This is a genomic window from Halococcus agarilyticus (assembly GCF_000334895.1).
GTDB lineage: Archaea > Halobacteriota > Halobacteria > Halobacteriales > Halococcaceae > Halococcus > Halococcus agarilyticus.
Genome location: NZ_BAFM01000003.1, coordinates 1 through 110501, shown reverse-complemented (window position 1 = coordinate 110501; position 110501 = coordinate 1). Strand labels below are relative to the sequence as shown.

General features: G+C 67.0%; 114 protein-coding genes, 1 tRNA gene, 3 pseudogenes and 1 CRISPR repeat array (1 of these 119 running past the window's edge). Of the genes and pseudogenes, 60 read left to right on the top strand and 58 right to left on the bottom strand.

All coding sequences use genetic code 11. The features are described 5' to 3' along the window. A pseudogene (locus tag TX76_RS03550) lies at positions 1–206 on the top strand (glucodextranase DOMON-like domain-containing protein); its annotated part reaches 10 nt to the left of the window's first position; the annotation flags it as partial. A 191-nt stretch (positions 207–397) separates the two neighbouring features. On the opposite strand, the gene TX76_RS03545 reads toward TX76_RS03550, so the two are convergent. Continuing rightward, entirely contained in the window at positions 398–1636 is a 1239-nt protein-coding gene (locus TX76_RS03545) for a mandelate racemase/muconate lactonizing enzyme family protein (protein ID WP_049899159.1), read from the bottom strand. A 98-nt stretch (positions 1637–1734) separates the two neighbouring features. On the opposite strand from TX76_RS03545, the gene TX76_RS03540 reads away from it, so the two are divergent. Beyond that, on the top strand, positions 1735–2139 hold the full coding sequence (locus TX76_RS03540) for a hypothetical protein (RefSeq protein ID WP_049899157.1): 405 nt from the start codon (positions 1735–1737) through the stop codon (positions 2137–2139). A gap of 40 nt (positions 2140–2179) precedes the next feature. On the opposite strand, the gene TX76_RS03535 is transcribed toward TX76_RS03540, so the two are convergent. Then, a complete protein-coding gene (locus tag TX76_RS03535) occupies positions 2180–3220 on the bottom strand; it encodes a zinc-binding dehydrogenase (RefSeq protein WP_049899155.1) in 1041 nt (346 codons plus the stop codon). A gap of 176 nt (positions 3221–3396) precedes the next feature. On the opposite strand from TX76_RS03535, the gene TX76_RS18490 reads away from it, so the two are divergent. Beyond that, on the top strand, positions 3397–3522 hold the full coding sequence (locus TX76_RS18490) for a hypothetical protein (protein ID WP_267462356.1): 126 nt from the start codon (positions 3397–3399) through the stop codon (positions 3520–3522). A gap of 9 nt (positions 3523–3531) precedes the next feature. Here the strand turns inward: TX76_RS18490 and TX76_RS03530 are convergent, their stop codons facing one another. Next, positions 3532–4794: an MgtC/SapB family protein gene (locus TX76_RS03530; RefSeq protein WP_049899396.1), complete on the bottom strand. Its 1263-nt coding sequence runs from the start codon at positions 4792–4794 to the stop codon at positions 3532–3534. 137 nt (positions 4795–4931) lie between these two features. Here TX76_RS03530 and thiC point away from each other — a divergent pair, with 137 nt between their 5' ends. The 5 genes from thiC to TX76_RS03505 all read left to right on the top strand — a co-directional run bounded on the left by thiC (position 4932) and on the right by TX76_RS03505 (position 8509). After that, positions 4932–6383, top strand: a complete 1452-nt coding sequence (gene thiC, locus TX76_RS03525; RefSeq protein ID WP_049899154.1) for a phosphomethylpyrimidine synthase ThiC — start codon at positions 4932–4934, stop codon at positions 6381–6383. Positions 6384–6532: 149 nt separating this feature from the next. Next, positions 6533–6976: a hypothetical protein gene (locus tag TX76_RS03520; protein WP_049899151.1), complete on the top strand. Its 444-nt coding sequence runs from the start codon at positions 6533–6535 to the stop codon at positions 6974–6976. Between the two features lie 92 nt (positions 6977–7068). Beyond that, positions 7069–7602 carry a cob(I)yrinic acid a,c-diamide adenosyltransferase gene (locus tag TX76_RS03515; RefSeq protein ID WP_049899149.1) on the top strand — a complete coding sequence of 178 codons (534 nt, stop codon included), beginning with the start codon at positions 7069–7071 and terminating at the stop codon, positions 7600–7602. Between the two features lie 40 nt (positions 7603–7642). Continuing rightward, positions 7643–7717, top strand: a tRNA-Val gene (locus TX76_RS03510). A 222-nt stretch (positions 7718–7939) separates the two neighbouring features. Beyond that, positions 7940–8509, top strand: coding sequence for a hypothetical protein (locus TX76_RS03505; RefSeq protein WP_049899146.1), 570 nt, complete (start codon positions 7940–7942; stop codon positions 8507–8509). 170 nt (positions 8510–8679) lie between these two features. Here TX76_RS03505 and TX76_RS03500 read toward each other — a convergent pair whose 3' ends face one another. The 5 genes from TX76_RS03500 to TX76_RS03480 form a co-directional block, all read right to left on the bottom strand. Further along, complete coding sequence (locus TX76_RS03500; protein ID WP_049899144.1) at positions 8680–8961, bottom strand: MazG-like family protein; 282 nt, start codon at positions 8959–8961, stop codon at positions 8680–8682. A 137-nt stretch (positions 8962–9098) separates the two neighbouring features. Further along, positions 9099–9968, bottom strand: a complete 870-nt coding sequence (gene sucD, locus TX76_RS03495) for a succinate--CoA ligase subunit alpha (protein ID WP_006076933.1) — start codon at positions 9966–9968, stop codon at positions 9099–9101. Further along, positions 9965–11110, bottom strand: a complete 1146-nt coding sequence (gene sucC, locus TX76_RS03490) for an ADP-forming succinate--CoA ligase subunit beta (protein WP_049899142.1) — start codon at positions 11108–11110, stop codon at positions 9965–9967. Before sucC ends, sucD begins: the two co-directional genes overlap by 4 nt. 139 nt (positions 11111–11249) lie before the next feature. After that, positions 11250–11459: a hypothetical protein gene (locus tag TX76_RS03485; protein WP_049899140.1), complete on the bottom strand. Its 210-nt coding sequence runs from the start codon at positions 11457–11459 to the stop codon at positions 11250–11252. Between the two features lie 38 nt (positions 11460–11497). Next, a complete protein-coding gene (locus TX76_RS03480) occupies positions 11498–12157 on the bottom strand; it encodes a glycerophosphodiester phosphodiesterase (RefSeq protein WP_049899139.1) in 660 nt (219 codons plus the stop codon). A gap of 124 nt (positions 12158–12281) precedes the next feature. Between TX76_RS03480 and TX76_RS03475 the strand changes: the two genes are divergently transcribed. The 6 genes from TX76_RS03475 (at position 12282) to TX76_RS03450 (ending at position 19789) form a co-directional block, all read left to right on the top strand. Beyond that, entirely contained in the window at positions 12282–13265 is a 984-nt protein-coding gene (locus tag TX76_RS03475; RefSeq protein WP_049899137.1) for an NADPH:quinone reductase, read from the top strand. 42 nt (positions 13266–13307) lie between these two features. Continuing rightward, the gene (locus TX76_RS03470) at positions 13308–14015 is read left to right on the top strand and encodes an SDR family oxidoreductase (protein WP_049899135.1); all 708 of its coding nucleotides are present in this window, start codon (positions 13308–13310) and stop codon (positions 14013–14015) included. 63 nt (positions 14016–14078) lie between these two features. Further along, on the top strand, positions 14079–15437 hold the full coding sequence (locus tag TX76_RS03465; protein WP_049899133.1) for a sodium-dependent transporter: 1359 nt from the start codon (positions 14079–14081) through the stop codon (positions 15435–15437). A 97-nt stretch (positions 15438–15534) separates the two neighbouring features. Further along, positions 15535–17091 (top strand): acyl-CoA carboxylase subunit beta, encoded by a 1557-nt coding sequence (locus TX76_RS03460; protein WP_049899131.1) that lies wholly within the window; start codon positions 15535–15537, stop codon positions 17089–17091. A 35-nt stretch (positions 17092–17126) separates the two neighbouring features. After that, positions 17127–17384: an acc operon protein gene (locus tag TX76_RS03455; protein ID WP_079890736.1), complete on the top strand. Its 258-nt coding sequence runs from the start codon at positions 17127–17129 to the stop codon at positions 17382–17384. A 221-nt stretch (positions 17385–17605) separates the two neighbouring features. Next, complete coding sequence (locus TX76_RS03450) at positions 17606–19789, top strand: PQQ-dependent sugar dehydrogenase (RefSeq protein WP_049899128.1); 2184 nt, start codon at positions 17606–17608, stop codon at positions 19787–19789. A 38-nt stretch (positions 19790–19827) separates the two neighbouring features. On the opposite strand, the gene TX76_RS03445 is transcribed toward TX76_RS03450, so the two are convergent. After that, positions 19828–20685, bottom strand: a complete 858-nt coding sequence (locus tag TX76_RS03445; protein WP_049899125.1) for a class I SAM-dependent methyltransferase — start codon at positions 20683–20685, stop codon at positions 19828–19830. Positions 20686–20996: 311 nt separating this feature from the next. On the opposite strand from TX76_RS03445, the gene TX76_RS03440 reads away from it, so the two are divergent. Then, the gene (locus TX76_RS03440) at positions 20997–22838 is read left to right on the top strand and encodes an acetyl-CoA carboxylase biotin carboxylase subunit (RefSeq protein ID WP_049899123.1); all 1842 of its coding nucleotides are present in this window, start codon (positions 20997–20999) and stop codon (positions 22836–22838) included. Positions 22839–23443: 605 nt separating this feature from the next. On the opposite strand, the gene TX76_RS03435 is transcribed toward TX76_RS03440, so the two are convergent. Beyond that, positions 23444–23695 carry a hypothetical protein gene (locus TX76_RS03435; RefSeq protein ID WP_049899121.1) on the bottom strand — a complete coding sequence of 84 codons (252 nt, stop codon included), beginning with the start codon at positions 23693–23695 and terminating at the stop codon, positions 23444–23446. 129 nt (positions 23696–23824) lie between these two features. Here TX76_RS03435 and TX76_RS03430 point away from each other — a divergent pair, with 129 nt between their 5' ends. Beyond that, positions 23825–24763 carry a biotin--[acetyl-CoA-carboxylase] ligase gene (locus TX76_RS03430; RefSeq protein WP_049899120.1) on the top strand — a complete coding sequence of 313 codons (939 nt, stop codon included), beginning with the start codon at positions 23825–23827 and terminating at the stop codon, positions 24761–24763. A 10-nt stretch (positions 24764–24773) separates the two neighbouring features. Here TX76_RS03430 and TX76_RS03425 read toward each other — a convergent pair whose 3' ends face one another. The 4 genes from TX76_RS03425 to TX76_RS17450 all read right to left on the bottom strand — a co-directional run bounded on the left by TX76_RS03425 (position 24774) and on the right by TX76_RS17450 (position 28108). After that, complete coding sequence (locus TX76_RS03425; RefSeq protein WP_049899118.1) at positions 24774–25259, bottom strand: universal stress protein; 486 nt, start codon at positions 25257–25259, stop codon at positions 24774–24776. A gap of 50 nt (positions 25260–25309) precedes the next feature. Then, complete coding sequence (locus tag TX76_RS03420) at positions 25310–26347, bottom strand: amidohydrolase family protein (protein ID WP_049899116.1); 1038 nt, start codon at positions 26345–26347, stop codon at positions 25310–25312. A 264-nt stretch (positions 26348–26611) separates the two neighbouring features. Beyond that, positions 26612–27880 carry an HD domain-containing protein gene (locus tag TX76_RS03415; protein ID WP_049899115.1) on the bottom strand — a complete coding sequence of 423 codons (1269 nt, stop codon included), beginning with the start codon at positions 27878–27880 and terminating at the stop codon, positions 26612–26614. A gap of 78 nt (positions 27881–27958) precedes the next feature. Beyond that, the gene (locus tag TX76_RS17450) at positions 27959–28108 is read right to left on the bottom strand and encodes a hypothetical protein (RefSeq protein ID WP_154018987.1); all 150 of its coding nucleotides are present in this window, start codon (positions 28106–28108) and stop codon (positions 27959–27961) included. 255 nt (positions 28109–28363) lie between these two features. Between TX76_RS17450 and TX76_RS03410 the strand changes: the two genes are divergently transcribed. The 7 genes from TX76_RS03410 to asd all read left to right on the top strand — a co-directional run bounded on the left by TX76_RS03410 (position 28364) and on the right by asd (position 33973). Continuing rightward, a complete protein-coding gene (locus tag TX76_RS03410; protein WP_049899113.1) occupies positions 28364–29215 on the top strand; it encodes an SDR family oxidoreductase in 852 nt (283 codons plus the stop codon). 98 nt (positions 29216–29313) lie between these two features. Beyond that, positions 29314–30342, top strand: coding sequence for a 2-phospho-L-lactate transferase (gene cofD, locus TX76_RS03405; protein WP_049899110.1), 1029 nt, complete (start codon positions 29314–29316; stop codon positions 30340–30342). Next, a complete protein-coding gene (locus TX76_RS03400) occupies positions 30342–31118 on the top strand; it encodes a tRNA-dihydrouridine synthase (protein WP_049899108.1) in 777 nt (258 codons plus the stop codon). Before cofD ends, TX76_RS03400 begins: the two co-directional genes overlap by 1 nt. Continuing rightward, entirely contained in the window at positions 31115–31972 is an 858-nt protein-coding gene (locus TX76_RS03395) for a triphosphoribosyl-dephospho-CoA synthase (protein ID WP_049899106.1), read from the top strand. The genes TX76_RS03400 and TX76_RS03395 overlap by 4 nt, the downstream gene beginning before the upstream one ends. Continuing rightward, positions 31969–32580, top strand: a complete 612-nt coding sequence (locus TX76_RS03390) for a DUF447 domain-containing protein (protein WP_049899105.1) — start codon at positions 31969–31971, stop codon at positions 32578–32580. Before TX76_RS03395 ends, TX76_RS03390 begins: the two co-directional genes overlap by 4 nt. Before the next feature lie 51 nt (positions 32581–32631). Beyond that, positions 32632–32823 (top strand): 30S ribosomal protein S17e, encoded by a 192-nt coding sequence (locus tag TX76_RS03385; RefSeq protein WP_006076956.1) that lies wholly within the window; start codon positions 32632–32634, stop codon positions 32821–32823. Positions 32824–32935: 112 nt separating this feature from the next. Next, complete coding sequence (gene asd / locus TX76_RS03380; protein ID WP_049899101.1) at positions 32936–33973, top strand: aspartate-semialdehyde dehydrogenase; 1038 nt, start codon at positions 32936–32938, stop codon at positions 33971–33973. Positions 33974–34001: 28 nt separating this feature from the next. Here the strand turns inward: asd and TX76_RS03375 are convergent, their stop codons facing one another. Beyond that, positions 34002–34964 carry a D-2-hydroxyacid dehydrogenase gene (locus TX76_RS03375; RefSeq protein ID WP_049899394.1) on the bottom strand — a complete coding sequence of 321 codons (963 nt, stop codon included), beginning with the start codon at positions 34962–34964 and terminating at the stop codon, positions 34002–34004. A gap of 132 nt (positions 34965–35096) precedes the next feature. Here TX76_RS03375 and TX76_RS03370 point away from each other — a divergent pair, with 132 nt between their 5' ends. Further along, positions 35097–36458, top strand: a complete 1362-nt coding sequence (locus TX76_RS03370) for an NAD(P)/FAD-dependent oxidoreductase (RefSeq protein WP_049899099.1) — start codon at positions 35097–35099, stop codon at positions 36456–36458. 990 nt (positions 36459–37448) lie between these two features. Here TX76_RS03370 and TX76_RS03365 read toward each other — a convergent pair. The 3 genes from TX76_RS03365 to TX76_RS03355 all read right to left on the bottom strand — a co-directional run bounded on the left by TX76_RS03365 (position 37449) and on the right by TX76_RS03355 (position 40646). After that, positions 37449–38210 (bottom strand): SDR family NAD(P)-dependent oxidoreductase, encoded by a 762-nt coding sequence (locus TX76_RS03365; RefSeq protein WP_049899097.1) that lies wholly within the window; start codon positions 38208–38210, stop codon positions 37449–37451. Positions 38211–38330: 120 nt separating this feature from the next. After that, positions 38331–39959 carry a class I adenylate-forming enzyme family protein gene (locus tag TX76_RS03360; RefSeq protein WP_049899095.1) on the bottom strand — a complete coding sequence of 543 codons (1629 nt, stop codon included), beginning with the start codon at positions 39957–39959 and terminating at the stop codon, positions 38331–38333. A 234-nt stretch (positions 39960–40193) separates the two neighbouring features. Next, a complete protein-coding gene (locus TX76_RS03355; RefSeq protein WP_049899093.1) occupies positions 40194–40646 on the bottom strand; it encodes a nuclear transport factor 2 family protein in 453 nt (150 codons plus the stop codon). A 329-nt stretch (positions 40647–40975) separates the two neighbouring features. Between TX76_RS03355 and TX76_RS03350 the strand changes: the two genes are divergently transcribed. Beyond that, positions 40976–41410: a cupin domain-containing protein gene (locus TX76_RS03350; RefSeq protein ID WP_049899092.1), complete on the top strand. Its 435-nt coding sequence runs from the start codon at positions 40976–40978 to the stop codon at positions 41408–41410. Between the two features lie 60 nt (positions 41411–41470). Further along, the gene (locus tag TX76_RS03345; RefSeq protein WP_049899090.1) at positions 41471–42607 is read left to right on the top strand and encodes an acyl-CoA dehydrogenase family protein; all 1137 of its coding nucleotides are present in this window, start codon (positions 41471–41473) and stop codon (positions 42605–42607) included. A gap of 28 nt (positions 42608–42635) precedes the next feature. On the opposite strand, the gene TX76_RS03340 is transcribed toward TX76_RS03345, so the two are convergent. Beyond that, positions 42636–43451, bottom strand: a complete 816-nt coding sequence (locus tag TX76_RS03340) for an enoyl-CoA hydratase/isomerase family protein (protein WP_049899088.1) — start codon at positions 43449–43451, stop codon at positions 42636–42638. 322 nt (positions 43452–43773) lie between these two features. On the opposite strand from TX76_RS03340, the gene TX76_RS03335 reads away from it, so the two are divergent. The 3 genes from TX76_RS03335 to TX76_RS03325 all read left to right on the top strand — a co-directional run bounded on the left by TX76_RS03335 (position 43774) and on the right by TX76_RS03325 (position 45643). Next, entirely contained in the window at positions 43774–44232 is a 459-nt protein-coding gene (locus TX76_RS03335) for an FAS1-like dehydratase domain-containing protein (RefSeq protein ID WP_049899086.1), read from the top strand. A gap of 2 nt (positions 44233–44234) precedes the next feature. Beyond that, positions 44235–44654: a MaoC family dehydratase gene (locus TX76_RS03330; protein ID WP_079890743.1), complete on the top strand. Its 420-nt coding sequence runs from the start codon at positions 44235–44237 to the stop codon at positions 44652–44654. A 134-nt stretch (positions 44655–44788) separates the two neighbouring features. Continuing rightward, positions 44789–45643 carry a 3-hydroxyacyl-CoA dehydrogenase family protein gene (locus TX76_RS03325; protein WP_049899083.1) on the top strand — a complete coding sequence of 285 codons (855 nt, stop codon included), beginning with the start codon at positions 44789–44791 and terminating at the stop codon, positions 45641–45643. A gap of 73 nt (positions 45644–45716) precedes the next feature. Here the strand turns inward: TX76_RS03325 and TX76_RS03320 are convergent, their stop codons facing one another. The 3 genes from TX76_RS03320 to TX76_RS03310 are packed head-to-tail and all read right to left on the bottom strand — an operon-like array spanning position 45717 to position 48566. Further along, positions 45717–46886, bottom strand: coding sequence for a thiolase family protein (locus tag TX76_RS03320; protein ID WP_049899080.1), 1170 nt, complete (start codon positions 46884–46886; stop codon positions 45717–45719). Continuing rightward, entirely contained in the window at positions 46883–48022 is a 1140-nt protein-coding gene (locus tag TX76_RS03315) for a thiolase family protein (RefSeq protein WP_049899079.1), read from the bottom strand. The genes TX76_RS03320 and TX76_RS03315 overlap by 4 nt, the downstream gene beginning before the upstream one ends. A 46-nt stretch (positions 48023–48068) precedes the next feature. After that, positions 48069–48566: a Zn-ribbon domain-containing OB-fold protein gene (locus TX76_RS03310; protein WP_049899077.1), complete on the bottom strand. Its 498-nt coding sequence runs from the start codon at positions 48564–48566 to the stop codon at positions 48069–48071. 185 nt (positions 48567–48751) lie between these two features. Here TX76_RS03310 and TX76_RS03305 point away from each other — a divergent pair, with 185 nt between their 5' ends. From TX76_RS03305 to TX76_RS03285, 5 genes are all read left to right on the top strand, one after another. Then, positions 48752–49687 (top strand): amidohydrolase family protein, encoded by a 936-nt coding sequence (locus TX76_RS03305; RefSeq protein WP_049899075.1) that lies wholly within the window; start codon positions 48752–48754, stop codon positions 49685–49687. A gap of 89 nt (positions 49688–49776) precedes the next feature. Beyond that, entirely contained in the window at positions 49777–50196 is a 420-nt protein-coding gene (locus TX76_RS03300) for a cupin domain-containing protein (protein WP_049899073.1), read from the top strand. A gap of 156 nt (positions 50197–50352) precedes the next feature. Further along, positions 50353–50814 carry a nuclear transport factor 2 family protein gene (locus TX76_RS03295; protein WP_049899070.1) on the top strand — a complete coding sequence of 154 codons (462 nt, stop codon included), beginning with the start codon at positions 50353–50355 and terminating at the stop codon, positions 50812–50814. Between the two features lie 200 nt (positions 50815–51014). After that, positions 51015–52217, top strand: a complete 1203-nt coding sequence (locus TX76_RS03290; protein WP_228842295.1) for an acyl-CoA dehydrogenase family protein — start codon at positions 51015–51017, stop codon at positions 52215–52217. 124 nt (positions 52218–52341) lie between these two features. Further along, positions 52342–53202, top strand: coding sequence for an amidohydrolase family protein (locus TX76_RS03285; RefSeq protein WP_049899068.1), 861 nt, complete (start codon positions 52342–52344; stop codon positions 53200–53202). A gap of 58 nt (positions 53203–53260) precedes the next feature. On the opposite strand, the gene TX76_RS03280 is transcribed toward TX76_RS03285, so the two are convergent. Continuing rightward, positions 53261–54016, bottom strand: coding sequence for an IclR family transcriptional regulator (locus TX76_RS03280; RefSeq protein WP_049899066.1), 756 nt, complete (start codon positions 54014–54016; stop codon positions 53261–53263). 466 nt (positions 54017–54482) lie between these two features. Between TX76_RS03280 and TX76_RS03275 the strand changes: the two genes are divergently transcribed. Then, positions 54483–55280, top strand: a complete 798-nt coding sequence (locus TX76_RS03275) for an enoyl-CoA hydratase/isomerase family protein (protein WP_049899390.1) — start codon at positions 54483–54485, stop codon at positions 55278–55280. 181 nt (positions 55281–55461) lie between these two features. Here the strand turns inward: TX76_RS03275 and TX76_RS03270 are convergent, their stop codons facing one another. The 3 genes from TX76_RS03270 to TX76_RS03260 are packed head-to-tail and all read right to left on the bottom strand — an operon-like array spanning position 55462 to position 58923. Continuing rightward, positions 55462–56244 (bottom strand): SDR family NAD(P)-dependent oxidoreductase, encoded by a 783-nt coding sequence (locus tag TX76_RS03270; RefSeq protein WP_049899388.1) that lies wholly within the window; start codon positions 56242–56244, stop codon positions 55462–55464. Positions 56245–56302: 58 nt separating this feature from the next. Continuing rightward, on the bottom strand, positions 56303–57751 hold the full coding sequence (locus tag TX76_RS03265; RefSeq protein ID WP_228842294.1) for a zinc ribbon domain-containing protein: 1449 nt from the start codon (positions 57749–57751) through the stop codon (positions 56303–56305). After that, complete coding sequence (locus TX76_RS03260; protein ID WP_049899064.1) at positions 57748–58923, bottom strand: thiolase domain-containing protein; 1176 nt, start codon at positions 58921–58923, stop codon at positions 57748–57750. The genes TX76_RS03265 and TX76_RS03260 overlap by 4 nt, the downstream gene beginning before the upstream one ends. A 139-nt stretch (positions 58924–59062) precedes the next feature. Here TX76_RS03260 and TX76_RS03255 point away from each other — a divergent pair, with 139 nt between their 5' ends. Both TX76_RS03255 and TX76_RS03250 read left to right on the top strand, forming a co-directional pair. Further along, positions 59063–60721 carry an AMP-binding protein gene (locus tag TX76_RS03255; protein WP_049899062.1) on the top strand — a complete coding sequence of 553 codons (1659 nt, stop codon included), beginning with the start codon at positions 59063–59065 and terminating at the stop codon, positions 60719–60721. Positions 60722–61001: 280 nt separating this feature from the next. Continuing rightward, entirely contained in the window at positions 61002–61952 is a 951-nt protein-coding gene (locus tag TX76_RS03250; RefSeq protein ID WP_079890742.1) for a TIGR03619 family F420-dependent LLM class oxidoreductase, read from the top strand. 414 nt (positions 61953–62366) lie between these two features. Here the strand turns inward: TX76_RS03250 and TX76_RS03245 are convergent, their stop codons facing one another. Beyond that, positions 62367–62549, bottom strand: coding sequence for a hypothetical protein (locus TX76_RS03245; protein ID WP_049899058.1), 183 nt, complete (start codon positions 62547–62549; stop codon positions 62367–62369). An 807-nt stretch (positions 62550–63356) separates the two neighbouring features. Between TX76_RS03245 and TX76_RS03240 the strand changes: the two genes are divergently transcribed. From TX76_RS03240 to TX76_RS03230, 4 genes are all read left to right on the top strand, one after another. Continuing rightward, positions 63357–63569 (top strand): hypothetical protein, encoded by a 213-nt coding sequence (locus tag TX76_RS03240; protein WP_049899057.1) that lies wholly within the window; start codon positions 63357–63359, stop codon positions 63567–63569. A 47-nt stretch (positions 63570–63616) separates the two neighbouring features. Next, positions 63617–64927: a histidinol dehydrogenase gene (gene hisD, locus TX76_RS03235; RefSeq protein WP_049899055.1), complete on the top strand. Its 1311-nt coding sequence runs from the start codon at positions 63617–63619 to the stop codon at positions 64925–64927. 62 nt (positions 64928–64989) lie between these two features. Then, positions 64990–65142, top strand: coding sequence for a hypothetical protein (locus TX76_RS17445; protein ID WP_154018986.1), 153 nt, complete (start codon positions 64990–64992; stop codon positions 65140–65142). Between the two features lie 348 nt (positions 65143–65490). Then, positions 65491–65859: a HesB/IscA family protein gene (locus TX76_RS03230; protein WP_049899052.1), complete on the top strand. Its 369-nt coding sequence runs from the start codon at positions 65491–65493 to the stop codon at positions 65857–65859. 371 nt (positions 65860–66230) lie between these two features. On the opposite strand, the gene TX76_RS03225 is transcribed toward TX76_RS03230, so the two are convergent. The 4 genes from TX76_RS03225 to TX76_RS03210 all read right to left on the bottom strand — a co-directional run bounded on the left by TX76_RS03225 (position 66231) and on the right by TX76_RS03210 (position 68796). Then, positions 66231–66431 (bottom strand): dodecin, encoded by a 201-nt coding sequence (locus tag TX76_RS03225; RefSeq protein ID WP_049899050.1) that lies wholly within the window; start codon positions 66429–66431, stop codon positions 66231–66233. 70 nt (positions 66432–66501) lie between these two features. Beyond that, on the bottom strand, positions 66502–67170 hold the full coding sequence (locus TX76_RS03220; RefSeq protein WP_049899049.1) for a hypothetical protein: 669 nt from the start codon (positions 67168–67170) through the stop codon (positions 66502–66504). After that, complete coding sequence (locus tag TX76_RS03215; RefSeq protein ID WP_049899046.1) at positions 67167–67754, bottom strand: hypothetical protein; 588 nt, start codon at positions 67752–67754, stop codon at positions 67167–67169. The genes TX76_RS03220 and TX76_RS03215 overlap by 4 nt, the downstream gene beginning before the upstream one ends. Before the next feature lie 40 nt (positions 67755–67794). Beyond that, positions 67795–68796, bottom strand: coding sequence for a metal-dependent hydrolase (locus TX76_RS03210; RefSeq protein ID WP_049899044.1), 1002 nt, complete (start codon positions 68794–68796; stop codon positions 67795–67797). 129 nt (positions 68797–68925) lie between these two features. On the opposite strand from TX76_RS03210, the gene TX76_RS03205 reads away from it, so the two are divergent. Beyond that, complete coding sequence (locus tag TX76_RS03205) at positions 68926–70098, top strand: pyridoxal-phosphate-dependent aminotransferase family protein (protein WP_049899041.1); 1173 nt, start codon at positions 68926–68928, stop codon at positions 70096–70098. A gap of 30 nt (positions 70099–70128) precedes the next feature. Here the strand turns inward: TX76_RS03205 and TX76_RS03200 are convergent, their stop codons facing one another. Then, positions 70129–70449, bottom strand: coding sequence for a DUF7116 family protein (locus TX76_RS03200; RefSeq protein ID WP_049899039.1), 321 nt, complete (start codon positions 70447–70449; stop codon positions 70129–70131). A 62-nt stretch (positions 70450–70511) separates the two neighbouring features. Then, positions 70512–70751, bottom strand: a complete 240-nt coding sequence (locus TX76_RS03195; protein ID WP_049899037.1) for a DUF5816 domain-containing protein — start codon at positions 70749–70751, stop codon at positions 70512–70514. Between the two features lie 131 nt (positions 70752–70882). Here TX76_RS03195 and TX76_RS03190 point away from each other — a divergent pair, with 131 nt between their 5' ends. Continuing rightward, complete coding sequence (locus TX76_RS03190) at positions 70883–71290, top strand: universal stress protein (RefSeq protein ID WP_049899035.1); 408 nt, start codon at positions 70883–70885, stop codon at positions 71288–71290. Positions 71291–71305: 15 nt separating this feature from the next. On the opposite strand, the gene TX76_RS03185 is transcribed toward TX76_RS03190, so the two are convergent. Continuing rightward, complete coding sequence (locus TX76_RS03185) at positions 71306–72337, bottom strand: mechanosensitive ion channel family protein (protein WP_049899033.1); 1032 nt, start codon at positions 72335–72337, stop codon at positions 71306–71308. 466 nt (positions 72338–72803) lie between these two features. Between TX76_RS03185 and TX76_RS03180 the strand changes: the two genes are divergently transcribed. Together TX76_RS03180 and TX76_RS03175 are read left to right on the top strand one after the other, a co-directional pair. Then, complete coding sequence (locus TX76_RS03180) at positions 72804–73547, top strand: proteasome assembly chaperone family protein (protein ID WP_049899031.1); 744 nt, start codon at positions 72804–72806, stop codon at positions 73545–73547. Positions 73548–73672: 125 nt separating this feature from the next. Then, entirely contained in the window at positions 73673–73882 is a 210-nt protein-coding gene (locus tag TX76_RS03175; protein WP_049899029.1) for a phage terminase large subunit family protein, read from the top strand. Here TX76_RS03175 and TX76_RS03170 read toward each other — a convergent pair whose 3' ends face one another. Genes TX76_RS03170 through TX76_RS03155 form a run of 5 tightly spaced genes read right to left on the bottom strand, consistent with a single transcriptional unit; the run spans position 73883 to position 78239 of the window. Then, complete coding sequence (locus TX76_RS03170; protein WP_049899027.1) at positions 73883–74737, bottom strand: translation initiation factor eIF-2B; 855 nt, start codon at positions 74735–74737, stop codon at positions 73883–73885. 47 nt (positions 74738–74784) lie between these two features. Continuing rightward, complete coding sequence (locus tag TX76_RS18255) at positions 74785–74907, bottom strand: Mut7-C RNAse domain-containing protein (protein WP_228842293.1); 123 nt, start codon at positions 74905–74907, stop codon at positions 74785–74787. Positions 74908–74909: 2 nt separating this feature from the next. Further along, on the bottom strand, positions 74910–76673 hold the full coding sequence (gene polX, locus TX76_RS03165; RefSeq protein ID WP_049899025.1) for a DNA polymerase/3'-5' exonuclease PolX: 1764 nt from the start codon (positions 76671–76673) through the stop codon (positions 74910–74912). Between the two features lie 34 nt (positions 76674–76707). Continuing rightward, complete coding sequence (meaB, locus tag TX76_RS03160; protein WP_049899023.1) at positions 76708–77826, bottom strand: methylmalonyl Co-A mutase-associated GTPase MeaB; 1119 nt, start codon at positions 77824–77826, stop codon at positions 76708–76710. Then, positions 77823–78239, bottom strand: coding sequence for a cobalamin B12-binding domain-containing protein (locus TX76_RS03155; RefSeq protein WP_049899021.1), 417 nt, complete (start codon positions 78237–78239; stop codon positions 77823–77825). The genes meaB and TX76_RS03155 overlap by 4 nt, the downstream gene beginning before the upstream one ends. A gap of 111 nt (positions 78240–78350) precedes the next feature. On the opposite strand from TX76_RS03155, the gene TX76_RS03150 reads away from it, so the two are divergent. Next, positions 78351–78959 (top strand): DUF420 domain-containing protein, encoded by a 609-nt coding sequence (locus tag TX76_RS03150; protein ID WP_049899019.1) that lies wholly within the window; start codon positions 78351–78353, stop codon positions 78957–78959. A 17-nt stretch (positions 78960–78976) separates the two neighbouring features. On the opposite strand, the gene TX76_RS03145 is transcribed toward TX76_RS03150, so the two are convergent. The 5 genes and pseudogenes from TX76_RS03145 to TX76_RS03125 form a co-directional block, all read right to left on the bottom strand. Then, positions 78977–79729: an ABC transporter permease gene (locus tag TX76_RS03145; protein ID WP_049899017.1), complete on the bottom strand. Its 753-nt coding sequence runs from the start codon at positions 79727–79729 to the stop codon at positions 78977–78979. Beyond that, a complete protein-coding gene (locus TX76_RS03140; RefSeq protein ID WP_049899016.1) occupies positions 79726–80778 on the bottom strand; it encodes an ABC transporter ATP-binding protein in 1053 nt (350 codons plus the stop codon). The genes TX76_RS03145 and TX76_RS03140 overlap by 4 nt, the downstream gene beginning before the upstream one ends. Positions 80779–80850: 72 nt before the next feature. After that, entirely contained in the window at positions 80851–81081 is a 231-nt protein-coding gene (locus TX76_RS03135; protein WP_049899013.1) for a SelT/SelW/SelH family protein, read from the bottom strand. 70 nt (positions 81082–81151) lie between these two features. After that, a complete protein-coding gene (locus TX76_RS03130; protein ID WP_049899012.1) occupies positions 81152–81829 on the bottom strand; it encodes a DUF7546 family protein in 678 nt (225 codons plus the stop codon). 22 nt (positions 81830–81851) lie between these two features. Further along, positions 81852–83298: pseudogene (locus TX76_RS03125) on the bottom strand (heme o synthase). A 115-nt stretch (positions 83299–83413) separates the two neighbouring features. Between TX76_RS03125 and coxB the strand changes: the two are divergent. Further along, the gene (gene coxB / locus TX76_RS03120; RefSeq protein WP_049899010.1) at positions 83414–84259 is read left to right on the top strand and encodes a cytochrome c oxidase subunit II; all 846 of its coding nucleotides are present in this window, start codon (positions 83414–83416) and stop codon (positions 84257–84259) included. 186 nt (positions 84260–84445) lie between these two features. Further along, a complete protein-coding gene (locus TX76_RS03115) occupies positions 84446–87592 on the top strand; it encodes an FAD-binding and (Fe-S)-binding domain-containing protein (protein WP_049899383.1) in 3147 nt (1048 codons plus the stop codon). Positions 87593–87617: 25 nt separating this feature from the next. On the opposite strand, the gene TX76_RS03110 is transcribed toward TX76_RS03115, so the two are convergent. Next, complete coding sequence (locus tag TX76_RS03110) at positions 87618–88472, bottom strand: cytochrome c oxidase subunit 3 (protein ID WP_049899008.1); 855 nt, start codon at positions 88470–88472, stop codon at positions 87618–87620. A gap of 151 nt (positions 88473–88623) precedes the next feature. Between TX76_RS03110 and TX76_RS03105 the strand changes: the two genes are divergently transcribed. From TX76_RS03105 to TX76_RS03085, 5 genes are all read left to right on the top strand, one after another. Further along, positions 88624–88890 (top strand): hypothetical protein, encoded by a 267-nt coding sequence (locus tag TX76_RS03105; protein WP_049899006.1) that lies wholly within the window; start codon positions 88624–88626, stop codon positions 88888–88890. Between the two features lie 111 nt (positions 88891–89001). Next, entirely contained in the window at positions 89002–89406 is a 405-nt protein-coding gene (locus TX76_RS03100; protein ID WP_049899005.1) for a DUF7541 family protein, read from the top strand. A gap of 39 nt (positions 89407–89445) precedes the next feature. Continuing rightward, positions 89446–89838, top strand: a complete 393-nt coding sequence (locus tag TX76_RS03095; protein WP_049899003.1) for a DUF6684 family protein — start codon at positions 89446–89448, stop codon at positions 89836–89838. 244 nt (positions 89839–90082) lie between these two features. Next, a complete protein-coding gene (locus TX76_RS03090; RefSeq protein ID WP_228842299.1) occupies positions 90083–91960 on the top strand; it encodes a cytochrome c oxidase subunit I in 1878 nt (625 codons plus the stop codon). Positions 91961–92209: 249 nt separating this feature from the next. Beyond that, a complete protein-coding gene (locus tag TX76_RS03085; protein ID WP_049898999.1) occupies positions 92210–92488 on the top strand; it encodes a DUF7520 family protein in 279 nt (92 codons plus the stop codon). Here the strand turns inward: TX76_RS03085 and TX76_RS03080 are convergent. Continuing rightward, positions 92476–93498, bottom strand: a complete 1023-nt coding sequence (locus tag TX76_RS03080; RefSeq protein ID WP_195155987.1) for a DUF7537 family lipoprotein — start codon at positions 93496–93498, stop codon at positions 92476–92478. The genes TX76_RS03085 and TX76_RS03080 overlap by 13 nt on opposite strands. Between TX76_RS03080 and TX76_RS03075 the strand changes: the two genes are divergently transcribed. Then, positions 93497–93892 (top strand): universal stress protein, encoded by a 396-nt coding sequence (locus TX76_RS03075; protein WP_049898997.1) that lies wholly within the window; start codon positions 93497–93499, stop codon positions 93890–93892. The genes TX76_RS03080 and TX76_RS03075 overlap by 2 nt on opposite strands. A 73-nt stretch (positions 93893–93965) precedes the next feature. On the opposite strand, the gene TX76_RS03070 is transcribed toward TX76_RS03075, so the two are convergent. The 6 genes from TX76_RS03070 to TX76_RS03045 form a co-directional block, all read right to left on the bottom strand. Continuing rightward, positions 93966–94745, bottom strand: coding sequence for a thioredoxin family protein (locus TX76_RS03070; protein WP_079890735.1), 780 nt, complete (start codon positions 94743–94745; stop codon positions 93966–93968). Next, positions 94742–95485: an ABC transporter ATP-binding protein gene (locus tag TX76_RS03065; protein WP_049898995.1), complete on the bottom strand. Its 744-nt coding sequence runs from the start codon at positions 95483–95485 to the stop codon at positions 94742–94744. Before TX76_RS03065 ends, TX76_RS03070 begins: the two co-directional genes overlap by 4 nt. Next, positions 95482–96240: an ABC transporter ATP-binding protein gene (locus TX76_RS03060; RefSeq protein ID WP_049898993.1), complete on the bottom strand. Its 759-nt coding sequence runs from the start codon at positions 96238–96240 to the stop codon at positions 95482–95484. Before TX76_RS03060 ends, TX76_RS03065 begins: the two co-directional genes overlap by 4 nt. Next, the gene (locus TX76_RS03055) at positions 96240–97529 is read right to left on the bottom strand and encodes a branched-chain amino acid ABC transporter permease (RefSeq protein WP_079890741.1); all 1290 of its coding nucleotides are present in this window, start codon (positions 97527–97529) and stop codon (positions 96240–96242) included. The genes TX76_RS03060 and TX76_RS03055 overlap by 1 nt, the downstream gene beginning before the upstream one ends. 181 nt (positions 97530–97710) lie before the next feature. Then, the gene (locus TX76_RS03050) at positions 97711–98682 is read right to left on the bottom strand and encodes a branched-chain amino acid ABC transporter permease (protein ID WP_049898991.1); all 972 of its coding nucleotides are present in this window, start codon (positions 98680–98682) and stop codon (positions 97711–97713) included. 201 nt (positions 98683–98883) lie between these two features. Next, positions 98884–100344 (bottom strand): substrate-binding protein, encoded by a 1461-nt coding sequence (locus TX76_RS03045; RefSeq protein WP_049898989.1) that lies wholly within the window; start codon positions 100342–100344, stop codon positions 98884–98886. Positions 100345–100678: 334 nt separating this feature from the next. On the opposite strand from TX76_RS03045, the gene TX76_RS03040 reads away from it, so the two are divergent. Then, on the top strand, positions 100679–100966 hold the full coding sequence (locus TX76_RS03040) for a PadR family transcriptional regulator (RefSeq protein ID WP_049899379.1): 288 nt from the start codon (positions 100679–100681) through the stop codon (positions 100964–100966). 75 nt (positions 100967–101041) lie between these two features. On the opposite strand, the gene TX76_RS03035 is transcribed toward TX76_RS03040, so the two are convergent. Beyond that, positions 101042–101248, bottom strand: a complete 207-nt coding sequence (locus TX76_RS03035; RefSeq protein WP_049898987.1) for a hypothetical protein — start codon at positions 101246–101248, stop codon at positions 101042–101044. 72 nt (positions 101249–101320) lie between these two features. Here TX76_RS03035 and TX76_RS03030 point away from each other — a divergent pair, with 72 nt between their 5' ends. The 4 genes from TX76_RS03030 to TX76_RS03015 all read left to right on the top strand — a co-directional run bounded on the left by TX76_RS03030 (position 101321) and on the right by TX76_RS03015 (position 104984). Then, positions 101321–101839: a J domain-containing protein gene (locus tag TX76_RS03030; protein ID WP_049898986.1), complete on the top strand. Its 519-nt coding sequence runs from the start codon at positions 101321–101323 to the stop codon at positions 101837–101839. A 108-nt stretch (positions 101840–101947) separates the two neighbouring features. After that, a complete protein-coding gene (locus tag TX76_RS03025) occupies positions 101948–102661 on the top strand; it encodes a phosphoglycolate phosphatase (protein ID WP_049898984.1) in 714 nt (237 codons plus the stop codon). A gap of 297 nt (positions 102662–102958) precedes the next feature. Beyond that, positions 102959–104557, top strand: coding sequence for a GTPBP1 family GTP-binding protein (locus TX76_RS03020; protein WP_049898982.1), 1599 nt, complete (start codon positions 102959–102961; stop codon positions 104555–104557). 88 nt (positions 104558–104645) lie between these two features. Next, positions 104646–104984, top strand: a complete 339-nt coding sequence (locus TX76_RS03015; protein WP_049898980.1) for a DsrE family protein — start codon at positions 104646–104648, stop codon at positions 104982–104984. A gap of 48 nt (positions 104985–105032) precedes the next feature. Here TX76_RS03015 and TX76_RS03010 read toward each other — a convergent pair whose 3' ends face one another. From TX76_RS03010 to TX76_RS02990, 5 genes are all read right to left on the bottom strand, one after another. Then, positions 105033–105956, bottom strand: coding sequence for a sulfite exporter TauE/SafE family protein (locus TX76_RS03010; RefSeq protein ID WP_049898978.1), 924 nt, complete (start codon positions 105954–105956; stop codon positions 105033–105035). A 223-nt stretch (positions 105957–106179) separates the two neighbouring features. After that, positions 106180–106857, bottom strand: coding sequence for an HAD family hydrolase (locus tag TX76_RS03005; protein WP_049898976.1), 678 nt, complete (start codon positions 106855–106857; stop codon positions 106180–106182). Positions 106858–106896: 39 nt separating this feature from the next. Beyond that, on the bottom strand, positions 106897–107379 hold the full coding sequence (locus tag TX76_RS03000) for a hypothetical protein (protein WP_049898974.1): 483 nt from the start codon (positions 107377–107379) through the stop codon (positions 106897–106899). Then, the gene (gene mch / locus TX76_RS02995) at positions 107376–108308 is read right to left on the bottom strand and encodes a methenyltetrahydromethanopterin cyclohydrolase (RefSeq protein ID WP_049898972.1); all 933 of its coding nucleotides are present in this window, start codon (positions 108306–108308) and stop codon (positions 107376–107378) included. Before mch ends, TX76_RS03000 begins: the two co-directional genes overlap by 4 nt. 63 nt (positions 108309–108371) lie before the next feature. Further along, a complete protein-coding gene (locus TX76_RS02990) occupies positions 108372–108689 on the bottom strand; it encodes an MTH1187 family thiamine-binding protein (RefSeq protein WP_049898970.1) in 318 nt (105 codons plus the stop codon). Between the two features lie 116 nt (positions 108690–108805). Here TX76_RS02990 and TX76_RS02985 point away from each other — a divergent pair. Next, positions 108806–110104: pseudogene (locus tag TX76_RS02985) on the top strand (NAD(P)/FAD-dependent oxidoreductase); the annotation flags it as partial. 4 nt (positions 110105–110108) lie between these two features. Then, positions 110109–110463: direct repeats of the CRISPR family, unit length 29 nt; unit sequence CTTCAACCCCACGAGGGTTCGTCTGAAAC. Positions 110464–110501: the final 38 nt, after the last annotated feature.

Sequence of the window (110501 nt, the reverse complement as noted above, 5' to 3'; positions counted from 1 at the left end):
TCGCGACGGTTCAGTCCGAGGACCGCGGGACGCTCCGCCCGGTCGCAGAGCAGAACGCCGCGTACGTCTTCGGCGGGGCGAAGCCCGGGGCGGCCGACGTGGCTCCGCGCATCATGGACCTGATCACGCCCGATGGCGTCTCCCAGTCCGCGGCGCTGTCGTACTCGGCCGGCCAGCGCGCGACGCTTCCGTTCCGCTCGCTCTGAACCGCCGACGAACCGACAGCCGACTGTTGCCGACCTCGTTTCGTCCGTCCCTATCGAACGAGTACGGGTCGCAGTCCCGCGTCTTGGTGTGCTCTACGCCTCGTCGAACGCCGTGGAACGATGTTCCACGAGCTCGATGCGGCTACGCCGCATCGAACAACGCAAATCAAAGATTTGCTGGCCCGACGAAACTACGTTTCGTCGAACAGCTCCTCGCCGTCGACCACGTGTTCCGCGACCGTGTCCAGATCGAGCGTCAGCCCGAGACCCGGCTTCTCGGGCACGTCGATCGAGCCGTCCGCGATGACCGACTCCTCGACGAGGTCCTCCCACCACCCGAGCTGGTAGGAGTGGTACTCGACCGCGAGCGCGTTCGGGATCGCCGCGCCGACGTGGACGCCCGCCATCGTGCCGACGGGCGAGGCGACGTTGTGCATCGCCACCGGGACGTAGTAGGTGTCGGCCATCTCCGCGATCTTTCTGGTCTCGCGCATCCCCCCCACCTTGGGGAGGTCGGGGGCGATCACGTCGACCGCCTGGTCCTCCAGCAGGCGGCGGTGGCCGTGTTTGCGGTAGACGTTCTCGCCGGCGGTGATCGGGACGGTCGTGGACTGGCTGACCTCGCGCTGGACGTCGTGGTTCTCGGGCGGCACGGGGTCTTCGAGCCACCAGACGTCGTCGTCCTCGACGGCGTGCGCGATGCGCTTCGCGCTCCCGCCCGAGAACGCCCAGTGACAATCGAACGCGGCGTCGGCCCGGCCGTCGAGGCGCTCGGTCACGGCACGGACGATCTCGGCCTTGTGCTCGATCTCGGCGTTCCGGAGGTGACGGTTCGCCCTGTCCTTCTCGTGGCCCGATGGCACGTCGAGGTCGAACTTCAGCGCGTCGTAGCCCAGCTCCTCGACGACGCGCTCGGCCTCGTCGGCGTTCGCCTCGGGGTCTTCCTCCTCGCCGGCGTGACAGTCACAGTACACCCGCACCTCGTCGCGGTACTTCCCGCCCAGCAGCTGGTAGGCCGGGAGTTCGAGGATCTTGCCGGCGAGGTCGTGGAGCGCGATCTCGATCCCCGAGATCGCGGTGACGGCCGTCCCCCCGACCGATCCCTCGCCGCTCATCTTCTGGACCAGGTGCTCGTACAGTCGATCGAGGTCGAGCGGGTTCTCGCCCACCACGAACGGCGTCATCCGCTCGACGAGCTCCGGCACGCCGGCCCCCCAGTAGGCCTCGCCCGTGCCGACGATGCCCGCGTCGGTGTACACCCGGACGAGCGTCCACGGGAAGTTGCCGTCGACCATCGTGGTCTGGACATCGGTGATCTCGACGTCGCGCCCGCCGCCGCGCTTCGCGCGAACCCCCATCGTTCCGGCCGAGAGATCGCGCATCGTGTACTCGGCGTTCGGATCGTGGAGCTGTGTGTAATCCACCGGCATACCTCAGCCTTTACTCGCATCCTAATAAATCGTGAGGAGACGGCTCCGTGGTGAATGCAAGCCCCAAGATTATTCCCGCCAGGTCCGAGTCGAAACCCGTGCAACCACTACAGCTCGAAACGATAGACGTTCTGACGGGCACGGCGATCATCTTCGCCGTGAGCATGTTCGCTGGCGGGATCGGGAACTACCTCGGAATCCGGCTCGTCTCGGACCAACACCCGTCGTTCGTCCACGCCATCGTCTCCTCGCTTCTCAGTGCGGCCGTGTGGGGTATCGTGAGCCTCGCGCTCAACCTTTACGACGTCGGCATCACGCCGTTCGCCGGCGCGCTCGTCGCCCTCCTCATCTGGATCGTCGTGCTCTACCTCCGGTACTCCGGCGGCATCGTGACCGCTGTTCCGGCGGCCCTCCTCGCATGGGTGATCTCGATCGTCGTCCTCTACCTGATCGCGATCTACACCGAGCTGCCGTTCGAAGCCATCGGAATTCCCGCGATCTGAGGCGTCTCCCGCCTCTCCTTTCCCTTCGCCGACTGCGCGGCTATCGTTCGCTGTCGGGCACCACGACCACTTTCCCGAACCCCTCGCGCTCTTCGAGCAGTTCGTGGGCACGGGCGGCCTCGCTCATCGGGAGCGTCTCGCGGATCTTCGGCTCGAAAGTACCGTCCCACACCAGCGAGAGCACGTCGTCGACCTCGCCCAGCGAGGCCATCGTCGACCCCAGAATATCGACCTGCTTCCAGAACACCCGGTTGATGTTGGTCTCGGCTTTCGGGCCGGTGGTCGCCCCGCAGGTCACGAGTCGGCCGCCCTTGGCGAGACACTTGATCGAGTTCTCCCACGTCGCCGGGCCGACGTAATCCACCACCACATCGACCCCGCGGCCGTCGGTAGCCTCGCGCATCGCGGGCGCGAAGTCGGTCTCCTCGTAGTTGATGGTGTGGTCCGCACCGCACTCGCGCGCGTAGTCGAGTTTCTCGTCGGTGCTCGCGGTGGCGTACACCTCCGCGCCGATGTACTCCGCGATCTGGACCGCGGCGTGACCCACGCCGCCCGACGCACCGAGCACGAGGATCGACTCGCCGGGATCGAGATCGGCGCGCGTGACCAGCATTCGCCACGCGGTCTGGAAGACCAGCGGCGCGGCGGCCGCGGTCTCCCAGTCGACGTCTTCCGGTACTGGCACGAGGTTCTCGGCGGGGACGGCCGCCTGTTCGGAGTGGACTCCCTGAACGTGCTCGCCGATGATGTGGTAGCTCTCACAGAGCGAATGCTCGCCGTGGCGACAGAACTCGCATTCGCCACACGACCGGCCGGCGGTGACCGCGACCCGGTCGCCCGTCTCGACCCGTGTGACGTCTTCCCCCACTGCCTCGACGACGCCGGCGGCGTCGCTGCCGGGGATGTGTGGCATGTCGAGGTCGACGCCCGGCAGCCCGCCGCGGGTGAACACGTCGAGGTGGTTCAGCGCGCCGGCCTTCACGTCGACGAGCGCCTCGTTCCGGCCGGGTTCGGGATCGGGGTAGTCGCCGTACTCGATGACGTCGCGGTCGCCGTGCTCGGTGAACTGGACGGCCTGCATGGGGCGTGGTGGGCGCGACGCCCGGATAGCGGTTTCGATGGCGGCGATCGACGACCACGACCGCCACGCGGACGATCTCGATCGGCGATTCCGTGCACAACGTACCCATGCGAAGAGTCCGGGCGGTAGCCTCAATCGATTCCTCGCTCACGACCCATCCAGGGACGAGGTGACCAATGTCAGACTGCCCGATCTGCAAAACGACCGAGAACGTCCGACCGAGCTGGACCACCGGCTACCAGCGCCGGTGTAGCGAGTGTGGCGTCCTGTTCAACGATCACGGCACGAAAGCCACGCTGTAACGACATCGTTTACAGCGTCAGGACGACCGCCGCCGCGAGCGATCCGGCGAGGAGGACGCCGCTCCAGAGCGCGACTCGGGTGGCGAACCGGCGGCTCGGACCGGCGGCGGTCAGCGCGGCCTTGACCACGATGCTCGACGCCGTGGCGAGCAACACGGCGATCACGGCGGTCTCGTACGCGAGGCTCCCGGTCCGATAGAGCGAGACCGTGGAGGCGGTCGCGCCGGCCGAGGAGACCAGGCCCGAGAGAACGGCGGTGACGTAGAAGCCGACCTCGCCGAACTGCGCCTGAGCGACCCCGCCGGCGAGCACCACCACCGCGAACATCGCGCCGAACGCGAGCGCGTTCCGGAGCGAGAACGGGCTGTCGAGATCCATATTCACCTGCTCGTCCCAGTCGGCGGTCGCGGCCGCGATCGCGACGCTCCCGACGACGACGAACGCGAGGGGGACGACCGCACCCACGAGCACGTTCGGGAGGGTGAACGCGAGCACGATCGCGAGGTTCCGCAGCGCCATCGCCGCGTCCGCGAGCAACACGGCGGCGACGGCGTAGGAGGTCATGGTCGGGCGCTGGCGGACGGAGTCGAGCATCGTTCCGACGACGGCGGTCGAGGACGCGAGACCGCCGAAAAAGCCCGTGACAGCGATCCCTCGACCGCCGTAGGTTCTGACGATGGCGTAGTTCACGATCCCGATGCCGGCGACCGCGACCACCATCAGCCACACGATGCGAGGTTCGATCGCGACCGCGAGGTCGCCGGAGCCGATCGTGACGTCGCCGGTCGGCAGGAGCGGGTAGATCACGAACGCGAGGATGGCGAACTCGGTGGTCGAGCGGAGTTCCTCGCGCGAAAGCCCGCCCGCAAAGCTGTGGAGTTCGCGCTTCAGCACCAGGAGGAGCGAGGAGAGCACCGCCACGGTCACCCCCTCGATGACGTAGCCGGCGGCGGTCAGCGCGCCCACGCCGTAGGCCACCAGCATCGACACCGAGGTGGTGAGCGAGAGCCCGAGATCCTCGTCTCGCAGCCCGCGGATGGCGAGCACGACACCCTGAACGATGACGAGCAGGCCGCCGATCGCCAGCAGCCCCTCGCGATCGAGGACGGTGAACACCGCACCGAGCAGCGTGATCAGCGAAAAGGTTCGGATGCCCGCAGGCTTGTCGGACCACTCGCGTTCGAGCCCGAGGAACAGCCCGAGCGCGCCCGCGAGCGCGATCCTCGCGACGGGGCTGTCGAGCGAGACGGCCACCTGAGCGACGAGACTCACGCCTCGGCGTTCCTCCGCCGGGGTATAAACGTCCATCGTCCTGTCGCTCGTCCGGATCGTCACCCGCTCGTCGCCGTGCCGTCGGTCGTCGCCGGCGGCCGCCACGTTTATTACTCGATGGTAGTAGCTAGTTGTCAATGGCACGAGCCCGAACGCAGCTGCAGTCCGCCCGCGGGGGAACGATCACACCGGCGATGGAGCGGGTCGCCGAGCGCGAGAACCGCGATCCGGAGTTCGTCCGCGAGCAGGTCGCCGCGGGCGAGGCGGTGATCCCGGCGAACCACGCCCACGAGAGCCTCGATCCCATGATCATCGGCCGGGAGTTCGCCACGAAGGTCAACGCCAACATCGGCAACAGCAAGACCACGAGCGATCGGACCGAGGAGCTCGAAAAGCTCCACGCCGCCGTCCACTACGGCGCGGATACGGTGATGGACCTGAGCACCGGCGAGGAGCTCGACACGATCCGCGAGGCGAACGTCGAGCACTCGCCCGTGCCGATCGGCACGGTCCCGATCTACGAGGCGGTCAAGCGTGCGGAGAGTCCCGAGGAGATCACCCGCGACCTCCTGCTTGACGTGATCGAAAAGCAAGCCGAGCAGGGCGTCGACTACATGACGATCCACGCTGGTGTCCTGATGGAACACCTCCCGCTGACCGACGGCCGGGTGACGGGGATCGTCTCGCGCGGCGGCTCGATCCTCGCGCAGTGGATGGAGGAGAACGCGATGCAGAACCCCCTCTACACCGAGTTCGAGGCGATCTGTGAGATCTTCGCCGAACACGACGTCACGTTCAGCCTCGGCGACGGGCTTCGGCCAGGGAGTCTCGCGGACGCGAGCGACGAGGCCCAGTTCGCTGAACTGGATACGCTCGGCGAACTCACCCGGACCGCGCGCGAGCACGGCGTTCAGGTCATGGTCGAGGGGCCGGGTCACGTCCCGATGGACCAGATTCGGGACAACGTCGAGCGCCAGCAGGAGGTCTGTGACGGCGCACCGTTCTACGTGCTCGGGCCGCTCGTGACCGACGTCGCGCCGGGCTACGACCACATCACGAGCGCGATCGGGGCGACCGAGGCCGCCCGTGCGGGTGCGGCGATGCTCTGCTACGTCACGCCCAAGGAACACCTCGGGCTGCCCGACGCCGAAGACGTTCGGGAGGGGCTCGCGGCCTACCGGATCGCGGCCCACGCCGGCGACGTGGCGAACGGGCTGCCCGGCGCGCGCGACTGGGACGACGCGCTCTCGGAAGCGAGGTATGATTTCGACTGGCGCGAGCAGTTCGATCTCGCGCTCGATCCCGACCACGCCCGTGATTCACACGACCAGACCCTGCCGGGTGACAACTACAAGGAGGCGCGCTTCTGTTCGATGTGCGGCGTCGAGTTCTGCTCGATGCGGATCGACCAGGACGCCCGCGACGCCGACGGCGAGATGGACGCGCTCGATGCGGGCGTCGATCTCGACGCCTCGCCGGCCGCAGCGGTCAACCTCCCGCCGGTGGGCACCCACGACACCAGCGCGATGCCGGAGCTCCCGGACCTCGGCGACGAGGAACACGGTGACGGCGAACCGGCGGACGACTGAGCGCGAGCGGCCCCTGTGGACGAGCCGTGTTCGGAAGCCTCAGTTCTCTCCTGGAGACCCTCTCTCGGGGCAGCTTCGGCTCGAACACCCCGGGAGACAGCATATGCAGCCACAACCCTTAGGAGTGGTAGAGAGTGTGTTACTGTTCTATGACGGAGACCTCAGAAACGAGTTCGATCGAGGAAAGCGGCGAAACCGACCGAGAGTCGGAAGGACACGGGACGGACGAAGCGGAAGCGCCGGCGGCCGACGGGCCACGGGCAGCCGACTTCGAGACAGTGACGGCGCAGCTGGCCGACGCGTTCGACATCGACGGCCGTCGAGGTGAGACGATCACCGATCTTCGGACGACCGAGACCGACGACGGTCGCCAGGTCGTCGCGACCGTCGAGAAATCACGGTCGACGATGGTCGGCCACCGTCTCGACGACGCGAAACGAACCGGGAAACGCGTCGGTGGTGGCACTGCGATCCTCGCGTTTCTGGCCGGCGTGGCGTACGCAGTGTTCGCCGCACGACGACTGCTCGGGAGCGATGGCGACGAAACCCGTGAGGACGAGACACCGCCCGAGGAGATCTCACTCGACGAGTAGCGGTCGACGCCCGTAGTGCTCACATTCGTGGACGAAACGCCCGACGACTGCCGACCGACAGCGTATAAGTCGCCAGCGGTCGTTGTCGCGCCATGACGATCTACACGGGCCGGGGCGACGAGGGCCAAACCGATCTCCGGACGATGGATCGCGTCTCGAAGAGTAGTCCGAGAATCGAGGCCTATGGGACGGTGGACGAAGTGAATGCGACTGTCGGGCGGGTCCGCCCGACGGGCTACGACGACGTCGACGACCAGCTCCGCGCGATCCAGAACCACCTCCACATCGTTCAGGCGGACTTCGCGAACCCCGATCCGGCCGAGGACGACCCGCAGATGACCGCCGAGCGCACGGACCGTCTGGAGGAGTGGATGGACGCCTACGACGACGAACTCGACCCCCTCCAGTCGTTCATCCTCCCCGGCGGTGGCGACGCGGGTGCGCGCCTCCACCACGCCCGAGCGGTCTGTCGGCGGGCCGAGCGCCGCGCGGTCGCGCTCGCGAGTGAGGAGGAAATCAACGAGGCCGCGGTGGTCTACCTGAACCGGCTCTCGGACGCGCTGTTCACCCTCGCGCGCGTGGTGAACCAGCGCGACGGAGTGGCGGAGGAAGCGCCCGACTACTGAAGACAACGTTTATACTTCGAGGTCGGGAACTGGTGAGTGCGGGTCGGTGATCTAGGCCGGTTATGATACCTCCTTCACACGGAGGAAGTCGGCGGTTCAAATCCGCCCCGACCCATTTGCTCGGCGGTCACCTCGCAAGAACCGTACGGCAGTAAGTTCCATGTATGCCTTCGACGGCTCTCGGTGTAGTATTCATCCGTTTGGCTATTGTTCGTGTCTTGAACCCCGTCACGGCTTGCGATTCACCAGAAATAGTAGCGTCAGAGATATAAGAGGTGGGACAAATAGCAGCGATTAGAGTGCACCCGATACTTCCTTGGCTCGGTGATCAAGAACAATGGTGACAGCAGGGGAGTTATTGCAGTTGGTGCTCACTATATTGGTTCCTCTTGTCCCTCTGGGCTTCAGACAGTACTTCATACAAGAGGCAGAGAAGGGGATTAGCAAACTCCGGTTCCCCACAGAGTTCGAGAAAGAGAACACCCTGCGGATCCCGGACGAAGACTTCCCGTCTAATCCATTTACTGGGCACTACAATCCAATAGACCAGAATATCCTCTCTCGGGGAGAACCCGGATTCGACCAAATAGAGGACACAATCCGTGACCAAGGTCGGTTGTCCGGAGAAGCGAAGCGATTTGGTCTTGCTATGGGGGATCTGGAGAGGTTGGGCGTGTATCTGGATCTTTCTTTGCCTGCTCTACCACACACTATGAACAACGCTGTCCTCTACGTAGATTATACTACTGGTGATACGGAAGTCCTGCTATACCACCCTCTTGACTACTATCGGACCGCCCGATTAGTTGAGTTGGATCAATGGGTTCGCTATGCGGCCAGAAAAAGGAGCGAGTGGCTCACGATCTTCTTTGCTTTCCTCTTATTCGGAACTACGATCTTGATCTAAGGCCCTTGATTGACGGCGACTCCACCCGTACCTAGCTCGGTAAGTGCCTAATCCAGTAGTAGCGAAACCAGCTCTTTGCACCCTCCGGTAGCCCCCGGTCGCCACCGCCGTCACTCGTCGAACATCCGTCAGATGCGTCGGGCTTCCGGATATGACTTCGAGGGTTGGGACTACGACGAGGGGTCTCCCGACTCCTCGATTCGCTCCTCGTATTTTTCCAGGCTGGCGTCGATACCGGCCGAGTTCCCCATCTGGAGGGTCGTGAAGAGGACATCCCCGAACTCGTCGGCAGTCACGGATATCTCGCCTGGCGAATCGCCGTACTCGGCGGATTCGATGGCGTCCTCGGCGATCTCGCCGATCTCCTCAACCAGGTTCAGGAGTCGGAATTCGGTACTCATGTCGAGATCGTGTTCGTCCACGAACTCGGCGACTTTCTGCTGTTCGTCCATGGAGCCCTCGTCAGTGGCGATTGACAAGAACTCAGGGGGTTCGAGCCTGTATCTGGGCAGACTGATCCTTGAATGGAGACCTCGTCACCGTTTGAGAGGCCGTCTTCACGCTGCCTCTGGAAATACGAGTAGCTGGGTTACAGCAACTCTTCGACGTTGTCGGCCACTTCCTCGGGCGTGTCGCCGACCGGCACGCCGGCCTCGCTGAGCGCCTCGATCTTGCTCTCGGCGGTGCCGGCTCCCGACCCGCTCACGATGGCTCCGGCGTGGCCCATCCGCTTTCCGGGCGGTGCGGTCCGGCCCGCGATGAATCCCGCCACGGGGGTATCCATGTTCGCGTCGATGTATTCGGCGGCCTCCTCCTCGTCGCTGCCGCCGATCTCGCCGCACATCACGATCGCGTCGGTCGCTGGATCGTCCTCGAACAGCGAGAGGGCGTCCACGAAGTCCGTCCCGATGATGGGATCGCCGCCGATCCCGATGGCGGTGGTCTGGCCCAGCCCGCGGTCGGTGAGGTTGTCGACCACTTGGTAGGTCAGGGTTCCCGACCGCGAGATCAGGCCGACGTTGCCCGACGAGAAGATGTTCCCCGGCAGGATGCCGAGCTTCGCCTCGCCCGGCGTGATGACGCCCGGACAGTTCGGCCCGATGAGGTGGGTGTCGGTCTCGGAGAGGCGCTTGTACACCTTCGCCATGTCCTGGGCGGGAATGCCCTCGGTGATCGCCACGACCAGGTCGACGGGCGAGTCGAGCGCCTCGAACAGGGCGTCGGCCGCGAACGCGGGCGGGACGAGGACCACCGAGGCGTCGGCGTTCTCGGCCTCTGCGGCCCGACTCACCGTGTCGTACACCGGCACGCCGTGGACCTCTTCGCCGCCTCGTCCGGGGACTGCGCCGGCCACCACGTTCGTGCCGTACTCGATCATCTGGCCCGCGTGGAACTCGCCCTCGCCGCCGGTGATCCCCTGGACGACAACACGGGTATCGTCGTCGACGAGCACACTCATTGACCCTCACCTCCGGCGTGCTCGACGGCTCGCTGGACTGCGCCTTCGAGCGTCTCCTCCACGTCGAGCGCGTCGGTGTTCAGGATCTCCATGCCTTCCTCGGCGTTGGTGCCCGCCAGGCGCACCACGATCGGTTTCGGGAGTTCGTCGAACTGTGCGATCGCGTCGTTGATCCCCTGGGCGACCTCGTCGCCGCGGGTAATACCTCCAAAAATGTTGAACACCACGCTGTCGACGTTCTCGTCGGAAAAGACCATGTCGAGTGCGTTCGCCACACGTTCGGCCTTCGCGCCGCCGCCGATGTCGAGGAAGTTCGCGGGCGCTCCTCCATAATAATCCACGAGGTCGAGCGTGGTCATCACGAGGCCTGCACCGTTACCGATGATCCCGACGTTGCCCTCCAAGCGGACGTAGTCGAAGCCGTACTCGTTGGCCTTCGCCTCCAGATCGTCCTCGGCGGCTGCCTCCTCCATCTCGGCGAGGTCGGGGTGGCGAAAGAGCGCGTCGTCGTCGATGTTCATGACCGCGTCCGCGCAGACGACCTCGCGATCGCTCGTCACCATCACGGGGTTCACTTCGGTGTCCTCCGCGTCGCTGTCCGCCCAGAGGTCGTACAGCGTCGAGAGCACGCCCGCAACGTCGCTCGCGACGTCATCCTCGACACCCGCGTCGTACACCGCGCGCCGGGCCTGGTAAGGATGCATCCCGAACGCGGGATCGACGTGCTCGCGCGCGATCGCTTCGGGGTTCTCCTCGGCGACTTCCTCGATGTTCACGCCGCCCTCGGAGGAGACCATCGCGACGGGTTTGCCCTCGCCGCGGTCCATCGTCACGCCGACGTAGAGCTCGTCGACGAAGTCGACTGCCGCCTCGACCAGCACGCGCTCGACCGTGTAGCCCTTGAGATCCATCCCGAGGATCGAATCGGCGGCTGCGCGGGCCTCGTCGTCGCTCTCGACGAGCTCGATGCCGCCGGCCTTGCCGCGGCCGCCGACGTGGACCTGGGCCTTCACTGCGACGGGATAGCCGATCGAGTCGGCCGCCGCGAGCACCTCGTCGGTGCTCTCGGCCAACTCCGCATCCGGGGTCGGCAGTCCGGCCTCGGCGAAGACCTCCTTTGCCTGGTATTCGTGAAGTCGCATCGCTTCGAGAGGGGGGTGCCGGCCGCTTAAATCCCGTCGATTCTACTGCCGGTCGGCGGCATCCCCATCGATCCCCGATGATCGAACCGCTGTCGCTCGACGGCCAGGTACTGTCACGCATCACTGCCGACCGGCAGTATCACTCCTCGATGTCGGCGTACAGCCGCACCAGTCCACACTCGGGGCAGAGGTACGCATCGACGCCGAGCGTTCGTTTCATTCCGAGCGATCCCAACAGTCCTTCGCGCTTGTCGTCGGTTTTGAGCTTCACGCTCTCGGAATCCATCGACGTGACCGCTTTCGTGACCTCCATGGTCACGCCGCAGTCGGGACAGCGTCGTTCGTTCATGCTGTGTCCTTCCATCCGCTCCGAAGTAAAGACCGGTGTCAGAGCACGTTGGACGAGTCGGCGATCACGCCATCGACGCCCACACGGTCGAGAAGCCTGGCGACGACCGAGCTATCGATCGTCCAGACGTTCACCTTCATTCCCGCGTCGTGGGCGCGGTCGATCGCGTCGGTCAGGAGCCAGTGGCCCCAGTGAGGGTGGATGTACGAGCAGTCGAGCGCGAGCGCGTCGTCGAAGTCCTCGTCGGGCCGGAGCCCGAAGAGATAGGCGAGTTCCACAGTGGGGTCGTCGGTTTCGAGCGCGTCGAGCGTCGGCGCGTCGAACGAGGAGACGATCACCTCGTTGTCGACTGTGGAGGCCGCCGCAGCCGCTTCGGTGGCGATACCGTGTTCCTTGCAGTCGATCACGATCCCGGTGTCTCGGGGGATCGCGCCGGCGGCCTCCGCGAGCATCGGCACGCCGGTCCCCGTGTCGAGCACGTCGAGATCGGCGAGCACGGCCGCCGAGAGTTCGTCGACCCGGCCGGTAGCGTCGGTGACCCGATCGACGGTCTCGTCGTGGAACACGACGAGTTCGCCCGAGCCACACCGCCGGACATCGAGTTCGATCATGTCGGCATCCGGGACCGCATGCTCGATCGCGACGAGCGTGTTCTCGGGGTGGCGGTTCGCAAAGCCCCGGTGGGCGATCAGCCGCATCGGTCGTCGATCCGGGTGCGGGAGCCAAAGCCCTGCTGGAAGCAGGCCGGTGACGGAAGCGAGCCCGTGGCGGAAGCGGACCGCTCGGAGATAGCTTTTTGCTTCGCGTCGGTGACTGTCCGGTATGCGCGCCGTTCGTTTCCGCGAGTACGGCGGACCCGAGGTACTGGGAGTCGACGAGGTCGATCGGCCGGAACCCGCAGGCCACGAGATACTGGTCGCAATCCACGCCGCCGGCGTCAACCCCGTCGACACCTACTTCCGTGAGGGATCGTACGAGCCGTTCGAGCTGCCGATGACGCCTGGCGTCGACCTCGCCGGCGAGGTCGCTGCCGTCGGCGAGTACGTCGACGGGTTCTCGGAGGGTGATCGAGTCTACGCCACCGGTCTCGGCCGGGATCACCACGGCGGCTACGCCGAATACGCGACCGTTCCCGAGGATCGGATCGTTCGTCTCCCCGACGGGGTCGACACGACCGCGGCCGGCGGGGCGGGCGTCGCCGCCGTCACCGCGTGGCGCGCGCTGATCGATCACGCGGACCTCGAACCGGGCGAGAGCTGCCTCGTCCACGGCGGTTCCGGGGGTGTGGGCCACGCCGCAGTCCAACTGGCCGCCGCGACCGGCGCACACGTCGTCACGACCGCTGCGCCCGAGTACCACGACCGGCTCCATGAGCTCGGTGCGGACGCGGTGTTCGATTATTCGCGTGACGATCTCGCCGACGCCGTCCGCGAGGCGAGCACCGAGCGGGCCGGCGCTGCCGGCGAGGGTGTCGACGTGATCCTCGATCACCGCCTCGACGACTACCTCCAGTTCGACGCCGATGTGGCCGCGACGGGCGCGCGGGTGGTCGGGATCGGCGAACACGATCCCACGGTAGGGCTCGAAAACGACGGCGTCGCCCGGAGCAAGGACGTCAGCTACCAGTTCATGAGCATGTTCAACACGCCCGATCTCCGGGTGGGGCTCCGTCGTATCGCCTACCTCATGGCCGAGGACGATCTGACCGTCGACGTAGCGAGGGAGTACGATCTCGACGAGGCGGACGAGGCCCAACGCGCCGTGCTGGAGGATAGCTTCCTCGGCAAACTCGTGCTCGTTCCCTGAGCCGGGATTGCGTTTATACTCCTCGCCCGCCTCCGTCGAGCCATGCCGACCGATTTCGACCTCGACGATCGAGTCGTGCTCGTCACGGGCGCGAGCGGTGCGCTCGGCAGCGGGATCTGCGAGCGCTTTCAGGCCGCTGGCGCGACCGTCTGTGCGATCGATCTCGTCACGCCCGACGACGATGACTCGCTGCTCGACGCCGAGGGTGTGGAGTTCTACGAGGCCGACTTCACCGACGAGGCCGATGTCGAGCGCGTCGTGGAGGCGATCGTCGACGAACACGGCGAGCTCGACGCGCTGTGCAACATCGCGGGGACGTGGCGCGGCGGCCAGCCGATCGATGAAACCGATACTGACGAGTTCGGGATGGTGTTCGACGTCAACCTCCGGACGATGTTCCTCGGCTCGAAACACGCCATCCCACATCTCCGGGATTCGGATGGCGCGATCGTCTCTGTGTCGGCAAAATCGTCGCTCGAAGGCGGCGAGGGCGACGGGCCGTATCGTGCGGCGAAGGCGGGCGTCCGGCTGCTGACCGAGACCATCGCCGAAGAGAACCGGGGCGAGCTGCGCGCGAACGCGATCATGCCGAAGGTGATCGACACGCCCGCGAACCGCGACATGATGCCCGACGCCGACCACGAGAGCTGGCCGACGCCCGCGGAGATCGCCGAGGTCGTTTGCTTCCTGTGTAGCGACGCGGCCGGCGTCACGAGCGGCGCGGCGGTCCCGGTGTACGGGGAAGCGTAACGAGACACACGGCAACAAGCGATTCGCGGAGCTTTTGAACCGGGACGCGAAATCCCGCCAGTCATGCCAGAACGCGAAACCTGGGCGACGAGACTCGGCTTCCTCCTCGCGGCGATCGGTAGCGCGGTGGGGTTGGGCAACATCTGGCGCTTTCCGTTCATCACTTCGGAAAACGGCGGGGCGGCCTTTCTGGTCGTCTACCTCCTCGCGGTGTTGGTGATCGGGCTGCCGGCGATCCTCGCGGAGTTCGTGATCGGCCGGCGGGCGAACACCAGCGCGATCGGGGCCTTCCGGAAGCTCGGCCGGCCGGGCTGGTGGTTCGTCGGCGCGGTCGGCGTGATCGCGGCCTTTTGGACCCTCTCGTACTACAGCGTGATCGGCGGCTGGGTGATCCGATACATCGGCGGTAGCGTCACCGGCAACGCGCTCGCCGCGCCCGAGGGGTATTTCGGGGCGATCTCCGTGGGCCTGTCGTCGGTCGGCACCCACGCGGTCTTCATGCTCATCACGATCGGGATCGTCGCGCTCGGGATCGAGGACGGGATCGAGCTCGCGACGAAGGTGATGGTCCCCGCGGTCGTCGTGATGCTCGTCGGGCTCGCGGCCTTCGCGGCGACGCTGCCCGGTGCAAGTGAGGGCTACGCCTTTTTCCTCAATCCCGACTTCGACGTCGTCATCTCGAACTTCAGGGACGTACTCCCCGACGCGTTCGGCCAGGCGCTCTTTAGCCTCTCGCTCGGGTTCAGCGTGATGATCACCTACGCCTCCTATCTCGGCGAGGACGACAGTCTCCCGGTCGACGGGTTCTCGATCGCGATTTCGAACACCGCCATCGGCGTGCTCGCCGGGCTCGTGGTGCTCCCGCTGCTGTTCGCCCAGGGAATCGAGGCCGGCGCAGGCGGTCCCGGCGCGGTGTTCGTCGCCATCCCGACCGCGCTCTCCGAACTTCCCGGCGGCGGACTGGTGGGTCAGGCGGTCGGCGTCGTCTTCTTCGGCGTCATTCTGATCGCGGCGCTGTCCTCGGCGATCAGCCTGCTCGAAGCGGTCGTCGCCTATCTCGTCGACAACTACGGGTTCTCGCGGCTCCCGACCGCGGCGGGACTCGGCGGGATCATCTTCGCGCTCGGGATTCCCTCGGCGTACGACACCGCGTGGCTCAACTGGTTCGACGGGATCGGCGTCACCCTCCTCCTCCCGCTCGCCGTGTTGCTCGTGGTGGTGTTCGTCGGCTGGGTGCTCGGCCGCGACGCGATCGACGAGCTCCGGACGGGATCGACGAGCGGCTCGCTCGCGCCGATCTGGCTCTGGTGGCTCCGGACGGTGGTTCTCGCCGTGGTCGTGATCGTCGTCGCGCTCAACCTCTGGGACCTGTTCGCCACGCCCGAGACGGGCTACTACATCGTCCCTGGACCGCTCCGATAAATCGGTCGAGGCTGCGACCGCCCCGCATCCTCCACCGGAATCCCTTTTCCGGAGCCCTGCTACCGGCCCGTATGCACGGTGCCGAGGGCACGAAACCATGACGGACGATTACGAGGATCCCATCGAGGAGCTTCGAGCACGAAAGCGCGCCGCCGAACTCGGTGGTGGCGAGGAGCGCATCGAATCCCAACACGAGAAGGGCAAGATGACCGCGCGCGAGCGGATCGACTACTTCCTCGACGACGACACCTTCCACGAGTTCGATCAGCTTCGAACACATCGTTCGACCAACTTCGATATGGACGAGCGCCAGATTCCGGGTGACGGCGTCGTGACGGGCTACGGCGATGTCGACGGCCGGACGGTGTTCGTGTTTGCCCACGATTTCACCGTCTTCGGCGGCTCGCTCGGCGAAGTGTTCGCTCAGAAGGTCTGCAAGGTGATGGACGAGGCGATGGAGGTCGGCGCACCGATCATCGGCCTCAACGATTCGGCGGGCGCACGCATCCAGGAGGGGATCGACTCCCTGGCCGGCTACGCCGAGGTGTTCCATCGCAACCAGCAGGCTTCGGGAGTGGTGCCCCAGATCTCGGCGATCATGGGGCCCTGCGCTGGCGGTGCGGTCTACTCGCCCGCGATCACGGACTTCATCTTCATGGTCGAGGAGACCTCTCACATGTTCATCACCGGCCCGGACGTGATCGAGACCGTCACCGGGGAGGAGGTCTCCTTCGAGGAGCTCGGTGGCGCGTCGACTCATACCGGCGAGAGCGGCGTCGCCCACTTCTCCGAGGCCGACGAGAAGCAGGCGCTCGACGACATCCGACGGCTGCTCTCGTATCTCCCGCAGAACAACGTCGAGGACCCGCCGCGCGTCGACCCGTGGGACGATCCCGACCGCCAGGACGACGAACTCAAAGACCTCGTTCCCGACGCGCCCCGGAAACCCTACGACATCACGGCGGTCATCGAGCGGATCGTCGACGAGGGGTCGTTCTTCTCGGTCGCGGATTCCTATGCCAGAAACCTCGTGACCGCGTTCGCGCGGCTCGACGGCCGGCCGGTCGGCGTGGTCGCGAACCAGCCCCGCGTGAACGCCGGCACGCTCGACATCGACGCCTCGCTCAAGGGTTCGCGGTTCGTCCGCTTTTGCGACGCGTTCAACATCCCGCTCGTGACCTTCGTCGACGTGCCCGGCTTCATGCCCGGCACCGACCAGGAGAAAGGCGGGATCATCAAACACGGCGCGAAGCTCCTCTACGCCTACTCCGAGGCCACGGTCCCCCTCCTCACTGTGATCACCAGGAAGGCCTACGGCGGCGCGTACGACGTGATGGCGTCGAAACACATCGACGCCGACGTGAACTACGCGTGGCCCACCGCGGAGATCGCCGTGATGGGTCCCCAGGGCGCGGTCAACGTGCTCTACGACGACGAACTCGACGCGGCCGACGACACCGAGGCCCGCCGCGAGGAGCTGATCGACGAGTACCGTGACACCTTCGCGAACCCCTACACGGCGGCCGAACGCGGGTTCGTCGACGACGTGATCGAACCGCACACCACCCGTCCGGTGCTGATCGACGACCTCGAAATGCTGTCGAACAAGCGCAAATCCGGCCCCGACCGGAAACACGGGAACATCCCGCTGTGACGGCGTCCGATTCGCCCGCTGACGGACGGGAGCGGATGACGGAACTCGCGGCCGCGATCCCCGACGACGCCGATTCGGGCGAGGCCGCCGCGATCGCCGCGGCGCTCGGGGCACATCTCCGCGACGAGGCCGCCGCGGCCGCCGAGGCAACGACGGACGATGAGCCCTCGTGGGAGGGGGGCCGGTGGCGGTTCGCGGGGCGCGTCTCGCAGTTGCAGCACCGCGACGTGCGCGTTCCGCTCGACGCGCCGACCGATCCGTGGGCCGCCGCCGGACGGACCGATCGGCTGTAGTGCGGTCGCACGCGGTCGAGCGGTGACGGGGAGCGCCTGCCGCTGCTGTCACTACGGCCGGAACCGAGGTTTCTTTGAGGGAACACAACGAACCGGCATCAAATGTGTCATCGCCACACCGAACGGTCGAACGAATCGCATCTGCACTCGTCACGAACTCCGACCAGGCGATGCGGTTCCTCACGGCTTGAGTGTGCCGACCGTCATCCGTTTGCCGATCGATGACATCGCCGGATCGGTCGGCCGCCACTTCGTCGCGCCGTCGATTCCTCTCGCTCACCGCGGTCGGCACGCTTGCTGGCGTCGGCGGACTCGCCGGTGCCGAGGCCCAATCCGAACCCGAGGTCATCCGGCTCGGCGGCGAGGTCGCCGGCTGGCAGGGCCGTGCGCCCGAGTCGATTGCGGGCGAAACCAACCCCACGCTGGACCTCGAACCGGGAACCGACTACCGCGTGGTCTGGGAGAATCTGGATGGAGTGGGCCACAACGTCGCGCTGCTCGATTCCGAGGAGAACGTGCTCGAACGCACCGAGGTGATGAGCGAGGAGGGCGAAACCCAATCCCTCGAGTTCACCGCACGCGAGGAGATGGCCGAGTACGTCTGCGAGCCACACATCACTTCGATGCAGGGCTCGATCAGCTTCGGCAGCGGATCGGGCGAGAGAACTCAGACGACGACCGAGGACGACGATTCCGAGTCGTTCATCCCGACGGGGGCGACGGTGCGCGTCGAGACGGTCGCCGACGGCGACCTCGCTGCGCCGCTCGATTTCGAGATTGCCTCGGAGCAGCGGGATCGACAGTTCGTCGTCGATCGAGCCGGTCAGGTGTACGTCAACGAACCCGACGGCCTCCGCGAGGAGCCGTTCATCGACGTGAGCGACCGGCTGGCCGAGATCACCGGCGAGATGGGGCTGCTGGGCCTCGCCTTTCATCCCGACTTCGACGAGAACCGCCGGTTCTACCTGCGCTACAGCGCGCCACGACGCGAAGACACCCCCGAGAACTTCGATCACACCGAGGTGCTCTCGGCCTTTCGAGCGAATGAGGAGTTGGAGCGGGGCATCCCCGACTCCGAGCGGACGCTTCTCGAGATCCCGTCGCCGTACGACACCCACAACTCCGGCGCGATCACGTTCGGTCCCGACGGCTACCTCTACGTGGGAATGGGCGACGGTGGCGGTGGCCACGACCGAGGGATCGGCCACGTCGCGGACTGGTACGAGCGCTTCGACGGCGGTAGCGGACCTGACGTGGCCGGCAACGGGCAGGACGTCGACGAGAACCTCCTCGGATCGATCCTCCGGATCGACGTCGACGGCGAAGGGGAGGACAGACCCTACGGGATCCCCGACGACAACCCGCTCGTGGGCGCGGATGGCTTCGACGAGCAGTTCGCGTGGGGCTTTCGCAACCCGTGGCGAATGGGATTTTCGAACGGGAGGCTGTTCGTCGCCGACGTCGGCCAGAAGGGGTTCGAGGAGGTCAGCATCGTCGAAAGCGGCGGGAACTACGGCTGGAACGTCCGCGAGGGAACCCACTGCTTCGAACCGGGTCCGGACGGCAGCAAGACCCCGCCCGAGGAGTGTCCCGAACGGACCCCACCCGATGTCCGTGGCGGCGAACCGCTGATCGATCCGGTCATCGAGTACCCGCACAGCCACGAGGGACGGGGCGTGGGTTCGGCGATCATCGGCGGCTACGTCTACGAGAACGACGCGATCCCGTCTCTCGAGGGGAAGTACGTCTTCGGCGACTATCGGAAACCAGTGGAGACCGAGGAACCGACCGGTTCGCTGTTCGCCGCCACACCGACCGACGACGGACTCTGGGAGCTCGAGGAACTCGCGGTCGAGAACACCGAGAGCGGTCTGCTCGGTGGGTTCGTCCTCGCGTTCGGGCGGGACGACGCTGGCGACCTCTACGTGCTCACGACCGACGACCCAGGTGCCGAGAACGAGAACGGTGCGGTCCATCGTATCCGCCAGCCAGCGGCATCCACGCAGGCCGCGACCACAACCACGAACACGACAAACACGCCCTCCGAAGCCACGGGTGCGAACACGAGTTCCAGCGCGAGCACCGCGAACGCGACCCCCGGAACCACGACAGCCACGACGAGCGTCGAGAACACGAGTGCGGAGCGCAGCGCAATGGGCACCGAAGCACCGACGCGAGCCACCGCCGCGACGACCACGACGGACGCGACCGCGACGGACGCGACGAGCAGCGAGACGAGCGATCCGGGAACCGACCGAACGAGTACGACGGAGGCCGGCGCGAACACCGCGGAAGCGACCGCCGGGACGAGCGGATCGTCGGGTCCTGGCTTCGGCGTGCTCGCCGGTCTCGCGGGACTCGCGGGTGTCGCTGCACACCGTCTCATGGGACACGACGACGGGTAGTCGTGTCCCGTCGATCGCGCTGATCGGCTGTATCTCGGTCAGTTCCGACAGACCGCGAGGATGTGCTCCGACACGTCCGCGACGACCGGGTCCTCTCGAAGCGTCCGCACGACGTCACGAACGTCCTCGATCACCTCCTCATCGGTCCCCGAAAGTTCGTGTTTCATCCGGGTGGCGACGCCTTCGAGGCCGACCAACTGCTCGACCTTGAAGCCTGCCCGTTCCAGTTCGGCCTCGAACTCGGCGGCGCGGAAGAAGTGACACTCGGCCCATCCCTCGCCGTCACCGTGCTCGGTGACGAGGTCGGCGGTGTAATCGCCGGATTCCGCGATGGGGCCGAGCAACCCGTGACTCCCGTCGAGGTTGAACTTGATGATGTCCCGGAGCACGGCGAGACGGCCGATGACCGAGACGAAAACGGGTGCGCCGGTGCGGGCGACCCGTCGGAGCTCGGCCATCGCGCCCGCACGCTCGTCGGCGTCGACGACGTGGCTCAACGGGCCGCCGAGACAGCACACCGCATCGAAGGTGTCGTCGGCGAACGGGAGAGCGCGCACGTCGCCCCGTTCGGCCGCAACGCGGTCGGCGAGACCACGTTCGGCGGCGTTCTCGCGAGCGAGTTCGACCTGCGTGGCGGAGAGATCCACGAGCGTCACGTCGTGGCCGCGCTCGGCGAGCCAGACGGCGTACCGGCCCGCCGCACCGCCCGCGTCGAGCACGTGGCTGCTGGCGGGATCATCCGTGCCTGATCGATCGCGACCCGGGTCGGGCAGGTCGCGGGCCAGGTACGCCGTCGTGCTCGCGAACTCCATGCGGGTCACGGGATCGCGGTCGAGACGCTCCCACTCGCCCTCGGCGAGCTCGTCGTAGAAGCTCTCCGGGTCCATGTCGCTCATCGGCGGTGCTCCGTTCGGGGTCGGTCGCGGTCGGTGTCTCGTGGTCGAGTGTGCATCCGTATCGAATCGCGTGTCGGTCGTCGGACGAACAGGGACAGTGCGTCGGGTTTCACCCCGACCGGCACGACCCGTGCGAGGCTCCACCCGACGAAAAGTTAGGACTGCAGTCCATTGCCGCGAGCGTCGACACCGGGTGGAGTCGGTGTCACGAATTCGACCTCACCGCCGTCCAACAAAGCTCTTTCGTTGAACCGACTGGCTGGGACGCTCCGCATGGTTTATGACCCGACTCCCAGTAGCCACCCCCAGGAATGTTCGAGAAGGTTCTCGTCGCCAATCGAGGGGAGATCGCTGTCCGGGTAATGCGCGCGTGTGGGGAACTCGGCGTCGACACCGTGGCGGTCTACTCCGAGGCCGACTCGGACGCGGGACACGTCCGGTACGCCGACGAAGCCTACAACGTCGGGCCGGCGCGCGCCGCCGACTCGTATCTCGACGGTGAGGCGATCGTCGATGCCGGCGAACGCGCCGGTGCGGACGCGGTCCACCCGGGATACGGGTTCCTCGCCGAGAACGCCGACTTCGCCGCCCGAGTCGAGGACAGCGAGATGACGTGGGTCGGCCCCTCCAGCGAGTCGATGGAACAACTCGGCGAGAAGACCAGCGCGCGCAAGGCGATGGACGCCGCCGACGTCCCGATCGTCCCCGGGACCGAGGATCCCGTCGAGTCCGCCGACGAGATCCGGGAGTTCGCCGACGAGGCGGGCTACCCCGTCGCGATCAAGGCCGAGGGCGGCGGTGGCGGACGCGGGCTGAAGGTCGTCGAAGACGAGAGCGAGGTCGCAGAACAGTTCGAGAGCGCCCAGCGCGAGGGCGAGGCGTACTTCGACAACGCCTCGGTGTTCGTCGAGAAGTTCCTCGAATCCCCCCGGCACATCGAAGTCCAGATCATCGCCGACCACCACGACAACGTTCGCCATATCGGCGAGCGCGACTGCTCGCTCCAGCGCCGCCAACAGAAGGTCATCGAGGAAGGCCCGAGTCCCGCCCTCACCGACGAGCTTCGCGAGCAGATCCAAGAGGCTGCCCGCCGCGGAGCCGATGCTGCCGACTACTACAACGCCGGCACGTTCGAGTTCCTCGTCGAAGACAACGGCCGCAACGAGGACGGGCTGCTCGGCGCGGACGCCGATTTCTACTTCCTCGAAGTCAACACCCGGATCCAGGTCGAACACACCGTCTCCGAGGAGTTGACGGGGATCGACATCGTGAAACAGCAGATCCGGGTGGCCGCCGACGAGGAGCTCCCCTTCGCCCAGGACGACGTCGAACTCGACGGCCACGCGATGGAGTTCCGGATCAACGCCGAGAACGCCGCCAACGAGTTCGCGCCCGCGACCGGCACGCTCGCGACGTACGACCCGCCAGGCGGCATCGGGATCCGGATCGACGACGCGCTCCGTCAGGGCGACGCGATCGGCGGCGACTACGACTCGATGATCGCGAAGCTGATCGTGTGGGGCACGGACCGCGAGGAGTGTCTCGCGCGGAGCCGGCGCGCGCTCGCCGAGTTCGAGATCGAGGGGCTCACGACGGTGATCCCGTTCCACCGGCTGATGCTCGACGACGAGGCGTTCGTCGCGGGCGAGCACACCACGAACTACCTCGACGAGGAGCTCGACCCCGAGCGGATCGACGCCGCCCAGGAGAGATGGGGGCCGGAGGACTCGTCCGCGGACGCGGACGACGAGGAAGTCACCAAGCGCGAGTTCGTGGTCGAGGTCAACGGCAAGCGCTTCGAGGTCGACCTCGAAGAGCGCGGCGCGCCGCCGATCGGGGCCGGCGGTTCGGGTGGCGGGAGCGCGAGCGGCACCCAACAGCTCGATGCGGCCGAGCCGAGCGACGACGGCGACGGCGGCGGGAGCGCGAGCACCGCCGAGGGCGAGCAGGTCACCGCCGAGATGCAGGGCACGATTCTGAACGTGAACGTCGAGGCCGGCGACGAGGTTGCGGCGGGCGACGTGCTCTGCGTGCTCGAAGCGATGAAGATGGAAAACGACGTGGTCGCCTCCCAGGGTGGCACCGTCGCCGAGGTCGCCGCCAGCGAGGGCGAGTCGGTCGACATGGGCGACGTGCTCGTCGTTCTCAACTAGAACCCACTTTTTTACTTCACCCCCGTTGCTCGCTTCGCTCGCAAGGGGGTTCGCAAAAACCTGGACTAAAAACACCCGCTCACTCGCCTACGGCTCGTTCGCGGTAGAACTACTGGCGCTGACCGCAACCGCGACCGCACCGCCGAAGCCCTCGCTCCCGTTGGTCGCTCGCCCTTCATCCACCAGGCCGGCACCGCGACCGCCGCAGCCTCCGCATCACTCCGCGGCTGCCGCCACCACCAGTGCAGGGCGAGCGGACAGCTCGATTCGCCGTCAACGGTGTCGCATGGCCGACCTGAATCCGGATTAGCGGTAGACTCTCCACAGGAACAGTCCGACGACGAGCAGGACGAACACGAAGAGCAGCGAATCGGATGGGCCTCGTGGCACCGTCGGATGTTGTAGCAGTATCATTACCGGAATGCTTGTTGTGTCGATTATCAACTTTTTGTGGATATGGTCCATTGGGGTGACGTTGCGAGCGCGCTTACAGAAGGACTGGTAGCACGATGCAGGTCGGTACTGCAATGCAGATCACTCGTCACCGACTGCGACAGCCGTGACGAGGACGAACGCACGGAGCCGAACAGCAGAGTTTCCGTCAGTCAAGAGAAGGGGGAGAGAAGCCACGGACTGACTGTCCCGAACAGAACGCTGACGAAAAGCCAGAACACGAACGCAATCACGATGCCCGTCAGTAAACGAGCCGGTAGAGTGTTGCGCAGAAAATCGAGCCGTCCCCAGTCCGCGTTCTCCAGATACCGCCACATGGACAGGGTGAAAACGACGAAAACGAGCACGACCAGCACGAACGCGAGTATTCCGATCGCTCTCGCCAGTGGCAGCGATAGAGACACTACCGATAGACATTCTCGCCAATAGATAGTTCTTCTGCCGAGGAGGAGAACGTGCGTTTCGAAGGGGTTGTCCGGTACTGAGCGTCACATCACATATCGATTTATGCCTCGGTGATCGTAACTGCCGGTATGCAGGAGACGCGCCGCGAAGTTCTCGACGCCATCGCCGACGGGCCAGTTTCGGGCCCCGACCTCGCCGAACAGTTGGGTGTCTCGCGCGCGGCGGTCTGGAAACACGTCGAGGCGCTCCGCGAGGCCGGCTTCGGGATCGAGAGCGATGATGCGGGCTACCGACTCGATAGCGTCCCCGCATACGGCGGCGAGGCGATCGCGTTCGGTCTCGACGCACCCTTCGAAATCGAGTACCACGAGGGGCTCCCGAGCACGAATGCTCGCGCACGCGAACTCGCCGCCGAGGGTGCGACCGACATCGCGGTGGTCGCCGACGAGCAGACCGGCGGTCGGGGGCGACTCGATCGGGGCTGGGTCTCACCACCGGGAGGGATCTGGCTCAGCGTGCTCTGCCGGCCCGACCTGCCGCCGGCCCACGCCCCGATCCTGACGCTCGCGGCGGCGGTCGCGGCGACCGAGACGGCCCGCGAGGCTGGCGTCGACGCCCGGATCAAGTGGCCGAACGATCTTCTCGTTCCCGGCGAGTCTGGCGACGAGAACGGGGACCGCAAGCTCGCGGGGATCCTCACCGAGATGGAGGGCGAGGCCGACCGTGTCTCGTGGGTTGTCATCGGCATCGGGATCAACGTCAGCGATGACGGGCTCCCCACGGGCGCGACCGGCCTGCTCGCCCACACCGGGAGCGTGGACCGCCGGCGGTTCGTCCAGCGCCTCCTCGAACGGTTCGATGCTCTCCGAAATGACCCCGAGCGAGTCATCGGGGCGTGGCGCGAGCACGCGCTCACGATCGGGCAGCGAGTACGGGTCGAGACGCCGACCGACGAGATCGTGGGCGAGGCCGTCGACGTCGAGTTCCCCGGCAGCCTGGTCGTCGAGACCGACGACGGACGGATCCGTGTTCACGCCGGCGACTGCGAGCACCTCCGACCGGCGTGAAAACCGCCGTCTACGATCCGCTCGCCGGTTCGTCGGTCATCCCGTCCGTCGAGGACTCGTCCGTTTGCTCTCCATCGACTCGCACCGTGAGCACGGGCACCGACGAGGTGCGGACGACCCGCTCGGCGACGCTTCCGAGGAGGAGACGGTCGATGCCGCCGCGGCCGTGGGTCCCCATCACGATCAGGTCACACTCCTCGCCTTCCGCGTACTCGACGATCTCCGCACTCGGCGTGCCGTCGACGAGCACGCGCTCGAACGGGACGTCTCCGACGCGTTCGGCGGCCCGATCGAGCGCCGCCTTGCCCTGATCGTGCAGCATCGTCCCGAGGCCCTCGATCGCGGTGTCGGCCGGCAGCCCGGCGTAGCCCGCGGTGTTGACCACGTAGATCGCGTGGAGTTCGGCGTCGTGGATCGCCGCGAGTTCGGCGGCGTGATCGGCCACGCGATCCGCTCCGGGAGAGCCGTCGGTCGGCACGAGAATGCGATCGTACATGACGTCTGTGTCGACTTCGACCCCAGTCGTGTTAACTGTTCACGCCGGAATCAACGTTCCGCCGTCCTCGATTCCGGCAACACCACGCGCTCGACGTCGCCGACCCCCGCCCGACGGACGACCGCGCGGACAGGATCGCGCGCGCCGTGGAGGTTGTTCGAGTCGCCGTCGAGCACGAGCACGCGCGCCGCGCGGCCCGGTTCGATAATCCCACAGTCGAGATTCAGGATCTCGGCCCCGTTGACCGTCGCCATCCGGAGCACCTCGCGAGCCGACGATCCTGTGAGCTTTGCGGTGAACTCCATCTCGCGGAACATCGAGGGGCTGTCGAGCATCGCGTTGTCGGTCCCGAGCGCGACCGTCGTGTGGTCGGCGAGCGCGTCGACCGGCGGAACGCCGACTCCTGTCACGAGGTTCGAGCGCGGGCAGATCACTATTGGATATTCCTCGCGTTCGACACGATCGAGGTGGTCGGGTTCGGCGTGGACCATGTGGACCAGGAAATCGGGATCGAGGTCGAGCGCGGGGTCGATGTCGTGGGGATCGCGCTCGCCGGCGTGGATTCCGAACAGCTTGTCCGCCTCGCGGGTGGCCTCGCGTTCGCGGGCGAACTCGTCGTCGCGCGCGCCGCTCGCGCCGTAGCCGTCGCTCGCTTCCATCGCGGCGATCGAGCCGCGGCCGAGCACCGTCGCGTCGAGATCGGCGTCGGCGAGTGCCTCCTCGACCGCGCGCACCCCCTCCACGTCGCCCTCGCGGAACTCGCAGAACGCGCCCGTCCCGGTCTCGCGCATGAACGCGATCGTCCGGCGCATGGCCGCGACGAGTTCCTCCCGGCTCGCATCCCGGAGCAACTGGTGTTTCAGCCCGTCGGGCGGCGCGACGAGCTCGTCGAGCGAGAGACCGCCGCCGGCCTCTTTCGCGATCGAGTCGCCGATGTGGGTGTGGGCGTTGACGAACGCCGGCAGGACGATGTTCGCGGAATCGACCGTGGCCTCCTCGACAGCCGTGATTTCGCCGTCCTCGATCACGACCCGGCCCTCGATCGGTTCGAGTTCCCGCCCGCGGAGAATCGTGCCCTCGATGTTCATGGTCGCGCTCGGTCGTCGGGAGTCTTGAATCACACTGTCGGCCACGAATCCATCCACCACCAGCGGTGGCGCGCGGGAGCACGCGAAGCGTGCGACTCGCGCGAGGGATGAGCGAAGCGAACGGAGTGAGCGGAGCGAATCGGCTGGGGAGGGCGTGGACTGCGGTCTCTCATTTGTATCGGGATTCGCCGCCGACGAAGCGGTTGTCCTCACTGGGTTCTCCAGTGAGTTGCCTGCACTCAGTCGAAAACCCGTTTTCTGTCGTCACTCGCTCGAAAACTCGTCGAGCGTCGCGTGGATTCCCGGCCTCACGTCCGAGACCAGCGTGCCGTCGATGTCGAGGCCGAGTACCGAAACGGCCGCCGTCCCCACCTGCTCGGTGATGTCAGCGGGCGCGTACACGCCGAGCCGCCACTGGTCGCGCTGCGTAGTGTTGAGCGCCTCGACCAGCGTCGACTGGCGGCCGAGCGGTCGGATCTCGCCACCCACCACGACGCGCGAGGAGGACTCGGTCATGCTCGGGCGTGCGGGCACGTCGAGGATCACGTCGCCCGAATCGACCCCGGCGCTGTCGGCGATCTCGCGCTCGTGCTCGCGGACGGTGGCGTGATCGGCGTCCACGATCTCGTCGGGCGTATCGCGGAGTTCGGCCCAGACCGCGCGCTTGTAGAGGTCGCGCCGGCCGAGTCGTGCGGCGTCCGCCGCGGTCCGGTCGTGGCTCCGGAGCGCCACGAGGAGGTCGTGGTCGTCCATCCGGCGGAGTGCCTCGGCGTCGATCGAGTCGCCACCGACCCCGTTCTCGCCGCTCCCATCGGTCACGTTGCCGTCGAGCAGTCGTTCGGTCGCTCGCCGGAGCATCGCCTTGCCGATTCTGGCGACGGGATGGCTGTACACTGTCGGGTTCATCAGCGCCCGCGCGAGCAGCAGCGATTCCGCGGTCTGGACGTTGCCCTCCGCGAGCGCGAGCTCGCCGTCGACGAACCGGAGCTCGCGGACGAGCCGGCCGTGGTCCACAGTGCCGTAGGGAACACCGGTGTGGTGAGCGTCCCGTATCAGGTAGTCCATCCGATCGACGTCGAGTTCGCCCGACACCAACTGTCCGAGCCGGCCCTCGCCCGCGACGAGGCCCGCGATCCGGTCGGGATCGAGGTCGTGGGCTTCGAGGATCGTGGCGACCTCCCCGGTCGAGAGGAGTTCGTCGACGTCGTCGTGGAACTTCCCGGTGCGGCGGTGGACGAGCGCCTCCAAATTGTGGCTGTAGGGGCCGTGGCCGACGTCGTGGAGCAGCGCGGCCGCCCGGACGCGCTCGGCCTGGCGACCCTCGATCCCGAGATGGGAGAGGGCGCGGTCGGCGAGGTGGTACACTCCCAAACTATGCTCGAAGCGGGTGTGGTTGGCGGAAGGGTAGACGAGATCGACAGTGCCAAGCTGACGGACGTGGCGGAGGCGCTGGACAGTTGGAGTGTCGAGGAGCTCCCGCGCGACGCCCGCGACCTCGATGTGATCGTGGACGCTGTCCTTGATCGTCTTCATTGGGAGGGGTTTCGGCGTGTCTGGTGAAAAAGTTGCGTGCCCAACCCGTTGCTGCCGTGTCGGTCACGGTGCGTTCGCTCAGTCGATGTTCGCGATCGCCTCGGCGATGTCGAACGCCTCGGTGGTCTCGGTGCCGTCCTCGCCGCGCTCGACTTCCTCTTGCTCCTCGTCGATTTCGACCTCCGGGCCTTCCTCCTCGGTGAACTCCGTGTGGACGCCCCAGGGCATCTCACTGCCACCCCGCTGGCACGGACGCCGCTTCTCGCCCCGTCGTGTGTCGTTGCGGGAGTTTCGGGTTCATGGTTTGGACGCTGGGACGTCACGGTAGTCGACGTGGCGATTTATACCCATCGAGACCCCGGACGCTGGCCCTGTTGCTGCTCGTGGAAGCCATCCGGTGGTTCGTTCGCTATCGTCGCTGGGTTCGGCCCGACATCTCTGCCCCTCACACAGCCTTATGTCCGGGCCGCACTGCACGGAAGTATGTCCGACGTGGCTGCCCCGGATCTCGACGGTCGCACGGCGTTCATCACCGGGACGACGCGCGGGATCGGCAAGGCGATCGCGCTCTCGCTCGCCGATCGTGGTTGCAACGTCGTCTCGACCGGAAAGACCGTCGACGATGACGACGCCGATCTCGACGGAACGATCCACGAAACTGCCGCCGAATGCGAGGCGCGCGGCGTCGATAGTCACGCCATCCAGCTCGACCTCCGCGACGCCGAGGCAGTCGCCGCGGCCGCCGCGGAGGCGATCGATGTCTTCGGCGAGGTCGACATCGTCGTCAACAACGCCAGCGCGATCGAACTCGCGAGCGTCGAGTCGATGCCCGCGAACCGCTTCGATCTCATGACCGCGGTCAACGTCCGTGGGACGTACCTCACTTCCCGCGCGTTCGTCCCGCACCTGCGCGAGATCGGTGGTGGACAGATTCTGACGAACGCGCCGCCGGTGACGATGGATCGCGGGTCGGGGAAGGCCGCCTACGCGTGGTCGAAGCTGGGGATGACGTTCGTCACGCTCTCGCTCGCCGGCGAGCTCGAAGGCGACGGGATCGCGGCCAACGCGTTCTGGCCGGTGACCGCGATCGACACCCGCGCGACGCGCTATTTCGGCATGGGCACCGAGGACGACTGGCGCTCGCCCGCCATCGTCGCGGACACGGTGCTCGAACTCCTCGATCGCGGCACCGAATACACCGGCAACGCGGTCTACGACGAGGCAATCCTCCGCGAGGCCGGCGTCGACGACTTCGCCGAGTACAACCTCACCGAGGGTGACCCGGCACCGTTGTCCGCGCGGATGTTCGACCCCGACTACGAACGGCCGGCGTAGCGAATCACGACCCTGACTCGCTTCCCGACCACCGCATACGATGCGCATACGATGAGGCGAGCACAAGCGTTTACTCCACTCACGGCTCACGCCGAGCTATGGTGACGTTTCTCTCCGGGGGCACAGGGACACCGAAACTGCTCCCCGGAGCCGAGTCGGTCTTCGATCCCGCCGATACCACGGTCGTCTGCAACACCGGCGACGATGTCGAGATCGCCGGCCATCTCGTCTGTCCCGACCTCGATACCGTCCTGTTCGAGCGCGGCGGCGTCCTCGATCGCGAGCGGTGGTGGGGGATCGACGGCGACAGTACGGAAACTCACGACGAGCTCCGCGAACTCTCCGAGAAAGCAGGGTTCGACACCGGCCCGCGCTATCTCTCCGACGAGCGCCAGACCGAAGGACGCGATCTCGCGCGCTGGCGACGCTTTTCGGGCGTGGGTGAGTTCATGACCATCGGCGATCGTGACAGAGCCATGCACCTCCTCCGGACGAGCCTGCTCGATGAAGGTCACACGCTCACCGAAACAACCGAACGGCTCGCCGACGCGTTCTCACTCGACGTCTCGCTGCTGCCGATGAGCGACGACCCGGTGGCGACGATCATCCACACTCCCGAGGGGACGATGCACTTCCAAGAGTTCTGGGTCGCCCACGGCGGCGAACCGACGATCGAGGACGTCGAGTTTCGTGGGGCGGACGGAGAGAAACACGGCAGCCGGAACGGCGGTGCAGCCCCGACGGCCGCGGTGCGCGACGCGCTCGCCGAACCGGTGGTGATCGGCCCCTCGAACCCCGTGACGAGCCTCGGACCGTTGCTTGCGCTCGACGGCGTGCCCGACGCACTCGCCGAAACCACCGTGGTTGCGGTCTCGCCGTTCGTCGGCGAGGAGCTCTTCTCGGGACCGGCAGCGAAGCTGATGGACGCCGTCGGCGTCAAGCCGAGCACCGCCGGCGTCGCCGAGTCCTACCCGTTCGCCGACGCGTTCGTGATCGACGACGCCGATTCCACGAATCTCGGTCGGCCGACCGTAACGACCGACATCACGATCGACGACACCGAGGACTCGACCCGCGTCGCACGCGCTGTCGAGGAAGCTCTCGAACTCGGACGGGAGGCGGCCTGATGTTCGAACCGCGACTCGCACTCGCGAGCCTCAGCGGCGAGTCCGACGCGGCGTGGGCGCGGGCGGTCGAAGACCACGTCGGTGCGGCATTCCTCGGTGGTGTCGCGCTCGACGAACCCTCCCGGCGGGCGGCGCGTCAGCTCGTCGCCCGCGATCGCACCGAGTTCCTCCCCGACGACCCGATCGCGTTCGTCGATTCCCAACTCGCTTCCCTCGACGACGCGCCGCTCCGCGCGGGGATCAACGTCCGGAGCGCGTCGCGCGCGCCGATCCGCGATGTCGCGGGAGTCTGTGCCGACCACGATGCGCTCTGCGAGATCAACGCCCACTGCCGCCAGGACGAGCTGTGCGCGGTCGGCTGTGGCGAGACCCTCCTTCGAGATGCCCATCGGCTGTGCGAGTACGTCGAGACTGCCGCCGAGACGGGCGCGACGGTGAGCGTGAAGATCCGTGCCGAGGTGCCAGGCGTCTCGCTGCCCGATACGGCCCGCTGGATCGACGCCGCCGGGGCCGACGTGATCCACGTCGACGCGATGGACTCCGAACCGGTGATCGCCGACGTCGCGAGCGCGACCGACGCGTTCGTGATCGCCAACAACGGCGTCCGCGACGCCGCGACAGCCCGCGAGTACCTCGATCACGGGGCCGACGCCGTGAGCGTGGGGCGGCCGAGCGACCGGCCGACGGTGCTGAAACGCGTTCGGCGGGCGACCGAGGAGTGGTTCGCAGAGCCGGAAAACGGGACTGACCGAGTCGAGCCGGGTGCGAGCGGATGAGAACGTCGGCTGAGAACGCTCAGTTGGCGCTGTTGCTCGAAGTCACCGCGACGCCAAAGCCAGGCAACGTCGACCGCGCACGCGAGTACCCCGACCTTCGGTTCGAACACTTCATGGCCGGTGCGGTCGGCGCGAGCCAGGGCCTCCGAATGGCCGCAGCGGACGATCCCGTCGGAGCGTCGTTCGAGCGCGCGATCGAGGGCATGGCCGATCAGCGCGGCGGCAACACCCAGTTCGGCGCGCTGTTGTTGCTCATGCCACTGGTCCGAGCGGCAGGCAACGAAAACGGATCGTCGTCCGGCAACGGGGCGCTGACGCCGGAGCGCGCCGCAGCCGTCGTCGAAGCCACCACAGTCGACGACGCCGCCGCGTTCTACCGGGCGTTCGAGCACGTCGACGTCGCGGTCGACGACCCGCCGGCGGACATGGAGGCCCTCGACGTCCGGCGGGGAGCCGACGCCGTGCCGGCGATCGAGGAACGAGGAGTGACCCTGTACGAGCTGTTCGAACGGAGCGCCGACCGCGACGGCGTCGCCCGCGAGTGGGTGTCGGGATTCCCACGGACGTTCGCCGCGGCCGATCGCATCGCCGCACTCGATGGCCCGGTGTCGGAGCGCGCGGCACGGGTCTTCCTCGAACTCCTTGCGGACGAACCCGATACGCACGTCGTCACGAAACACGGCGAGCCCACTGCACAGGAGGTTTCGGAGGACGCACAGGCGGCGCTGGACGGCGACCTCGATCCCGAGACTCTCGCCGACGATCTCGTCGAGCGCAGCGTGAACCCGGGGACGACCGCCGATCTCGTCGCCGCCGGACTGTTCGTCGCACTCGAACGCGGGCTCGACGTATGACCGAGCCGACCGAAAGCGATGTCGAGTGGCCCGTCGCGCTCCGTGGCGTGACCGAGTCGGTGGTGGCGACGCTCGGTCCCAACGAGAAGTGGAACTTCGCGGCGCTCGGCCTCCACGCCGGCGATCCCGTGACCGCTCGCACGTGGGGGAAAACGCGGACCAGGCGCAACTTCCATGAGGAGGGCGAAGGCGTCGTCCAGTTCCTCGCCGATCCGGCCGTGTTCGCGGAGAGCGCGTTCTCGATCTTCGAACGCTCTTCGCCTACCCATCCCGCAGCCGACGCGTGGGTGCGCGTCACGGTCGAGCGGGCCGATGGGGGCGAGTCAGGGGGAACGTCGTGGGCGGAGTGGGAACTCACGCCCGTCGAGTCGGGCGTCGAAGCCGAGCGCGTGCCGACCACCAACCGGGGCTACGGGGCGGTGATCGAAGCTACCGTCGCGGCCTCGCGGCTCGACGTCGACGCCTACGACACCGACGAACTCCGCGACCGGCTTGCCTACTTCGAAAGCGTGGTCGAGACCTGCGGCGGCGAGCGCGAGCGCGAGGCGATGGCGCTGGTTCGTGACCGCACAGCCTGGGACGGAAGCCAGGACGACACGGACGAGTGAGCGAGCGGGCGAGAGCGGGTCGTTTATACCCCACGACCGACACCATCCGCCATGGCGATCAAACCGGCCTACATCAAGAAGACCGGCACACAGCTGCTCGAACGGTATCCCGAGGCGTTCTCGACCGACTTCGAGCACAACAAGGAGAGCGTGACCGCGCTCACGAACGTCACCTCGAAGAACGTCCGCAACCGCATCGCGGGCTACGTCACCCGCAAGCGACAGGGGAACGCGGCGGCCTGAGACGGGATCGGAACCCTGTACAGGGACGACGCCGACGCCTTCTTACACGGTCGAACGGCGGTGTTTGTGCCGACCAGAACGGTTTTCACCCACGCTTTCCCTACCCTCGGCAATGTCTTCCACACGCGTCGGCGTTCTCGGGGCCACCGGGGCCGTCGGGCAGCGGCTGATCCAGCTTCTCGATCCCCACCCCGCCTTCGAGATCGCGACCCTGACCGCGAGCGACGACAGCGCCGGCAAGTCCTACCGCGAGGCGGCAAAGTGGCGGATCGAGACGCCGATTCCGGATGACGTCGCGGAACTCGTCGTAGAACGGACCGATCCCGACGCCGTCCCCGACGACGTCGACCTTCTCTTCTCGTCGCTTCCCTCGTCGGTCGGCGAGCGAGTCGAACCCGGGTTCTGCGAGGCAGGGTACGTGGTCTCGTCGAACTCCTCGAACGCCAGGATGGCCGACGACGTGCCACTCACGATCCCGGAGGTCAACCACGACCACCTCGACCTCCTCGAAGTCCAGCGCGACGAGCGCGGCTGGGACGGGGCCCTCGTGAAGAACCCCAACTGCTCGACGATCACGATGGTGCCGACGCTCGCGGCGCTCGACGGGTTCGGTCTTTCCACCGTGCACGTCGCCACGATGCAGGCGGTCTCGGGTGCGGGCTACGCGGGCGTGAGCTCGATGGAGATCCTCGACAACGTGCTCCCGCACATCGGCGGCGAGGAGGAGAAAATGGAGACCGAGACCCGCAAACTCCTCGGCTCGTTCGACGGCGCGGCGATCGACCTCCACGACGTCGACGTCGCGGCCTCGTGCAACCGCGTGCCGACGCTCGACGGCCACCTCGAAAGCGCGTGGGCCGAGACTGAGGAAGCGCTCACCGCCGACGACGCGATGGCCGCCATGCGCGAGGCCCCCTCGCTCGATCTCCACAGCTCGCCCGATCAGCTGATCGAGGTCTTCGAGGACCCCAACCGTCCACAGCCCCGACTCGATCGGATGGTCGGCGAGGGGATGAGCGTCGCGGCGGGCGGCGTCCGCGAGACCAGCGATGGGGTGCAGTACAACTGCCTCGCACACAACACGCTTCGCGGGGCGGCCGGCGCGAGCGTGCTGAACGGCGAGCTTCTCGTGGAAGACGGCTGGATCTGAAAGCGATCCGTGTGATCGGGAGCGGTTTTCAGAGCACCTGATTTCGCAGTCCCTCGTACTCGCCGGTCTCCTCGACCCGCCGGAGGTTTTCGGCGACGATGTCCGCGAGCCGCTCGTAGTACTCTGGCGTGTGACCGGCGTTGTGCGGCGTGATGAGCACGTTCTCGAACCCCCACAGCGGGTGGTCTTCCGGGAGGGGTTCGGGATCGGTGACGTCGAGACCCGCGCCCCCGATCGAATTCGAGCGCACTGCCGACACCAGCGCATCGGTGTCGATCACGGGGCCGCGTGCGACGTTCACGACGAACGCATCGGGCGGGAGGGTGTCGAACTCCGCCGCGCCGATCATCCCCTCGGTCTCGTCAGTCAGCGGGACCGCGAGCACGAGGTGGTCGGTGCGGGCGAGCGCGTCGTGGAGGTCGTCGGTTCCGAGGACTTCGTCGGTTGGGCCACCCTTCTCGGGCGAGTGACGGATGCCGATGGTATCGACGTCGAACCCTGCGAGGCGCTCGACGACGCCACCGCCGAGCGCGCCGAGGCCCACCACCGTCACCGTCGAGCCGGCGAGTTCGTGGGTCGGGTAGGCGCGCCACTCGCGGCGTTGCTGGCGTCGCCACCCCTCGTGGTGACGGCGACAGAACGTGAGGAGGAAGCCGAGAACGTGCTCGGCGATGTTCGGCGCGTGGACTCCGGAGGCGGTGGTCACGCTCACGCCGTGGTCCTCGAACGCCTCGGTCGGGAGGTGGCCGTAGCCGGCGTACGAGCACGCGAACAGCCGGAGATTCCCGGCGCGATCGAGTACGGACGGCTCCACGGTCGAACCGGTGGCGACCGTCGCGCTGGCGAGGAGTTCACGTTCTTCCTCGGGCGTCTCAGCTCGTCGGATATCGTACTCCGGCAGGCGCTCGCGCAGCGCCGCTTCGTACTCCGCCATCGGCATGCCGTGGACGCCCCGGCGGAGCACGGCGATGTCGGGGGTCGAATCAGTCACGATACCCACCTCGCTGTCGATCGTCAGGGCGCATACGCCGCCTTCGGAGCCCCCTCGTATAAGTCCACTCGCACGGGTCGGCCGCGGGCGAAAAACGGGCAGACCTTTATTCCCCGCGGCGTCCCGGTCTCCATGGAGCGGATCGACGTGGCGGTGGTCGGCGGTGGCCCGGCGGGGACGGCGGCCGCGTGGACGGCCGCGAGGCAGGGTGCTGACGCGGTCGTCTTCGAGAAGGGCGTCCCGCGGGCCGACCGAGAGGGCCCTGGCCCCGACTCGACCGACGCCGCCGGCATGTTGGACTACTGGGTCGACCTGATGGACCTTCCCGAGGCGATCCCCGACGAGGTGATCCTGCGTGACCTCGACGGCGCGACCTTTGCGGGACCGAACGAACGCATGACGATCCGCGACACCGGGATGGATGCGTCGTATCCCGAGTTCGGATTCACCTTCCACCGGGCGCGCTTCGACGACTGGCTCCGCGAGCGCTGCGAGGCCGCCGGGGCGGGCTACCGGGTCGGCACCGGGGTCAAGGACGTCGCGATCGACCCGCGGGACGGCCACACGCTCACGCTGCGCGACGGCCACGAGATCGAAGCCGACTATCTGATCCTGGCCGACGGGCCACAGCGAACGGTCACGCGGGCCGTCCTCGAAGAGTTCGTCGCCGAGCAACGCCTCGAAAACCTCGCTTCGAACCGTGCGAACCACATCGCCTACCAGGAGTATCGAGAGTTTCCGTCCGAGCTGTTCGACGACGATCTGATCAAGTTCTGGTGGGGATCGATGCCTGGCCACACCGCCTACCCGTGGGTGTTCCCGAACGAGGGCCGGGTGGCTCGTGTGGGGCTAACGATGCCGATCGGTCTCGATCTCGACGACGTGGCTAACCGGGACGCGTACCGTCTTCTCCGGCCCGACGACACGACCGTTCCCTCCGGCAAGGAGTACGTCCGGCGACTCCTCGAAACCGAGTACCCCGACTACGATCTCGACGACTTCCCCCTCGTCGAGGATCGCGGCAAGCGCGGCGGCGTCGAGTCCTACCCCATCTCCTCGACCCGCCCGATCGACTCCCCCGTGGGCGCGAACGTCGCGATCGTCGGCGGCGCGATGGGCGCGACCTCGGCGTTCCACGAGGGCGGCGATCACGTCGCGGTCCGCACCGGAAAGATCGCCGGTGCACTCGCGGGAGCAGGCGCACTCGGGGCGTACAACCGCGAGTGGAAGCGCGCAGTCGGCGAGGAGGTCCGCCGGAACGTCGCGATGGCCGACGTCGTCCGCGGGTTCGAGCCCGACGACTGGGATCGCACGTTCCGATCGGTGGGCCGAATGCTCAAGGACGGCCGCTACAGCACGCTCAGGACTCCGTTGCTGGGATACGGTGGCCTCTCGGTGCTCGCGCGCTACCAGCGCGCGAAGCTCGGCTACCGGAACGGCGGGTACGTCCAGCTCGCCGAATCGGAGTACGCGATCCCAGCCGCGAAGGTTTAGTTCCCCCACCTCTACTGTCGACTGCGTGCCGTAGTCCCCGCCCGAGCACGTCCACGAGGACGCGATGACCGTGCGGCGAACCCCGGCACGTGACACGAGTCGCGCCACGCGCGACTGCCGGTGGAGTCGACGGAAGCCGACGACACGGGTTGCGCGTAGCGCAACCGACTGCGAGGCCGGCACCGCCGGCCGAGGATGGTCACCCACGACCCGCCCGGCATAGGGTTTACCGGCCGAGACGGCACGCCGCCTGCGATGACGCCGGCTGTTAGTGTTCCGGGCGACAATCCACTAGCGGCGAGCGGCCCGCTCACGCAGGGAGCAGCGAGGAGTGTATGAACGGTCTCCGACAGTGCCGGGTTCGATGTCACCAGCGGGGCGGAATCGGGTTCGAGCTCCAGGAAGGCTTCAGCGCCGCTTGTCGAGAAATGTTCCGGCGAACACGCTCGTTTCCCTCCCCACGCAACGAGATCGGCCGGCCCGAACTGCTTCCGGAGATGACTTTCCAGCGATGCGTGGCTCTCGGCGACGATCCCGGCTCACGGGGGCCGGCCCCTTCGATGCGAGTTCCCCGTGGACAACCGGTAGCACGGGACGATCCCCGTGTCAAAATTTCGCTAGTCTCGATCGACAGGGTGAGGGTTGGCGTTCGATGAGCCAAACATTTGTAATAGTACTTTTCGAGGCATAATGCACGAGGAGGTGACGATCTCTACGACACCTACCGTGTCCACGATCCGCACTCGACGAGGAGCAGCGTCCCCAACGCTTCGTATGAGGCTGTGTTCTACGGCTGCTGGAAGTGATCGGCCAGGGGGTACCTGGACGGAGACCGTTTCAATTTTTTCTATCGCTTTCTAGAGTCCGTCTGTTTCACGAGTGAGTGCTCGCCGAACACCTCGTCGTCGACTTCGTCGTGGAGACACCGGAGTCGGCTGTCGCCGTGTTGCTCCCGCCTGCGTGGTGTACTACTCGACGTGCAAAGCTGGATCACTGGGAGAGGTAGCCGCCTTCGACAGCGAGCGTGTGACCCGTCACGCGGGACGCGAGGTCGGAGCCCAGGAACAGGACGGAGTTCGCGATCTCTTTCGGTTGTGCGAGTCCGCCCATCGGTTCCATGTTCCGGAACTGCTCTTCCATCTCCGGGTTCTCCTCCATGATATCGTTGACCATCGGCGTCTCCACGAGACCGGGTGCGATGGCGTTCGCTCGAATTCCCTCGGTCGCAAATTCGAGTGCAGCACTCTTCGTGATGAGGCTCACGCCGGCTTTCGACGCGCCGTATCCGCTGTACTCGGGCACCGCCACCTGTCCGCCGATGGAAGACGTGCTGATGATGCTGCCGCCGCCGTCCGCCAGCATCGCCTCAATGCCGTATTTCAGCCCGAGCCAGACTCCCTTGAGGTTCACGTCGATCACTCGATCGAACCCGTCCTCGTCGTACTCCACGATGTTCTCCAGCGGTCCATCGATGCCGGCGTTGTTGAACAGGACGTCGATTCCGCCGAACTCCTCGACGCACCTGGTGATCATGGTCTGCACCTCCGCCGCCTCCGACACGTCCGTCTCGACGAAGACGGCGCTCCCGCCGGCGTCCTCGATTGCGTCGACGGTGCCGTGACCGCCCTCCTCGTCGACGTCGGCGACCACGACGTCCGCACCCTCTTCGGCGAACCTGAGGGCGGTCGCTTCCCCGATCCCCTGAGCACCCCCTGTCACGACGGTCGCTTTACCGTCTACCAAGTTTCTCATATTGATCCGGGTTACCCATTATCACCCTCCAGTATAATGCTTTGGATCGCCCGAGGGTGTTCGCGTTTCGTGCAGTATTCGGTGGGCGAGAAACGTTCCGAGGGTCGAATCGGGACCGAATCAGACCTCGCGAACCCGGTTCGTCTCGTCGACCGTCCACTCCTCGACTTCCTCTCGGACCACTTTGCCCGTCGCGGAGCGGGGGAAGTCCTCCGGCTCGATGATCTCGAGGTAGTGGGGGAGTTTGTAGTTCGCCAACTGCTCCCTCAGCATGCCCATGAGCTCGTCGGTGTCGACCCCGTCGGGGCTGAACGTGCTGACGATCGCTCGGGGCACTTCCCCCCACTTCTCGTCGGACACTCGAACGACCGTCGCCTCTTCGATCTCCTCGTGCTGGAGGAGGACCTTCTCGAGCTCCGCGGGATAGATGTTCTCGCCGCCACTCTTGATGAGGTACTTCCGTCGGTTGACGAAGCTGTAGCTTCCGTCGTCGTTGTAGACGAAGATGTCGCCGGTCCGGAACCACCCGTCGTTGAAGTCCTCCTCGTTGGCCTCGGGGTTGTTGATGTATCCGCTACAGAGCGTCGGACCGCGAGCGGCGAGCTCACCCCGCCCTTCGACCTCGTTCCACTCCTCGTCGATCAGTTTCAGGTCCACGTACGAGGACTCGACCTTCGCGAGGTCGTCGTCGTTGGGAAGCACACCGACCGGGATGTTGTTTCCGGCACTGAGCACGTTCGCGTCTTCGGTCGCCCCGTAGGAGTTCGTGAACGACATGTCGAACTTCTCGGTCACCCGCTTGACCTTCTTCGGGTCCACGAGGTCGACGAGCGCACCGATCTCCCGGATCTCACGCATGTCCTCCACGTCGACGTCGTTCTCGTCGAGGTAGTCGAGGAACTGGTTGACGACACCCGGGAGCAGGAACAGCCACCCGATCCCCCCGTTGTCCTTCTCCAGCAGGATGTCGACGATGCGTTCGGTGTCGAACCCGTTCGGCGGGTAGTACGTCCCACCGAGCGAGAACACCGCCGGAAGCGCGTCGGCCGAGATGATGTGAAAGAGGGGAGCCCACGCGATCCAACCGTCGCCTCGCTCGAGGTTCCAGTCGATGGTGTAGGTGTACCCCCGAGCGAGCCACGCCCGGTGGCTGATGACGACGCCTTTCGGAAGCCCGGTCGTCCCCGAGGTGTACAGTACGACGAGACCCTGTTCGGGATCGACCTCGTGGTCGGGGGCGGGTTCGTCGGTCGACCCGTTCTCGATCAGCGTCTCGTATCCGTCGTCGCCGTCGTCGTCGAGGTGGATGATGTCTGGTGGGTCCTCGAGTCCCTCTTCGATCCAGCTCGCTTTCTCCCGGTACTGCTCGGAGACGATGAGCGCGTCCGGTTCGACCAGGCTGGCACAGTGAACCAGCTCCTCCTCCTCGAGCCGCCAGTTCAGCGCCGGAACGAGGAAGCCGACCTTCGCTGCGGCGAAGTACGGTTCGATGTACTCCCCCCGATTCTCCGCGAGGACCGCCACCCTGGCCTCCGACTTCTCGTAGCCCCGTTCCAGAAGCGAGTTCGCCAGTGCGTTGACCCGCTCGTTGAACTCGGCGTACGTCACCTCCCGCCCGGGTTCGCTCACCGCCACGTCGTCGGCGTACATCCGAGCGGCTTTCCGCATCAGATCGCCGACGTTGAACTGTCGGGATCGGTCGATGAACGATTGCTGATCCTCTACCCCGAGGTCGAAATTGAAATCCATGCGTGTCTTTCGTTGTAAACGAGGGGTATAAGCTTTTGCCCCCGTTCGTGGCGTGTGACGTCGAACGGTGTAGCTGATCTCTCCACGGTCGCCCCGCTCGTCGACACTCGATGGCGGACGCCCCTCGGCAGCGGGGTTCCATCGATCGTCGAACCCGCCGGAGACCGTTCCATCGATCGCTCTACCACGACAACGGACCGGCAAGCGGCCGCAGAAACCGCCGTCGGAGCGGCGTCAGTTGGCCATCGGTTCCTCGACCCAGCCCTCGTCGTAGGGCGAGAAGTATTTGGCGTCGTAGGTGAGTTTCTCGATGAGCCACTCGTCGTCGTTCTTGACGAACTCGATCTCGTAGAACCCGGCGAGCCAGGCGGCACCGATGCCCTCGACGTGGCCCAGATCGAGGAAGTGCCAGCGACCGATCGCGGTGTCGCCGTCGGCGGTGACCCACGGGTTGATACCGAGGTGAAACGAGTCGAGGATGCCCGTTTCACCCTCGATGTACGCTTCGAGGAAGTCCGAGACCTCGTCCTGCCCCTCGTAGAGGCCGAAGTCCCCGTAGTCGATGGCGCAGTCGTCGTGCAGGAGTTCGAGGACGCCATCCAGGTCGTGTTTGTCCATCCGCCGCATGTAACAGTGTACGAGGTTCGACACCGTCAGTATCGCCGCGGGGTCGTCAACTTCTTGCATGTTGCAAACTAGGACCACACCACCGAACGATAAATAAGTTGGGTACGCGCTGGTCGGACGACGGAGTGTCGATCGGTGGATCGGGCTCCTCCTCCGAGCCGCTTCGAAACCACGAAACTCGACGTCCGGTTCGTCGAAGACCGTCTCGATGCCCCCACGTCGCTGCACGGCACACCGATCCCGCCGTACTCCCACTTCCACCCCCTCGCCGTGTCCGACGACGGAGGAGCCGACGACGACACCCGTCCGTACTGCGGCAGCGACGATGTCGAGGGATCCGGCCGGCGTGCCCGGGCTACCTATTTCAGGGCACTGCGCGTAGCGGGTCCATGGAGTTCACCGACGAGTCCGAGCGATCGGTCGCTGGACCCCGAGTCGTCCGCACCGCCGACGTGCCGCTGGTCGACCTGAGCGAGCGCGACGACGTCCGTCCCACCGTCGACATCCGCCCTGTCGACGAGATGCTGGGGCTGGCCCAGCTCGGGGCCAAACTGTGGCACTTCCGGCCGGGCGAGGAGATCGGCTTTCACGCCCACACCGCGGAGGAGGAGCTGTACTACGTCCTCGAGGGTGAGTTCTCGCTGAAGCTCGGGAGCGCCGACGATCCGACGTACGAGACGGTGGGTCCGGGAACCTTCTTCGCCGCCCTGCCCCGCGAGCCTCACGGACACCGGTGTGTCGGCGACGAACCCGGCGTCGTACTCGCCGTCGGCGCGAGCACCGGGGAGGACGACGAGGTCTTCGATCCTCACAGCCCGAACTGACTCACTGTCCCTCCCGCGCCACCCGCAATCATTATGACACAGTGACCGATAGACGGAGCCATGCAGACGCTCTCAGCGGAGCAAGAGATGGTCGTCTCCTCGTTGCGGGACATCGCGGAGACGGAGTTCGCCGAGCGCGCGTTCGAGTGGCAGGGCGAGACGCCGTGGGAGAACATCGAACTCCTCGCCGACAGGGGGTTCATGGGTATCAACATCGACGAGACCTACGGCGGCGGGGGCATGACGGAGTTCGAGGCGATGCTGTCGATCGAGGCCGTCGGACGAGTCTGTCCGGACACGGCGAACTTCCTCTACACCCAGCAGATGGTCGCCCCCCGTGCCATCGAGATGTTCGGCACCGAGGCGGCGAAAGAGCGGTATCTGCCGCCGGTGACCGCCGGCGAGGAGGCGATCGCCATCGCCATCTCGGAGCCGGAATCGGGATCGGACGTCGGATCGATGCGAACCCGCGCCGAGGAGGACGGCGACGGCTTCAGCGTCACGGGCGAGAAGATCTGGGTCAGCAATCTCGAGGACGCCAGCGCAGCGGTCGTCTGGGTGAAATTCTCGGAGGGCCTCGGGTCGCTGATCGTCGATCTCGACGACCCGGGGATCGAGATCCAGCAACACTACACGAACATGGCCGACCACGAGCAGACCCAGTTCGAACTGCGCGACGTGGCCGTCCCCGCGGAGAACGTCCTCACTCGCGGCGCGGACGGGTTCAAGGAGCAGCTCAAGGCCCTCAACTGGGAACGGTTGGGGAGCGCGACGCTGGCGAACTCCTTCGCCCGATGTGCGCTCGACAAGGCGCTTGACTACGCCGAGACGCGCTCACAGTTCGGCCAGCCGATCGGTGAGTTCCAGGGCATCGAGTGGAAGGTAGCGGACATGGCGAAGCGTCTCGAGGCCTCCAGGGCACTGACCTACCGCGCCGCCTCCCGGGCCCACGAACAGGGACGGATCCCCGATCGACTCGGCTCCTCGCTCGCCAAGCTGTTCTCCTCGGAGTCGGTCGAACGGATCGTCTCCGAGTCGCTGCAGATCCACGGGGCCAACGGCTACCAGCAGGGTCACCCCCTCGAACACCTCTACCGGCTCGCCCGAGGCCGGCGGCTTGCGGCCGGCACCGACGAGATTCAGAAGAACCAGATCGCCGCAGTTCTCAAGGAGGACGGTCTGCCGGACCTCGCCTGAAGACGGTCTTTTCTCCGCGATTTCGTCCTCAGCGCCCGGTCCACTCCGGCTCGCGGTCCTCCAGGAACGCCGCGATGCCCTCCGAGGCGTCCTCGCTGCCAAGTGCCACGGTGAACAGCTCCGCCTCGTGGTCGATGCCGTCGTCGCGGCCGAGTCGAGTGCTCGCGTCGACGGCTCGCTTGGCCAGCTCCAGCGCGACCGGGCTGTGCTGGGCCATCGTGTCGACCAGCTCCGCGACGGCTTCGTCGAGGTCGGCCGGGTCGTGAACCGACTCCACGAGGCCGAGCTCGTCCGCCTCGGCGGCGTCGACGACGGCTCCCGAGAGGATCAGCTGCTTGGCCTTGCCGACACCGACCAGCTCCGTCAAGCGCTGTGTGCCGCCGCCGCCCGGGATGAGCCCGAGAGACACCTCCGGGAAGCCGAACTTCGAGCGGGTGTCGGCCAGGCGGACGTCGCAGGCCAGCGCCAGCTCGCAGCCGCCACCCAGCGCCAGCCCGTTGATTCGGCCGATCACCGGCTGATCGAGACCGGCGACGACCTCGTAGATTCGGGGTCGCTTGCTCAGTTCGCGCTGCTCCAGGGCCGTCCGGTCGGCCAGTTCCGTCAGGTCCGCACCCGAGGCGAACGCTCGCGAGTCGTTCGACCCCGTCAGGACGACGACGCGCGTCGATGACGCCTCGATCGCCTCGAAGACTCGCTTGAACTCCGTCCGGAGCGTCTGACTGAGGGCGTTTCGAGTGTCCGGTCTGTCCAGCGTGACCGTCACCGCGTTCGCAACCGGTTCGTCCGTGGCGACCGCGAGCGTCGAACATTCGTCGCCGGCTGCGGCGAGGTCGTCGGTCATCGATTCCTCCAGGACCCGACATCGGCTTCCGGACCGTTCGAGGCGCTCCGCTGATCGCTACTCACACACACCTGTCTGGCTACCATGGATGTCGATCTCTCGCCGAGCGAAGATAAAACGTGCCGTTCCACCGGAAGCGAACTGCCGACCTGGCCGGTCATTCGCCGTAGGACCGCGGGAGCCCCAGCACGTTCTGGCCACGAGCACCAGACGCGACACCTCCCCCGGGCCCAGAGTCCACCGATGCGAGGCGGGTTGGCGTCGTCGCGCGGCCGGTGGTGAAGGTTTATGGCGACCACAGCGGTACTCGACGCCACACAGCATGGACGTAGACGATCTTGCCGACACGGAACTTCCGTCCGGGCAGTTTACCGTCGAGGAGTGGAAGGCGTTCCTGTGGGCGGACGCGACCCGTGACGACGAGGCGACGTTTCGGTACGACGAGGCTGCGGCAGCCGCGGGCGAGGAGGGTCAGCTCGTCCCGCACACGATGGCACAGCACATCGCGTTCGAAGCCACCGGTGGCGTCGAGGCCACCATGGGCCGCCTCTCGGACGACTGGCGGAGCGGCGCTGCGCTCGGCCAGCTCCGGGTGGAGTTTCACGCCCCGCTCGAGACCGGCCAGCCGCTGGCGGTGACTGGACGGGTCACGGACGTCGAGGAGAAAGACGGCAGCAGCGGGAGTCTGACCGTCGTCTCCCTCTCGTACGACGCCGAGACGCCGGCGGGTGACCCCGTCTTCGACATGGTCGCGGACATGGTCCTGATGGAGGGGACGTGATCGTGCGTTTCGAGGACCTCTCGCCGGGCGACGAACTCGAACCGCGGACGATCGAGGAGCTCCACGGCGACGACACGAAGCTGGTGGCCGCGCTGCTCCAGGATCCGTATCCCCCCCACTTCGACCGCAACCGGGCGGAGGAGCTGGACTACCCCGGGCTGCTCAACCAGGGCCCGGCGAACCTCTCGTACCTCCTCCAGCCGGTCGTCCGCGTCCTCGAGTCGCCGTCGGACCTGCGCTCGTTCGACGTTCGGTTCCACGACATGGTGTTCGAGGGCCAGACCGTGACGGCGACGGCGACGGTAACCGAGACGTGCGAGATCGACGGCGACGGCCTCGTCACGTTCGACCTCGCCCTGCGCGACGGCTCCGGTGACCTCACAGTGCGCGGGACGGCGACGGCCAGACTGCCGATGCGGTGACCGTGGACCGCTCGCCGAGAGCAGCGACCGGGAGGGTCGTCCGCGAGTCGATCGAGGGGTGAAACCTCGACGAGTCGAGCCGGGCCCGGAGTCACGGGGACAAACGTTTTTGCTGCGGGTCGGGAGAACGACGTATGGCATCCAGAGTCATCGGCGTCATCGGTGCCGGCACGATGGGGACCGGCATCGCTCAGCTCGCCGCTCAGCAGGGGTTCGACGCCATCGTGCGCGACGTCGACGAGGAGCTCGTCAGCGACGGACTCGATCGCCTGCGGAACGATCTGGCCGAGGCCGAGGAGCGTGACATCGTCGACGACGCAGACACCGTCTTCGACCGCGTAACCGGGACGACGGACCTCGACGACGTGGTCGAGCGGGCGACGTTCGTCGTGGAGGCGGTCCCGGAGGACACGGACCTCAAACGGACCATCTTCGAGGAACTGGACGCGAAGACCGACCCCGACGTGGTTCTCGGCTCGAACACCTCCTCGCTGTCCATCACGGAGATCGCGAGCGCCACCGAGCACCCGGAGCGGGTCATCGGTACGCACTTTTTCAACCCACCGGTGAAGATGAAGCTGCTCGAACTCGTCACCGGCCACCACACGAGCGACGAGACCCTGGCGCGGGCCGAGGAGCTGGCAGAGGCTCTGGGCCGCGAGCACATCGTCGTCGACGACTTCCCCGGCTTCGCGACGTCGCGGCTGGGCCTGGTTCTCGGCATGGAGGCTGCCCGGATGGTTCAGGAGGGGGTCGCCTCCGCCGAGGACATCGACACGGCGATGGAGCTGGGATACAACCACCCGATGGGGCCGCTGAAGCTCGGGGATCACAACGGCTGGGACACCCGCGTCAAGGTCGGCGAGTACATGGCCGAGGAGCTCGGCAGCGACGCCTACCGCCCCCCGCAGCTAGTCAAGCAGATGGTCCGAGCGGGCGATTACGGTGTGAAGTCGGGTCGGGGGTTCTACGACTGGGACGAGGACTGAGTCCGGTCGACGGCGGACGCCGGGCCGCCCCTCACTCGACCGGGGGAAATCGCCACCGGAGAGGTGGCGATCCTCACCGACTCGTCGAGAAGATCGCCATCTGCTGGAACTGGCCCAGGTTCGCGCCCCAGGACTGGGCGACGCCACGCTCCGCGCCCTCGATCTGGCGCTCGCCGGCCTCGCCCATCAGCTGGAGGACGATCTCGGTGTGCCGGGACAGCGACGCGCAGATCCCGGAGTTCGTCGCGAGCGTCCCGCCGGAGGCGTTGACCGGGAGCGCGCCGTCCCTGGCCGTGACGCCGTCGCGAACGAGGTGTTTGGCCTCGCCCTTCTCGCAGAGGCCCATCGCCTCGTACTCGATCATCTCGAAGGGGATGTAGGGGTTGAACGTCTCCACGACGTCGAACTCCTCGAGCGGGTCTTCGACGTCCACACGCTCGTAGACCCGGTCGGCGAGCGTCTCGAGCTTCGGGAACCAGTCCATGGTCCGGTAGCCCGTCTCGAAGGTGTTGCTGATCGAGTCGATGTCCTCGACCCAGACCGGTGTGTCGCAGTGCTCGTGGGCGGTGGCCTCCGAGGCCATCACCATCGCTGCCGCGCCGGAGGAGACCGGACAGGTCATCGCCCGCCGTAGCGGCCAACAGACCATCGGCGAGTCGAGCACCTCCTCGACGGTCTTGCCCTCGTTGCGGTGGGCGTACGGGTTCATCGCGGCGTTCTGGTAGTTCCGGGCCGCGACCTTCGCGAAGTCCTCGAGGGTGGCACCCGAGAGCTCCATGTAGCCCGAACTCGGTAGCGCGCCCATCTGGATGGCCGTGACGAAGTTGCGCTCGAACAGCGGGTCGGCGTTCGTGTTCATCACCGGCTGGGCCTCGACCACCGAGTCGAACGACGGCGAGCCGTAGACGAGCGCGGTGTCGTATTTTCCCGAGGCGAGGTACTCGTAGGCCACCTTCACGCCGCTCCCGCCGGCGGTCCCACCGGTGTTGATGCTGATCACCGGGATGTCGTTGCCCATCCCCAGGACCTCGAGGGTCCGTTCGACGCGGAACGTGCCCTCGAAGCCGTCGACCGTGCAGAACAGCGCGACGTCGATGTCGTCGGGATCGGCATCGGCGTGTTCCAGCGCGGCCGTGATCGCCGCGAAGGCCTGCTCCTCCTTGGACATGGTCGACAGCCGATAGTCGGTGAACGTCTCGGGATCGGAGTAGCCGACACCGACCGCACCGACGTCCCGGGTCACGCCGATCCCCCCTCGAAGACGACCAGGGCGTCCGTCCGCGCAGGCTCGCCCAGATGCATGTCGTTGTCCGCCAGGAGCACCCGGTCGGCGGACTGCCGGCCGAGATCGCCCTGGAGCTGCTGGCAGGCCGCGATGGCGCGGTAGACGCCGCCGGAGTTCGGCGGGCTCGTCGCCAGCGGACCGCCCGATGCGTTGACAGGAAGCGAGCCGTCGATCGCCGTCGTGCCGTCGGCGACCAGCGACGGTCCCTCGCTCTCGTCACAGAAGCCCAGCGCCTCGTAGCTCAGGAGCTCGAACGACGGCGCGTAGGTCGCCATCTCGGCGGCGTCGATGTCGGCGGCGTCGATTCCCGCCTCGTCGTAGGCCGTCGCTGCGGCATCACGCAGCGTCGGCTGGCGGAGCCGGTTTTCCATCTCTCGGTACTCGTACTTCCCCGTCGCCATGCCGGTCCCGGTGATGGAGCCCGGGACATCGTCGAGCTCGTCGGCGACCGCCCCGCTGACCAGCACGACCACGGCAGCGCCGTAGGACATCGGCCCGAGCATCAGCTCCGTCAGCGGACCAACGACCGGGTCCGACTCCAAGACCTCCGCTGTCGAGTATCCCTCACGACGATGGGCGTCGGGGTTCTCCGCGGCGGCCTCGTAGTTTTTCGCGGCCACTGCCGCCAGATCCTCTCGGGTTGCGTCGGTCTCGTCGAGATAGTTCTGGGTGACGAAGCCGTAGGACTGTCGATTGTTCATCCCGAACGGCCGGTGATACAGGGCCTCGTGGGAGGTCCAACTCAGTGTCGTGGGGTCGGCGGTCACGAAGTCGGCCGCGACCACCGTGACCACGTCGGCCTTGCCGGCCCGGATCTTCGCCCGGCCCTGGTGTATCGCCATCCCGCCACCGTTCTGGACCCGCATGATCGGCTTGTCGTAGGCCGCGGCGGTCGCGACCTTCTGGCCGTCGCTGATGGCAGCGCCGTCGTAGGGATCCTGGCCGGTGAATATCACGCTGTCCAGGTCTTCGTGGGTGACGCCAGCATCGTCGAGTGCCGCCATGTTCGTCTCCAGCACCAGCTCGTTGCCCGACTCGTCCGTCTCGCCGGCGAAGCCGCTCGTGGCGTAGCCGGCGATCGCGACGTCAGTCATCCGTAGTCGCCTCCGTAGGATTGGCTAGCTCCATGCTGACTCCGCCTCATTCCGCCAGCCGCCAGTGATCCATGTCGAAGATGTCGCCATCGCGGTCGTTGGACCACACTGGTTCCACCTCGTCACCTTTCTCGAGCTTGTCGACCAGATCCATCGGCTCCTCGTACTCCAACTCCTCGACGAAGTGCATCATGCAGATGGCGGAGTCGTCGACACGGATGACACCCGTCACGTACGGCGGCTCCGGCATCTTGTCGAACTGGAAGAAGCACACGGTGTAGCTCTCGAGCACACCGCGTTGCTCGACCTCGATCCACTCGTCGGTCTCGACGTAACACTCGACACACACCGACTGCGGCGGCACGAACACGTCGCCACACTCGGGGCAGGTCTTGCCCACGATCCGCTTGTCTTCGAGTGCCGCGAAGAACCGGCGGTTGGTCTCTCCGATGTTCAGGGAGAAGTCGAGGTCCCAGTGGAACGGGTACTTGTATTCCGCGTGTACCTCGTCAGCCCCGGCGGACTGGTCAAGTTTATCCGTCATTATAGCGAGCGAAGAATCGGCAAGAGTCTATAAAAATCTTCTCCACGTGGCGATTTCGCGGTCTTCCGGGTGACTGACACGGCGAACCACGATGTCTGAGATGCGGTGAGCGACGATCCGCTCCGCAGCGACATCGTACCGTCACCCGAACTTATTCATGCGTCGCCGGCCACGTGACGACCATCATGCCGACCGTCGTGGACGTACACTCCCACATCTGGGCGGAGGACTGGTTGCCCGAGCGGTTCTGGGACGCCTTCGTCGACATCGCCGTCCGGCAGAACGAGAAGAGGGGCGAGGAGGTCGACCCCGAGCGCATCCGGGAGACGTACCTGCCGACGTACTGGGACCCCGACGGCGAGAAACTCCTCGAGCGGATGGACGAGGCCGGTATCGATCGGCAGGTCGTCTTCGGGGTGGACTTCGGGCTCGCCCTTGGCGAACCCGAGGTGCCGATCCAGGAGGTGAATCGCCGGCTGGCCGAGTTCCGCGACGACAACCCGGATCGGATCCGGGCGTTCGCGACGATCGATCCGCGGCGTCGGGGCGCGGCGGACCACATCGAGACGGCACTGTCGGACTGGGACATGGACGGCCTGAAGCTCCACCCGACGGCCGGGTTCTACCACCACGACCCGGAGACCTATCGCCTCCTCGAGGTCGTCAGGCGTCACGACGTGCCGATGTTGACCGACACCGGACCGATCTTCGCGCCGCTGTACAGCAAGTACTCCCACCCGAAGAACCTCGACGAGGTGTTGAGCGACTTCCCCGATCTGGACATCGTCGCGGCTCACATGTCCTTCGAGTGGTGGCGTGACCTGCACGCGGTCGCCGTCAACAAGGTCAACACGAACCTCTACGTGGACATCTCCGGCTGGCAGGAGCGCTGCAAGCACCGCCCCGAGGAGTTCGCGACGGCGGTCCGACGGCTGATGGACGCGGTCGGCAGCGACCGGATGTTGTTCGGAACCGACGATCCGGCGTTCGACCCGGTGCATCCGAAGGAGGAGTGGCTGGAGAACGTACGCACCCTGGCGGACCGCGACGAGGAACCGACGTTCACCGAGACCGAAATCGACCGACTGCTCGGGCAGAACGCGCTCGATCTACTGGCCTGACGGGTGGGTCGCGGCCCCGTCCTCACCGGACGACCGCCCGTAGCTCCTGGGGATACGCTTTTCCCGGTCCGGTATGAGTGATACGGACGATGTCGTACTCGAAGATCAACACCGACGAGGCACGAACGCGGACGCGAACGGAGTCGGAGCCGGGTGTCAAGACGCTCGGCTACGAGCTGAAGGCGGCCGACGAGCCGCGACCGAACGAGATGCGGTTCAACTACTTCGTCTACGAACCCGGAGACACCGTCCGCCGGCACACGCAGGTCGAACAGGAAGAGACCTTCTTCGTCGTCGAGGGTCGGGGGCGGATGGTCGTCGGTGACGAGGCGTTCGCCATCGAGGCCGGCGATACCGTCGTCGTCGATCCCGGTCCCTGGCGACACATCGAAGCCGAGGAGGAGATGCGGATCTTCGCGGTCGGTGCACCGAACCGCCCGGACGACGTCATCTTTCTCGAGGATCTCGCGGACCCAGCCGACCTCCCGGAGGGCGTTCCGGAGCCATAGACGGATCGGTGGTATCCTCATATTCGATCCGAAACGAGGGGTGAGCGATGACAGGCGGCGATGCGGCGACGGCTGGAGCGACCTCGCTCGCGTCGGCACGCCGGAGCGACGGGCCGTCGGCACAAGGGTTATCTCGACACCGAATCACACGCCGACATGGGACTCGAAGCGCGCCTCGAGCGGGTGGAATCGCGCGAGGCCATCCGGGAGCTCAAGCACGAGTACTGTTACCGGCTCGACGATCGCGACTGGGAGGGAGTCGTCGACCTGTTCACTCCGGACGCGAGCCTCGATTACGGCGGGCTCGGGAGCTTCGAGGGCCACGACGGCGTTCGGGAGTTCGCCGAGGGGTTCGTCGCGGAGCACCTCGATGCGACCGCCCACGCCGTCCAGAACGGCGTGCTGGACGTCGACGGCGACGCAGCGACCGGCCGCTGGTACGTCACCTCCTGGATCACCCTCGCGGACGGCACCGGTGGCTTTCGGCTGGGCGAGTATCGCGAGCGCTACCGACACGGCGAGGACGGATGGCGCATCGAATCACTGGAACTCCGATTCCGGTACTCCGTGGATCACGACGAGGGCTGGCCGAACCTCGAGACGCACGAGGCCTTCTGAACGTGCGACGACCGGTCGAGGACCGAAGGCTCCCGATGGGCGTCAGTCGCGGTCCAGCGAGGCGATCGACCGGGCGACGATTCGACGGAGGGGATCGTGGCGTTCGTCGAGGATCGTGACTCAAGGTGGGTAGTAGCTGGGCATCCACCGGCCCCTCATATCAAATTTTCGAGATTTCGACAGCTATAAGCCCGGTTGGGATGAAGCGTGATACAGCCATCTCGGCGTCCGAAACCACTTACGACTCCATCATGACGGGACATATCGGCCTCGAATCGGAACACGAGGAGTATCGCGAGCGAGTCAGGGAGTTCGCGGAGACGGAGGTCGCACCGGTCGTCGACGACTACGAGGAACGGGACGAGTTCCCCCTGGACCTCGTCGACGAACTCGGGGAAGCAGGTCTGTACGGAGTGACGATCCCCGAACGCTACGGCGGCGAGGGTCGGGACTACCGCTCGTTCGTCCTCACGATCGAGGAGCTCTGTCGGATCTGGAAGGTCCCGGCGGGCGTGGTCTCGCTCTCGGGATCGCTCGTCGGCCACACCCTCCAGAAGTTCGGCAGCGAGCGACAGCGCGAGGAGTGGCTGACCGACGTCTTCACCCAGAATCAGGTGACCGCCGTCTCACTCACCGAGCCACAGGCCGGCAGCGACGCGAACGCGCTCGAAACCACTGCCGAACGGGACGGCGACGAGTTCGTGATCGACGGTCACAAGGTGTGGACCTCCCACGGCGAGGTCGCCGACCTGATCTTCGTCGTCGCCCGGACCGACGATACCGGCAGCCACGACGACGTGAGCATCATCGGCGTCCCGAACCCCGGGGAGCGCGACGGTGTCGAGTTCGTCCGCGATATCCCCTGCATGGAGGGCGGTGCCGTCGTCGAGAACGAGGTCAAATACGAGAACCTTCGGGTGCCCGTCGAGAACCTGGTCGGCGAGGAGGGCCGTGGGTTCCGGTACATAATGGAAGCGCTCGACATCGGCCGACTGGGTGTCGCCGCTCAATCGACGGGCATCCTCCAGGGCTGTCTCGACGAGAGCGCGCGCTTCGCGGACGAGCGCGAACAGTTCGGCGAACCGATCCGGAACAACCAGGGCGTGTCGTTCAAGCTGGCGGATATGAAGATGGACCTGGAGGCCGCGCGACTGCTGACCTACAGCGCGGCGGCGAAACTCGATGCTGGCGAAAGGGTGACCCAGGATGCGGCCATCGCGAAGACCTTCGCCTCCGACGCAGCGATGGAGGGGGCCGTCGAGGCCGTGCAGGTACTCGGATCGCGCGGCTACTCGAAGGACTACCCGGTCGAACGGTTCATGCGGGAGGCGAAGGGGACTCAGATATACGAGGGGACCAACGAGATCAACCGGAGCGTCGTCGCGCGTCATCTCTACGACTGACCGGACCGGGCCCTTGTTTCGTGCTCCCGACCGGGGGAGACGGATGCTCGAACCGACGCGTACCAATAGAGCTATACACGTCCTTCCCGAACGGTACGCTACCGATGCACGTGGAGTGGCTGCGATGAGTTCGGGATCCGAGGGCATTGTCGACGTCTGGTGCAACCTCTTCACGCGGGAGGGGACCGAACTGTACTACGACTCTCAGGCCCAGCGGGTCGCCGCCCAGGTCTTCGGCATGGACGACATGTACGACCCGTCCCGAGGGATGTCGGCGGACGATTTCGTCGCGAAGATGGACGCACACGGCGTTGCTCAGGTGTTCGTCCCGGCGCTGAAGTTCGGCAATCCGGACGGCGGAATGGAGATCGACGTCCCCCACGAGTGGGTCGCCGACGTCGCCGAGGCGTACCCGGACCGCATCAGGGGGATGGCGGGCATCAACCCGCGAGAGGGGATGGACGGGGTTGCCCGTCTGGAGGAGTACGTCGAGGATCACGGATTCGTCGCCGGGATCCTCGAACCGTACGGGTGGGACCTCCCCCTCAACCACCGCCAGTTCTACCCGTTCTACGCGAAGTGTGCCGAACTCGACGTCCCCGTCGTGATGCAGGTCGGCCACTCCGCGATGCGGATGCCGAGCGGGCACGGAAAGCCGATCCTGCTCGACGACGTCGCACTGGACTTCCCCGATCTCGATGTGGTCGGCTGTCACACCGGCTGGCCGTGGTCGAAGGAGCTCGAGGCGATGGCGTGGAAACACCCGAACGTCTACCTGGGTGCGACGGCCCACGCGCCCAAGTACTGGGAGGAGAACGTCGTGAACTTCATCCGGAGCCGCGGCCAGGACAAGGTCGTCTTCGGGACCGACTACCCCGTGCTCGACTACGATACGGCGATTCCACAGCTCGACGATCTCGGCCTGAACGCTACGGTCGAACGAAAACTCCTCTCGGAGAACGCACGCAGCCTCTTCGGGGTCTGACGCGGTCTCCGTCGGTTCCATGCCGCGAGGCGACGCCGTGGCCGAACGCGGCCGTCGCCTACGAGTGTGTCAGATTGAGTTCGACCACGTTCGACGCTCGGAGGAGGAGGTTCGGGAGCTCTTCCTCGAACAGTTCGCCCTCCATCCGGTGGGCGGGACCGCCCACCGTGAGCGCCCCCTGCACCCTGTTCCGGCTGATCACGGGCACCGAGATGGCCTTCACACCCTCCACCAGCTCCTCGGTGTCGGTCGCGTACCCACGCTCGCGGATGGCTGCGAGTTCCTCGAACAGGTCCTCGCGCTCGGTGATCGTGTGTTCGGTGTACTTCGGCAACCCCTGCTGGTCGATGATCCGCTCCACCCGCCGTTCGGGGAGGTGAGCCAGGATCGCCTTGCCCGGCGCGTTCGCGGTGAGGACGACGCGTCGGCCGGCGTAGGCCTCGAGGTTCACGGCATCGGTGCCCTTCGCGATCACGAGGATGACGCCCATCCCGTTCTCCTCGATCATCAGGCTGGCGTGCTCTCCCGTCTCGTTGGCCAGCTTGCTCACCTCGGGGTCGGCAACCTGGTAGACGTTCAGCTGGTTGCGGACCTTCTCGCCGACCTCGAGGAACCGAAGACTCACCCGGTACTTCTTGTCGTCCCTGACGACGTAGCCAAGCGATTCGAGCGTCGTGAGGTGATCGTGGAGGGTGCTGTCCGCCAGGTCGAGGTGCCGAGCGAGTTCCGAGAGGCTGGCGCGCTCGAGTTCGAGGAGAGCCTCGACTATCTCGGCGATCCGCGTCGCGGTTTTGACCGGCACGGTCTTGTTCATAGCTGATGGTTGTTCACACGACACATAAATCTTTCCGCTATTTCCGGAGACTCCGTCGCGACGGATCCGGCCGCATCGGACGATCGATACTCGTCTCCGAGGGGGCGATCCCTCGCGTCACCCTCCGGCTCGGGTCCGGAATTTCCGGAAGAGTGTGATCGACGGCACCCCCGTGTTGCATGGGGAGTGGTATCGTTACACATCGAAACACGGGAGCAGGTCGATCCGAAGACGACGGCCCTGTTTCTGCTACTCGGATGGGGAAAGATGTCGGTGATTCAGTGGTTCCATCACTATTTTTCCGGCATGTCCGGGGAGAGGCGTAATAGCTTTCTTTTGACTTTTTCGCCGGCGTTTTTCCGGCGAGACCGCCACGGTGCGCTGAGCGGTGATCTCGGGGTTCGGCTCGACGCTGCCGGGCCGAAACGAGGACAAGCTATTCAACGTCCGGGGCCATCGGGTCGCCATGGCGACCGAGTACGAGGACCTCGACTACCGGACCGAGGCGGGCGTGGCGACGATCACCATCGACCGGCCGAGCGTCCACAACGCCTTCACCGAGGGGACTGTAGCCGAGTTGAACGACTCGATCGAGCGCTTTCGTCGTGACGATGGGGCCTACGTCGCCGTCCTCACCGGGGCCGGCGACGGGTTCTGTGCGGGGGCGGACGTCTCCTCGATGCCGGACTGGAAGGAGAAGGGGGAGGACGCCTACGGGGCGTTCCTCGAAACCGTCCAGGGGGTCGTCGCCGGCCTCCGCGAGTCGTCGAAGCCGACCATCGCCGCCGTCGGCGGTCCGGCCATCGGTGCCGGCTGTGATTTCGCCCTCGCCTGTGACCTCCGTACCGTCGGCCCCGACGCCGTCCTTCGGGAGGGGTTCGTCGGGATGGGGTTGGTTCCCGGGGATGGCGGTGCGTGGTTGCTCCCGCGCCTCATCGGGGAGTCGAAGGCCCGGGAGTACCTCCTCACGGGGAGGGACATTACGCCGGCGGCGGCCGTCGACCTGGGGTTGGCAGTCGAGAGAGCGGAGAGCGCGCTGGACGCCGCACACGATCTAGCGGAGGAGCTGGTGGACCTGCCGGCGCTCGCGGTCCGGCACACGAACCGTCTGATCGACGCAGAGCAGTCGTTCGAAGCACACTGCGACCGGGCCATCGACCACCAGTGGGAGTGTGTCAACGACCCGGAACACGAGGAGGCCGTTGCCGCCTTCAGGGAGGGCCGAAAACCGCGATTCGACCGAGAGTACAGTCACTCCCGGTGAGCCAGTCCGACTCGTATCGGCACGGACGCGACGCGCTTCCCGTCGTCCCGTCTCTCCAGAGAGGAGCGACCCATCCCCCGCTCGCCGATGGGATCGATGTGTGTCCATCTCGACGGGCGTAATACGAATCTCACCGCGCGTGGGAAGGCCCCTGCTGCCCGGCATACCGGAACTCGGCGGTTCAGTCCCCGTGGAGCGAGGTCCGTGGGATCCGGGGAGTCCCTTCGGCGACGATCGTCTGGCCCTGGATGTAGCTCGCGGCCGGGCTCGCCAGGAACTGGGTCACCGTGGCGATCTCGTCCGGGAGCCCGATCTCGCGGTCGACGCTGGTTCTGTCGATGTCGTCCGCCACGATGCCCTCCTGGCTCTCCAGTCCCTCGGTCGCGACGAGTCCGGGCATGACCCCGTTGATTCGGATGTCGTACTCCGCCCACTCGTTGGCGAGCGTCCACGTCAGCTTGTTCAGTCCCGCCTTCGCCGCCGCGTAGTGGATCATCCGCGGCGCGCCGTCGCGGGCGGCCACGCTGGAGACGTTGACGATCGTCCCGCCGTCGTTCTCGCGCATCTGCTCGCCGACGATCCGGGTGCAGTTGAACGCGCCGTTGAGGTTGATGTCGACGATGGTCTGCCACCCGTTCTCGCTGACCTCCTCGAAGGGAGCCACGAAGCTCGCGCCGGCGTTGTTGACCCAGATATCGATGGGACCGAACGTCTCGGTCGTCTCCTCGACCAGCGCCTCGATCGCGGCCCAGTCCGTGATGTCACACTCGATCGGGAGCGCGTCGCCTCCGGACCGTTCGTCGATCGCTGCTGCGACTGGCTCTACATTTTCCATTGACCGGGAGGTCACGACGACGTCGAGGCCCTGGTCGGCGAACCGCTCGACGATCGCTCGACCGATCCCCGAGGACGACCCGGTCACGACCGCCGTCGACCCGCTGATCTGAAATTCGTCTGCAGTCATCTCGGAATCCACCGTCCGCTTGTGCGAGCGGGACCGTAAAGCTATGCGATGGCTCGCCTCACCCAGCGTTCGCTTCCTCGACTGGAGCGACCTTGAACCCGTACCTCGTGACGCCCTCCTGGGTGTAGATCCGGCGGATCGTCGCCTCGACGCGGTCGCCGACCGCGAGTTCGTCGGGATCGGCGTCGATCACGAACGCCGGCGCGCTCGCCGAACCGCCGCCGGGCCCGTCGAAGGAGACGATCCCCGTCGCGTACGCCCCACCGTACTTCGTCTGGAGTTCGGCGAACTCCGGGGGCGCGCCACCCTGCGAGATCACCGAGAGCGCTTCCAGCGTGCCGGATCGCGCGAGTGCGACCGGTTCGTACTCGATCGACGCACGGCAGGACGAGCAGACGCCGCTCGGCGGGAAGTTCAGTTCCTCGCACGCCGGACACCGGCCCGCTTCGAGCCGGTAGCGCTGAGGGATCGATCGCCGCCAGGTCGGGACGCTCACGTACCCTCCGCCGCCCTCCGGCGGCCCGGAGGTGACGTCGCCGCGGAGGCGGACGTACTCCGCGAACGAGAGGCGGCGGTCGCCCGTGATCGCCAGGTCGGTCGGTGGCGCACGGTCCGCCCCTCGCTCCAGATGGAGGAGCGCCGCCGTCGCGCCGCTCCCGTACCCCGCGACCAGCACCGGGTCGGCGTCGTCGGCGATAGCCGACGCCAGCGCGAGCGCGACCCCTGCGGCACCGGCGTCGCCGATTTCGTCGACGATCGTGGCGGCGGCGACGGTCTCGTCGTCCACGCCGAGCGGCCCCGCTCCCCGGTACGGGATCGCGGCGTCGGGAGCGTGGACCGCCGCGGCCGCCATCCGATCCGCGTCGTAGTCGAGCTGTGACGCCGCACCCGAGAGCGCTCGCTCGAACGACTCTCGCTCGTAAGGGGTCACGTCGAGGCTGTCGACGGTCTCGGAGCCCCTGTTCCGGAACCGCGTGCCCGGATACGGAGTCGCGTACTCCGCGACGCCCTCGACGGCGAGCGGTGCGTCGGGCTCCAGGACGAACGCGGCCGCGCCAGCACCGGCAGCGTGCTCGATGGCGTCGTCGGGCGCGCCACGCGGGCAGTCGCTCGCGACGACGAGCGTCCGGTCCGGGGAACGCGCTCCCTCGACGAGACACTGTGCCCCGGCGGCGGTCGAGGCGGTGACAGTCGCTCTCGTGGCCGTCTCCGGTACGGAGAGCATCGCACCGAGTCTGGCGGTGAGGTCCTCCTCGGCGACGGGTGGGGTCGTGCTCGCGAACAGGAGTTCCGCGACCTCGCTGCCGTCGACGTCGCTCGCCGCCAGCGCGCGGGCCGCCGCCTCGTAGGCCATCGTGAGGGCGTCCTCGTCGGCGGCCGGGACCGCCTTGGTCGAGATGCCGCGTGCCAGGAACTGCCCCCATCCCTCTCGCAGTTCCGACGCCGGAACCCGGAGGGGCGGGACGTACGCCCCGATACCGGCGATCCCGCTCTCGATCGCCGTCACGCGTCCACCCCCGGTGCCTCGAAGACGTGAACCGACGCCGCACCCCCGCTCCCCCCGACGTTGTGCGCCAGTCCGCGCTCGGCATCCTCGACCTGACGCTCGCCGGCCTCGCCGCGGAGCTGTTTGAACAGCTCTACAGCCTGACCGGCCCCGGTAGCGCCGATGGGGTGACCTTTCGACTTGAGTCCGCCGGAAGTGTTGACCGGAATTCGGCCCCCGAGTCCCGTCCCTCCCTCCTCGGCGAGGCGGCCTCCTTCACCCCGTTCACAGAAGCGGAGGTCCTCGTACGCCACGATCTCGGCGATGGAGAAACAGTCGTGGACCTCGGCAACGTCGATGTCGGCCGGTCCGACACCCGCCATCTCGTAGGCCCGATCGGCGGCTGCGCGCGCCGCCGGGAGACCGGTGTACGAGTCCCGCTGGAAGAGTCCGACCGCGTCGCTCGCGGCCCCCGCGCCCGCGATCCGGATCGGCTCGTCGGTGTACTCCTCCGCGACGTCCTCGCTGGCGACGATGGTGACCGCAGCACCGTCCGTCGTCGGACAGCAGTGATACAGCGTGAGCGGATGGGCCACGGTCTGTGCGTTCTCCGCGTCCTCGATGGAGCACTCGAACCCGAGGTGTGCGTGGGGGTTCATCGCACCGTGTCGGTGGCTCTTGACGGCGACGTTGGAGAGCTGCTCGCGGGTCGTCCCGTACTCGGCCATGTGGGCGCTCGCGATCTGGGCGTAGACGCCGGCGAAGGTGGTGCCCGCCATGCGCTCCCACTCCATCTCCCCGCTCACGCCCAGCCAGTACGGCAGCGTCTCGGAGCTGACGTCGTTCATGATCTCGGTCCCGCCGGCGACGACGACGTCCGCCATACCGCTCTTGACCGCCTGAACCGCGTCACGGATGGCGTACCCCGATGCCGCACAGGCGTTCTCCAAGCGCGTGCAGGGAACGCCCGAGAGGCCGGCGTGTTCGGCGACGGCCGGTGCCGAGAGGCCGATCTGCCTGCCACCGACCGACAGCATACCGACGTACACCTCGTCGACGTCCGCCGGCCGAACCGTCGCTGGAACGGTGTCCACGGCCGCCTCGTAGGCCTCGCGGAACAACGAGCGATAGCTCTCGTCGGGGAACGCCCCGAAGTCGGTCTGGGCAGCCCCGATCAGGTATGCGTCTCGCATACCGACGCCTTCGGAACGCGGACACATTAACCCCCTCTTCGTTCACCGCGAGAGCCGAGCCACACGGGGACGGATTCCCTCGCCCGGCTACGACGTGACCAGCGGTGGCTATTAGTGCTCACCGCTCTGCGCTTCCCTCATGCAGACCTACGAGGACTTCGCCGAGTACGAACTGCAGTGGGAGGACCAGGAGGACTGGCTGTTGCCCCGGATCCTCGAACATCAGGCGCGCGAACGACCCGACGAGCCGTTCCTCCGCTGGGAGACGGCCGACGAGGCCGTCACGTTCGCCGAAACCGACCGGATCGTGAACCGGCTCGCCCACGGACTGCGCGAGCGTGGCGTGGAGAACGGCGACCACGTGCTGCTGATGTTGCCGAACTCGCCCGAGTACGTCTACCTCTGGTTCGCACTGAGCAAGATCGGGGCAGTCGAGGTTCCCGTGAACACGAGCTACAAGCGGGATACGCTGACCCACGTGGCCAACCTCACCGAGGCGGCGTTCGGCGTCTTCCACGAGTCGTACGCTTCGCGCGTTCTGGACGTCGAGTCGTCGCTCGACCACCTCACGGACGTCGTCCTCCTGGGCGACGGCCCTCCGGATGGAGGGGCCGACGCCTCGATCGAGTTCGGCCGCTATCGGGACCTGTCCACCGACGACGACTCGAAGCCCGAGGCCGACATCGCGTGCAACGACGTCGCGTCGATCATCATGACCTCGGGGACGACCGGACCCTCGAAGGCGATCCAGAAGACCTACGCCCACCAGTACTTCTTCGCCGAGCAGTGTGTCAACATCACCCAACTCACGGACGACGACGTCTACATGACGGGGAACCCGCTGTTTCACTCCAACGCGCAGGTGCTCGTCGTCTTTCCCGCCCTGATCGTCGGCGCGGAGGTCGCACTCTTCGAGAAGTTCAGCGCGTCGAACTGGGTCGACAGGCTGCACGAGACCGGCGCGACCGTCTGTAACTTCCTCGGGTCGATGATGGACTTCGTCTTCCAGCAGCCCGAGCGCGACATCGACGACGACAACGACCTCCGCTGTCTGTTCGCGGCCCCCACGGCCTACGGCATCCAGGACGAGTTCGAGGAGCGGTACGGGATCGAGTTCATCACCGAAGTGATCGGCACCACCGAGACCTGTATGCCCGTTCTGGCTCCCTACGGCGTCGAGCGACCGGACGGGGCCGCGGGGCTCTTGCTCTCGCAGTACTTCGACGTTCAGCTGGTCGACCCGGAGACCGACTGGCCGGTGGAGACCGGGACGATGGGCGAGTACGCCATCCGCCCGGCGATTCCGTGGATCATGACGCCGGGATACTACGGGATGCCGGAGAAGACCGTCGAAGCGCTCCGGAACGGCTGGTTCCACACGGGCGACGGCCTCCGCCGAGACGACAACGGCTGGTTCTACTTCGTCGATCGAATGGGCGACACGCTCCGGCGGCGTGGCGAGAACATCTCGACGTACGAGGTCGAACAGCCCCTCCTCGAACACCCGGCGGTGGAGGAGTGCGCCGTCGTCGGCGTCAGAGCCGAAGAGGAGGGCGGCGAGGACGAAGTCAAGGCGTTCCTCGTCTTCGAGACGGATGCGTCCGCGACGGAGGAGGAACTCGTCGAGTGGGCCGACGATCGCATACCCCATTTCATGGTCCCGCGATATCTGGAGGTCGTGGACGGACTCCCCAAGACCGAGAACGAGAAGATCCAGAAGGCGAAGCTCCGGGAGCGAGGGAACTCGGAGCGGACCTGGGACCGGGAGACAGCAGGCGTCGAAGTCGGGAAGGACTGAGTCGTTCTCGATCGCGACTCCCCGAGATCGCCCGTCTACCCGGCCACAAAATCGCCTGTCTATCCAGCCACGACCGTGTCGACGACGCTCCGTCCGTCCAAACATCCCGCGGTGAGCAAGGCAACCGAGAGCGATCCGTACGCTGCCAGCTACTCCCTACCAAAAGAGATAATTGGACTGAAAGACAGAATGGGTGTATGTCCGTGCATGGATCCCACAGCCGTACCGTAGCCCGTCGAACAGAGTGGTCCGCTCCGATCGACAGGGGTGCACCGACGAGATGAGCGGCGACGCGAGCGACGTCACGTTCGGCGTGATGCTGACCGCGGCGAGCAACGACTACGGACTGGAGGAGGCGGAGATCCCGCCGGCGGTCCGACGGCTGGCGACGACCGCCGAGGAGGTCGGCCTCGACGCGGTGGTCGCTGGCGATCACGTGGCCTATCCCGAGGAGATCCCGACCGACTACGAGTACTCGAAGACGGGTGAGCCCCCGTTCGACACGACGACGCCGATCTTCGACGTGTTCCAGCTGTTCGCACACCTCGCTGCCATCACCGAGGAGATCACGCTGGGGACGAACGTCCTGTCGGTCCCGTACCGGCACCCGGTCCTGCTCGCGAAGAACTGTCTGAGTGCACACGCGCTCTCCGAGGGCCGGTTCGAACTCGGCGTCGCACCCGGCTGGCTCTCCTCGGAGTTCGAAGCGCTGGGGATCCCGTTCGAAGAGCGAGGCACCCGAACGGACGAGTTCCTCGAGATGTTCGAGCGCGTCCGCGAGAAGGAGGTCCTGGGCTTCGACGGCGAGTTCCACTCCTTCGAACCTCTCGGGTTCTATCCGAACCCCGACGAACCGATCCCGATCCTGGTGGGCGGGAAGTCCGGTGCGTCGATCCGACGAACCGCGGAGTACGGGGACGGCTGGACGACGATCTGGGACAAGCCCGAGGAGGTGCGCGAGATACGCGAACGGCTCGTGCGTGCCTGGTCCGACTTCGATCGGGACGGCGAGCCACAGATGGTGGTCACCCGCCCGATTCACGTCGGCACCGACACCGATCTGGACACGGACCGCCTGTTCGTCGGCGAGGCCGAATCGATCGTCGAAGAGGTAGAGCAGTACGCCGAGGCCGGAGCGACCCGCGTGAACCTCGACTTCTATACGACCGACGTGGACGCCCAAGCCGAGCAGCTCGAACGCGTCGGCGACCGCGTTCTCGACGCACTGTAACTGGCGAAGTCGTCCCCGCCAGCCGTTCGAACGACGTGGTCCCGCCGGATCGGAGTTCACCGACTCCAACTGACGAGGTGAGCGAAATCCCGTGGCGACGCCTCGGGACTTCTCGACCACACTCCCGGATACCCTCCACACCGAACGAGTGCCAACCGGTGCCCGGAGGGTCGAGGCTCCGTCCCGAGCAGGTGCATCGACGGCCGAACCGAATCTTCGAGGGCTCCGTGTTCGGGTTTCCGGAATAACCGGAAGAGGGTGACGACCTCGCCACCCTCAGGAAGGGACTCGGAGGAGGAGATCCGCTACGCCGTTACCCGGGTGTTCGGCCAGCGGACGATCACGTCGACGGTTCACCGGGAGTCGCTCCCTTACCGCGTTTCTGCGCACGGGAGGACCGAGAGACGACGTCAGTCAGTTCAGTTCGATTCGCCCCTGGTGGGCCGTGGTATCGTTCGAGCCCGTCCACACGATCCCGTCCGTGGTGGTGCAGAAACTGATGACTCCGACGACTGCGGGCATCACGTTCTCGACGATGCGTTCAGACAGTACGTTCGGCACGTTCTTCGGTCGGTTGCGGTTGCCTCGTTGGCTCACCCTGGCGCAGCAGCCCTTCCAGTACGTCACTTTTGTTCAGAGAGGTCACCGATAGAACCCACGCCAGTAACAGTACTACTCGTGTTACCCCGCACGGAAAGCCCGACATCGTCACATGTTGAAATCAAAGTTGGAGCTGATCACCCAGTCCGGATCGAAGCGCAGTCGAGTGCGGGCATTCCATCCGATGGTTACCGCGGCACTTTTTCCTGTTCTGCCACCTGCAGAAGTGGTTGAATTCTGGTGGCGACTTCGAGGCGAGTTCGTGGAACGTGTTCCGGGCCCGATCAGGCTAGCCGTGCAGTAGGTTCGTGCCCGCTGCGCGAGGCTGATCGACCGGGATCGGGTACGCCGAAGCCCCAACCAACGCGTTCGACGAGCGTTCACTCGTGAACCGATTGGTGCCGAAGCAAATAAAACAAACTGGAGAGGTCGACCGTCGATATTCGGACCGACTGTCCGGAATGTTACGACGTACAAAGATCGAATGGAGCTATTGAAGCCATTCATACCCTTTCTGGGCTGTATCGGTGCCGTATCGAACAGATAGCCGGGGTCATGTCGTGATCCGGATCTGAGAAAAGTTCCGCTAAAAATGTTCGCTCTAGGAGCCTGTTCCCACTCTGGCGTTCGCTGTCGGCCGGCATCGGGGAGTGCTCCGATGCGGGGATCGAGTTTTCGAGTGTCCCCGATCGACAGGACAGTTATCGATCGGGTGGTTCCAGGTCACAGAGCCTGCCGTGAGTTCTCGACCGGTAACGTTCCAGACGACAGCTTCATTCCAGCGAGCAGCGTACCGTCGCCCGAATGGATCGCAGCCGGTTCGTGACGCTCTCACTTCTCGCGTTCGGACTGATCCTCGTGAGCTTCGTGATCCTCGGTTTCAGCCGGCTCGTTCTTCCCTTCCGAACCGCGCGGCTGCTCGCCGGCCCTGTCGGTCTCGTCGCGTTCGGCCTCGTGTGTTATCTCCTCGTGCGAGCGGTGCTTTCGGCGCTCGGCCTCGTCGAGATCGAGGAGTGAGGCCCCGAGACCCCAAACCGTTTTCGCGCCGGCCGCGAACCTCCGCCATGAACGTGAACGCCGTCGCGGAGCTCGCGCCCGACGAGCGCCGTGCGCTGTTCGATCGCGACGCCGGGATCGCGGCGATCGAGTCCGACGTGGCAGAAATCGTCGATCGCGTGCGTGAGGAGGGCGACGTCGCGCTCCGGGAGTACGCCGAGGAGTTCGACGACGTCACTGTGGGCTCGCTCGACGTGACCGACGAAGCCGAGCGCGCGTACGACGGGATCGACGACGATCTCAGGGACGCGATCGAGACCGCCGCCGCCAACATTCGGGAGTTTCACGAACGCCAGGTCCCCGACGACTGGCGCGAGTCGTTCGACGGCCGCGAACTGGGCCGGCGCTACCGACCGATCGAGCGGGCCGGCGCGTACGTCCCCGGTGGATCGGCTGCCTATCCTTCCAGCGCGTTGATGACCGTCGTTCCGGCGGAGGTTGCGGGCGTCGAGCAGGTCGCGGTAGCGACGCCGCCCGCCGAGATGATCAACCCTGCGACGCTCGCGGCGCTCCACGTCGCGGGCGCGGACGCGATCTATCAGGCTGGCGGCGCACAGGCGATCGCAGCGCTCGCGTACGGCACCGAGACCGTTCCCCGAGTCCAGAAAATCGTCGGGCCTGGCAACCGCTGGGTGACCGCCGCGAAGGCTGCCGTCAGAAACGACTGTGCGATCGACTTTCTCGCGGGACCGAGCGAGATCTGCGTGCTCGCCGACGAGACCGCGGAGCCGCAGTTCGTTGCCGCCGACCTGCTCGCCCAAGCCGAACACGACCCGAACGCGTCGGTCGTCGCAGTTACCGACGACGAAACGCTCGCCGAGCGGATCGTCGACGAGGTCGACGCTCGAATCGGGGGCCGCGAGCGCGAGGACACCATCCGCGAGGCGCTCGAAAACGATGCGAGCGGGGTGTTCCACGCCCGATCGATGTCCGAAGCCGTCCTCTTCTGCGAGGAGTACGCCGCCGAGCACCTCTCGATTCAAGCCAGCGAGGACGAGGCGCTGCTCGATCGGATCCCGAGCGCGGGAAGTGCGTTTCTCGGCCCGTACTCACCCGTTGCGGCCGGCGATTACGCCGCCGGGCCGAACCACGTCCTCCCGACGGGTGGGCACGCGAAGGTCGCCGGCGGTCTCTCGGTCGACAGCTTCCTCCGGTCGACGACGGTCCAGCGGCTCGATGCGGACGCGCTCGACGCGCTCGGCGACACGGTAACGACGCTCGCCGCGGCGGAGGGGCTGGAGGCGCACGCCGAGAGCGTCGCGCTCAGGCTTCGTGAGGCCGAGGCCGCGGACCGAGCGTCGGATCGGCTTCGCGAGTAGCCGGGCCTCACCACGAGTGCGCAGGGCGTGTCGTTAGATAGCTGCGCCGCGTACTGTGGGCCATGTCGACCGAAGAACGAGCGACCGTGACCGTCAGCCCCGAGACCGCCGACAAGCTCGCGGTGCTCGCCGACCAACACGACCTCGAGACGCGCGGCGACGCGGTCGGCTACGCGGTCAACCGGATCCTCATCGACGACGAGATCGACTACTGACTGGATCGCCGCGATAGCGCGCATCGGCCGGCTCTATCTCCGATAGTGTGGCGGTGCGACCGGCGCGCGGGAGCGCGTCTTTGACGCGCGACTCGCGCGAGGGATGAGCACCGTAGTGAACGAGCGAAGCGAGTGAACGAGGAGCGCAGTTGGTTGGGGAGGTTCGTGGCGGTAGCGGGGGGCTAGTAGCTGAGCCGCGAGCGAACGTCGTGAGCGAGCGGGCCGACGAGTGACCGCCGGGAACGAGGAGGCTTTTGATCCACCTTTTGCCAGCGAGGGAGCGGAGCGACCGAGCGTAGCAAAAGGTGGGGCGTCACCGTTAACCGCCTGGGGGCAGAACCACTCACCATGAGTACGGGCGCAACCGCCGACGGCGAGACCACCCCCGAGATCGAGGTCTCGGAGACGGCCGCCGACCAGGCGCTCGACCTCCTCGACAGTGAGGGAATGGACACCGACATCGCCGGCCTCCGGCTGTTCGTCCAGCAGGGCGGCTGTGCCGGCCTTTCCTACGGGATGCGCTTCGACACCGAGCCCGAGGGCGACGACCAGATCTACGAACACCACGGCCTCCGGGTGTTCGTCGACCCCGCGAGCATGAACTACGTCGGCGGCAGCGTCCTCGACTTCGAGGGCGGACTCCAGGGCGCTGGCTTCCACGTCGAGAACCCAAACGTCGTCAGCGAGTGCGGCTGCGGCGAATCGTTCCGTACTTGAAAGCGAAAGCCCTCGGAACTGCGCGGGCCGCCGGCCCGCGCATCCGACCTCACTTCGTTCGGCCGGACGCCTGACGGCGGTTCCTCGCCCTTTTCATTTCCACCAGGCCCGCATCGCGCGACCCGCGCTGTCGCGCGGGCACGCGCTGAGGCCCTGCCCTTCCCCGTGTTCGCGCGGCCGGCGCTGTCGCGCCGACACGCGCTCACGACCACCGCACAGCACCGCCGCCCCGCCGCCGCACAGCACCGCCCGAGCCCTCGATCCGCCAGGAGAGCAAGCTCTCCCGAGCCCTGTGTTCGCTCCGCGAACACAGGACGACAGGCACCGCCACCGCCCCGCACTACCCCGCACTGCGCCGCACCGCTTCCGGGTTACTCGTCGAGTTCGAACGCGACCTCGACCTCGGCCTGGTACTCCCGGCCGTCGGCGTTTGCGATCTCGACCCCGAGATTCTCGGCGTTCGCCCACTTCACGTTGTTGAGGGTGTCTTCGGCCCGGTCGACGGCGTCGTCCACGGCCGCGTCGAAGCTCTCCGAACTCGTCCCGATCAGCGTGATCTTCTTGTACACCATGGTGCGACGATCGGTTCGCCCGGCGACGGCATAAAACCGCGGCTCCCGGCGATCGATAACCCCGGACGCGCTACTCGGTGCTGCGCCGCGCGGCATCGAAGCGCTCGGCGAGCGCGGTCACCACGCCACTGAGGCGTGCGCCGCCCCAGATCGCGACCACCGCCGCGCCGACGGTGTCGAAGATGAGGTCGAGCATCGTGTCTTCGAGGCCGTACTGGGTCAGCACGTTGCCCGAGCCGATCGCCGCGGCGAGTCCCGCGACCGCGAACTCGATCACCTCCCAGAGCACGCCGAACGCGAGCACGAACAGGAAGACGAACACGACCGTGAACTCCGGCGGATAGGACACCTCGGCGCTGTGAACGTCGAGCGCGCGGACGGCGGCGTAGCCCACCGCCGCGACCACCGAGGCCGACAGCCCGTGAGTGAGGTGGTCGTACCACCAGACCGACTGGTAGGGCGTGAGCGGCGACCAGGGGAACCCGACGACGCCGAACGCGTGGAGGAACACCGCGCTCGTGATCCAGAGGGTGAGCCCCGCGTCCATCGGGAGCCCGAGATCGCGTTCGAGGACGGGCGGGAGCTGGGTCACGAGCAGCGCGATGCCGGTGTTGACGACGATTCCCGTGCTCCCGCGAACGAGTCCGAGGCCGAACATGGCGACCAGCCCAACCTCCATCATCCACGTCGCCTGGCGCTGGCGGCGCTCGGTGACGCCGATCCGGTCGCGAAGGTTCATCCGACACCTCCGGCGAACCGCGCGGCGTCGAGCCGTCGGCGGACGTACCACTCGAAGACGATCCCGGCACCGACTCCCGCAACCGTGGAGGCGACGAACTCCCACATCAGCGCGTCCTCGGAGACGAGAAAGCCGGTCCCGAGGTACAGGTCGGCGAGCCACCGGCCGACCGCCCAGATCCCGGCGGCCGCCATCGTGGTGATCACGACGAACACTACGGCGAAGCGGTAGCTCATCTCGACGGAGGTGAAGAGGTGAAGCTCGACCGCGATCACCAGCGCGATCGCCGCTACCCCCAGATAGGTGGCGACCTCGGCGACCACCGACGGGGCGATCGTGCGCCCGAGCATCGGGAACGCGGCGATCGCGAGCACCTCCCACGGCAGCATCGTCCGCAGGGAGCCGAAGGCGAGCGGCGGCACCACGACGAGGACGGCGACGCTCGCCGCGAACGCCCCGTCGAGGAGATCGCCCGCCACCAGGTTCGCCACCGCGGCCAGCACGACGAGCGTGACCAGTAGCCACCCTATCTGGGCGTTGCGGTGTTCGCTCTCGACGATTCCACCGATGTCCGCCCACGACATGGAGAGGGGTTCGTCGCCCGGGGGATAAAGACTCCCGTCCTCAGAGAGCGCCGTAGGCGATCGCGTATCCGACCGACGCGAGCGTGACCGCCGCGAGACCGGTGGCCGCCGCCGCGAGCCTGTCGTGGTCGTCGAACGGACGCTGCGCCCGTCGCCACGCGCGCCACCGCCGCCGCCACACGAGCGGCACGGGGCCCACGACGCCGACCGCGAGCACGCTGAACACGAACTCGTACGACGACGCAAGCGTCGGTGCGGGGATCGCGAGCACCGCTGCCGCGTAGGCCACGCCGAGCGCCGCCCGCCCGTGAATCACGTCTCGCATCCGACGGTCGGTGAGCGACGCGTACACTGCGAGCGCGAGCCAGATCGTGGCGAGTTCGAGCCAGAACGCCCCGAACAGGTGAAGCGTCGGGTCGGCGGCGAGGACGAGCCGCTCGTGCAGGAGGGTCGCGTCGAACGGGTAGAGCAGCCGTGGCGGCCCGCCGGTGACGAGGTCGCCGAACGGGTGGCTCGCCAGGCCGAACAGCGCGACGACCGACACCGCGCCCGGGGAGCAGCCACCGAACCGCACCGCCGCCGTCGCCACTCCGAGCCCAGCGATCCCGAACACGGCCATAACGCACGCACCGAGCGGACCGCTGACGATTCCGGCGATCACGACCAGGCCCGCGAGAACCGCGACGGCCACACCGTGCTCGGCGATCCCAGCAGTCGACGGATCGCCCGCTCGCTCCACACCCACCCCCGTCCCCGCTTCCGCCAGGCACCAGCAGCCGAACGCGACCGCCGCGATCGGCGCGACGACGAGGGAGTGGGTCACCGCGCGGTGGACGACGTTCCCGGCGGCCCAGAACCCCTCGACGTCGAGCGCGCCGGAGGCCACCACGCCGATCGGCGCGTAGAGGATGTCGACGTCGGGCAGGGTGGCGAACGCGCCCGCGGCCACGCCGAGCGCCAGCGCGTGCTCGCGCGAACGCCCGATCCAGCGCGCGCCCGCTGCAACGAGCGCGAACGCCAGCAGTCCGTGGCCGACGAACATGTCTCGATCAAGAGTGCCAACGGTATTAAACGACTCGCGGGCGGGATAGCATGGCACACAGCGTCGCGAGAGACGACGATCGCTCACAGTAGTACCCATCCTTTTGTCGCCGGCGCTCCCGACGGCGGTATGGAGCCACCCGACGTCGGCGAGCTCGTGCCGCCCGACCGGACCCTGATGGGGCCCGGTCCGAGCGAAGTCCACCCACGCGTCCGGCGCGCGATGAGCACCCCCATGGTCGGCCATCTCGATCCGGCGTTCGTCGACCTGATGGACGAGGTTCAGGAACTGCTTCGATACACCTTCCGGACCGACAACGAGTTCACCATCCCGGTGAGCGGCACAGGGTCGGCCGCGATGGAGAGCGCGATCGCGAACCTCACGGAACCAGGCGACACCGCGCTCGTCCCCGACAACGGCTACTTCGGCGAGCGGATGGCGTCGATGGTTCGCCGGGCCGGCGGCTCGGTCGAGGTCGTGGAAGCGCCGTGGGGCGCACCGCTCGACCTCGACGACGTGGCCGCCGCGTGCGAGACCCACGACCCCGACGTGGTGGGGTTCGTTCACGCCGAAACCAGCACCGGCGTCCTCCAGCCCGACGTGCCGGCGCTCACCGAGATCGTCCACGACCACGGCGCGCTCACGATCGCGGACACCGTGACGTCGCTCGGCGGCGTCGAACTCCGAGTCGACGAGTGGGGGATCGACGCGGCGTACTCGGCCACCCAGAAGTGCCTCTCCGCGCCGCCCGGCGCGAGCCCGCTCACCCTCTCCGAGCGCGCGGTCGAGAAGGTCACGAACCGCGACGCGCCGGTTCGCTCGTGGTATCTCGACCTCTCGCTGCTCGCGGACTACTGGGGCGAGGAGCGGGCGTACCACCACACCGCGCCGATCACCAACGTCTACGCGCTCCGCGAGGCGCTCCGGCTGGTGGCGGAGGAAGGGATCGAAAATCGGTGGGAGCGCCACGAGCGGGTCGCGGGCGCGCTCCGGGACGGCGTCGAGGCGATGGGGCTCGGCCTCGCGAGCGAGTCGTGGCTCCCGAGTCTCAACACCGTCGCCCTCCCCGACGGCGTCGACGACGCGGCGGTCATCGATCACCTGCTCTCCGAGCACGGGATCGAGGTCGCTGGCGGGCTCGGCGATCTCGCTGGCGACGTGCTGCGAGTGGGCTGTATGGGCCACTCCGCGCGGCCGACGAACGTCCTCGCGCTCGTGGCGGCGCTCGGCGATGCGCTCGAAGCTCAAGACGGCGACGTCGATCCCAATGCCGGCCTCGCGGCGGCGCGACGCGGGCTGTAATCCGACAGTGCTGCTGTAGCCCGGCGGCCGTCAGGCGACGAGCGCGGGGCCGAGCGAGGGGTGGAGCACCTCGTACTCACCCGCACCGTCGACGCCGATGACCGCCCAGTCGTAGTCGGGTTTGGTCGCGAGCAGTCGCTCGCGAAGATCCCGTGCGGCGTCTTCTCGGGCGACGAAACACCGGAGATCGCCCGACTCGGGCAGTTCGGTCGACTCGTCGGCGGCAGTGACGTCGACGACGCGCCACTTGCGTTCGGCGCTGAACTCGGGGCCGTTGCCGGAGACGGTGTAGCCGAGGTCGGTGAAGATCGATCGAGCCGCTTGGGTCGGTGGCGTGGTAACAACCCTCATTCACCGAGAGCTACTGCGCGTCACATCATAAACCTTCGTGCCGTCGACGGTCCGGCCGACCGCTACTCGTGGGCCGCGTCCCACTCGTCGGGCTTCTTGATGTTGGCACACGCGTTGCACTTGAGCCGGCCCATCGCGTCCATCGCGTTGTCGAACGCGCCGCAGTTCGCACAGTAGTAGCCCCACCGCGAATCGGCGCGTTCCGTGGTGTAAGCGACGAAAAACGGCCCCTTCGAGCCGCGCTCGGCCGTCTCTCGGTCGACGTAGAGCTGCCGGCCGTCCGCGGTCGTCTTCGCGTCCATGATCGGTGGTGGAGCGCGCCGAACAAGTGCGTGCTGGGTCCCGTCTACAGGGATCGCTACGGACGACCGTTCGGGACGGCCGTGTGATCGAATGAAAAGGTTCAGGCGCACTGCGCCACTCGGGGCATCCGATGACGCTGGTCGTCGTGCCCGTCCGGTACCCGCTGACCGAGCACTCCCGGCGCACGCTCGAAACCGCCATCGCGGTCGCCGACGAGCGCGACGCCGCGCTCTCGGTGCTCCACGTCGACCTCTACCAGGCGAACCAGCGGGTCACCCAGACCGACCTCAAGCACGCGGTCGAAGGCGAGTTCGGCTCGCTCGACCGGACACGGTACGCGGTCCGCACCGGCTTTCTCGTCGAGGAGACCATTCTCGACGAGGTCGCCACCGAGGACGCCGACGTGGTCGTGATCGGCCGGAAACAGGCCAGCCGGTGGCGACGGATGGTCCGCCGGATCACCGACGAACCCGACGTCGCACAGTACCTGAGCGACCAGCTCGACTGTCGCGTGGTCGCCGCACCCCGCTCCGAGTGAGCCAGGTCGCCGCGCTCAGCGCCGCCGATCGTCGAAACGCGGTCCGTCACCCGGAGTGGCGTCGTCGGAATCGTCGAAGACGACCTGGGTGTGTGGGTACGCGAACTCCACGTCGGCCCCGTCGAGTCGCTCCCAGATGTTCTCCTGCACTGCGGAGCGAACAGTCAGAAGCTTGTACGGCTCCCGAACCCAGTATCTGAGGGTCAGGAGCACACCGCTGTCGGCGTACTCGTTGATGTAACACGTCGGCGCGGCCGGGTATCGCGCGCTGCCGATCCGGATGTCCGGCCCGCCGCGGATGACGACATCGACGTCGCGTGCCGCGCGCTCGATCAGGTCCCGCGCCGCGTCGAGATCCCCCTCGTAGGTCACGAGGATGTCGAGCGAGAGCCTCGTCCGCGGGTCCTCGGCGGAGTAGTTGATGACGTCGCGGTCCCGAATCGTCCCGTTCGGGATCACCAGAAAGGTGTTGTCGAGTGTGAAGATCTTGGTGTATCGGAGCGTGATGTCCTCGATGAACCCCGTCGTGTCGTCGGCGGCGTCGATGATCCGCACCATGTCGCCGATCTCGTAGGACTGATCGGTGAGCACGAACAGCCCGCTGACGATGCTCCCGAGGATCGGTGCGGCCACGACCGCGACCGCCGCGGTCAACACCGTGACCGAGAGCAGGATGTTGCCGAGATCGACCCCGGCGAGCGCGGCCACCACGAACACGGCGAACAGCATGACGCTCGCCCGGACCGACCGCAACACCGCCCGGCTGACGCTCGGCCGCCTGAAACGTCTGGCCACCCGTCGGCCGAGCAGCCTGACGAGCACGTTCGAGCCGTACCACGCGATCGCGAGCACCGCGAGCGCCAGCGCGACCCGAACCGACCACTGGGGGACCCACTCGGGGAGCAGCCGGCTCGCGGTCTCGACGACCTCGCCGGTCCCGTTCGCCAGCGATCCGTTCTCGGGCGTCGTGTTCCCGGTGGTGCCGTTGGCTTCGGTACCGACCTGCAACCCCTGCGTGACGCCGCGCGCCACCCGCACCGGCTCCATACGCTCCGGTCACCGGGGTCGGGAAAAAGCGTTCCGCAACCACCTTTTTACTTCGTCGAGTGCGCTCGCTACGCTCGCGCACCGCTCTCTGCTCGCGGGCCGAAGCCCGCTCGCACGGTACGAGGGACGCTCCGCGTCCCTCGCTACTCGCAAAAAGGTGGACCAAAAACACCCGCTCGCTCGGCCGTCGGCCTCGCTCGCGGTAGGATTGCTGGCGCTTTCCGCAACCGCGCCGCAGTCGCACCGCCGAAGCCCTCGCTCATGGTTCGAGAGAGCGAAGCTCTCTCGTCATCACGAAAGGCGCTTCGCGCCTTTCGAACGACTCCGTTCGCTCGCCCTTCATCCGCCAGGCCCCGCTACCGCACCGCCGTAGCCGCACCGCAACCGCCCTCGTTACCGAGCCGCCGTTCGTGGCTCGGTCGTCGGCCGAGAAACGACTAAACGCCCTGCCGTCGTGGGTCGACACATGGCCGAGACGATCCGCACCAGCCCCGACGCGACGTTCGACGTGATCCACGACGCGGAGCCGCCGGCAACGCTGCTCGCGGGTTTCGCGGAGTTCGGGATGGCCGGCCTCACCGCCGCCGACTCGCTGGTCGACCAGCTCGATCTCGAACAGACGGGCCACATCACCGCCGACCGGCTCCCCGCGATCACGCCGTTCTCTGAGGGCATCGCACGCCACCACACGAGACTGTTCTCCCGTCCTGACCTCGACGTCACGGTGCTCGTGGGCGAACTGTTCGTCCCGATGCCGGCCGCCGCCGCGCTCGCCGAATCGGTCCTCGACTGGACCGAGGCGAACGGGGTCACGGAGGCCGCGGTTCTCTCGGGAGTACCGATGGCCCACGGCCCCGGCGAACACCGATCGTTCTACGTCGCCACCGAGGAGTACCGCGAACGACGGCTCGACGGTGTCGATATCGAGGCGATGGGCGGCGGCTTTCTCGACGGGATCAACGGCACGCTCATGGCTCGTGGGATCGACTCGCCGCTCGACGCCTGCGTGCTCACGACGCCCGTCCATCCGCTCGCACCCGACGCCGAGGCCGCCGCGCGGCTGCTCGAAACCGCCGACGGGATCTACGATCTCGGGGTCGACGCCGAGCCGCTGCGCTCGTTCGCGGCGGAGGTCCGCCACCACTACGAGAGCCTCGCCGATCACGTCGAGCGCGAGGACCACCGCTACGACGACATGATGTTCGGATAGCGCGCCGTCCCGACACACATCTCGTCGACCGTTCGATCTCCCATTCTACTCCATCGATTGGTGGAGTAGTTCATCTGAAGGTACTCTCCGCCAGACGTATATTCGTCGCAGCCGTACCGTCGACCATGACACGATCGGAACGCCGGCCACCACCGGACGGCGGCACACGACGGAAATCGACGTTGTACTGTCCTGACTGCGGCCACGAGAGCACGATCGGTGGCGACTGGCGCGTCGAACACACGACCGACGGTGACCGCGACCGCGCCGTCTACACCTGTCCCGAGTGTGACGCGGTCGTCGCCCGCCGACCCGCACGCCTCGCGCTTGCGTAGTCAGTCGAGCGCGCCCATCCCCTCGTCGGTGATGACCGAATCGAGAAGTTCGACCGGCGTCGCGTCGTACGCGGGGTTTTCGAGCCGGAACCCCTCGGCCGGTTCGCGCATCACCTCGCTGCTCGACCGGAACTCGTTCTCGAAGACGAACCCCTCGTCGATGATCTTCGCCCCCGAGCCGATCACGGTGACGGGCACGTCACAGGCCGCGGCGGTCGCGGCGATCGGAAAGGTTCCGACCCGGTTGTAGAGGGTGTCGCCGACGATGCAGTCCATCCCGAAGAACACGCGATCGCACTCGGGGAGGAAGTGCCCGCAGGCGCTGTCGACGATCAGGTGTGGCTCGATCCGATCGATCCCCGCGAGGGTGCGCGCGCTCTTGCGCCCGAGGTAGCGCGGACGGGCCTCGGTCACGTAGACGTCGAGGGCGGCCCCGTCGCGCGCCGCGAGTTCGATCGCCTCCAAGACTGTGGAGGAGTAATCGTGGGTCAGCACCGTCATCCCGTCCTCGATCGCGGCCGCGCCGTACTCGGCGGCCCGGCGTTTCGCCATCTCGACCCGTTCGATCACGGTACGGATCGCCTCGCTGGTTCGGGCCTTCGCGGCCTCGATGTCCCCGGGGTCCGCGCCCGTCACCTCCTCGACGATCTCGCGCTGGGTGTTCTGGAGCGAGGCGTGGGAGGGGTTGGCCTGGCGGAGCGCGGTCGCGTTGCGCTCGACGTCCCGGAGGTAGTCGTCGAGGCTCCGGAACTCCCGCTCAGTCAGCGTTTCGAGCGCGTGGGCGGCCTTGACGGCGACCACCGAGGAGGAGTGGGTCCGCATCTCCCGGATCTCCTCGACCGTCTCGTCGATCATACCCCCCATGTGTCGGGTTGCGGTGAAAGTCCTTCCCCTCCACCCCTTTACTTCGGGGCCTCGCGCTCAACCTCCTCGATTCCTCTATCGAGCGCGTAGGTCGCGTCGTGGCCACACATCCGGCAGTAGACTGCAATCGTTCCGCATATCACGTCGAACAGCAGTTTCACGGTCAGTCGGCGAGAAATGCGCACAGTCCCTCGAGATCGCGGGCGTTGAGCACATCGCCGGCCTCGGCCCAGCCCCGCCTCGCGGTGTGGACGCCGTAGCGAAGCAGCTCGTAGCTCGCCGGCCGGTGGGCGTCGGTGTCGACGGCGATCGTCGCCCCGGCCTCGATCGCGGTCCGGACCGCGCCGCCCGAGAGATCGAGCCGCTGGGGGTTCGCGTTGACTTCGAGCGCGACGCCGTGCTCTGCGGCCGCGCGCGCGACCCGATCGAAGTCGAGTTCGAGGCCCGGTCGCCGGTTCAGATAGCGCCCGGTCGGGTGGCCGACGATATCGACGTGGGGATGTTCGATCGCCGTCACGAGCCGGTCGGTGCCATCGCCGTCGAGTCCGCTGTGCGGCGAGGCCACCACGAGATCGAGGTCGTCGAGCACCTCATTGCCGACCGACACCCCGCCGTCGACGTCGATGTTCGCCTCGACACCACAGAGTACGTCGATATCGGCGTCGACGGCGGCGACCACGTCCTCGATCGCGCCGCGCTGCTCGCGGAGATCGTCGTCCGAGAGCCCGGTGTCGGCGACGATCCCTGGCCCACTCGCGTGATCGGTGATGCAGACGTACTCATGCCCGAACTCGGCCGCGCCAGCGATCATCTCCTCGATCGCGTACTTGCCGTCCGACCAGTCCGAGTGAACGTGAAGGTCGCCGCGGATGGCGTCCGGTTCGACGAGGTTCGGGAGATCGCCCGCGGCGGCCGCGTCGATCTCACCGCTGTCCTCCCTGAGCTCGGGCGGAATCGAGGGGAGATCGATCGCTTCGTACATTCCAGACTCGGTCTCGCCCGCGACCCGCTCGCCGACGCGTTGGCCAGAGTCGGGGTCGTCAACGTCGCTGACGTCGAACACACCGTACTCGTTGACCTTCAGATCGCGCTCGATCGCACGGTTTCGGACCCCGATATTGTGGTCGCGACTCCCCGTGAAGTACTGGAGCGCGCTCCCGAACTCCTCCGGCACGACCACCCGGAGATCGAGGCGGACGCCGTTCGCCCGGAGGCTTGCTTTACTCGTACCCGCCTCGATCACGGCGTCGGCACGATCCCACTCGGTGAAGTGCTCGACCACGCTTTCGGGATCGTCGCTCGCGACGAGGAGATCAACGTCGCCGATGGTCTCGCGCCACCGCCGGAGCGAGCCCGCGAGCTCGCACCGCTCGACTGCCCCGTCCGCCCCGCCCACTCCGTCCGCGACATACTCTTTGAGATCCTCACCGAGCGGGCGCGCGTCGCCGAGCAGCGAGCGCTCGTTCGCCTGGCGCGCGAACGCGATCCCCGCGAGGATGTTCTCCTCCGAGGTCGCGCCGAACCCGGAGATCTCGCGGATCTGCTCCTCGCTGGCGACGGTTTCGAGGTCGTCGAGATCCTCGACACCGAGCTCGTCGTACAGCGTGCCGACCGTCTTCGGCCCGACACCCTCGACGCTCGTGAGCGCGGCCATGTCGACCGGCAGCTCCGCCCGGAGTTCCTCCAACTCCTCGATATCGCCCGTTTCGACGTACTCGACGATCTTCGCGGCGAGCGCCTCACCGACTCCCTCGATTTCCTCGATTCCTTCCCCGTCGTCAGCCACGAGCGATTCGACGGATTCGGGGTGGGCGCGGACGTTCTCGGCCGCCCGACGGTAGGACTGGGGTTTGTACTCGACCCCGGTAGCTTCGAGTCGGTCGGCGAACTCCTCGAACCGATCGGCGACTGCGTCGTTTCGGCTCACGCCGATCCGCCGCCTTCGGGGGTCACTGCCCCCCTCATCCGTCCTCGCGGCGCTCGCGGAGACACGCCGCAACGGGGTCGAGAACGTCGTCGGCGATCCCGTACGGATCGGTTTCGCCGGCGACGACACCGTCGACGAGATCGTCGATCCCGCCGCGGGCGTCGATCTCCTCGGTGAGCAGGGCGGCGGTGTCCTCGCGCAGTAAGGTTCGGATCTCCTCGGCGTAGCGCTCGCGGGCCTTCGCGGCGGCCTCGCCGGTCGCATCGAGATGGGCGTGGTGGTCGTCGATCGCGTCGAGGAACGCGTCGACGCCCTCGCCGTGGGTGGCGACCGCCTCGACGATCGGCGGCGTCCACACCGCGTCCGACCCGCCGTCGTCGCCTGGTTCGGCCTCGGCTTGCTTGAGCGCGGCTCCGTCCGTCTGGCCGGCGTGCCCGTCCGCACCGTCCCCGGCGGGCTCGGCTTCGGCGTGGTGACCGTGGCTCGCGTGCTGGTCGTTCCTCCCCGAACCGGCGTTCCCGCGCAGGTCGAGCATCTCTCGGAGTTCCTGGACTGTTCTATCGGCCCCGTCGAGATCGGCCTTGTTCACCACGAACACGTCCGCGATCTCCAGGATTCCGGCCTTGAGCATCTGGACGTCGTCGCCGCTGCCCGGCTGGACCAGCACGCAGACCGTGTCGGCGGTCTTCACGATGTCGATCTCGTTTTGTCCTGCGCCCACCGTCTCGACGATGATCCGGTCCTTCCCGAACGCGTCGAGCGCTTTCACCGCGTCGGCGGTGGCGATCGAGACGCCACCGAGGCTGCCGCGCGCGCTCATCGACCGGAAGAACACGTCCATGTCGCCGACGTTCGAGGCCATCCGGATGCGGTCGCCGAGCACTGCGCCGCCGGTGAACGGCGAGGACGGGTCGATCGCGATTATTCCCACTGTTTCGCCGCGGTCGCGGTACGTCTCGGCCATCTTGTCCACCAGTGTGGATTTCCCCGCGCCGGGACTTCCAGTAATGCCGATCACTTCGGCGGTGCCGGCGTGCTCGTAGAGGCCCGAGACCAGATCGCGGTAGCCGGGCGCGCGGTTCTCGATGTTGGTGATCGTGCGCGCCAGCGCGCGGTGGTCACCGTCGAGCAGCCGTTCGAGCAGGTCGCTCATCGCTCGGGGGCGTTCTCGCGGACGAATTCGATGGTATCCTCCATCGACGCGCCGGGGCCGAAGATCGCCGAGACGCCCTGTTCTTTCAGCTCGTCTTTGTCCTTGTCGGGGACGATCCCGCCAACCAGTACCAGGGTATCGTCGAGGGCGTCGTACTCGTCGAGACCCTCCAAGATTTTGGGGACGAGCGTGTTGTGCGCGCCCGAGAGGATCGAGATCCCGAGCACGTCGACGTCTTCCTGAACTGCTGCCTGAACCACCTCGTCGGGCGAGCGATGGAGCCCCGAGTACACCACCTCGAAGCCCGCGTCGCGGAACGCCCGCGCGATGACGTGTGCGCCGCGGTCGTGGCCGTCGAGACCCACCTTGGCGACGAGACATCGGATCGGTTGCTGTGTCTGCCCCGCACTCATGCGGCAACGTTTGCCCGCCCGCGGTTTGGGTCTATCGGTGGATCGATTCCGACTTTCACCCGTTCGTCAGAAATCCGAAGACGGATACCGCCCGCGGCCCGATGGCAACGCATGGCCACCGCGAGCGCCGAGGGGCCGGTGAAGCGACATCCGCTCGCCGTCACCGCCGTCCTCTCGGTCGTCGGCTACGTGCTCGTTCTCGGGAGCTTCGCCGGCATCGTCGACGTCTTCCCGTCGATCGGCGAAGAGACCGTGCTGTTGTTCTCGGATGCGATCGCGGTCATCAACAGCCTCGCGCTGACCGCGCTGCTCGTCGGCTACGTCCTCATCCGCCGCGGCGACGTGTGGCGACACCGCGCGGCGATGCTCACCGCCTTTTCGCTGATCCTCGGCTTCCTCGTGCTCTACCTCTGGAAGATCGGCGGGGGGTTCGAGAAGTCGATCGTGATCCGCGAGGGCCAGTTCCTCGGGAACTTTGCGGGTATCATCGAGCCGATCTACCTCGCCATGCTCGCGATCCACATCCTGCTGTCGGCGGTCGCGGTCCCGGTCGTGATCTACCCGGTGGTGCTCGGACTGACCCACACGCCCGCCGAACTCAGAGAGACCGCCCACGCACGGATCGGTCGGATCGCGGTCGCGTCGTGGTCGCTGAGCCTCTTTTTGGGCGTCGTGACCTACTTCCTGTTGAACCACGTCTACAGCTGGGTTCCGCGATAGCTCGCAACCGTTTCTGTTCAGTCCGTTCGCGGTAGGGCGTACGCTCCGAGCGCGACGAAGCCGACCGCGAGGACGCAGAGGACGACGAGATCACCGCCCCAGTTCGCTGCGCCGGTTCCGTTCGTCACCGCGCGCACGCCGCGCGCGAAGTAGGTGAGGGGGGAGAGATTCACGACCGGCTGGAACCACGTCGGAAGGAGGTCGGGCGGGACGAACGTCTCCGAGAGGAACAGAAGTGGAAGCGCGATCGTGTTGCTCGCGGCGATCGTCCCGTCGGTGGAGTCGGCGAGGCTGCCGAGCAGCGCGCCGACGCCACAGAACAGCGCGACCGCGACCCCGACGAACGGGATCAGTGCCGGCGAGAGCACTACATCGGCCCCGGTGACGAGCACCACGAGCCCGAGGATGAGCAGGCTCGCGATCCCGATGATGACGACGTTGACGAGCGTTCTGGCGAGCAGCCACTCCGCACGGGAGAGCGGCGTGGTCGCGAGCTTCTCGAAGCGGTTGCCGTCGCGGTGGCGCGCGACCGTGCTGCCGATCCGCGAGAGCGGTGTGAACAGCACCACGACCGCGAGGTAGCCAGGCACGTAGTAGCCCGCCGGCTCGGTGAACAGCCCGCCGCCGGTGGGCTGAGTCTGGACGAGCACGCCGAAGATCAGGATCAGGAGGACGGGAAAGAAGAACGTGAAGAAGACCGCGGTCCGCCGCCGGAGGAACGATCGCCAGGCGGCCGTGAACTCCGCACCGACCCGGCCGATGGCGGTCACTGTGCGACCCCCGTCTCGCCGTCGGTCGCGTTCGGCTCCGCCGGCGTCTCCGCCGCCGTGTCGTCGCCGTCGTCGTCCGCCGGCTCCGCGACTGGCTCCCCGCCACCGGTGACCGCCGTGCCAGTCACGGCGAGATAGACGTCTTCGAGATCGGGCTGTCGCCATTCGAGACCGTCGTAGACGACCCCGGTGCGTTCGAGATCGTCGACCACCGAGCCGATATCTTCGGCAACCACCCCGTGGACCACGAGTTCGGTGTCGTGTAGTTCGACACGATGGCCCGCCTCGCCGAGTGCGTCCACCGCAGCCGCCGGCGACGGGACCGTGACGTCGCTGGCAGCTGTGGCGTCCTCGCTCGGGTCGGCGACGAAGTCGACCACGACCCGGTTCTCGCCCCCGTGTTCGGCAATGAGGGCTGCGGGGGAGTCGACGGCGGCGAGGCGACCATCGGCGAGCAGTCCCACCCGGTCGGCGAGGCGCTCGGCCTCGGTCATGTCGTGGGTGGTAAGGAGAACGGTCGTCCCGCCGTCGGCGAGATCGGAAAGGAGGGTCCGGAGATCGCGGCGGCCGGCGGGATCGATGCCCGTCGTGGGCTCGTCGAGCACCAGGAGGTCGGGATCGTTCACGAGCGTCGCGCCGACACAGGTCCGGCGGCGCTGGCCGCCCGAGAGGTTTTCGTAGTGGGTGTCGGCAGTGTCGGCGAGCCCGACGTCCGCGAGCACGCTCTCGACGTCGCGGGGATCGTCGTAGAGGCCGGCGTAGTAGTCGATCAGCTCGCGCGCGCTCAGACGTTCCGGCGGGGTGAACTCCTGGGGCAGGACGCCGAGACGCGACTTCGCGACGGTCGCGGGCGACTCGCCGAACACCGACACCTCGCCGTCGACAGCGGTCGTGCCGGTCAGCGCTCGGACCAGCGTGGTCTTGCCAGCGCCGTTCGGTCCGACGAGGGCGAACACCTCGCCAGCGTCGACCGACAGCGAGACGCCGTCGAGCGCGACCCGATCGCCGTACTCGCGACGGACGTCCTCGGCGACGAGTGCCCGTTGCATGTCGAAACCGAGTGGCGGAGTCGTTCTAAGGGGATCGATTCGGTGACGATCGTTCGCACCGCTGACTGGTAGTCACAGCCGACCGCGGACTTCCCGTACGATCCCGTCGACGTCGTACTCGTCCTCTTCCTTGTCGAAGACGGTCTCGTCGTCGACCGCGACCGTGAGCACGCCGTGATCGCCGGTCACGAGCGCCACCCGGTCGAGTTCCTCGCCGAGGCCGGCGAGGAGCGCGTGCTGGATCTCCTCTGCACGTTCGAGGAAGCCACACGGGACGCAGTATTCGATCTCTACCGTTGCCATGCAGATCACGACGGACGCGGGCGATTTACGCTTTTGCCCGCTCTGCGCCCGCCGCCGCTCGTCGCCGGCACTACTCGCTGCCGAACGGTCGCCAGTACAGCAGTCCGACCGTGACGACGAAGATCGCGGTCGAGAGTCCGTACGACCCCGAGAGCGCGGCGCTCGCGACCGCCGAGGAGCTCCCGGCGACGCCGCCGACGAGCGAGGCGAGCACGGGCCACGTACAGCTCACACACGAGAACAGCCCCAGAACGCCGCCGATCGCCGAGCCCGCCACGTCGAGCGCGGTGGCGTAGACCAACACGGCGAGCGCGACGTAGCCCACGATCTTGTACGGGAGGAGCGCGAGGCGGACCGCCTCACCGCCGTAGATCAGCGCGGGGCCGCTGCCAGGGGGCAGCGGTGCGATCCGGAGGCCGGTCGCCATCGCGCCGAGACCAGGGCCCACGAGCCCGCCGGCGTACGCGAGCACGGCGAAGTAGCCGACCGCGAACGCGCCCGCGGCGTACCGCCGCCGCCGGCTCGCCGCCGGCGGATCGGTTCGCAGCAACGCCCAGAGACCGACGTTGATCCAGACGAACGGGTAGACGTAGTACCGGACCGCGGTCGGCGTGACGTTCGGCTGGGCGAGGTACGCGAACAGCGCGATGAGTTCGGCGTTGACGAGAATCGCACCCCACAGCAACGTGCCCCGGCTCGGCCGGGCTCGTGCGAGCCGATCCGCGACGGTGGAACGATCGTCGCTCATGAGGGATCTGGAACGTGCGGAATCACAGCACGACGGCGTCGATCACGACCGCGACGAGCACCGCGCCGAGGTAGGCGTTCGACGCGTGAAACGCCCGGAACGCGGCGCGTTCGGTTCGCTCGCGATGGAGCCGGACGACCGCCCAGAGGAACAGGCCACCGAAGGCGACCGTGGCCGCGGCGTAGAGCCAGCCGAGTTCGGCGACCGCCGCGAGCACGCTCGCGCCGAGCAGGGTTGCCCCGAGATACCAGAGGATGTGCCGGCGGGTGACCCGCTCGCCACGGACCACGGGCATCATCGGGAACCCGCCGCGCTCGTAGTCGTCCTTGTACGCGAGCGCGAGATTGTAGAAATGCGCGGGCGTCCAGAGGAAGATCACGCCCGCGAGCGCGAGCCCCGGGACGCCGATCTTCCCCCGTGACGCCGACCCAGCCGATGATCGCCGGTAGCGCGCCCGCTGCGCCCCCCAGCACCGTGTTCTGCACTGTGTTCGGCTTGAGCACCAGGGTGTAGATCACGCTGTAAAACAGGATGGCACACAGCCCGAGCGCCGCCGCGAGCAGGTTCACCGAGTAGAACAGCCAGAGCGACGCGATCGCGAGCACGCAACCGAAGACCATCGCGTTGCGCACGCCCACCTCGTCGGTCGCGAGCGGCCGGTCGGCGGTTCGCTGCATCCGGCGGTCGATGTCGCGTTCGAGGACGTGGTTGAACGTGCCGCTCGCGCCGATCGCGAGCACGCCACCGCCGAGCACCCGCACGACTGTGCCGGCATCGAGTGCCGGCCCGGCGGCGAGCGCCATCCCGGCGGCCGCGACGAGACACAGCAGCCACATCAGCCGGGGTTTCATCAGTCGGAAGTACGCCCTCCCGACTGTCCGTGCGCGCTCGATCGGTCCCGTGTCCCCCATGGACTGCGGCTGGGTCATCGTCGGTTTCGCCTCCGTCTCCGAAACCGCCGGTTCGGATCGACTCCCGGCGGACGGTGCGGCGGTCGTCGTGGTCGACGCTTCACTGAGTGCGGCGGTGCCAAGGGTCTCGGCCTCCAGCGTCCACGCGAGCGCGACTACGAGCCCGGTGAAGATCCCCACGCCGCAGACGAGGTGGGCAGTCGAGACCCACGCCGTGGTGGTGGTGGCGGCGAGCGCGCCGATGCCGACCTGGATCGGGTAGCACACGAACGGGATCACGAGAACGAGCTTCGCCCGACGCGGTGCGGGCGTTCGCCACGTCGCGACGATCGCGGCGAGCACGACCAGGCCGGCGAGCACCGCGGCGACCCGGTGGCCCCACGCGATGAGGAGCTGGGGGTCGGCAAGGTCGACTCCACAGGCCGGCCAGGTCGTGCACGCCGCGGCGGCATTGGAGAGCGTCGTGGTCGCCCCGATCACGACGAGGAGGTAGACGCCGACGGCTGCGGCGGCGAGCAGCGTCGGTACCCGCGACGGGACGTGAGTGTCGGTGGCCACGGCTGGGATAGCTCGGGTAAACCGTTCACGGCCGCCGCACTTAGGCCCCGCGTTTTCGGCCACCGAGCGGGAAAGTCAGCAGGTATTTATGCGCAACTGCCCGAGTTCGGCACAGATGAAGCGAACGCGTCTCGGCCTGTTCGGCCTGCTCGTCGTCGCGTTGCTCTTCGCCGCCGTGGAGCCGGCGCTGGCCCAGTCGATCAACGAGCGGATGATCACCAACCTGAACCAGTCGCTGCTGTACGTGGCGATCCCGATCACGATCCTCGTCGAGGCCATCCTGATCTACACGGTGGTGAAGTACCGCAACAACGACGATCCTCAGCCGACCCGCGAGAACCGCCGTCTCGAGATCACGTGGACGATCACGACCGCGATCATCCTCCTGTTCGTCGGGCTCGCGTCGTTCGTGGTGCTCGCGAACCCCTACATCTCGCTGGTGCCCGACGCCGCCGGCCAGCAGCCCCAGGCCCAACAGCAGGTGGGGGCGGATCTCCTGATCAACCAGTCCGGCGCGACCGCGCCGACGGAGGGCGACGCGGTCGAGGTCGAGATCATCGCCTACCAGTGGGGCTGGACCTTCCACTACCCCGAGGCGGGCGTCAACTCCTCGAGTACGCTCGCCATCCCGAACGGCACCGACGTCTACCTCCACACCACCTCGACCGACGTGATCCACGCAGTCCACGTTCCGGAGCTCGGGCTGAAACAGGACTCGATCCCCGGCCAGTACAACACCATCAAGACCAACGCCACCGAGACGGGCTCCTACCAGCTCTACTGCGCGGAGTTCTGCGGATCGGGTCATTCGGGAATGCTCGCGAACATGACCGTGCTGCCGCCCGAGGAGTACCAGACGTGGCTCGACGAACAGGAATCGTCCGGCGGTAACGCTTCAGCGGGCGGTAACGCCTCGTCCAACAGCTCGGCGATCGGCGCGGTTTCGGCGAAGCCGGCGTAACTCCTCCTCGCTGGTTCGGTGCCAAGCCGGGTTCGACGACTTCCTGCGATCCACTTCGACTCGGGTCACCGACGAGTCCGACCAAAGGCCCATGTTCGCTCTCGTTCTCGGTCCAGCCATGCGATGCACTCGTCCGGTTCAGCCGTTCACGAAATCGTGTGGCGACCGCCGAACCGTCGTCCAGCGATGACCGAAGGGGTTCGGCAGTCGGCCGGGACCGATCCGACCGACCACGACGTGAACTACGACTATCGAAGTGCGGAAGTCGCCAGACCCGAACTCCTCGACGATCTTCGCTCGCGGATCGAGGGCGACGCACGCTTCGACACGTACACCAGGCAGCTGTACGCGACCGACGCGAGCGCCTACGAGGTGACACCCATCGGGGTCGTGTTCCCCCGCTCGACCGCCGACGTCGCCAGGGTGATGGGCTACTGCGCCGAGCGGGAGATTCCGGTGCTCCCGCGCGGCGGCGGGACGAGCCTCGCAGGACAGGCCGTCAACGAGGCCGTCGTCCTCGATTTCACTCGGTACATGGATTCGCTCCTCGACGTCGACCCCGAGTCGGGGACCGCGCGCGCCGAGCCAGGGATCTACCTCGCCGACATCGACGAGGCGCTCGCCCCCCACGGACTGAAGTTCGCTCCCGACCCGGCGTGGGGCGACAAGAGCGCGCTCGGCGGGGCGATCGGTAACAACAGCACGGGAGCGCACTCGCTGGTGTACGGCAAGACCGACGCCTACGTCGAGTCCTGTGAGGTCGTGCTCGCCGACGGCACCGTGACCGAGTTCGGCGAGATCTCGATCGAGGAACTCCGCGAGCGCGCCGATTCGGCGGGCGACCTCGAGGCCCGAATCCACGCCGCGGTCGCACGGATCGTCGACGAGGAGCGGGCGACGATCGAGGACGCCTACCCCGATCTCAAGCGCAACGTCTCGGGGTACGACCTCGATCGGGTGGTCGAGGATGCGAACTCGGGAAGCGTCAACCTCGCCCGCCTGCTCTGTGGCAGCGAGGGCACCCTCGCGATCGTCACCGCGGCCACCGTGTCGCTCGAACCGATCCCCGAAACGAAGGCCGTGGCGCTGCTGTCCTACGACTCGCTGGGCGACGCGATGGAGGACGTCGCGTCGATCCTCGACCACGATCCCGCCGCGGTCGAGGTGATGGACGACGTGTTGCTCGATCTCGCGCGCGACACCAGCGAGTTCGCGGACGTCGTCGGCATGCTGCCCGACGGCACCGACTCCGTCCTCCTCGTCGAGTTCTACGCCGACTCGGACGACGACGGCAAACAGCAGGTTGCCGACCTCGTTGTCGACCGAGTATCTGGAGCTGACCCGGCGGCGGAGCCGAGCGACGGCGCGGCCGAAACGACGGAAGACCGACGGTACGCCCGGGCGGCGATGGAGGCCCACGATGCCGACACCCGCGCGCAGTTCTGGAAGCTCCGCAAATCCGGCCTTCCCATTTTGCTCTCGCGGACCTCGGACGCGAAACACATCTCGTTCATCGAGGACTGTGCCGTGCCGGCCGAGCGCCTCCCGGAGTACGTCGACGGCTTTCAGGCAATCCTCGACGACAACGACACGTTCGCGAGTTTCTACGCCCACGCCGGGCCTGGCGTGCTCCACGTCAGACCGCTCATCGACACCAAAACCGTGGAGGGCGTCGGTCGGATGGGGCGCATCGCCGACGCCGTGACCGATCTCGTGGTCGAACTCGACGGCTCGGTGTCGGGCGAACACGGCGACGGCCGCGCCCGCACCCAGTGGAACCGGAAACTGTACGGCGATCGTCTCTGGGGCGTCTTCCGCGACCTCAAGTCGGCGTTCGATCCCGACTGGCTCCTCAATCCCGGTCAGGTCTGTGGTCTCCCCGACGAGGGAGCGAGCAGTACCGGACAGAGGGATGCGAACTCGCTCGATCTAACCGAGAACCTCCGGTTCGATCCGGACTACGAGTTCGACGCCAGGTTCGATCCCACACTTCAGTGGAATAACGAGAACGGGTTCGAGGGGATGGTCGAGCTCTGTCACGGCTGTGGCGGCTGTCGGGGCCACCAATCGACGACCGGCGGCACGATGTGTCCGACCTACCGCGCTGCGAACGAGGAAATCCAGAGCACCCGCGGGCGGGCGAACCTGCTTCGCCAGGCGATGAGCGGCGACCTCGCCGCGGGCGAGCAGTTCGACGTCGAGTTCATGCAGGAGGTGATGGACCTCTGTATCGGTTGCAAGGGCTGTGCGAACGACTGCCCGAGCGAGGTCGACATGGCCAAGCTGAAGGCCGAGATCACCCACGAACACCACCAGCGCCACGGCACGAGCCTCCGCGACCGGCTGTTCGCGAACGTCGACCGGCTCTCGGCGCTCGGGAGTCGGTTCGCGCCGGTGTCGAACTGGGCGTCCGAGTTGCCTGGCGCGCGCACCATCCTCGAGAAGACCGTCGGTATCGCCGCCGAGCGCAGTCTGCCGACCTTCCACGACGAGAGCTTCGAGGCGTGGTTCGACGCACGCGGCGGCGCGCAGGTGACGGCCGGCGACGCCGAGCGGAAGGTCCTCCTGTTCCCGGACACGTACACGAACTACAACCATCCCGACGCCGGGAAGGCCGCCGTCGAAGTGCTCGAAGCCGCCGGAATCCACGTCCGGCTGCCGCTCGGCGTCGCCGACAGCGGCCGGCCGGCGTTCTCGAAGGGATTTCTCGACGAAGCACGCGCGGCCGCCGAGCAGAACGTCGCCGCGCTCGCGCCGCTCGTTCGACGCGGGTGGGACGTCGTGATCGTCGAGCCCTCCGACGCGGTCATGGTTCAGTCCGACTATTCGGATCTGCTCGGGCCTGACGAGAGCGTGCCGACGGGCACCGTCGCGGCCGGTGAGGGCGGCGAGCAGCCGGCGACGGACGGCGGAGTGCGAACGAGCGACGTCGAGTGCGTCGCCGGAAACACCTACGGCGTGATGGAGTACGTCGACCGGTTCCGGCTCGACGAGGCGCTCGGCGCTACCGTCCCCGACGAGTCACTCACCTACCACGGCCACTGCCACCAGAAGGCCACGAAGAAGGATCATCACGCTGTCGGCGTCCTCCGACGAGCGGGCTACGACATCGACCCGCTGGATTCGGGCTGCTGTGGGATGGCCGGCTCCTTCGGCTACGAGGCCGAGCACCTATCGATGAGTCGAGCCATCGCCGACGTGCTCTTCGAGCAAGTGGACCGGAGCGACGGCGATCGGGTCGTCGCGCCTGGTGCGTCCTGTCGAAGTCAACTCGGCGAGCGCGAAAACACCGAACCGCCACATCCGATCGAGAAACTCGCCGAAACGCTCTGATCGGCGCTTGCAGTCGGCGAACCCCTTAGACCACGGCCCCGACGTAGAGCACCACGACGAGGAAGAGCCAGACCACGTCGACGAAGTGCCAGTACATCGAGACCGTACTGACGGAGGTGTGGCGCTCGGCGGAGTACTGCCCGGCGAACGCCCGAACGAGGACGATCCCGATCAAGACTGCGCCCATCGTGACGTGGAGACCGTGGAGACCGGTGAGCCCGAAGAAGGCGCTCGCGAAGATGCCGCTGGTGAGCGTGAACCCTTCGTTGACGATGAACTCGTAGTATTCGAGGATCTGGCCCCCAATGAAGACGATCCCGAGAATCGCAGTGACAGAGAGCAAGCCGAGGAACCGACGGCGATTGCCCTTTCGGAGCGCGACCTCGGCGAAGTGGAACGTGAAGCTGCTGATCACGAGGATCGCGGTGTTCGCGAGCACCAGCGAGCTCAGCAAGTGCGGAAGCTCGCCAGGCGTCCACGTGCCGACCCGGATGAAGAAGTAGTAGATGAACCCCGCCCCGAAGGTGGCGATCTCGGTGCCGAGGAACAACACCATCGCAAAGCGGAGGGTGTCCGCGCTGTGTTCGTCGGTGCCGCGCGACCAGAAGTCGGCGACGAAGGCGTGATACAGCCAGCCGAACAGCCCGGCGAGGAACAGGCCGGCGCTCGCGACGACCACCGCCGGGCCGGCGATCGGTGGCACGATGTCCACGTCGCCACGTCCCAACAGGAAGAGCGCCGCGCCGACGTATATCCCGGCCGCGCCCGCCGCGCTCACGAAGGGCCACCAGCTCGCCTCGCCGAACCCGCGCGGCCAGTCCTCGTCCGCCGGGAGATGGTGGCCGCCGTGTTCCTCCGCCGTGTCGTCCGCTGTTCCCATGCGCTCGGGTTGCGGACCGACCACCAAAAACCCTCCCAACTGCTCGTCGCCCGTTCCCGATCGCTTACTCCACCGTTCATCTCGATGCCCGTTCCGCCGCGATCGCCTGGCTTCGGAAACTACTCGGCCGTGGCGACCCGAAAGTCCTGCAGTGGCCCACGAACACCCGCACGAACCAACGTCGGACGACGACGCCGCGGTGTGTGCGTACTGCGGTCGGCGGTTCGTCCACGAGGACCACCTCGCCCTCCACCGGGGTCTCGACCACACCGACGCGATCACCGACGCCGAGCGCGACGCGTACGAGACCGCGGAGGCCGCAGAGCACGAGGCGCTCCGGCTGTTCCGGCTGAAGGCCGTTCTCGTGCTCGTGGTGTGCTACTTCCTCTTCTTCGTCGCCTACCTGTTCGCCGTCTGACCTCCGATCCGCGGACATCGATCGCGTCGGGGCCAGCACGGCGTCGCGCCCCCATCGAGTGCGACCGGTGGCTTTCGATGGGTTTCTTACGCTCGCCGCCCAACACGTGGTATGGACGAGCAGCCGGGTGTGAGCGACCAGTACCGGACGTCGAGCCCGTGGCCGGTGATCGTGGTGCTCGGGTTCGTGTGTTCGGAGCTCGGACTGCTGTTCAACGTCTTCCCGGTCGCGGTCGGCGGCCTGCTCCTCCTGGTCGCCGCGGTCGCAGGGATCGTCCAGGAGTCGGGCTACGCCGACCGGCCGTGGAACCTGCTCGTGGGGCTCGGCGGTGTGCTCGTACTGCTCGGCGGCGTCCTCACCGTGACGCAGCTCGCCGCCGTGACGCCGGACGCGCTCGTGACTATCGTACGCGAACCCAACGGAATCGTCGCTCGGGGTGTGGCGGTCGTCGTCGCGGGCCTGGTCGCGCTCGTCGCGGGGGCTGGCGGGCGGTACGTCGAGAGCGAGCCGTACTGAACCGACAACCTATTTATCGGGCTGGCCGAAGCCGCGGCAATGGCAGAGCGTACCTTCGACCGCGAGACGCTCCTCGACCTCACGGTCAACGTCATCCCGCTCGGGATCATCCTGTTCTTCGTGGTGCTCTTTCTCGTCATCAGGCCGTGGGAACAGAACCTCGTTCTGACCGTGGTCAGCATGGCGCTCCTGGTGGTTCCGTTCGTCGCCCTCGCCCTCCTCACGTATCTCTCCGGCCGCGTCATTGCGAGTGCGGAGCAAGCCGACGCCAGCGCGACGGACGAGGACTCGGGCACCCTCGAATCCGGCTCGAAAGGGGCGACCAGCGACCTGTCCGAGGGCGTCACCGCCGAAACTGCCGACGAGAACAGGAACGAGGGCGGCGAGGCGGACGACCTCGAACCTGCGGTCACCGAAGCCGACTCCAACTGACTCGGGGAGGCGAGAAGGGGTCGAGCTTCGGCGCGTTCGATCGTCGCGAACGGTCGTCGATCGTCGCCGATTCGCCAGGACTGTCGACGACACGTCTCGCCGATGCGATCGGTCGTCACGTCCCGAGTGCGGCCTCCCTCGGGCGATTCGACTTCCCGAACTGCTGGCCGAAATCTAAGGACTCTTTACGCTCTGGATTCGAGCTTCCGGTATGGTAGAAGTCCAGCTCGTGATGACGGTCCTGATGGGACTGCTCCTCGCGGGCGTCGCTGCGTGGCTCGCCCGCATCGAGGACTGGCGCTCGTACACGCCGCTGGCTGGCGGCGGTGGCGGTGCCGTCGGCGGGGAGACCGGCTACGCCCACGAGGAGAAGCCCGGCGGGATCATCCGGTGGTTGACGTCGGTGGATCACAAGGACATCGGGATCCTCTACGGCACGTACGCCGTCGTCGCCTTCTCGGTCGGCGGCATCATGGTGATGCTGATGCGCGCGGAGCTCCTCGCGCCCGCCACCGACGTCATCGGCGCGGAGTTCTACAACTCGCTGCTCACGAGCCACGGCATCACGATGCTATTTTTGTTCGGGACGCCCGCGATCGCGGCGTTCGGGAACTACTTCATCCCCCTCCTGATCGGTGCCGACGACATGGCGTTCCCGCGGATCAACGCCATCGCGTTCTGGCTCCTTCCACCGGGGGCGATCCTCGTCTGGGCCGGCTTCTTCACCGCCCCGATCGCGAGCCTCGACATCGTCCCGGCACAGACCGCGTGGACGATGTACACCCCGCTGTCGGCGGGCGTCGGGAGCGGCACCCAGGCCAACGTCGGCGTCGACCTCATGCTGTTGGGGCTGCACCTCACCGGCGTCTCGGCCACGATGGGGGCGATCAACTTCATCGCCACCATCTTCACCGAGCGCGGGCCCGACGTCAACTGGGCGAACCTCGACATCTTCTCGTGGACCATCCTGACCCAGTCCGGGCTGATCCTGTTCGCGTTCCCGCTGCTGGGGAGCGCGCTCATCATGCTCCTGCTCGATCGGAACTTCGCGACGACCTTTTTCGCGGCCGGGGAGGGTGGCGGGCCGATCCTCTGGCAGCACCTGTTCTGGTTCTTCGGCCACCCCGAGGTGTACATCCTCGCGCTGCCGCCGATGGGGATACTGAGCCTCGTGATCCCGAAGTTCAGCGGACGGAAGCTGTTCGGGTTCAAGTTCGTCGTCTACTCGACGCTCGCGATCGGGGTGCTCTCGTTCGGCGTCTGGGCGCACCACATGTTCTCCACGGGGATCGATCCCCGGATCCGTGCGAGCTTCATGGCGGTCTCGCTCGCGATCGCGATCCCGAGCGCGGTCAAGACGTTCAACTGGATCACCACGATGTGGGGCGGCAACGTCCGGCTGACTGCCCCAATGTTGTTCTGTATCGGCGCGGTGTCGAACTTCATCATCGGCGGCGTCACGGGCGTGTTCCTCGCCTCCATTCCTGTCGACCTCGTGCTCCACGACACCTACTACGTGGTGGGTCACTTCCACTACATCGTGATGGGGCTGCTCGGGTTCGCCTTCTTCGCCGGCATCTACTACTGGTTCCCGATCTTCACCGGGAAGATGTACCAGAAGCGCCTCGCGAAGGCGCACTTCTGGCTGACGGCGATCGGGACCAACCTCACCTTTTTCGCCATGCTATTTTTGGGCTACCTCGGGATGCCCCGGCGGTACGCGACCTACGACTTCCCGATCGGGCCGGTGAACATCGTGACCGTCTTCCACCAGGTCGCGACGCTCGGCGCGCTGATCATCTTCGTCGGCCAGGTCATCTGGGTCTGGAACTTCGTCCAGTCGTGGTACGAGGCCCCATCGATGGAGGACGCGGACCCGTGGAACCTGAAGGAGACCGGCCAGTTCACCCACGAGTGGCAGTGGCACGAGCGCCGGACCGAGACCGCGATCGCCGACGGTGGCGAGGACACTGATGAGGAGACGGCGATGACCGACGGCGGTGAGCGCGAGCACGGCGAGCGCGATCCTCGTCGGAGCGCGGAGCGATCCGACGGCGGCGAGCGTAGCGAGTCCGCCGACGACGAACGGACCGGCGACAGCCAACCGTCCGAGGACGAGTGAACCGAGCGTCCTGACGACGAACGATCCCGCCGGTCGACGAAAGCGGATCGAGGAAGAACCCGAGCGGCCGGTTCGATTCGTCGCCGGTGGTCGACGATCCGATCAGCTGACGACCAGGACGACGGTCATCATCGCCATCGACACCGCGATGGCGACGAGAATCAGCAGGAGGAGCTCTTTTTCGGCCATGGCGGGGTTCGGGCGCGCGAGGACAAAAGGCTGATTGTCCGGCGGAAGTCACTCACGAGTATGTCGGAGAACCCGACGGCGACGACGCCATCGACGGGGCGGCGCGGCCGGTCGGTGGTTCTCGTCGTCTACGCCGTCGTCGTCGCCATCGCGGGGCTCACGGGATTCCTGCTCGGGACGTTCGGCCCCGACGAGCTCCGACCGGTCGATCTCTTCTTCCTGATCGAACTCCAGCCCACGCCGCTCGGCCTCGCGGCCTACGGGATGGGGACGATGGGCGTCGGCCTCGGGATCCTCCTCGTGCTCGTGAGCTACGCCTCGCAGCGCTACGACGCCTGACCGACGGCGATCGCCGTCGCCCGGCGCTCACGACGTTGGACCGTTCGAGTGGCTGCCGTCGCTGTCGTGGCTGTCTCGGTCCTGGCCCCGGTCCGGTTCGCTGTCGTCACGTCAGTCGCCGCGAGCGCCGTGCCGTACCACGCGGGGCGTTCGACGTCGGTCGAACCGACCCGGCTGTAGCGCGTCGAGACGACGATGCTCGCCGCCCCGTCCGATCCCTCGCCGCTGAGGCGCTGGACGAGCGTGTAGCTCCGAACGCGGCCCCGGTCGGTGACGCGCGCCTCGACGCTGACGGCCCGACCGAGGCCGGTCGTCGTCTCGGGCGAGCGCCGGAGCGTCTCTGCCGGCACGAGGCGGTAGACCGTGGTCCCGTTGCGCTCCGTTCGTCCGGCGACGACCGTCTCGCCAGCGACGAACATCGTCTCGATCCGTCGGCTTCCCGCTGCGGCGACCGAAGACCGCTGGGCGACGACCGTCCCCGGCGACGCCTGGCGATAGGTCGTCGCGTCGTCCGTGCCGGTCGTCGCCACGAGCAGCCGCTCGCCGTCGTCGTAGTACGCCACGCGTCGCAAGGGCGTCGACCCGTTCCAGCGTTTCGTGATCCGGAACCGGCCGTCGTCGGCGACGCGAGTCACGCTCTCGATCCGCCGGATCGACGTGCCGTTGCGAGTGCGATACGTCACCGTCCGCCGGACGGTGAACGACGTGTCGTCGAGCGTGGCGTCGTGTGCCGCCGCGAGCGCGCTGGCGTTCACGACGCCCTCGCCGGTGAGACCGGGCGCGAGCTGCGGCACGGGTGTCGGTGTCGGCTCGTCGGTCGGGACGGCCGCCGGCGTGAGCGTTCGCTCGGGGGTCCCTGCGTCGCTCCCGAAAACGCCGTTACAGCCCGCAAGAACGACGCAAACGACGAGCAAGAGCGGGAGGAGGCGGCGCGTGCGTGGCCGTGGTGCGCTCCGGCACTCGGACGCGTCACAACACCTAAGTCGCCGCTCTTCGCAGTGTTCGGGCATGTACGAGATCCTGCTGTGTGTCGACGCCGACGGGACGAGCCTCGACCGACAGCTCGATGCCGTCACCGACCTGCCGAGCGCGGCCGACGAGGTTCACGCCACGATCTGTCACGTCTTCGGCGAGAACCCCTCGGGGGCGTCCGTGACCCAGATCGGAGCGGTCCGCCGCGCGCTCGATCGTCTCGAAGACGCCGGGATCGAGACCTCGGTCGCGGAGGAGAGCGGCGATCCGACCGACGCCATCCTTCGACTGGCCACCGAGCGCGACGCCGACGCGATCTATATCGGTGGGCGAAAGCGCAACCCCTCGGGGAAGGCGCTGTTCGGCAGCGTGACCCAGTCGGTGATCCTCAACGCCGAGCGCCCGGTGCTCGTGGCCGGCCTGAACGACTGAACGCTCGGACGAGAGCGGTCCGGCGGTGTTCCTCCCGCCCGAACGACCCGCTGCCCGAACCGTTCGGACGGCGCTACGCACCGTCGGTGCCGTCGTAGACATCGGTACACGCCGCGGCGACGCGATCGGGCGTCGCCCGGCCGGTGAACCCCTCTCGCAACTCCCCGTTCTCGAACAGCGCCATCGCTGGGGCGGCGTCGATGCCCGACACACGCCGGAATTCTGGACTACTCTCGCCGTCGAGGCCCCCGACGGCCACGTCGTCGGGGACCGCCGCGAGGATGGCGTCGAGGTCGTCCTTCATCGTCTCGCAGGGGTCACAGTGGTGTTTCCAGACCGTGACGATCGCGCGGTCGTGTGACGAGACGAACCCCTCGTAGCTCTCGTCGTCAAGCTCGACCACTCCCTCCGGAACCGGCGTTCCCGGTCCCAGCTCGCGGACGACGCGCGCCATCCGGGCGAGGATCGCCGTCGACGGCGACCGGTCGAGGTGGGCGTCGATCGCGAGGAACGCGACGAACTCCTCGCGGGTGACGCCGAGCTCGTCGATCCGCTCGGCGGCGGCCTCAGGTGAGTCGAGGCCGAACACCTCGGCGACCGATCCGTGAAACCGTTCGATCGACGAATCGGCGTAGGTGTCGTGATACACCGCGCGAGTGTCCTCGAACTCAGTGGTCGTCGTCACGGTCGTGGTCTCCGGATCGACCGAGACCACGCCACCCTCGACGAGCGCGTCGAGGAGCGCCTCGGCGTCGGGGTGGGTATCCCTTCCGGTGCCGTCGTCGACGCCGCCGCCAGCGTCCCCGTTTGGCCCAGCGCGCACGTGCTGGCTGTCGGTCTCGTCGCCCGTCATACGCCGAGATACCGTTCGCGGGTTTCGTCGTCCTCGCGAAGCTCCTCGGCGGTGCCATCGAAGACGATCGCACCCTGATCGATCACGTAACACCGATCCGCGATCTTGATCGCCGCCGCGGCGTTCTGCTCGACCAGCAAGAGGGTGGTTCCAGCGTCGCGGATCCGCTCGATCGCGTTCTCGACCGCCTCGATGATCTGCGGTGCGAGCCCCTCGTACGGTTCGTCGAGCATCAGCAGCTCGGTGTTCTGCTTCAGCGCGCGCCCGATCGCGAGCATCTGCTGCTCCCCGCCGGAGAGCGTGCCCGCCTTCTGGGATTCGCGCTCTTCGAGTCGCGGGAAGAACTCGAACACCTCCTCGGTCGACATCCCGCTCCGCTCGACCTGTACCGACCGGCCGAACGTGTTCGAGCGATTGCGGGCGACGTCCGCGAGGTGGAGGTTCTCCCCGACAGTGAGGTCCGCGAAGATGCGACGCTCCTCGGGCACCAGCGAGATGCCGGCCATCGCGACGTCCTCGACGGCTCTCCCGGTGATGTCCTCGCCGTCGTAGGTGATCGTGCCGTCGCGGACGTCGGGTGGCTTCGAACTCGCGATCGACCGCAGCGTCGTCGTCTTGCCCGCGCCGTTGCGACCGAGCAGCGCACAGATCTCGCCGTCCTCGACCGTCATCGAGAGGTCGCGGAGGATGTGGCTCTCGTCGTAGTACGCGTCGACCGCGTCGAGCGTGAGCAGGCTCACAGCTCGACACCACCGAGATAGGCCTCTTGGACGTCCGGATCGCCCTGTATCTCCTCGGGAGTTCCCTCCGCGATGACCCGGCCCCGATTGAGCACGATGATCCGATCCGAGACCTCGAAGACGATCTCCATGTCGTGTTCGATCAACACCAGCGTGAGCCCGAGCTCCTCCTTCACGTCCTCGATGAGCGAGACGGTCGCGCTGGTCTCCTCGGGGCTCATCCCGGCGGTGGGTTCGTCCATCAGGAGGAGGTCCGGCTCGCTCGCGAGCGCGATCCCGATCTCCAGGCGGCGCTTGTCGCCGTAGGGGAGATCGGCCGCTGGCACCTCGCGCTGGCCCCAGAGATCGACGGCTTCGAGGGTGCGTCGAGTCGCGTCGTCGACCGTCGAATACCGGTTGCGGTGGCGGAGGAAGTTGAGCCGGAAGGAGCCGTGCTCGGCACCCAGCGCAGCGATCTCGGCGTTCTCCTCGACCGTGAGCTCCGGGAAGATCGAGGCGGTCTGGAACGACTTGCTGATCCCCTGCTGGACCACCTCGTAGGGCGCACGGTCGGTGATCGACTCGCCCTGGAACACGATGTCGCCCTCGGTCGGTTCGAGCATCCGGGTGATGAGGTTGATGAGGGTGGTCTTGCCCGCGCCGTTCGGGCCGATCACGCTCACGCGCTCGCCCTCCTCGATCGCGATGTCGACGTCGTCGGTCGCGGTGAGCCCGTTGAACCGTTTCACGAGCCCGCGGGTTTCGAGCAGCGCCATCACCGACCCCCTCCGGAGACGAGCGCGGCGAGCCGCCGCGGCACCGCGATGACCCGCTCGACGATGCCGGTGGCGAGCGACACGATCCACGCAATGGCTGCCTTGGCCTTCTGAACAGCGTGATCTTTCGCCGCCTCCGGGTCCCTCGTCGCCAGTGAGACGAACCAGAACACGTCTCGGAGAAGCCTCTTGATCCCGTTCCAGATCCCGTCGGGCAGCAACACGACGACCACGACGAAGACGAGGCCGAGCACGAGATGCCAGTAGGGGCCGATCCAGTCGAAGGGGTACCCGCCACTCACGATGTACTCGACCCAGAGGTAGATCCCGGCCCCGAGCAGCGGTCCGAGCAGCGTCCCGACGCCGCCGAGAACGGTCATGATGACCACCTCGCCGCTCGTGGTCCAGTACAGCGAGGACAGCGGGACGTACTCGCCGTGGATGGTGAACAGTGCCCCCGCGAACCCCGCGAAGGTCCCCGAAAGCACGAACGCCGCGAGCTTGTAGCGCCAGACGTTGAAGCCGACGAACTCCGCGCGGCGTTCGTTCTCGCGGATGGCACGGAACACGATCCCGTACGGCGAGTTGAGGATCCGGAGGATGATCGCGGCGCTCACCACCAGCGCCGCCGCGATGAACGCGTAGCGCCATGTGCCGAGCAGCGTTCCGGCGATCGAGGGCAGTTCGCTCCCGAGATCGAACGATCCGAGCAGCGGCCCGATCTCCACGCCGGTCAGCCCGTTGTCGCCACCGGTGATGAACGCGAGCGGTGCCGAGGCCATGTAGTAGATCATCTGGGCGAACGCCAGCGTGAGGATCGCGAAGTAGATCCCACCCCGCCGGAGCGACAGTGCCCCGAGCACGACCGAGAGAGCCACGACGAACAGCACCGCGATCGCGACGATCGCGAGTGGGGACTGGACGACGTTCGCACTGAGCCAGCCGGCCGCGTACGCACCCGCTCCCCAGAGCGCGGCGTGGCCGAACGAGAGCAGTCCCGTGCGCCCGAGCAGCAGATCGAACCCGATCGCGAAGATCCCCCAGACGAGGATCAGCGACGCGAGCTCCTGGTAGCCCTGGAGGAGCTCGCTGATCACCGGGGCTCGGACGAGGAAGTACGGGAACAGCGCGACGCCGACGATCGTCAGCGCGATGACCACCGACTCCCGCTCGCGGATCCGTTCCCATCGCGCTCGAACCCCACTGAGAGGTGTCGTCCCCGTCGCTCCACCGACGGTCTCGCCCCCGTCGGCCTCGGCTTCGGTCGGGTTCACACCCTCATCGCTCACACGGACCACCCCCAGTGGCGATCGCGAACCCGTCGATCGCGGCGCTGGCGGAGCCACGGGGACGAGCAGTGTGGACCGATGCCGTGGCCGTCGGTCTCATACCTCCCACACGGAACGCGCGCTAATAAGCGCCGCGGGCGTCGCCCGACCGACCCGTCGGGAAGCGGCGTCGTGGCGGCTCTCATGAGATCTCCACCTCGCTTCCGAGCAGTCCCTGGGGACGCACGAGGAGGATGACCGCGGCGATCGCGTAGATGCCGACCTGGGACCACGGCGCGAACGCGTAGTCGATCCCGAGCGCGGGGATCACGAGGCTCCACTGGATCAGGAACGACTGCGTGATCCCGAGGATCAGCCCGCCGAGCACCGCGCCCCTGATGCTGCCGAGCCCGCCGATCACCACTGTGAGAAAGGCCGGCACGAGGACGTCGGTCCCGACGGTCGGGTTGACGACGGTCAGCGGGCCGCCGACCACGCCGGCGACGCCCGCCAGCGCGGCACCGATGCCGAACACCACGATGTACGGCCGTGTGATCCTGATCCCGAGCAGCTGGACCATCTCCGCGTCCTGGGTGCCCGCTCTGACCGTGAGCCCGAAGTCGGTGAACTCGATCAGCGCATACACGAGCACGACCAGTAGCCCCGTGATCGCGATCACCCAGAGCCGCCACTGCGGGAACCCCCCGACCAGCGGCAGCTCCACCGCCCCGGACGCCCACTCGGGCTGGGCGAAGCTCTGACTGTTGCCGCCGAACAGCACTCTGAGCGCCTGCTGGGCGACGATCGCGAGCCCGAAGGTGAGGAGAATCTGGTCGGTATCGGGCCGGTCGTAGAACGGTCTCGCGACGAACCGCTCCATCGCGATACCGAGCACGAACACCACGAGCGGTACGACGATCAGCGCGGCGAGGAAGCCGAGGTCGAGCCCGAGCGTGCCGAACCCGAACTCGGCGAGCTGTCCCTGTGAGAAGGTCGTCTCCTGGGAGACGAGGAGCCCGACGTACAGTCCCACGACGTACAGCGCGCCGTGGGCGAAGTTCACGAACTTGAGCGTGCCGAGGATGATCGACAGCCCGATCGCCAGCAGCACGTAGATCGCGCCCGTCTGGAGGCCGTTGAGTAGGATGCGAACCGCTTCGGAGAGGAGGCTCATCGAACGCTCCCGCTCTCGCTGCCCGATCGCTCCCCGTGACCGCCGCCGAACTGCCGACGGCAGCGGCGGTACTGGGGCGGTCGGCGGTACTGAGTGTCACTGTTCGAGTCGGTCGCTGTTGGGTCGTTCATGTTGTCGTCTTCCCTCGGCCGATCGATCGTCGTTGTCACACGTCTCCCTCGAAACGCGGTGCCCGGGGAGCTACTCGTAGCTGCCGAGTTCGCACTCGGCCGCCGGGCCGCTGTCACAGTCGTAGCCGACCTGGTCGCTGGGAACGAGGTTGACGAGGTCCAGCAGGTCGCCCTCGCTCTGTTCGCCGGTCTCTTTCCCCTGGACGACCGGGATCGCTCGCTGGGCCTGGTGGTCGCATTTCCGCATCACTTCCTGTCCGAGGCCGACGTTGTCGTACTCGTAGCCTTCGAGGGCCCGGATGACCTCCGGCGGGTAGAACGTGCCGGCGCGTTCGACGGCCGCCGCGTACTGGAGCGTCTGTGCGTACGCGAGGTGTGCGACGCCTGGCGGCGGGTTGCCGTACTCCTGTTCGAACGCGTCGGCGAACGTGTTCGACGGCTCGTTGTCGATCCCCGGGTCCCACGCGGTCGTGCCGAACACACCGGGGATCGCCTGTTTCGCGTTGCCCGCCACCAGCTGGTTGTACAGCGGCACGACGATCTCCATCTCCTCGTTCAGGCCCTGGTTGGCGGCCTGTTTGAGCGAGTTCGCGCCGTCGAGCCCGTACTCGACGAGGAACAGCGCATCGGCGTCGGAGCTCTGGGCCTCCGAGAGGTACGAGGAGAAATCGGAGGTCCCGAGCGGTGTCGCCGTGCTACCGACCTCGGTCCAGCCGGCCTCCTCGAAGAACTGCTTCATCGACGACTGGACGCTCTGGCCCCACGTGTAGTCGGCGTAGAGCTGGTAGAAGTTGAGGTCGTCCCCGTAGGCCTCCGTCACCGGCGGGACGAGCGCCTGTGCGGTCGTGTACCCGTTGAACATCTCCCGGAACCCGTACCGCCGGCAGTCCGCGCCGGTCGTGGCGTTCGAGTGGGTGAGACAGCACTGGTACAGCACCTTCTCCTGTTGGGCCAGCGACTGCAGCGCGATCGCCACTGCGCTCGACGACCCGCCGGTGAACATGATCACGTCGTCCCGGTTGATCATCCGGCTGGCGGCGTTCCGCGCCGTGTCGGGATCGGTCGCCGTGTCGCCCTCTACGAAATCGATCTGCTTGTCGAGCACACCATCGCCGCTGAGGTCCTCGAAGCTATCGACCCAGCCGCCGCCGTTGTTGAGATGGTCGATGGCGAGCTCGTACGCCTGGAGCTCGCTCGCGCCCTCCGCCTGGTAGGACCCGCTCTGGGGGACGGTGAGCCCGAACGTCGCGGTGTCGCCCTCGACCGGGAAGTTGCCGAGCGACGGGTAGTCCTCGCTGCCTCCACCGCCGGAGCCGTTCCCGCCACCCGATCCGTTCCCGCCACCCGATCCGTTCCCGCCACTCCCCGAGTCGTTGCCACTGTCGCCACCACCACCACCGCTGCCGGAGTCGTTGCCACTGCCGCCACCACCACCGAGACAGCCGGCCAGGCCGGCGATTCCCACGGCGCTCGACGCACCGGCGAGTTTCAGCACGTCACGGCGGCTCTGTCCTGTGTCCTCGCGTCGCATACACGGAGCATGGAAGATGAACATAATAATCTTTCCACTAGGGGCAATATATGTCCTTGATAGCTAAACCCAAACGCTGATATACGAACGAAGCTGTCGATGGTGCCGTTCCGGCTGTAGCCCGTCGTCATCACGACCGACCGGACACCGACCACATCGATCCCGACGTGTGTTTCGACGACAGCAGAAGGGTGTTCGTTCCCCGCGAGCGCTTCGATACCGGAACGGGCGAGTGTCGGAGCGCTGTATCCGAGTCGCCCGTGTCGTGGTATTAGTTGGTGCCATCGAGAAAGTATAAACGACATGCGGTTGTGGGTGGCGTTGACGGACAATGATGGAGGATCTCACGGCGTTCCAGCGTGACCTGCTGTACGTCATTGCGGGGATGGACGAGCCGAAAGGTCTCGGGGTCAGCGAGGAGCTACAGCGCGCCTACGACGGCGACATCAACCACGGCCGGCTCTATCCGAACCTCGACACGCTCGTCGAGAACGGTCTCGTGGAGAAGGGCGCACAGAGCGACGTCACCAACTTCTACACGGTCACCGAGCGAGGCGAGGCGGCGATCGCGGCCCGTCACGCCTGGGAGCGCCAGTACGTCGACCACCCGGCCGACGACTGAGCCGCGGTCGCGGCACTGGTGTGGATCGGAGCGACGAACCCGATCCCGTCGCTCGTCGGTGATCGTCGCCGAGGTTTAGAACCGAACGTCGTCGCCGGTATCGCCTCGTCCGGGCTCCTCGCCGGTCTCCGAACCGTTCCCACCGCCGGCTCCCGCCGAGCAGTCGAGACAGAGCCCGAACGCATCGTCGTGGTGCTGGTCGCAGACCGCCCGCCCGCACTGATCGCAGGTGTGGCTCGCTTCGGCGCTCTCACAGACCTGGCACAGGCCGGACACGCTCATGGTGGCTGTTCGCCGTCCGGGGACTTGAACCTGTGGCGAGGGACTTACGCCGCTCGGGGCACAAGCATCCGCGTGACTAGGTCGCGGCTCGTGATCGGGCTCGGTGCGGTGTTCGCCGGACTGACCGTCCTGACGACGGTGCTCGGCTTCGTCTACAGTCCGGTGGCGCTCGCGCTCGCGGCCGCGTTCGGCGTGACGACGTACTTCCTCTGGTATCACGCCAGCGGCCGGCTGCGGCGGCGCGTCCACCGCGACGCCCGCGCCGCCGGTTCCGGACGAGCCAAATCGACGGCGCGAACCCGTACTGATGGATTCGGTGCGGGACCGCGCGAAGGGCGGACCGGCCCACGGGAGAGACGCGGTTTCGACGCCGGTCGCTCGCGACGCCGCGACGTCGGCGGCCGGCGTCGGCAGGCCGGCCCGAGCACGGCCGAGGCGTACCGGACGCTGGGTCTCGAGCCTGGCGCGGACGAAACGGCGGTCCGGTCCGCCTACCGCGAGAAGGTGAAGGAGGTCCATCCCGACGCCGACGACGGCAGCGAACGCGCGTTCAAGCGGGTCCAGAGCGCCTACGATCACCTCTCGGACTGACGATCGCCCCGAGCCGGCCGCTCCGGGCCGACCGCCCCGAACCGACGGCCGCATCCGTCGAACGACCGCGATCCGAACCCGTAACCGATCGGCTCGCCCACACCGTGCATGGATCGCGCAGACGCTGCTCCCGACACACGACCGCCCCTCGCGGTCGACATCGACGGGACGCTCACCGATCGACATCGAGTCGTTGACCCGCGTGTGTTCGCCGCGCTCCGGGAGTGGCCCGCGCCGGTCGTGCTCGCCACCGGCAAGGCGCTCCCCTACCCGGTCGCGCTCTGTGAGTTCGCCGGCCTCGCGACGCTCGTGGTCGCCGAGAACGGCGGCGTGGTCTGTCTCGACACCGACAGCCACGACGAACTCGTGATCGACGGCGACCGCGCGGCCGCAGAACGCGTCGCCGCGGCGTACCGCGAGGCGGGCCACGATCTCGGCTGGGGGAGTCTCGATCTCGTCAACCGGTGGCGCGAGACCGAGATCGCGGTGAGCCGCGACGCACCACTCGATCCACTCCGGGAGATCGCCGCCGATCACGGTCTCCGGGTGTTCGACACGGGCTTCGCCTACCACGTCGTCTCACCCGACGTGGACAAGGGCCGCGGGCTCGGGATCGTCGCCGACCGCCTCGGGCGAGATTCTGAGGAATTCGTCGCGATCGGTGATTCGGAAAACGACGTTGCGACCTTCGAGGCCGCGGGACGGTCGTTCGCGGTGGCGAACGCCGACGACGCGGCGACACAGGCGGCCGACCAGGTGACGGATACAGCGTACGCCAACGGGTTCTTCGAGGCGCTTTCGACGGTGCGATCTTCCCCGTAAACCCGGCAACAGCAGTCTCATCACGGTGTTCGGTGGGACAGCCGATTCGCCGACGACGATCACGACACAACTGAGAACCGCAAGCCACGCCCTCCCCAGCCGACTCCCTCGTTCGCTCACTTCGTTCGCTTCCTCGGTCATCCCTCGCACGAGTCGCGCGTCTTCGACGCGCTCCCGCGCGCCACCGCCACCAACAACGGCCAGGCTTCGCCCGGCATTCTCCCGAACGAAAACCGTGGACCGTGCCACCACACACCGTAGAGAAGGGCTTTTGCGCCCGGCACGCCACGAGTCCACATGGCCCCCGACCGGGCCGTCCTCGAACGGGCGCTCGATGCGGGCGAGCGCGAGGGCGGCAGCGTCGAGTTCAAGGAACGGCTCACGAAGGACCTCCACCTCGCCGACGGCAAGTTCGAAAGCCTCGCGGCCCAGCTCCGCCACCGGGTGCTCTCGGGCGACGGCGAGGCCACGTACGTCGTCGGTGTCACCGACGCCGGCGGGCTCGCGGGGATCTCTCTTGAGGACTTCTCGGAGTCGATGGACGTGCTCTCGCTGCTCGCCGAGGAGGCCGACGCCCACATCGAGTCGGTCGACACGTGGGGGATCGAAGGGGGGCTCGTGGGCGTCGCCACCGTTCGAGAGGGCGCGCTGCTGGAGGACGACGGCCATATCGTCGTCGGCACCGCGGGCCACGTCGATCACGGCAAGAGCACGCTGGTGGGAAGCCTCGTCACCGGCCGGCCGGACGACGGCGAGGGAAGCACGCGAAGCTTCCTCGATGTCCAGCCCCACGAGGTCGAGCGCGGCCTCTCGGCGGACCTCTCGTATGCGGTCTACGGGTTCGTCGAGGGCGAGCCGGTCCGGACCGACAACCCCGACCGGAAGTCAGACCGTGCCGAAGTGGTCGAGTCGGCCGACAAGCTGGTGTCGTTCGTCGACACCGTGGGTCACGAGCCGTGGCTCCGAACCACGATTCGAGGACTCGTCGGCCAGAAACTCGACTACGGCCTCCTGACCGTGGCGGCCGACGACGGCCCCACCAAGACCACCCGCGAGCATCTCGGCGTCCTCCTCGCGACCGAGCTCCCCACGATCGTCGCGATCACCAAGACCGACATGGTCGACGGCGAGCGCGCCCGCGAGGTCGAACGCGAGGTCGAGCGCCTGCTCCGGGACGTCGGGAAGACCCCGCTCCGCGTCGAGCGCCACGGCGTCGATACGGCGGTCGAGGAGATCGGTGGCTCCGTCGTCCCGGTGCTCCGAACGAGCACGGTCACGATGGAAGGACTGGACACGCTCGACGACCTGTTCGGCCGGTTGCCGAAGACCGGGGATGGCGAGGGCGAGTTCTCGATGTACGTCGACCGGAGCTACAAGATCACGGGCGTCGGTGCGGTCGCTTCCGGAACTGTGCGCTCCGGTACCGTGGAAGCGGGCGACGAACTCCTGCTCGGCCCGTTTCCCGACGGCTCCTTTCGCGATGTGGAGGCGCGCTCGATCGAGATGCACTACCACCGTGTGGACCGCGCGAAGGCCGGGCGAATCGTCGGCATCGCGCTGAAGGGCGTCCGCGAGACCGACGTCGAGCGTGGGATGGTGCTCCTGCCGCGCGAGGCCGATCCCGACCCCGTCCGGGAGTTCGAGGCCGACGTGATGGTGCTCAACCACCCCACCAGGATCGACGACGGCTACGAGCCAGTCGTCCACCTCGAAACCGTGAGCGAGGCCGCCGCCTTTCACCCTGCCGAGGGTCAGCTTCTTCCTGGTGACACCGGCTCCACTACTGTCCGCTTCAAGTTCCGCCCTTACCTCGTCGAGGAGGGTCAGCGCTTCGTCTTTCGCGAGGGGCAGTCGAAGGGCGTCGGCACCGTGACCGGCGTGTCGCCCGCAGAGTGAGACGAACTACCCGAGCCAACCCCAGTCGAACCCGCGCTCGTCACGCCAAACCCCATCGCTTGAGTCGCCGGCGACGTTATCTGGGTGCGTGAAAGCCGTCTTCCATCACTCGAACGACGACACCGTTCTCCACGAGCGGGTCGTGAACAACGTCGCCAACTTGCTCGACGACGACTCGATCGATCTCGACGCGGTCGCGGTGGTCACGAACAGCGGCGGCCTCGCGCTGGTGACCGAGAACTCGCCACAGCGCGAGCACGTCGAGACGCTCATGGAGCACGGGGTCGCGTTCAAACAGTGTCGCAACACCCTCGCGGGCACCGACACGACCGCCGAGGACCTCATCGACGGCGTGGAGCTCGTCCCCGCGGGTGTCGGCGAACTGACGCGCCTCCAGGCGGAGGGCTATGCGTACATCAAGCCATAACCACGAATTCGTGTGACTGGGTGTGGCCGCGTGACGACTCGCAGCCAGTCAGAGGAACAGCGGCGGGATCGTGTTCTTGAAGATGTTGAGCGAGATGAGAAAGAGGAGGCCGATCACGAACCAGTTGAACCGCTCCTCGTCGATCTCGATCCGGCGGAGGTAGGTGCCGGCGAGCAGACCCACGATCGTGACCACCGCGATGGCCGACCCGAGCCAGAGCCGGTAGGTCGTGATGAGGTCGGTGAACAGCGCCATCTGGAGGATGCGGACGGTGAAGATCGTCCCCAGGACCATCGAGAGCCCGCCGATGTAGCGCTCGGCGTCGCGCTCGAAGGTGTGGAAGTACGCGGGGAGCAGCGGGCCGAGGTTGGCGACTGCGAGCAGGAAGCCTTCGAGCAAGCCCGCGACGCCAAGCGCGACCGGGTGGTGGGCTTCCTCGATCGTCACGAAGTCCTGCACCACCTGAAAGATCACGTACGCGAGGATGATCAGTCCGATGATGAACGGGACGACCGGGCCGGTGCTGAACTCCGCGAGGAAGGACACCCCGATCACGGTGCCGACGATCGCCAGCGCCATCAGCACCCACTCCTCGCGGATGAAATCGAGGCCGGTGTCGGTCTCGCCGATCTGGAACATGTTGATCATCCACGGCGGGATCGCGAGCACGACCACCGCGAGCGTCGGGTCGATCACCGACGCGAACACGGGAGTCGCGACGAGCGCGTAGCCGAAGCCGAGCATCCCCTTGATCGCGCCGGCCACGACCGCCGTGACGACCAGCAGCGCGAGCAGGCCTGGCGAGATCGCCGAGTCGATCCCGGTGGTGACGTTCTCGGTACCGGGGAAGAACACGATCGAGCCGGCGACGACCGCGAGCGTCGCCAGCGCCATCATCACCTCCCGGTACTGCAACGCACGGAGGTTGGCGACGAAGCCAGCGACGTCGATCTGCGTGTCTGATGTACCCATGATGGAGAGCGAACGAAACGGACAGGCGACCGCTTCTCACCCGTTTGTAGGGGTCCGACACGCATAGCCACCCGTCATCCGGAGCAGTCTGCCCGTAGCCACGTCGCCATCGAGACGTCGTATCGGCCGAAACCAGCCCGATACGACCCCGTAGCTGTCGCTCGATCGATTTGGTGCGTTCCAGAAACGGGTTGTTGTTGCCGGTAGATCGACTGAGCGCCGGTCACCGGGTCAGCCACGGCGGCTCGTGGAGGTCGGCCATCGAATCGAGCGTGTACTCGGGCACCGGGTCGGGCGTCGAGCCGTCGGCGAGCCACGCGGCACGGAGGCCGGCAGCCTGTGCTCCAGGCACGTCCGAGGTCAGGGAGTTGCCGACGTGTACGGTCGAGTCGGGATCGGTATCGAGCGCGTCGAGTGCGCGGCGGAACGGTTCGGGATCGGGTTTCGCGGGCGCGTCGTAGCCGGCGTGGACCACGATCTCGAAGGCGTCGTCGAGGCCGATCGCGGCGAGTTTCTTCGCCTGCATCCCGGGTGCGCCGTTGGTAACCACCCCGAGCCGGTGGTCGGTCGCGAGGCGGTCGACCGCTTCGCGCGCGCCCGGCAGCGCGTCGACGTTCCACTGATCGCGTTCGTCGGCGTAGGCCGCCGCGACCGCCCGCCCGCGATCGGGGTCGCGGCCGCGCTCGTCGGCGATGGCGGCGAAGCACGCCGCACGCAACTCCTGAATGGTGTCGGTCCGATCGACGAACCGCGAGTAGCGGTCGTAGTAGTCGGTGATCCCGAAAAACGGCTCGACGCCAGCGGCCTCGAAGGCGGCCGCGAGCACCTCCGCCCCCGACCGGCGGTACGCACACAGCGTGTCGTCGATGTCGAACAACACCGTGTCGACGGTCGGACTCATCGCCGACGATGGGGGCGGTGAGGATAAAAGTCGGACGGGTCAGCAGATGCGGTACGCGCCGTCGACGCGCTCGGCGAGATCGAACACGACCGCCCAATCGAGCAGCCGTTCGACGCGCTTGCGCCACTCCTCGTCCCAGTCCGCGCGTCGATACCGTTCCCAGTTCGGCACTTCCTCGCGGAACCGCTCGTAGACCGCTTCGACACCGAGCGGCTCGTCGGCCGTATCGAGCACGCCGAGAACGGCGTCGGCCCCGAAGACGTGCTCGCGAAACGCGGCAGCCAGGTCGTCGGAAGCGGGGTCACGTCGCAGCCGTCGGTAGCCCGACTCGGTCTCCTCGGCGAGGCCGAGCGCGCGGAGAAACGTGATCCACTCACGAGCCACCTCGCGCGCGGCGAGGTCCGTCCGCTCGACGAGCCGTGCACAGCAGTCGTTCTCGCTGCCGGGGACCAGCGGCAGCGCCCGCTGGGCCTCCGCGACGAACGCTGCGTCTCGGGGTTCGGGAACGATCTTGAACTTCACAGTCCGAAGGCGTCGCCGAGCACGTCCTCGCTGGTTTCGCCGAACGCGTGGGTCGGGCCGCCGCTAACGTCGACGGTGACCTGGGCCGGCGCGAACAGCCCGTCCGGGAGATCGGCGAAGTTCCAGTCGACGCTATCGAGAATTTCCTCGAACGGGACCCCGTACTCGTCGCTCGCGGTCGAGGGAAGCTCGTCGAACCGTCCGAACTCCTCGTCGACGGTGAGATGGACCTGGCCGCCGTAGGCGAGCGTGTCGTTCGCGAGCCCGATCGCAGTCGCCTCGTCGCTCGCCACGGGTGCGACCGGTGCGTTCGCGCTCACCGATCGGATATCGAGCGGGTCGTAGCCGAGGTCGGCGAGGCGAACAGTCGCGAGTTCGGCGGCGCGCGCAGCGGCCGTGACGCTGCCGACGAGGCTCGCGCTCGGGAACGACGGCAGGAAGACCGCATTCGCCCCGACATCGGTTCGGTCGGCAACCCGCTCGGCGACGGCCTCCCCTGGAAGTTCGTCGGCCTCGATCGCGAGTGTCGCGAAGTCGAAGTCGTCCTCGTGGCCCACCCGCGCGAAGATCTCCTCCTCGGCGAGGAGTGCGCGCCCCGGACCGCTCGCCAACCCCTCGAACCCGTCGGCGTCGAGCTCCCAGCCCGCTTTCTGTGCACAGAGTAGCGCGAGCGCCGGCCGGTCAGTCGTGAGATCGATATGGGGGACGGGCGCGCCAGCGACCTCGCCCAGCCGGTTCTGGATCGTCGCGAGCCCCGCCGTCTGGATCTCGGCGAGAAGCAAGCCCGCCTCGATACCGCCCGCGACGTCGTGACCGAAGTCGAGCACCGTGGCCCCGTCGTCGAGTTCGGTGATCGCGATCGCGAGTTCGTCGGCGAACTCGATCGCCTCCTCGACGAGTTCGAGCGCCATCCGGTTCAGGCTCTCCATACCGCCGGTTCGGCGGCGCGGGTGAACGGTCTGTCGGTCCGATCGGTCCGCTCGGCGACCGATCTACTCGTCGGGATTCCCGCTGGCCGTCCGGCCGAGTTCGCGTTCGACCGCATCGACCTTCTCGCTCGCCGTGCCCTCGCTGGTCCGCTTGTCGTCGATCTTCAGGAACGTGCTCACCCGATCGCCGTCGACGGCCATGTGTGCCGCCTGGGCCGCAGCGAAGATCTCCTCGACCTCCGCGGCCTCGATCACGGTCCCCATCGGGTTGGTCTCGTAGCGCACGTCGAACTCGTCGAGCGCGTCGACGGCCTTCGCGACCTCGCCGGCCATGCTTTCCTCGGTGACTGGTGCGACGCTGAGCAGTGCAACGACGGTCATGGGTGACGTAGACGGCCAGGCATCCTAACCCTGTGGGCCGTTCGTCGGATGTGGGTGGGCGGTCGGTGCGACCCGCCGATCACAACACCCATTCCGACGGGGCGGAAACGCGAGCCATGATCGGTATCGTCGGCGGCGGCGTTGCGGGGTTGGCCGCAGCGTATCGTCTCCAGAAGGCCGGCTACGACGTGCGGGTGTTCGAGGCGAGCGACAGCGTCGGCGGCCTCGCCGCGACCTACGAGACCCGCGGCGACCGGATCGAGAAGTTCTACCACCACCTCTCGAAGTCAGAGGAGACCATCGTCGAGCTCGCCGAGGAGCTCGGGCTCGGGGACGCGGTCGAGTGGCGCGTCGGGAAGAACGCCTACTACGTCGACGGCGTCGTCCACTCGATGGACAAGGCGTGGGAGATCCTCGCCTATCCCCATCTGAGCCTCTACGACAAGTTCCGGCTCGGGCTATTGACGCTCGACGTCGACGTGCGTGGCGGCGTCCCCAGACGCGACACCTACGACGACCTCCGGGACTTCGAGGACGTGCCGATCAAGGAGTTCCTGCTCGATCACACCACTCGTGGCGTGTACGAGAACTTCTTCGACCCTCTGCTGGAAGCGAAGTTCGGCTCGCGCAAGGAGGACGTGAGCGCGGCGTGGCTCCTCGGTCGGATCAAGTTCCGCGGCGAGCGCGACCTCCTCCGCGGCGAGTTCCTCGGTTACTTCGACGGCGGGTTCCACCGCCTGGTCGACGCTCTGGTGTCCGCGGTGGGCCGCGAGCACGTCGAGACCGGGGCGCGAGTCACGGACGTCGGAATCGACGGCGGCGCGGTCGACTCGCTCACCGTCGACACCGAGAACGGAACCGCAACTCACGATGTCGACGGGGTGGTGGTCGCTGCGATGCCGAACGTCTTGGAGGACCTCACGGGCTACACTTGCGAGATCGACTTTCAGGGGACGGTCTGCTCGGTGCTGAGCCTTGCCGAACCCCTGATGGACACCTACTGGCTCAACATCGCCGACGACGCCCCCTTCGGCGCGCTGATCGAACACACCAACTTCGTCCCACCCGAGCGCTACGGCGGCGAGCACCTCCTCTACGCCGTGAGTTACGTTCAGGATCCGGACGAGGCGCTCTGGCGAATGGACGACGACGGGGTCGAGGAAACCTGGCTCGCGGGGATCGAGGACCTCTTCCCCGAGTTCGATCGCGAGAGCGTGAACTGGATCGAGACCGCGCGGAACCCCCGCACTGCGCCAGTCTACGAACGAGGCTATCTCGACATGGTGATTCCCTACGATCTCGGGAGCGAGGTCGCAGAGGGGATCCACTACGCGGGGATGGCGAGCCGAGCACAGTACCCCGAGCGCAGCCTCAACGGTGGGATCGTCGCCGGGTTCGCCTGCGCCGATCGGATCCTCTCTTCAACCCCACGAGGGTTCGTCTGAAACACGGCAGAGCACGCCCGCCGAATGGTTATCCGGTACGCTTCAACCCCACGAGGGTTCGTCTGAAACGTGACCTGGCAGACCCGCCGCCAGAGTTCCCGCCGGCTTCAACCCCACGAGGGTTCGTCTGAAACCGTATTTTTGATCGACGCTGAGAAGCGCAGCTCCCGCTTCAACCCCACGAGGGTTCGTCTGAAACCTCGTCAAGATGCTCTACTACCGCGGCGTCCAGCCGCTTCAACCCCACGAGGGTTCGTCTGAAACAACGACCGCGCGAGGGGTTGAACGCTTCCGACGCCGCTTCAACCCCACGAGGGTTCGTCTGAAACGATCGACATCACCGGCACCGACGGCACGGACCACGAGC

Excerpts from the sequence above, each read along its gene's own strand:
- TX76_RS03545 (WP_049899159.1), bottom strand. The coding sequence starts at position 1,636 with ATGCCGGTGGATTACACACAGCTCCACGATCCGAACGCCGAGTACACG.
- TX76_RS03535 (WP_049899155.1), bottom strand. The coding sequence starts at position 3,220 with ATGCAGGCCGTCCAGTTCACCGAGCACGGCGACCGCGACGTCATCGAG.
- TX76_RS18490 (WP_267462356.1), top strand. The coding sequence starts at position 3,397 with ATGTCAGACTGCCCGATCTGCAAAACGACCGAGAACGTCCGACCGAGC.
- thiC (WP_049899154.1), top strand. The coding sequence starts at position 4,932 with ATGGCACGAGCCCGAACGCAGCTGCAGTCCGCCCGCGGGGGAACGATC.
- TX76_RS03520 (WP_049899151.1), top strand. The coding sequence starts at position 6,533 with ATGACGGAGACCTCAGAAACGAGTTCGATCGAGGAAAGCGGCGAAACC.
- TX76_RS03515 (WP_049899149.1), top strand. The coding sequence starts at position 7,069 with ATGACGATCTACACGGGCCGGGGCGACGAGGGCCAAACCGATCTCCGG.
- TX76_RS03505 (WP_049899146.1), top strand. The coding sequence starts at position 7,940 with ATGGTGACAGCAGGGGAGTTATTGCAGTTGGTGCTCACTATATTGGTT.
- TX76_RS03500 (WP_049899144.1), bottom strand. The coding sequence starts at position 8,961 with ATGGACGAACAGCAGAAAGTCGCCGAGTTCGTGGACGAACACGATCTC.
- sucD (WP_006076933.1), bottom strand. The coding sequence starts at position 9,968 with ATGAGTGTGCTCGTCGACGACGATACCCGTGTTGTCGTCCAGGGGATC.
- sucC (WP_049899142.1), bottom strand. The coding sequence starts at position 11,110 with ATGCGACTTCACGAATACCAGGCAAAGGAGGTCTTCGCCGAGGCCGGA.
- TX76_RS03485 (WP_049899140.1), bottom strand. The coding sequence starts at position 11,459 with ATGAACGAACGACGCTGTCCCGACTGCGGCGTGACCATGGAGGTCACG.
- TX76_RS03480 (WP_049899139.1), bottom strand. The coding sequence starts at position 12,157 with ATGCGGCTGATCGCCCACCGGGGCTTTGCGAACCGCCACCCCGAGAAC.
- TX76_RS03475 (WP_049899137.1), top strand. The coding sequence starts at position 12,282 with ATGCGCGCCGTTCGTTTCCGCGAGTACGGCGGACCCGAGGTACTGGGA.
- TX76_RS03470 (WP_049899135.1), top strand. The coding sequence starts at position 13,308 with ATGCCGACCGATTTCGACCTCGACGATCGAGTCGTGCTCGTCACGGGC.
- TX76_RS03465 (WP_049899133.1), top strand. The coding sequence starts at position 14,079 with ATGCCAGAACGCGAAACCTGGGCGACGAGACTCGGCTTCCTCCTCGCG.
- TX76_RS03460 (WP_049899131.1), top strand. The coding sequence starts at position 15,535 with ATGACGGACGATTACGAGGATCCCATCGAGGAGCTTCGAGCACGAAAG.
- TX76_RS03455 (WP_079890736.1), top strand. The coding sequence starts at position 17,127 with ATGACGGAACTCGCGGCCGCGATCCCCGACGACGCCGATTCGGGCGAG.
- TX76_RS03450 (WP_049899128.1), top strand. The coding sequence starts at position 17,606 with ATGACATCGCCGGATCGGTCGGCCGCCACTTCGTCGCGCCGTCGATTC.
- TX76_RS03445 (WP_049899125.1), bottom strand. The coding sequence starts at position 20,685 with ATGAGCGACATGGACCCGGAGAGCTTCTACGACGAGCTCGCCGAGGGC.
- TX76_RS03440 (WP_049899123.1), top strand. The coding sequence starts at position 20,997 with ATGTTCGAGAAGGTTCTCGTCGCCAATCGAGGGGAGATCGCTGTCCGG.
- TX76_RS03430 (WP_049899120.1), top strand. The coding sequence starts at position 23,825 with ATGCAGGAGACGCGCCGCGAAGTTCTCGACGCCATCGCCGACGGGCCA.
- TX76_RS03425 (WP_049899118.1), bottom strand. The coding sequence starts at position 25,259 with ATGTACGATCGCATTCTCGTGCCGACCGACGGCTCTCCCGGAGCGGAT.
- TX76_RS03420 (WP_049899116.1), bottom strand. The coding sequence starts at position 26,347 with ATGAACATCGAGGGCACGATTCTCCGCGGGCGGGAACTCGAACCGATC.
- TX76_RS03415 (WP_049899115.1), bottom strand. The coding sequence starts at position 27,880 with ATGAAGACGATCAAGGACAGCGTCCACGATCACATCGAGGTCGCGGGC.
- TX76_RS17450 (WP_154018987.1), bottom strand. The coding sequence starts at position 28,108 with ATGCCCTGGGGCGTCCACACGGAGTTCACCGAGGAGGAAGGCCCGGAG.
- TX76_RS03410 (WP_049899113.1), top strand. The coding sequence starts at position 28,364 with ATGTCCGACGTGGCTGCCCCGGATCTCGACGGTCGCACGGCGTTCATC.
- cofD (WP_049899110.1), top strand. The coding sequence starts at position 29,314 with ATGGTGACGTTTCTCTCCGGGGGCACAGGGACACCGAAACTGCTCCCC.
- TX76_RS03400 (WP_049899108.1), top strand. The coding sequence starts at position 30,342 with ATGTTCGAACCGCGACTCGCACTCGCGAGCCTCAGCGGCGAGTCCGAC.
- TX76_RS03395 (WP_049899106.1), top strand. The coding sequence starts at position 31,115 with ATGAGAACGTCGGCTGAGAACGCTCAGTTGGCGCTGTTGCTCGAAGTC.
- TX76_RS03390 (WP_049899105.1), top strand. The coding sequence starts at position 31,969 with ATGACCGAGCCGACCGAAAGCGATGTCGAGTGGCCCGTCGCGCTCCGT.
- TX76_RS03385 (WP_006076956.1), top strand. The coding sequence starts at position 32,632 with ATGGCGATCAAACCGGCCTACATCAAGAAGACCGGCACACAGCTGCTC.
- asd (WP_049899101.1), top strand. The coding sequence starts at position 32,936 with ATGTCTTCCACACGCGTCGGCGTTCTCGGGGCCACCGGGGCCGTCGGG.
- TX76_RS03370 (WP_049899099.1), top strand. The coding sequence starts at position 35,097 with ATGGAGCGGATCGACGTGGCGGTGGTCGGCGGTGGCCCGGCGGGGACG.
- TX76_RS03365 (WP_049899097.1), bottom strand. The coding sequence starts at position 38,210 with ATGAGAAACTTGGTAGACGGTAAAGCGACCGTCGTGACAGGGGGTGCT.
- TX76_RS03360 (WP_049899095.1), bottom strand. The coding sequence starts at position 39,959 with ATGGATTTCAATTTCGACCTCGGGGTAGAGGATCAGCAATCGTTCATC.
- TX76_RS03355 (WP_049899093.1), bottom strand. The coding sequence starts at position 40,646 with ATGCAAGAAGTTGACGACCCCGCGGCGATACTGACGGTGTCGAACCTC.
- TX76_RS03350 (WP_049899092.1), top strand. The coding sequence starts at position 40,976 with ATGGAGTTCACCGACGAGTCCGAGCGATCGGTCGCTGGACCCCGAGTC.
- TX76_RS03345 (WP_049899090.1), top strand. The coding sequence starts at position 41,471 with ATGCAGACGCTCTCAGCGGAGCAAGAGATGGTCGTCTCCTCGTTGCGG.
- TX76_RS03340 (WP_049899088.1), bottom strand. The coding sequence starts at position 43,451 with ATGACCGACGACCTCGCCGCAGCCGGCGACGAATGTTCGACGCTCGCG.
- TX76_RS03335 (WP_049899086.1), top strand. The coding sequence starts at position 43,774 with ATGGACGTAGACGATCTTGCCGACACGGAACTTCCGTCCGGGCAGTTT.
- TX76_RS03325 (WP_049899083.1), top strand. The coding sequence starts at position 44,789 with ATGGCATCCAGAGTCATCGGCGTCATCGGTGCCGGCACGATGGGGACC.
- TX76_RS03315 (WP_049899079.1), bottom strand. The coding sequence starts at position 48,022 with ATGACTGACGTCGCGATCGCCGGCTACGCCACGAGCGGCTTCGCCGGC.
- TX76_RS03310 (WP_049899077.1), bottom strand. The coding sequence starts at position 48,566 with ATGACGGATAAACTTGACCAGTCCGCCGGGGCTGACGAGGTACACGCG.
- TX76_RS03305 (WP_049899075.1), top strand. The coding sequence starts at position 48,752 with ATGCCGACCGTCGTGGACGTACACTCCCACATCTGGGCGGAGGACTGG.
- TX76_RS03300 (WP_049899073.1), top strand. The coding sequence starts at position 49,777 with ATGTCGTACTCGAAGATCAACACCGACGAGGCACGAACGCGGACGCGA.
- TX76_RS03295 (WP_049899070.1), top strand. The coding sequence starts at position 50,353 with ATGGGACTCGAAGCGCGCCTCGAGCGGGTGGAATCGCGCGAGGCCATC.
- TX76_RS03290 (WP_228842295.1), top strand. The coding sequence starts at position 51,015 with ATGAAGCGTGATACAGCCATCTCGGCGTCCGAAACCACTTACGACTCC.
- TX76_RS03285 (WP_049899068.1), top strand. The coding sequence starts at position 52,342 with ATGAGTTCGGGATCCGAGGGCATTGTCGACGTCTGGTGCAACCTCTTC.
- TX76_RS03280 (WP_049899066.1), bottom strand. The coding sequence starts at position 54,016 with ATGAACAAGACCGTGCCGGTCAAAACCGCGACGCGGATCGCCGAGATA.
- TX76_RS03275 (WP_049899390.1), top strand. The coding sequence starts at position 54,483 with ATGGCGACCGAGTACGAGGACCTCGACTACCGGACCGAGGCGGGCGTG.
- TX76_RS03270 (WP_049899388.1), bottom strand. The coding sequence starts at position 56,244 with ATGACTGCAGACGAATTTCAGATCAGCGGGTCGACGGCGGTCGTGACC.
- TX76_RS03260 (WP_049899064.1), bottom strand. The coding sequence starts at position 58,923 with ATGCGAGACGCATACCTGATCGGGGCTGCCCAGACCGACTTCGGGGCG.
- TX76_RS03255 (WP_049899062.1), top strand. The coding sequence starts at position 59,063 with ATGCAGACCTACGAGGACTTCGCCGAGTACGAACTGCAGTGGGAGGAC.
- TX76_RS03250 (WP_079890742.1), top strand. The coding sequence starts at position 61,002 with ATGAGCGGCGACGCGAGCGACGTCACGTTCGGCGTGATGCTGACCGCG.
- TX76_RS03240 (WP_049899057.1), top strand. The coding sequence starts at position 63,357 with ATGGATCGCAGCCGGTTCGTGACGCTCTCACTTCTCGCGTTCGGACTG.
- hisD (WP_049899055.1), top strand. The coding sequence starts at position 63,617 with ATGAACGTGAACGCCGTCGCGGAGCTCGCGCCCGACGAGCGCCGTGCG.
- TX76_RS17445 (WP_154018986.1), top strand. The coding sequence starts at position 64,990 with ATGTCGACCGAAGAACGAGCGACCGTGACCGTCAGCCCCGAGACCGCC.
- TX76_RS03230 (WP_049899052.1), top strand. The coding sequence starts at position 65,491 with ATGAGTACGGGCGCAACCGCCGACGGCGAGACCACCCCCGAGATCGAG.
- TX76_RS03225 (WP_049899050.1), bottom strand. The coding sequence starts at position 66,431 with ATGGTGTACAAGAAGATCACGCTGATCGGGACGAGTTCGGAGAGCTTC.
- TX76_RS03220 (WP_049899049.1), bottom strand. The coding sequence starts at position 67,170 with ATGAACCTTCGCGACCGGATCGGCGTCACCGAGCGCCGCCAGCGCCAG.
- TX76_RS03215 (WP_049899046.1), bottom strand. The coding sequence starts at position 67,754 with ATGTCGTGGGCGGACATCGGTGGAATCGTCGAGAGCGAACACCGCAAC.
- TX76_RS03210 (WP_049899044.1), bottom strand. The coding sequence starts at position 68,796 with ATGTTCGTCGGCCACGGACTGCTGGCGTTCGCGCTCGTTGCAGCGGGC.
- TX76_RS03205 (WP_049899041.1), top strand. The coding sequence starts at position 68,926 with ATGGAGCCACCCGACGTCGGCGAGCTCGTGCCGCCCGACCGGACCCTG.
- TX76_RS03200 (WP_049899039.1), bottom strand. The coding sequence starts at position 70,449 with ATGAGGGTTGTTACCACGCCACCGACCCAAGCGGCTCGATCGATCTTC.
- TX76_RS03195 (WP_049899037.1), bottom strand. The coding sequence starts at position 70,751 with ATGGACGCGAAGACGACCGCGGACGGCCGGCAGCTCTACGTCGACCGA.
- TX76_RS03190 (WP_049899035.1), top strand. The coding sequence starts at position 70,883 with ATGACGCTGGTCGTCGTGCCCGTCCGGTACCCGCTGACCGAGCACTCC.
- TX76_RS03185 (WP_049899033.1), bottom strand. The coding sequence starts at position 72,337 with ATGGAGCCGGTGCGGGTGGCGCGCGGCGTCACGCAGGGGTTGCAGGTC.
- TX76_RS03180 (WP_049899031.1), top strand. The coding sequence starts at position 72,804 with ATGGCCGAGACGATCCGCACCAGCCCCGACGCGACGTTCGACGTGATC.
- TX76_RS03175 (WP_049899029.1), top strand. The coding sequence starts at position 73,673 with ATGACACGATCGGAACGCCGGCCACCACCGGACGGCGGCACACGACGG.
- TX76_RS03170 (WP_049899027.1), bottom strand. The coding sequence starts at position 74,737 with ATGATCGACGAGACGGTCGAGGAGATCCGGGAGATGCGGACCCACTCC.
- meaB (WP_049899023.1), bottom strand. The coding sequence starts at position 77,826 with ATGAGCGACCTGCTCGAACGGCTGCTCGACGGTGACCACCGCGCGCTG.
- TX76_RS03155 (WP_049899021.1), bottom strand. The coding sequence starts at position 78,239 with ATGAGTGCGGGGCAGACACAGCAACCGATCCGATGTCTCGTCGCCAAG.
- TX76_RS03150 (WP_049899019.1), top strand. The coding sequence starts at position 78,351 with ATGGCCACCGCGAGCGCCGAGGGGCCGGTGAAGCGACATCCGCTCGCC.
- TX76_RS03140 (WP_049899016.1), bottom strand. The coding sequence starts at position 80,778 with ATGCAACGGGCACTCGTCGCCGAGGACGTCCGTCGCGAGTACGGCGAT.
- TX76_RS03135 (WP_049899013.1), bottom strand. The coding sequence starts at position 81,081 with ATGGCAACGGTAGAGATCGAATACTGCGTCCCGTGTGGCTTCCTCGAA.
- TX76_RS03130 (WP_049899012.1), bottom strand. The coding sequence starts at position 81,829 with ATGAGCGACGATCGTTCCACCGTCGCGGATCGGCTCGCACGAGCCCGG.
- coxB (WP_049899010.1), top strand. The coding sequence starts at position 83,414 with ATGAAGCGAACGCGTCTCGGCCTGTTCGGCCTGCTCGTCGTCGCGTTG.
- TX76_RS03115 (WP_049899383.1), top strand. The coding sequence starts at position 84,446 with ATGACCGAAGGGGTTCGGCAGTCGGCCGGGACCGATCCGACCGACCAC.
- TX76_RS03110 (WP_049899008.1), bottom strand. The coding sequence starts at position 88,472 with ATGGGAACAGCGGACGACACGGCGGAGGAACACGGCGGCCACCATCTC.
- TX76_RS03100 (WP_049899005.1), top strand. The coding sequence starts at position 89,002 with ATGGACGAGCAGCCGGGTGTGAGCGACCAGTACCGGACGTCGAGCCCG.
- TX76_RS03095 (WP_049899003.1), top strand. The coding sequence starts at position 89,446 with ATGGCAGAGCGTACCTTCGACCGCGAGACGCTCCTCGACCTCACGGTC.
- TX76_RS03090 (WP_228842299.1), top strand. The coding sequence starts at position 90,083 with ATGGGACTGCTCCTCGCGGGCGTCGCTGCGTGGCTCGCCCGCATCGAG.
- TX76_RS03085 (WP_049898999.1), top strand. The coding sequence starts at position 92,210 with ATGTCGGAGAACCCGACGGCGACGACGCCATCGACGGGGCGGCGCGGC.
- TX76_RS03075 (WP_049898997.1), top strand. The coding sequence starts at position 93,497 with ATGTACGAGATCCTGCTGTGTGTCGACGCCGACGGGACGAGCCTCGAC.
- TX76_RS03080 (WP_195155987.1), bottom strand. The coding sequence starts at position 93,498 with ATGCCCGAACACTGCGAAGAGCGGCGACTTAGGTGTTGTGACGCGTCC.
- TX76_RS03070 (WP_079890735.1), bottom strand. The coding sequence starts at position 94,745 with ATGACGGGCGACGAGACCGACAGCCAGCACGTGCGCGCTGGGCCAAAC.
- TX76_RS03060 (WP_049898993.1), bottom strand. The coding sequence starts at position 96,240 with ATGGCGCTGCTCGAAACCCGCGGGCTCGTGAAACGGTTCAACGGGCTC.
- TX76_RS03050 (WP_049898991.1), bottom strand. The coding sequence starts at position 98,682 with ATGAGCCTCCTCTCCGAAGCGGTTCGCATCCTACTCAACGGCCTCCAG.
- TX76_RS03045 (WP_049898989.1), bottom strand. The coding sequence starts at position 100,344 with ATGCGACGCGAGGACACAGGACAGAGCCGCCGTGACGTGCTGAAACTC.
- TX76_RS03040 (WP_049899379.1), top strand. The coding sequence starts at position 100,679 with ATGGAGGATCTCACGGCGTTCCAGCGTGACCTGCTGTACGTCATTGCG.
- TX76_RS03035 (WP_049898987.1), bottom strand. The coding sequence starts at position 101,248 with ATGAGCGTGTCCGGCCTGTGCCAGGTCTGTGAGAGCGCCGAAGCGAGC.
- TX76_RS03025 (WP_049898984.1), top strand. The coding sequence starts at position 101,948 with ATGGATCGCGCAGACGCTGCTCCCGACACACGACCGCCCCTCGCGGTC.
- TX76_RS03020 (WP_049898982.1), top strand. The coding sequence starts at position 102,959 with ATGGCCCCCGACCGGGCCGTCCTCGAACGGGCGCTCGATGCGGGCGAG.
- TX76_RS03010 (WP_049898978.1), bottom strand. The coding sequence starts at position 105,956 with ATGGGTACATCAGACACGCAGATCGACGTCGCTGGCTTCGTCGCCAAC.
- TX76_RS03005 (WP_049898976.1), bottom strand. The coding sequence starts at position 106,857 with ATGAGTCCGACCGTCGACACGGTGTTGTTCGACATCGACGACACGCTG.
- mch (WP_049898972.1), bottom strand. The coding sequence starts at position 108,308 with ATGGAGAGCCTGAACCGGATGGCGCTCGAACTCGTCGAGGAGGCGATC.
- TX76_RS02990 (WP_049898970.1), bottom strand. The coding sequence starts at position 108,689 with ATGACCGTCGTTGCACTGCTCAGCGTCGCACCAGTCACCGAGGAAAGC.